The following is a 109,035-nucleotide window of genomic DNA, read 5'->3' as shown; positions in this document are numbered from 1 at the left end:
CCAGGCCGTGCCGTCCCAGCGGCGCTCCCAGCCGGCGCCGTCCGGGTACCAGCCGGGCGGAGTGATGTTGCTCAAAGACCCGTTCTCCTCCGTGTGCCGGCGGCCCGGCACGATCGCGGCGCGCTGTAACTAGCCGTTCGTGCTGCTACCTGAGCCGTCTACCGGTCAGGTAGCAGCACGAACAGTTAGATACAGCTCCTGCAGCCGCAGGCCTCCTACCCCGGCGGACCCCCGCTCACTCCTCCCCCGCGCCATCGCGGCCGAACCGCTTGTGGCGCTCGTCACGACGCGCGAGGATCGGGGTCCTCCTGCGACGAAAGGGGCTGCTCCATGGTCTCCGTTCCCGGCAAGCTGATCGACCCGACCTCCGCGGCGTTCCTCCTCGCCGAGAACCGCAACATGCCGATGCACGTCGGCGGGCTGCAGCTCTTCGAGCCGCCGGCGGACGCGGGGCCCGACTTCGTCCGGGAGATGTTCGAGTCGATGCGCGACACCGAGCGGATCGCCCCGCTCTTCCTCAAGCACCCCCACCGCTCGGTGAAGACCGGCGGCACCCTGGTCTGGCGCGAGGACGAGCAGTTCGACATCGAGCACCACGTGCGGCACAGCGCGCTCCCCCAGCCGGGCCGGGTCCGCGAGCTGCTGGAGCTCGTCGGCCGGCTGCACTCCACGCGCCTGGCCTGGGAGCGCCCGCTGTGGGAGACCCACGTGATCGAGGGCCTGGCCGACGGACGAGTGGCGATGTACACCAAGCTCCACCACTCCCTCGTCGACGGGATCTCCGCGATGCGGCTGATGGCGAGCGTGCTCAGCTCCGACCCCGGGCGCCGCGGGATGCCGGCCCCGTTCGCCGACGGCGCGTCCCGCCGGCGGCGCCCCGATTCCGACCGAGCCGCCGGCGACGGGGACGGCCCGGAGTCCCTGCCGGCGGCCGCCGTAGACGCCGCCACGGCGGCCGCCCGCACGATCGCCGACCTCCCCGCGGATGCGGTGCGCACGGCGCTCAGCATCAGCGCCGACGCTGCGGGCATGCCGCTCGCGCTGGTCAAGACCCTGCGCAAGGGCCTGCGCAACGAGACCTCGGCGGTCTCCCTCGCGGCGCCCCGCACGATCTTCAACCAGCCGATCACCGGCGCCCGGCGCTTCGCCGCCCAGGACTGGCCGATCGAACGGATCCGCGGGGTCGGCAAGGCGACCGGGACGACGATCAACGACGTCGTGCTCGCCATGTGCAGCGGCGCGATGCGCACCTATCTCACCGAGCTCGATGCGCTGCCCGAGCAGTCGTTGGTCTCGATGGTGCCGGTGGGCCTCAAGGCCAAGCAGGCCGGCACCGCCGCCGGCAACCCGGCCGACGGCGGCAACGCGATCGGCTCGGTGATGGTGCGCCTGGCCACCGACCGAGCCGACCCCGCCGACCGGCTGCGCGCGATCAGCCAGTCGATGAAGGACGGCAAGGAGGCGCTGTCGTCGATGACGCCGGCGCAGATCGTCGCGATGAGCGCGATCGGGATGGCGCCGTCCATCGTGGTGCCGATGCTGAGGATGCAGGGCATCGTCCGCCCGCCGTACAACCTGATCATCAGCAACGTCCCCGGCCCCCGCGTGCCGCACTACTGGAACGGCGCGCACCTCGTGGGCACCTACCCGGTCTCCATCCCCATCAACGGCATGGCGCTCAACATCACCTGCACGTCGTACGCCGGAAACATGGGCTTCGGGCTCACCGGCTGTCGCCGCACCGTGCCGCACCTGCAGCGGCTGCTGACCTTCCTCGACGACGAGCTCGCTGCGCTGGAGAAGGCGGCGGGCGTCGACTGATCAGGAGGGGTCGAGCTCGGCGAAGCCGCCGCCCACCTGCGCGGCGACGGCCCGCAGCCGGGCCTTCGTGATGGCCGAGACGGTGGCGTAGCCCGCGCGCTCGGCGTTGGACCCCGGGCGGGTGGGCTCGGCGGAGTTCACCGACAGGCAGGTACGCCGGCCACCGTCCGCCGCGTTGGCGAGCGCGACGGCGTGCCCGGTGGTCCCGCTTCCCGCGAAGTAGTCCAGCACGCGCGCGTCGTCGGGCATCGTCCCCAGGATGCGCAGCAGCAGACCGGTCGGCTTGGGCGACTCGAAGACGGGACCGAGGATCTCCTTGAGCTCGGCGACCGCGGTGTCGGTCGAGCCGACCTCCTCCGCGAGCCAGATGGTCCGCAGCTTCTTGCGCCGCCCGCCGACCGGGTGGCGCCAGTCGCGCTGGTAGATGTCGACCCGCTCGCCGCGCGTGCCGCGCACCACCCGGCACTCGAGGTCGTCGGGGCGCTCGTCGACGCGCGGCCGCGACCAGCGCCAGACCGCCGGGGTGCCGTCGCCGAAGACCGGCTTGACCTCGACCGCGCCCGGGAAGGGCTCGCCGGCGACCCGGCCGGTCCCGGGGTCGCCCCACAGCGGGTAGTGCAGCGTGGGGGTGGAGAGCGGGTTGAAGCGCTTGTTGGTGTTGCGCAGCGGCAGTCTCCGGTACCGGCGCCCGTCGGCGGTCTCCAGCGGGAAGTCCGCCTCGACGACGGTGGTCGCCGACGTCGCGTCGAGCACGCAGCGCGCGGCGTCCTTGGCGTAGACGAGGAGGTACTCGTGCGAGGTCGCGAAGCCCCTGCCCAGCTGGCGGCCCTTGGGGTTGAGGTTGACCACGATCTGGGCGAGGTAGTTGGCCTCGCCGTAGATCTCGTCGAGGAGCAGGCGCAGGTGGGCGACCTCGTGGTCGTCGATGCTGACGAAGAGCGCACCGGTCTCGGCGAGCAGCCGGTGCCCCGCCTCGAGCCGCGGGCGCAGGTACGCCGCCCACGCGGCATGCCGCCCCGCCGCACCGGCGCCCCGGGCGCCGCGGAAGTCGTCGGCGTAGGCGAAGTCGTTGCCCGTGTTGTACGGCGGGTCGAGGTAGATCAGGTCGAACGACGACGGCGCCTGCGGTGGCAACGCCGCCAGCACGTCGAGGTTGTCGCCCTCGACGAACATGTTCCGGGCCGGCTCCGCGGTCACCGGCTCATCGTGACAGGCTCGCCGCGTGCCGCGTCGTACCTTCACCCGAGCCGAGCTGGAGTCCTTCCGGGACGCCGTGGTCCCCGACCTGCTCCCGGACTCCCCCGGCCAGGAGCTCAAGCTCCTCTTCGTCGGGATCAACCCGGGCCTGTGGACGGCCGCGACGCAGACCCACTTCGCCCACCCGGGCAACCGCTTCTACCCGGCCCTGCTGCGCGGCGGGGTGATCACCGAGCCCGTCGACCCCGCCGACGGGATGAGCGAGGCGGACCGCGCGATGATGCGCGAGCGGGGCATCGGGATCACCAATGTCGTCCCCCGCGCCACCGCCAAGGCCTCCGAGCTCAGCACCGAGGAGCTGCGGGCCGGTGGCGCCCGGCTCACCGCGCTCGTCGCCCGCGAGCGGCCGCGGGTCGTCGCGATCGCCGGGATCACGGCGTACCGGACCGCCTTCGCCCGGCCCAAGGCGGTGCCCGGCCGGCAGGACGAGGACCTCGCCGGCGCTCGGCTGTGGGTGGTCCCCAACCCCAGCGGGCTCAACGCCCACGAGACCGTCGCCTCGCTGGCCGCGGCCTATCGCGAGGTCGCGCTCGCGGCCGGCGTCATCTGACCTCCCGGGCTTCTCCACAGGCACTCGAGGCTCGATGGCGCGTTCGCGGGCGCGGTGGCACGATCGGGCCACGCGCTGCAGACTGGAGGAGTGGACCTCGTGAACGACCCGCAGATCTGGACCTTGCTCGGGGTGTTCAGCGCGATCATGTTCGCGGCCCTGAGCCTCTCGACGCGCTACACGGTGTCCACCCTTCGCGCGGAGCAGCGGGCCGGGTTGGCCGCACTGTCCGGGGAGATGGCCGAGCTCCGCGGCCGGTTCGGCTCGGTCGACGCCCGGTTCGACGCGGTCGACGCCCGGTTCGACGCGGTCGACGCCCGGTTCGACGCGGTCGACGCCCGGTTCGACGCGGTCGACGCCCGGTTCGACGCGGTCGAGAAGCGACTCGATGACAAGATCGAGGGCCTCGAGGCCCGCCTCACCACCCGCATCGATGCCGTGGAGACCCGCCTCGACGCCAAGATCGACCACGTGTCCGAGGTCCTCGGCATCCGCGTCGACTCCGTCGACCATCGCCTGTCCTGCGTCGAGGACGACCTGAGGATCGTCAAGGCCCACCTGCTGCGCCATCCGGCCGCCTGAGCCTGCGCGAGACAGCCGGGATCAGAGCGGCTCGATCCCGGTGATCCGCCAGTCCCCGCCCTTCTTCGTGGCGGTGACCGAGAGCTGGGCGGCCGAGACCGCCGACTCCTCGTCGCTCGCGCGCTGGGAGGCCTGGTCGAGGAACACCAGGAGCGTCGCGGAGCGCTCGCTCAGCTCCTTGACCGCCGCCACCTGGACCTGGGCGGTGAGCACCAGCTGCTGGCCGGGCGCCTTCTCCTCCAGCGCGGAGAACAGCAGGTCGTACTGCTCGCGGGCCTGCCCGGCGAGCAGGCTGTCGGCGGCCTGCTCGGTCGGTGCGGGGTCGTTGTAGTCGTAGCTGAACACGCGCACCAGCGCGGAGGCGACGGCGGACTGGACGCGGGTCGTCGCGTCGGTGTCGACGACCGCGTGGTTGCCGACGTGGTCGGTGTCGCGGACGCGGTCGGCCTGCCAGAAGGCGACGGCGGCGCCCGCGAGCAGGAGCGCGGCCAGGACGAGCGCCGCGTGGCGTCGTACGACGGTCGTCGCGGCGCTCACTGGAGCTCCACCGCCACCTGGTCGAGGCCCTCGAGGAGCCACTCGCCGCCGACCTTCACCAGGTCGGCGGCGAAGCGGTTGCGCTTCACGCTCGGCTCGGCGGCGGGGTCGGCGTCGTCGCGGACGGTGACCTCGACCGAGGCGATCACGGTGGCCGTGCTGTCGGTGAGGTCGACCACGGCGGCGTCGACGACCTTGCCCGTCGAGACCATCTGCTGGTCGGCCATCAGCTGCCGGGTCTCCTCGTCGGTCGCCACGAGCTGGTCCTTGAGCGTGCCGGTGGAGACGTCGATCCACTTCTCCAGGCCGCCGGCGATGTCGCGGTGGTCGAGGGTGTTCATCGTCTCGATGTGGCTGCGCGCGGTGATCAGGACGGTGTCGCGCAGCTCGGCGCGCTCGACCGCCGCGGCGTCGTGGTCGCCGGCGCGCACCCAGGAGACGACCGCGACGGCCAGCACCACGGCGGCCAGCACGGCCAGGCCCAGCTCGAGGGAGCGTACGCCGGACCGCTCCGGCCGCTCGCTCGCCTCGACAGCCTGCACCTGCTCCTGGTCCTGCTCCTGGTCCTGCTGCTGCACGTCCTCGCTGATGGTGCGCTCCTCCTCGTCGTGCCCGGCCACGGCGGGCGTCACGGTGCCGCCTCCCGGTCCGCTCACCGTCCGCCTCCCAGGAGCTCGCCGAGGTCCTCGACCACGTCGGCGTCCGGTCGGCGCACGGGCGCGTCGCCGGTCCCGGCCACGGCCTGGGGACCGCGCACGTTGCCCTCGCCGCGCGGTGCGGTGCAGCCCGCGCGCCGGTTGAGCGGCGGCCCCTCGGACGCGTCGGTGCCCCGGCGTCGGGTCGTGCCACTGTAGCCCTCGACGCACGGCAAGGGGTTGAAGAAGGTCGGCACCATGCCGAGGCTGATGCTCGGCCGCTGGTCGTCGCCCAGCCGATGCTCACGGCCTCCGGCAGCCGGATCAGCGAGTCCCGTACGCCGGCCGCGTTGGCGCCGAAGATGGTGGCGGTGGAGACCAGGTTGTCCATCAGGTTCGACAGCGGCTGACCGACGTCGCTGATGAGCAGGCTCAGCTGCTCGGCCGCGCCGGGGGTGGCCGCGATGAGGGTGCGCAGGTCGGCGTCCGAGTCGGCCAGGGTCTGCGAGAACAGCGCCAGGTCCCGGCTGTAGGCGGTGATCGCGGCGCTCGAGTCCTCCTGGGTGGCCAGCACCCGGTCGGCGTTGCGGATCAGGGACGCGCTGACCAGGAAGTTGTCGTCGGCCGCCTTCTGGAAGTCCATCGAGGTGTCCAGCAGCCGGCCGAAGTCCTCACTGACGCCCTGGGAGAGCAGGTAGCCCTCGTCGATCGCGGTGTCCAGCGAGTCCGACGGCACGGAGGCGACGAGGTCGCGACCGGCGCGGATCACCTCGGACAGGTCCTCGGGCAGCGCCTCGCTGCCGGCCGTGAGCCGGTCGCCGTCGGCGAGGACCTCGTCGGCGTCGCTGCCGGCCAGGTCGAGGTACTGCTCGCCGATCGAGGACCGGTTGCGCACGCGCGCGGTCGAGTCGGCCGGGATGTCGGGGGCGCCGGGCTCGATCTCGGCGGTCACCTCGACCCCGTCCTCGGTCGGGTCCATCGCGGTCACCTTGCCGACCTGCACGCCGCGGTAGGTGACCTCGGAGTGCACGAACAGGCCGCCGGCCTCGGGCAGCGACACGGTGACCCGGTAGCCGTCGGTGAACGGCGTGAAGCCGACGTACGACGCGCCGAGATAGCTGGTGCCCAGCAGGGCCACCAGGACGAACAGGCCGAGCTTGACGTGGACGCCGCGGGTGAGCTGCTGCATCTCACTCGCCTCCTTCGCTGGTGGCCGGGCCGGTGGGACTGCCGGACCCGCTGGGTGAGCCGCTGGTGGAGCCGCTCGGGCTGCCGGACCCGCTGGGGGACCCACTCGGGGTCCCGGCGGACCCACTCGGCGTACCGCTCGCGGGAGCACTGGGCAGGATCGACGGTCCGGGCACGGTCGGGGTGCCCGTGGCCGGGTTCGCGCTGTCGGTGGAGGGGAGCATGGTCGGCGGCGGCTCCTGGCGGGGAGAGGACGTCCGGGAGCCGGCCGCCGACCTGCCTGCCAGCGGCCCCGATGGCTGGGGCCAGAGGCAGCCAACCGCCGCACATCCCGCAGGAAGGGTGCGGAAGTTGGTGGTCATGAAGACGTTCAGGTAGTCGCCGCGGATCGCGCCGAGCACCGAGTCGGGGAAGGGATAGGTCAGCAGGATCTCCAGCGAGTGGGGCAGGTCCGCCCCGGCCTTCGCCAGCTCCGAGAGGATCGGGTCCAGGGCCCGCAGGTCGCGGACCATGTCCTGCTGCGAGGCGTCGAGGGTGCGCACCGTGATCTTTGAGAGCCGGTCGAGCGCCTGCAGCATCCGGGTGAGCTGGGGGCGCTGCTCGACGAGCACCTTCATGCCCGGCGAGAGCTCGTCGAGGACGCGGGCGATCTGCTCGCGGTCGTCGTCGAGGGTCGAGGAGAGCCGGGCGAGACCGTCGAGGGCGCCGGTGATGGCGTCCTTGCGGCGGTCGAGCACGCCGACGAACCGGTTGACCTCGTCGAGGAAGGCCCGGACCTCGGCCGTCTGCCCCTCGCCGGCCTGCTGCAGCTCGCGGGAGATCTCCTGGAACTGCCCGATCCCGCCGCCGTTGAGGACCAGCGACAGGGCGCCCAGCACCTGCTCTGCGGTGGCCGCGGCGTCGGTGTCGGCGGTGGTCAGCACGGCTCCGTCGGCGAGCCGTCCGGGTGCGGGCATGTTCTCGCCCCCGCCCTCAGGGCGCACGAGGGCGACGTACTTCTCCCCCAGCAGCGAGGTCTGCTGGAGCCGGGCGACGGTGGCGGCGGGCAGGTCGACGTCCTCGCGCACCTCCATGGTGACCACGGCCGTGTCACCATCACCGGCCAGGTCGATGTCGATGACCCGACCGACCGGGACGTTGTCGACCTTGACGCTGGACTGCGGGACCAGGTCGAGGACGTCGGTGAACTCCGCCTTCAGCGTCAGCGGGTCGGACCCGACGTCGGCGCCGCCCGGCAGCGGGGCGTCGTACACGCCGCCGCCGAGCACGCCGCAGCCGGAGACGGCGAGGCCGAGCAGGGTCAGGGCCGCTGCCGTCGTACGACGGGCGGTCGCCGCGGTGCGCATCACTGGGCTCCGTCCAGTCCGGGGAGCAGTAGGGGCGGCGCGTCCGCGGAGGTGCGCGCCGTCTTGCCGTCGTCGCTCCACAGGGTGAGCTCGTTGAGGTTGCCGCGCCCGCTGAGCGTGTTGGACGCGGGGTCGTAGGTGTTGATGAAGTTCTGCAGGGCGAGCGGGATGGTGCGCACCGCCTCGGCCAGCGACTTCTTCTGGTTGACCAGCACCTGGGTCGGCCCGCGCAGCCCGTCGACGCTGCGCTTGAGGGCGCCGCGGTTGTCCTTGACGAAGCCCTCGAGAAGCGCGAGGGCCTTGCCGAGCTCGGTGATCGCGGCCGACAGGTTCTCGCGGTCCTCGGAGAGGTACTGCGACACCACGGCGAGCTGCTGGTTGGCGCCGGCGACGCCCGCGTCGTGGTCGAGGAGGGTCTGGTTGAGGGTGTCGAGGTTCTCGACGGTGGCGAAGAAGTCGTCGTCGACGCCGGACACGGTGGCCGAGGCCTCCGCGAAGTCGCGCAGCATCGTGTTGATCGAGGCGCCCTGCCCGTCGAGGTTCTCGGCGATGGCGTCGAGGAAGTCGGAGAGCGCTCCGTTGCGGTTGGCGCCGTTGGGGCCGAGGGCCTCGCCCACGTCGGCCAGGCTCTTGTACATCTCGTCGATCTCCACGGGCACCGCGGTCCGGGTGATCCGGTCGCCGTCCTCCAGCGCGGGGCCGCGGACCCAGGGCTCGGTGAGCTGGACGTAGCGGTCGCTGACGAGGGTGGGCGCGACCACCACGGCGCCGGTGCCGGGGGCGGCCTTGCGTCCCTCGTCGAGGAGCAGGGTCACCCGCACCTTGCCGCCGACGGGCTCGACCTTGGTCACCTTCCCGACGGGCACGCCGAGCACTTGGACGTCGGAGCCCGGGTAGAGGCCGACCGCGGAGTCGAAGTCGGCGGTCAGCTCGGTGCCGGGCCGCAGCATCCGCACGCCGACGACGGCCGCGGCCACCACGAGCACGAGTCCGGCGACGACCGCCGTCCAGCGCAGGGTCGAGGACTTCATCAGGAACCTCCCGGACGGCAGTCGCGGACCACGTCGTTGTCGAGCACCGGAGCGCCCTTCGCGTCGAAGAGCCCGCAGATGTAGGAGTCGAGCCAGCGCCCGTTGCCCATCGCGGCGGTCAGCATCCGGTAGTAGGGACCGAGCACCTCGAGCGCGTCGCCCAGGTGCTTCTGGTTGCGGCGCAGCATCGCCGCGACCTTGTCGAGCTTGAGCAGCGCCGGCTGGAGCTGGTCCTGGTTGTCGCGGACGACACCGGCCAGCTCCTCGCCGAGGGTGGTGGTGGCGCGCAGCATCTGCCGGATCGACTCGCGCCGGTTGGCCAGCTCGGTGAGCAGCAGGTTGCCGTCGTCGACGAGCTTGCCGATCTCCTCGTTGCGGGCCGCGAGGGTGTCGGTGACGCCGGCGGTGGAGCGGAACAGCCGGGCCAGCTCCTCGTCGCGGCTGGAGATGGTGTGCGAGAGGCGGGTCAGCCCGTCGACCATGCCGCGCACCGACTCCGGGGTGTTCGCGAAGACCTCCGCGAGGGTGGACATGCTCTGCTCGAGCTGGTCGGTGTCGATCTCCCCGATCGTCGAGGACAGGTCGGAGAACGCCGCGTTGACGTCGTACGGCGTCGTGGTGTGCTCGAGCGGGATCGGGTCGTCGAGCGCCTCGGTGCCGAGCGGGTCGACGGCGAGGTACTTCTGGCCCAGGAGGGTCTTGATCTTCACCGCCGCGGTCGACTCGCTGCCGACCTCGACGCCCTTGACCCGGAAGGTGACGAGCACCCGGTCGCCCGCGAGGTCCACCTCGGTCACCTTGCCGACCTTGACGCCCGCGACCCGGACCTCGTCACCGGCCCGCAGCCCGGCGGTCTCGGCGAGATAGGCCTGGTGCTTCGCGCCACCGCCGATGACGGGCAGGTCCTCGGCGTAGAAGGTCGCGAAGAAGGTGGCGACGAGCGCCGCGATCCCGATGACGGCGATGACGACCCGGTTGCGCTCCGCGAAGGCGGTCGGATAGCGCCGCTGCGTGCGTGCCATCAGCGGCACCTCCCCGCGACCGGCCGGACGCCGAGATCGCCGTAGTAGCCCTCGGGCAGGGGGATCCGGCCCTCGATCGAGCAGATGTAGAAGTTCACCCAGGAGCCGTAGCTGGCGAGCTTGGCGAGCCGCTCGATCTTCGTCGGCAGCGTGCGCAGGGCCTTCTCGATGACGTCCTCGTTGTTGGCGAGGACGCCGGAGAGGTCGCCGAGGGCCTTGATGGAGCGCTTGAGCGGGGCCCGGCCCTCCTCGAGCAGGCCGGCGACGCTCTCGGAGAGGTCGCCCATCCCCTCGATGGTCGAGCCGATCGTCTCGCGGTCCTCGGCGAGTCCGCTGACCAGCTGCTGGAGGGTGACCAGGGTGGTGTCGAGCTGGTCGGAGCGCTCCTCGACCACGCCGAGCACCGAGGACAGGTTGGTGATCAGGTCGCCGATGACCTGGTCGCGGTCGGCGAGCGTGGAGGTCAGGCTGGCGGTGCTCGCGAGCAGGCCCTCGACGGTCGGCCCCTCGCCCTGGAACACCGCGATGATCTGGGCGCTGAGCTCGTTGACGTCCTTGGGGTCGAGCAGCTGGAAGAGCGGCTGGAAGCCGTTGAACAGCACGGTGAGGTCGAGCGCCGGCTGGGTGGCGTCGAGGTCGAAGACGTGCCCCGGCTCGAGCCGCCCGCCGGTGACCTTGCCGGGCTCGAGCGCGATGTAGCGCTGGCCGACGAGGTTGCGGAAGCGCAGCATCGCGCGGGCACCCTCGCCGAGGGGCGCCTTGTCGGCCACGGTGAAGGACACCCGGGCGAGCCGGTCGTCACTCACCTCGACGCCGGTGACGGTGCCGACCTTGACGCCGGCCATCCGCACGTCGTCGCCCTTGTTGAGGCTGGTGGCGTCGCTGAACACCGCGACGTACTCGTTGTCCGGCCCACCGCTGCTGTTGCGGATCGTCCCGGCCAGCGCCAGGGTCGCCAGCACCGTGACCAGCGCGAAGACGAGCGACTTGGTGAGCGTGACGCCCAGGGCGCGGTCGGCTCGGATCGGGCGCTTCATCGGATCTCCACCTCCGCGCCGCGCAGCAGCGGCCCGACCAGCAGGCTGCTCCACGTCGGATAGTCGGCCGGGCTGACGCCCGCCTCGGGCGCCATCAGCTCGGCGATCAGCTGGTTCTCGGCGGGCGAGTTCGCCTCGCCGAGGCCGGCGCTCTCGGCGAACACCCGCTGCACCCGCTCGCTGGGCGGCGGCAGGATCCGCTCCGGGCCGTCGGAGCCGTCGGCGGTGGCTCGCCCGGAGACCGCCTTGACGCTGCCGTCCTGGTAGGGACAGCGCGGCGCCCCCTTGGTCGCGTAGCGCGGGTCGTCCTTGCCGAGGACGTAGCGCCCGCGGTCGGGGGTCACGTTGAGCACGACGTGCACGCCCGGCTCGGCGGTGCCCTTGCCGAGCGTCTTGTCCATGACGGGAATGAAGTCGCGCAGCGCCTTGAAGAGGCAGGGGAACTGCACGGCGTACGGCGCCACCGCCTCCAGCGCCTTCCGGCTCTCCTCGGAGAGGGTGATGATCGTGTCGGAGTTCGCGACCATCCAGCCGTTGGTGTCGTCGGCGGCGACGATCACGCCGGCGAAGAGCTTCGAGACGGCGGTGCGCTCCTCGACGAGGGTGCGGGAGGTGGTCGACATGCTCTCCAGGGCGTCGACCAGGTCGGGGGCGGCGTCGGCGTAGGTCTGCGCGACGCGGCCGAAGGCGGCGAGGTCGTCGGCCAGCTGGGGCGCCAGCGGGTTGAGCTTCTCCAGGTAGTCCCCCCAGGCGACGACCGTGTCGCCGATCTCCGCGCCGCGTCCGCGCAGCATGAGGGCGAGCTCGCCGAGGGTGGCGGAGAGCTTGTCGGGCTGGATCGCCTGCAGCACGGGGAGGAGCTCGTCGAAGAGCTCCTCGAGCTCGACCGCCGCGCTCGAGGAGTCCTGCTGGATGGTGTCGCCGGGCTCCAGGGTGGGCCCGCCCCGGTCCGGCCGGACGAGCGCGACATAGCGCTCACCGAAGAGGGTCTTGGGCAGCAGCCGCGCGGTGGTCTCGACCGGCAGGTCGTCGAGCACGTCGGGCTCCAGCGCCAGGGTCAGCGTCGCGCCACCGTCCCGGGGCTCGATGTCGCTCACCCGGCCGACGGGGACGCCGTTGAGCTTGACGTCCGAGCCCTTCTGCAGCGCGCTGCCCACCGTGCCGGTGGTGAGCCGGATGTCGCTGCGGTCGGTGAAGACCTGGTCGTAGGCGAGCCAGGTCCCGACGCCGAGCGCGAGCACGAGGACGCCGTACCCGAGGCCGAGGAGGAGGTCGCGGACCCGGCCCGCGCTCATCGCCGCGCTCATCCCGCGATCCTGACCGTCGTGGTGGTGCCCCACATCGCCATCGAGAGGGCCAGGTCGAGCACGGCGACGACGACGAGCGTGCGGCGCACCGAGCTGCCGACCGCGACGCCGACCCCGGCCGGTCCGCCGCGGGCGAAGAAGCCGAGCCGGCAGTGGATGAGGATCACCAGCACCGCGAAGACCAGCACCTTGCCGAAGGACAGCAGGATGTCGACCGGCGGCAGGAACAGCTGGAAGTAGTGGTCGTAGGTGCCCGCGGACTGCCCGCGCAGCTGCACGGTCACCAGCCGGCTGCCGGCGTACGACGTCAGCAGGCCGATCACGTAGAGCGGGATGATCGCGATGAACCCGGCCACCACGCGGGTGGAGACGAGGAAGGGCACGGCGTCCAGGCCGATCACCTTGACGGCGTCGATCTCCTCGCTGATGCGCATCGCGCCGAGCTGGGCGGTGAAGCCGGCGCCGACGGTCGCGGACATCGCGAGGGCGGCGACGAGCGGCGCGATCTCGCGGGTGTTGAAGTAGGCGGAGATGAAGCCGTTGAGGGTGCTGGTGCCGATCTGGTCGAGCGCGGCGTAGCCCTGCAGGCCGACGACGGTTCCGACGAACAGGCTCATGCCGGTCATCACGCCCACCGTGCCGCCGATGACGGCGAGGGCGCCGGTGCCGAAGCTGACCTCGGAGAGGACCCGCCACACCTCCTTGGGGTAGAGCCGCAGCGCGGTGGGGATGCCGGCGATGACCCGCCCGTAGAAGCGGATGTCCCGCCCGGACTGGGCGACCCGGTCGAGCCGGCGGTCCCACCACGGCCGCTTCGCCGGTCCGGCCGTTGAGGTGTGAGGCCGCCCGCGGTCGGCCGGTTTCGGCGGTCGAGGTGCGAGGCCGCCCGCGGCCGAGCCTCGAGACCCCGGCTGTCCCACTGCCATCTCAGGCTCCCTTCCCGGGCACCAGCTCGAGGTAGAGCGTGGTGACGACGAAGTTGACGAAGAACAGCAGCAGGAAGGTGACGACCACCGACTGGTTGACCGACTCCCCCACGCCCTTGGGCCCGGGGCGGGTGTTGAGCCCGCGGTAGGCCGCGACCACGCCGGCGAGGAAGCCGAAGATCACGGCCTTGATCTCGCCGACCACGAGGTCGGAGATCTGCGCGAGGGCGGTGAAGCTGGCGAGATAGGCGCCCGGCGTACCGCCCTGGATGACGACGTTGAAGAAGTAGCCGCCGAGGACGCCGACGACCGAGACCAGGCCGTTGAGCAGCACTGCGGCGATCACGCAGGCGAGGACGCGCGGCACGACGAGGCGCTGCACCGGGTCGACGCCGATCACGCGCATGGCGTCGATCTCATCGCGGATGGTGCGTGAGCCGAGGTCCGCGCAGATGGCGGCACCTCCGGCTCCCGCGATCACCAGCGTGGTCACGATCGGCGCCGCCTGCTGCACGACGGCGAGCACGGAGGCCGCGCCGGTGAAGGACTGGGCGCCGACCTGGACGGTCAGGGTGCCGAGCTGGAGGGCGATCACCGCTCCGAACGGGATCGCGATGAGCATGGCGGGGACCCACGAGACGCTGGTGACGAACCAGAACTGGTCGAGCAGCTCGCGCGCGGAGAACGGGCGCCTGAAGGCGGCCCGGACGGTGTCGATCCCTAGCGCGAAGAAGGCGCCGGTCTGGTCGAGCGCGCGGGAGACGGGGTCGGGGCGGACGACGGCAGGGGGTCGGTCTGCCTCCTCGTCGTCGGCGACGTACAGGCTCGCCTCGCCGCTCGCCACCCGACGGGCGTGGCGCTCGGTCGCCGGCCGCGGCCGGCCGCTGGCGGGCAGCAGCTGGCGCGGCAGCACCTCGATCGCGCGCGCCCCGGCACGGACCATGGTGGGCGCGCCGGAGGGTCCGTCGATGGGGAAGCCGTAGTCGTCGAGCAGCGGCGCGTTGCTGGAGTGGTCGACCTCCTCGCTCATGCCGATCGGGCCGACCGGGTCGCCGGCCATGAACTGCGAGACGACCGGGTGGTCGGTGAGCAGGAACTGCTCGCGCGGGCCGTACATCACCAGCTGGCGGCGGTAGAGCATGCCGAGGTTGTCGGGCAGGGTGCGGGCGAGCTCGATGTTGTGGGTGACGACGAGCATGGTCGCGTCGGTCTGGGCGTTGACGTCGAGCAGCAGCTGCGCCAGGTTGGCGGTGCGCACCGGGTCGAGACCGGAGTCCGGCTCGTCGCACAGGATGATCTCGGGCTCGGTGACCAGCGAGCGGGCCAGGCCGGCGCGCTTGCGCATGCCGCCGGAGATCTCGCCGGGCAGCTTGTGCTCCTGCCCGAGCAGGCCGACCATGTCGAGCTTCTGCATGGCGATGTCGCGCACCTGCGTCTCGTTCTTGCGGGTGTGGGCCCGCAGCGGGAACGCGACGTTGTCGTAGACGCTCATCGACCCGAAGAGCGCACCGTCCTGGAAGAGCACGCCGAACTTCTTGCGCAGCTCGAGGCGGTGGGACTCCTTGGCGGTGACCATGTCGACGCCGTTGACCAGGCAGCGGCCGGCCTCGGGGCGCAGCAGGCCCATCAGCGACTTCAGGAACACCGACTTGCCGGTGCCGGAGGGGCCGAGCAGGGCCGTGATCTCTCCCGGCGGGAGCGTCAGGGTGACGTCGCTCCAGATGTTCTGGGAGCCGAAGCTCTTCGTGAGTCCGGTGACCTCAACGGTGCCGCCCATGGCGGGCCTCCTGCCTGTCGGTGCGGGTGGTCATGGCTGGTCGGTGGGGGTGCTCGCCGGCCCGGTGGGCGAGTCCGTCGGAGCGGTCGTGGGATCGCTCGGCCCGGTCGTCGGGTCCGTCGGGCCGCTCGTCGGGTCCGTCGGCCCGGTCGTCGGCTCCGTCGCCTCGTCGGTCGGGCTCGGCGTCGGCGTCGTGCTGGGGGTCGGTGTCGGGCTCGGCGTGGGCGTCGGTGTCGGTGACGGGCTGCGCGTCGGGCCGGCCGGCGTGCCGAGGGCCGCGGCGTCGTCACGCGGGCGGGCCGGGGCGCAGTCACAGACGTCCGGGAGCGTCGGGAGGGTCGAGGGCGGTGGGACGACCGGTACCTGCGCCGACTGCCGGGCATAGCGGGCAGCGAGGCGGAGCACGGTGTCCACGAAGCCCGGAGCGTGGTGGTAGGCCCGCAGCGCGGTCTTGAGGCCGCGCGGGGTGCTCAGGTCCTGGCCGGCGCACAGCTGCACGGCCGCCGCCAGCGCGGCGTCGTCGAGGTCGCGCGGGTCGCGGACCCCGTCGGCGTCGGCGTCCACCGCGACCCGCGCCCAGGTGGCGGGGAGCAGGCCGAGCGGCCCGACCGGCGCGTCCCACCGCGGGTCGCCGTCGAGGGCACCCCCGTCGGTGTCCGTGACCTGGCCGCGGCCGCCGCGCCCGTCGAGCGGTCGCCCGACGACGGACCCACGGCCGTGGTCGGACTCGACCCGGCCGATCGCGGTGAGCACCGTCCAGTCCAGGCCGCAGCCGTCCGCGGCGTCGAGGACCGCCGCCGCCCGCTGGTAGGCCGCGAGCGCGTCGGCCGGGACGGAGCCGAGCGACCCCGGGAAGTCGCTCGGTTCCCCGACCCGCTGCCGGCGTACGACGGCAGCCGGGTCCACCGCGACGGCGGGCACGACCGGCGTGCTCTCCTGGGCGGCGGTGGACGTCTGCTGCGAGGACGGCGCGGGAGCCGGCTCCGGCTGGTCGGTCGCGGTGCGGAGCACCTGCACGACGCCGCCGGTCAGCCCCGTCGTCGCGAGGAGCGCGCCGAGCACGGCGGTGCCGACGCTGCGCCTGGTGCGCGCCCCGTGTGGTGCCCGAGACATGGCCCTCCCTCTCCCGTGACTACGGTCACATGTCGTCCGCCTCAGTCAAGGCGGGACGCGCTGTCGCGGCTAGAGGACACGCGCAATTCACCGGGACCCCACACGGATGTTGTGACGCGGGTGACAACTTTTGGCGGCCGCGCCCGGACGGGCGGGGCCGGCGCGGCGTCCTCCGTCGCTGCCCCGGACCCCCTTGTCAGTGCGATGACAAGGCACTGCGCACCGCGGAGACGACAGAGCCGCCGGTCGCGCTGCGACCGGCGGCTCTGCTCTCGGTGGAGGGTCAGGACGCTGCGTGCTGCCCCCTCAAGGGCTCGTGAGAGTGAGCGGCATGCTCCCGGGCGGCGGGACGTTCGTGAACGTGCCGGTGATGGCGATGGTGTCCCCCGCCTGGAAGTCCAGGGTGGCGCACATCGAACCCGTCGGCGGTGCCGGCGTCGACGCGATCGTCAGCCCGGTCGGCGCGGATGAGGTGGCGCCTCCCGCTACAGGGTTGCCGGCTGGCGCGAATACCTGGGTGGTGGTGTCGAATCTACCGACCACGTAGCCCTCGATGTAGATGTCGCAGTTGACCGCACTCAGCTTGGCCTTCACGTTGGTGAGCTTGGCGGGCCACTGCCCGTTCGCTGGGTCGCCGGTGATGGTGACGCCCCACGTTCCGAGAAAAGTCACGGTGGTGGCGCCATAGAAGGGGTTGGTGCACCCTGCAGCCTGGCCGCTCAGCTGAGCCACATTGGCGTGGTAGGCCCGGCTGGCACCGGAGTTGACGACAGGGCCCGCCACGCTGACGCTCGAGCAGTTGAAGCTCTGGCCGATGTCGATGTCGGTGAGGAGGAAACCGGGGACGATGCCTGCGTCCGGGGCGTCGCCCGGCCTGTCATAGCTGCCGACGAAGGTGAGGTTCGGTCCGCCGCTCGGCGTGAAGGTCGTCCCGGCTTGGGCCGCTGTCGTCGTCATCGTGATGACCACGACAGCGGAGACGGCAGAGGCACCAAGGCTGGTGGCAAGGCGAGTGAGGCGTCGGGTCATGTGAGATTCCCTGTCTGATGGCGTTCCGGCGCCGCGGGCGCGGATCTCGGACTGTTCGCGGCGAACCTCAGGGCGAGGTCACCGTCAGGCCGGCGCTGCCGGCGGGCGGAGTGTTGGTGAACCTCCCGGAGAGCGCGACGGTGTCGCCTGCCTGGAGGTCAAGCGTCAGGCACATCGAGCCCGTCGGCGGTGCAGGCGTGGCCGAGATGACCAGCCCGGTCGGAGCGTAGGGCGAGCCCGACGCGGGCGGGTTGCCGACGGGCGAGAACACCTGCGTGGCGGGGTCGAAGACGCCGTTGATGGTGCCGTCGAGATAGAACTCGCAGTTCGCCCAGACAATCCGCCACCGCACGTTGGCCACGCGCGCGGGCCAGCGCCCGTTCGTCGCGTCGCCGGTGATCTTGAAGCTCGGTGTGGTGAGCGCCGTCAACGACGTACCGCCCATGATCCCGTGGGTGCACCCGGACGCACTGAGCGATCCCAGCGTGGCCGCATCGACACCGTAGGCCCTGCTTGCTCCCGGACTGACCACCGATCCGGTCAGCGAGAAGCCGGTGCAGGTGATCGACTGGGCAGGCTCGATGAGGGTGACGACGAGACCGGACATCGTCGGCTGCCCTCGGCTCGCCACGAACGCGAGCCCTGGGCCGCCCGCGGGCGTGTAGGTGGTTGCGGCGTGTGCGACCGTCGTCACGGTCGTGATGAGGAGTGCCGTCGCGGCGATGGCCAGAGTCGTCGGCGCGCCCAGGCGACCGCGGTAGCGAGCCCTCATCATTGCTCACCGGCCGGGATCGGCGGAGTGGGCGGGGCGTCGGGCGGCGTCGGGCAGAGCTTGACGCCGTCGGGGTAGGTGTAGCACTTCTCGAGGTCGTCGAGATCGACCCCGCCGTCCGGGGTGACGACGCCCGACTGGGTGACCCGAACGGGGTTGTTCGGCCCGGACGCCATGGCGGTGACCAGGGGGCTCAGATCATCGCTCGTACCCTTGCAGCCGGTGAACTCGGGAATGGTCATGCCCGTCGAGTCGGGGAGCGTCCGACCGCGGTCCTCATAGTAGAGAGGCGAGTCGAGAGGACCGAGCGAGCCCTTTTGGAGACCGTCGAACGCGCCGAGATTCCCGCCACCACCTCCGGAGTAGCCACCGCTGGCCGCCTGCCCCTCGTTGTACAACGAGAGCTGAGCTGGGCGTGCGGTGCGGCACGAGTCGCCGACGTCGACTGGGACCCCGTCGACGCGAAGGTCGCTGATGGCGATGTTCACCCGGCCCTCGACGAAGGCGTGGGCGTGATACCAGTGAGCGTCGTTTCCTGTCGTCTCACAGCCACGCCGGTTGAGCGACCAGAGCATGATCCTGAGCGGTTCGACCTTGCCCGCCACGCGGGGCGTCGTCAACGTCAGGGTGGCGGATGCCGGCACGGAGCCGAAGGCGAGCAGGTTCACACGCGTCCGCGCGATGACGCCGACGTCGACGCCTCCGCCCGCACTCTTGGCGCGCGGCGAGACCGGATACAGACGGTAGCGCCAGAACGCTCCGCGAAACTGTGTCTCAGGATCGGACGTGGCACAGTCAGGTTGCTCGAAGGGGTCCGGCACGCAGACCGGATTGCGCTGTGAGCAGAGGTTCTTGAACCCCGTGGGATTGTCGACCGGGGAGTTGAAGAGGTTGCTGTAGAAGACACCCCAAATGGGGTTCTCGGGACCGATCGTGATGTACATCTTCGAGCGTCGTACGACGGTGCCCTGACTGTTGGCGACCGTACCCCGTTCGGTGGCGTAACCATCCAAGCCCGGAAGATCGCTCTCGCCAGGCACATCGGGATCACCGGGCGCGCTGCTGCTCGGCAGCGACAGCAACGCGATGACCAGGCCGACCAGGATGCTGACGACAGCACCTCGCCTCATCGGCGCGATGTCGCGCAGGTGTCGAGTTCGCATGGTGTCGGATGACCTCCGAGTCGGCTGTGCAATGAAGGTGCAATGAAGGTGCAATGAAGGTAGTGCAGGAGAACCGCCACGGCCGGTGGCGCGGACCCCGAGGTCCGCACCACCGGCATGGCGGTCAGGCGATCACGGGTTGGAGATGTCCAGGGCCGTGCTGCCGGCGGGCGGGGTGTTGGTCCAGTAGCCGCCGACCGCGACCGTGTCACCCGGCTGCAGGTCGAGGGTGACGCACATGCTGCCCGTCGGGGCGCCCGCGCCCCCGTCGATGGTCAGGCCCGACGCACCGGCGTTGGGCGTGAACTTCTGGGTGCTGTCGTCGAACCGCCCGTTCACGACACCCGTCACGCCGAAGGTGCAGTTCGCCGCGGTAACGGTCGCCTTGACGTTCTTCAGCCGGGCCGGCCACGAGGTGCCGCTGGCGTCACCGGTGACGGCGACGGTCCACGTGCCGACGGGGGTGACCGTGGTGGGACCGGCCAGCGGGTTGGTGCAGCCGCTGGACGTCAGGCTGCCGAGGGTGCCACCGTCGACGCCGTAGGCACGGCTGGCGCCCGAGTTGATGATGGACCCGCTGAGGTTGAACGTCGTACAGGTGAGCGTCTGGCCGGCCTCGATGTCGGTGAAGCTGACGTTGGTGCCGACGAAGTTGGCGCCGGGACCACCGGTCGGGGTGTAGCTGGTCGCGGCCTGGGCGGCGGTCGCGCTCATCGAGACGACCGTGGCGGTGGCGGCGGCCGTGGCGGCGAGGCCGGTGGCGAGGCGGTTGATGCGCTTGTTCATGGGGATCTCCTTCATGGGGGTGGATGGATGGTGCGGGTGGAGCGTCCGGGGGCGGGGAGGCGGGGTGGGCCTCACGCCGGGGGGCGCGGGTTGGCGAGGTTCAGCGACAGGGTGTTGTCGCTGCCGGGCACGATCGCGTTGATCGGGACCGAGCCGAACCACGGGAAGAAGCCGGGGATGTCGAAGAAGTTCAGCGGCGTGCAGCCGGTGAAGTTCCCGATCGCGTACGTCGCGGTGAGCGGGCCGCCGCCGTTGATGGTGAAGTAGCCGGTCGGCGGGGTGGTGCTGTTGTCGATCGGGCTGCTCACGTTGATCGTGACGGGGTTGATCGTGTGGCAGTTGCTGCCGACGGCCAGCGGCCACCAGATGCCGAAGACCTTGGCCTGCACGTTGCTCAGCTTGATGTCGTACTTCACCTGCGACTCGAGGTCGAGCGCCTGGCGCGGCGACGGCAGCTTGGTGAGCGTGCCGGTGATCGGGCCGACCTGGGTCATCGTGACGGTGGCCCGCGACGGGATGCCGAAGATGTCGAAGTTCATCACCTGGCTGGGGATGTTCATGGTGCCGTCGACGATGGGCGTCGGCAGCGCCGCGAGGGTGTCGATGGTGACCTCGATCGTGGTCGGGCCGATCGGCATGTCGGCGTCGACCTGGGCGCCGACGTGGGTGGAGCCGACGGCGTCGTACACGACGGACAGGTGGCCGCTGTCGTCGGCCTGGGCGGCGGGTACGGCGACCGCGCTCGCCATCGCGGCGAGCACGGCGACCGCGCCTGCCACGAGAGTGGAGCGGCGGCGTCGGGTGAGGGTGGTGGTCACGGGGGTCCTCCTGGGGTTCGGGTGGTGTCACTCTTGGAAGTGCGGTCGGCGCGGGTCAACGAGTTCGGCCCGCAGGTAGGGGAAATCCGGACGCCCGTCCGGTCAGGGCGCTCGTCCGCGGCCGATCTCCGAGCGCCACCGGTCGAGCGCGGCGTGGAGGGCGACGACGAGGGCCGCATGCGCGGCCGGGTCCTCGAGCGCGGACCCGAGGAGCTCGCGGCCCTGGCGGAGGCGGTCGTGCACGGTCTGCTTGGCGATGTGGTGGGCCGCGGCGACCTCGGACAGCGAGCCCCGGGTCTCCAGCCAGCTCAGCAGCACCTCGCCGACCTCGATCCGACGGGCCGGCTTGAGCGCGGCGAACTGGGCGAGGTACTTGTCGACCAGGAGCTCCGTCAGCGCGGGGCGCCCGGCGACGAGCAGCTCGGCGGCGACGTCGGCGCACGAGGTCACCGGGCGGTCCGCGACGATCAGCCCGGCCCGGATGGCCGCCGCTGCCTGGCGCGCGAGCTGGAGCGACTCGGACACGTCGGAGACGGGGCGCGGCGGCCCGGTGACGACCCGGTCGTCCGGCTCGAGGCCGGCGAGGCCTGCCTCGGGCACCAGCAGCGCGCGCCCGGCGGGGTCGACGAGCGCGTCCGGCATGGCGGCGACCGCAGCACCAGGGGTGCCGGCGACCCACACCACCGGCAGGTATGGGCGGGCCGGGTCGATGCCGGCCAGCACGAGCAGCTCCTCGGGGACCGCGGACGAGGCGAAGACCGCCCGCGCCACCATGGCGCGGCGCGCCTGCGGCGCGAGGGCCATCATGGTGAGGGCCTGCCGATGGCCGGCGAGCGCCGCGCGATGGAGCTGGTCGAGGAAGCGCTGCAGTCCGCAGCGCAGCGCGTCGCGACTCTCGGCCGGGTGGACCCGGGCGATCACCTGGTCGGCGCGGCGGGCGCGCTCCTCGACGATCTGGCGCAGGTCGCGACTGAGCCGCTCCGCGCTGTGGCCGCGTACGGCGGCCCGCCGACCGATCCGCATCAGGGCCGGCCCGACCTGGCGGACCGCGTCCTCGGACCGCCCGTCCGCCGCGACGAACGCGCGGGTGGCGACCACGACGGAGTGCGCCACGGCCGGCGGGAGCGGGCGCTCGGCCACGTCGAGGTCGTGGCACAGCGCAGCGACCAGGGCGTCGTCGTCGACGATGTCCCTCCACTGGCGGATCGCGCTCCCGATCACGACCGCTCCCTCCCGCGGCACCCGGACCGGCCGCGGTACGAGCCAGCCACAGCGCCGAGAGGTGCCGCAAGGGAGCCGCCGCTCCCGGACGGCGTGCGGGCCCTGCCTTGTCAGGCGGGTGACAACGGTCACATCCGGCGGCGTCGGCGACGGGCGGCAGGAGGACGCTCGCACCGCTGCACGGTCGGGCCGAGCACCAGAGTTGTCATGCGGGTGACAAATTCCCCCGTGGCTCGGCGGGCGGAGGTATGTTCCACGACACACCGGTGGGGCCGGTGGGGAGGGACACGACATGGACGCGAGGGACACGGGTCGCGCATCCGTGGCGACCGCGAGCCGGTGAGCCGCCAGGAGCGCGGGTCCGGCGATGAGGCAGGGCGGGAGTCGATGAGGTCGGCGCCCACGCGCGTCGCGCTGCCGGGGTCGGCCCAGTGGATGATCAGCAGCCTCGAGGGCCGGGTGCGGGAGGTCGCCGAGCAGGTGACCGCGCAGGTCCGCTCCGGCGTGCCCGGGCTCGACTCCCCCGCGGACGGCCGGCTGCTCGACCTCGTGTTCACCGCCGTGCACAACGCGATGCGGGTCTTCGTCGACGAGGCGCTGGGCCGCGAGGTGTCCTATCTGCCGGTCGAGGACATGTTCCGCAAGGTCGGCTACCGCGTCGCGCTGCGCGGGCGCGACCTGGAGACCATCGACCAGGGCATGGGGATCGCGGTGGGCGTGATCTCCGACGAGCTGCGGGTGCGGGCGGCCGAGAACGAGCTGTCCGCGGGCGCGCTCAACGCGATCAATGACGCCGTCACCGGCTTCGTGGCCCAGCTGACCGAGCAGGTCCGGGTCGGCTACCGCGCCGGGGCCGAGGCGCGCAGCACCGACACCGGCCTGGCCCGGGCGCGGCTGCTGGCCGCCCTGCTGTCCGGAGCCGACGACGACGAGGTCGAGGCCCAGGCGGCGATCGCCGGCTGGGAGGTGCCCGAGCAGCTGACGGTCATCGCGGTGGACACGGCCGGCGAGGGCGCGCCCACCCCGGACGCCCTCGGCCCGAAGGCCCTCACCCGTCCCGGCCGTACGCCGCAGCCCGTGGTGTGCGCGACCGCCGACGCCGACGAGGTGGTCGCGGCCCTGCGCAGGAGCGCGCCGAAGGCGCGCGCGTCGGTGTGCTGGCCGGTCCCGCGGGGCGACGCGACGGCGGCGTGGACCTGGGCGACCCGCGCGCTCGCCCTCGTCGAGGCCCGCGTCATCCCCGCCCGACCGGTCATCGAGTGCGTCCGGTTCCGCACCGAGATCTGGCTCCACGCCGAGCCGGTGCTGCGCCGCCAACTGGCCCAGGAGCTGCTGCAGCCGCTCTTCAACGAGACCGAGAACTCCCGCGAGATCCTGTCCGAGACGCTGCTGGTGTGGCTCGAGACCCGCGACAGCGCGCCGGCCATCGCGGCCCGGCTGGGGGTCCACCCGCAGACCGTGCGTTACCGGTGGAAGCGGATCAACGAGCTGTTCGGCGACTCCCTGCACGACCCCGACTTCGTCATCCAGCTGACCCTGCTGCTCAAGGCCAGCGTGCCGCTGTGGATCGCGGGCGACCAGAGCGACTTCCGGAGGTTCCGGGAGCAGGAGGAGACCGGATGACCGCTGTCCTGGTCGCCTGCGTGCTCCTCGCAGCGCTGCCGGCGGCGTTCGCGTACGCCGCGCCCGTCGCCCTGTGGGTCGCCCGGGCGCGGGGGCGCGCGGCGGGGATCTTCCTCGAGGACCGCGCCGCGCTCGCGGTGGGGCCGCGGGTCGACGAGGTGCTGCTGGACCGCTGGGGCACGGTGACCACCGGCCGGCTGAGGGTGGTCGCCGTCGAGCCGGTCGAGCCCGACCACGAGCGCAACCTGCGCTGGTTCGCCGGCGCCCTCGGCCATGCCGCCGACGATCCCGTGGGGCAGGCGATCGCCCGCCTCTCCTCGCGCGGCAAGCTCAGCCAGGTCCGGCAGCACGACGGCCGGGGCATCAGCGGCTCGGTCGACCGGCACCCGGTGCGCCTGGGGCGGCCCGACTGGCTCGGCATGGAGGCGCGCGACGGGGCCGGCGTGACCGTCGGGGTGCAGGTCGACTCCCGCCCCATCGGCTACATCAGAGTCGGCGACGACGTCCGTCCGCATGCCGCGCAGGACGTCGACCGGCTGCGCGCCCAGGGCATCGAGCCGGTCCTCGTCTCCGAGGACACCGAGCGCAACACCCGCGGACTGGCGGAGGCCTGCGGCATCGAGGCCTGGTACGCCGACCGGCCGGCCGACAGCCGCGCCGAGCTGGTCGCCCAGCGCCGGGGCGACGGCCGCGTCGTGGCGGTGGCGAGCCCGACGCCGACCGCCGGGGCCGACCTGGTGCTGACCGACGCGGCCGCGGCCACCGGCGGGATCCGGCTCGCCGACCTGGACGTGGGCCGGGTCGCGACGGCCCTTGCGCTCACCCGGAGCGCGGCACGCGCGGCCTCCCGCTCGCGTCGTACCGGACTCGCGCTGGCGGCGCTCGGCGTGGCGCTGGCGGCGTCGGGCGTGCTGTCGCTGCCGCTGGCCGCCGGCTACGCGATGGTGGCCTGCGCAGCCGTGACGGCGAGCGCCGTCAGCCGGACCGACCCCCCTCCCGCCGAGGCCTGACCCGGCTCTCCCCCGTCGCGGGACGGCTCACGCGTCCTGGAGCAGGCCCCTCTCGTGGGCGTCGGCGACGACCCGGCGGACGTTCTCCAGGGCGCCGCAGCGCTGGTCGATGAGCTCGTTGCGCCGTCGCGCCCACTTCTCGCCGAGGTCCCAGCGCACCCGCGTCGAGACCTCGGTGCGCGCCGGCTCGAGGATGCTCAGCTCCTCCTCCGCGATGTGGTGGGCGACGAGGTTGCTCAGCTCCTCGACGGCGACGGCGAAGTCGCGGCTCTCGGTGCCGTCGAGCTCGAGCAGCGCCAGCAGTGCGTCGTTGCCCTCGGCGTGCTCCTCCAGGCCGTGCTGGACGTCGAGCGCGTCGACGTCGGGGGCGGACCTGCGCAGCACCGGGTAGACGACCTCCTCCTCCGCCTCGCCGTGCGCGACGAGGACGTCGGCGAAGGCCCGGCGCACGGCGTCCCGGTCGACCGTGCCCAGCCGCATCTGGGCGAGCAGCTGCTCGAAGCGGCGGTGGTCGTCGCTGATGAGGTCGATGACATCGCCCGACGTGGGCCGGCCCAGGTCGATTCCGGAGGTCATGGCGCGGTCGGTACCCGCAGGCCCTCCAGGTATCCGTGGACGAGCGACACCGCCGAGGCACCCTCGCCGCTCGCGGAGGCCACCCGCTTCATCGACCCCGCCCGGATGTCGCCGGCGGCGAAGATGCCGGGGACGCAGGTGCCGAGGTTCTCCGGCGGGAGCCCGTCGACCCAGCACTCGGTCGGGACCTCGCGGCCGGTGAGGACGAAGCCGCGCTCGTCGCGCCGCACCTCCTCGGGCAGCCAGTCGCAGTGCGGCGCCGCGCCGATCAGGAGGAACAGCCCACCGGCCGCGACCCGCTCCTCCTCGCGGGTGCGCACGTCGCAGAGCTGGAGCCAGCCGAGCTGCCCGCTGTCGTCGGCGCCGCCGTCGACGATCTCCGTGCAGGGCCGTACGTCGATGCGCGGGTTCCAGGCGATCTCGTCGATGAGGTACTTCGACATCGTCGCCGCGAGATCCTCACGACGGATCAGGATGGTGACCGAGCGGGCGAACCGGGCCAGGTGCACGGCCGCCTGGCCGGCGGAGTTGCCGCCGCCGACGACGTAGACGTCGCGGTCCTCCATCTCGCGCGCCGCCGTCATCGCGGCACCGTAGTTGACGCCGGCGCCGACCAGCTCCTCCAGGGCCGGGACGCCGAGACGTCGGTAGGCCACGCCCGAGGCGACGAGCACCGCTCGGGCGTGCACCTCGCCCCCGTCGGTCACCAGGGTGTGCGGCGCGCCGTCGACGCCCGGCCGCAGGTCGACGACCGGCCAGCCGGTGAAGAAGCGCGCACCGAACCGGATCGCCTGGATCCGCGCGCGCTGCCCGAGCCGCTGTCCCGAGATCCCGCGAGGGAAGCCGAGGTAGTTGCGGATCATCGAGCTGGTGCCGGCCTGGCCGCCGATCACCTCCGACTCGAGGACCACGGTGGTCAGACCCTCGGAGGCGCCGTACACCGCGGCGGCGAGGCCTGCCGGCCCGGCGCCGACGACCGCGAGGTCGACGACCGTGTCGACCTCGATGTCGGAGGGGCGCCCGTAGATCATCGCGCCGAGCTCGCGGGTGGAGGTCGGCATCAGCACCGGCCGCTCGGCGAAGACGCCGGACGTCATGTGCACCAGGGGGTACGACGGGGGCCCGTCGAGCCGGGCCAGCGCCTCCTGCCCCTGCGGGCTGTCGGGGGCGTACGTGCGGTGGGGCATGCCCTGCCGGTCGAGGAAGTCCCGGATGGCCAGCGCGAGCGGACGCGCGTCGGGGGTGATGATCCGGACCGAGTCGACCTCCGCCGTCGCGACGGTCGCGCCCCAGTCGCTGAGCATCTCCGTGACGGCGTAGTGGAACTCCTCGTCCCGCCGCCCCTGCGGGAGGACGAGATAGGTGTCGAACTTGCCCTTCTGCAGATAGGGCCGCAGCGACGCGCTCTCCTCGCCGAAGCGGTCGATCGGGATGACCACCAGGCGCCGCGCGGTCGGCACGAGCGCCCGCCAGTCGTGCATGGCGACGAGCATCTGCTCGTCGGGGAGCTGGGACTCGGTGACGATGAGCGCGACCGGCTGCCCGGACCGGCGCGCCTGCTTGAGCACGGCGTTCGCCTCGGCGGCCGTGGGCGCCGGGCGGACGTCGTACTCGCGCTCGTAGCGGTGGAACTGCTCGGTGAGGACGTCGAGATGACCGCCGGAGACGAGGAGGATGAGGGGTTCGGGCACGCCCGCAATCCTCCTAGATCACCAGGTTCAGCGCCATCACGAAGACCAGGCCGCTGACCGAGAGCAGCGTCTCCATGGCCGACCAGGTCTTGATGGTCTGCCCGACGCTCATCCCGAAGTACTCCTTCACCAGCCAGAAGCCGGCGTCGTTGACATGGGAGAAGAAGACCGAGCCCGCGCCGATGGCGAGCACCATCAAGGAGACCTCGCCGCTCGAGAGCTGGGCGGTGAGCGGCGCCAGCAGGCCCGAGGCGGTCACGGTGGCGACCGTCGCCGAACCGGTGGCGAGCCGGATGAGGACGGCGACGAACCACGCCAGGACGAGGACGGAGACGTTGCTGTCGGCGACCCGCTCGGCGACGATCGTGCCGATGCCGGTGTCCACCAGCGACTGCTTGAAGCCGCCGCCGGCGGCGACGATCAGGAGGATGCCGGCGACGCCGGGCAGGGAGGACTCCAGGGACCGCGCGACCCCGTCCCGGCCCATGCCCGAGCCGAGGCCGAGGGTGAACATGCCGACCACCACGGCGATCGCGAGGGCGATGAGGGGCATGCCCAGGACGTCGAGGGTACGGCGCAGCGGGTCGCCCTCGTCCTCGATGAAGATGTCGGCCAGCGCCTTGCCCATCATCAGCACCACCGGCAGCAGCACGGACGCGATGGTGGTCGCGAAGGACGGGCGCACGGGCACGTCCTCCTGGTCGGTGGCCTCGAAGCGGTGGGGCACGTCGACCACGACGTACCGGCCGACGATGCCGAACACCGGGCCGGCGATGATCACCGTCGGGACGGCCACCGCCACGCCCAGGGCGAGCGTGGTGCCGAGGTCGGCGCCCAGGTAGTCGATCGCGGTGAGCGGACCGGGATGCGGCGGGACCAGGCCGTGCATGGCGGACAGGCCGGCGAGGGCGGGGATGCCGATGGTGACGAGGGACTGCCCGGAGCGGCGGGCGACCAGGTAGATGACCGGCATCAGCAGGACGAGGCCGATCTCGAAGAACATCGGGAGGCCGATGATCGCGCCGACGACGGCCATCGCCCACGGCAGCGCGCGGGGCGAGGCGTGGCCGATGATCGTGTCGACGATCTGGTCCGCCCCTCCACTGTCGGCGAGCAGCTTGCCGAACATCGCGCCGAGCGCGATCAGGATGCCGACGCCGGCCGCCGTCGAGCCGAAGCCCGCGGTGTAGCTGGCGACCGCCGTCTCGACGTCGACGCCGGCGACCACGCCGACGGTGAGGGCGCCGGCGGTCAGGGCGAGGAAGGGGTGCACCTTCGCGGCGATGATCAGCGCGACGATGACGCCGATGCCGAGCAGCGCGGCGAGGACCAGGCGGCCCTCGGAGGCGACCGGCTCGACCAGGTCGGTGCCTGCGGCGGTGACCTGCGGGAGCAGGGAGAGGGAAGGGGACATCACGGACTCCTCAGGCCGAGCGGCGGACGTACTCGTGGACGATGGCGTCGACGGACTGGTCGACGTCGATGACCATCCCGGCCTCCTGCGGCCCCAGCGGCTCGAGCGTGGCGAACTGGGAGTCGAGCAGCGAGGCCGGCATGAAGTGGCCGGGACGGCTGGCCTGGCGGCGCGCGATCACCTCGCGGGTGCCGTGGAGGTGGACGAACGCGGCCCGGGGCGCGTGGGCGCGGAGCCGGTCGCGGTAGGTCACCTTGAGGGCCGAGCAGCTGATGACGCCGCCCTGGCCGTCGTGCTCGGCGAGCCATCGGCCGATGGCCTCGAGCCAGGGGATCCGGTCGTCGTCGTCGAGCGCGACGCCGGCCGTCATCTTCGCGATGTTGGCCGGCGGGTGGAAGTCGTCCGCGTCGGCGAAGGGCACGCCGAGACGCTGCGCGAGGGCGGCGCCGACGGTCGACTTGCCCGACCCCGACACCCCCATGACGACGAGGAGCGGGGGCGTCCTACCGTCGGACCGGGCGTTGCTGCTCATGTGACCTCCCAGGTGTGCTGGCCGTCACAGTCTGCAGCGATTAATCTGCTTTTAACAAGATCTGGCCCGAAATAGATCTGATCTTTAACGAAGGGGTGCAATGGCCGCGCTGCACGACGACGTCCTCGACGCCCTCGGTCGCCGCATCGTCGGCGGGGAGCTCGCGGCGGGCACGGTGCTCACCCTCGACGACATCGACACCGCCTACGCGGTGAGCCGCTCGGTCTCGCGCGAGGCGGTGCGGGTGCTGGCCTCGATGGGCCTGGTCGCCTCCCGCCGGCGGGTCGGGCTGACCGTGCAGCCGCGCAGCTCCTGGCAGGTCTTCGACCCGCGCCTGATCCGCTGGCGGCTCGACTCCGACGACCGGGCCGCGCAGCTGCGCTCCCTGGGCGAGCTGCGCAGCGGCTTCGAGCCGGTCGCGGCCGCGCTCGCCGCGCAGCGGGCCACGCCCGGCCAGTGCGGCGCGCTGACGGCCGCCGTGGGCGACATGGTGGTGCACGGCCGCGCCGGTGACCTCGAGGCGTTCCTGGCCGCCGACGTGGTCTTCCACCGCGTGCTGCTGGAGGCCTCCGGCAACGAGATGCTCGCGGCCCTCGACGGCGTGGTCGCCGAGGTCCTCGCCGGCCGCACCCACCACCACCTGATGCCCGAACGCCCGAAGGACGAGGCGATCGACCTCCACGTGGAGGTCGCCCGCGCCGTGCGCGCCGGCGACGCCCGCGCCGCCCGTGCGGCGATGGAGGCCATCATCGCCGAGGCGACCGATGCGGTCGTGGCGGACAGCGGCATCTCGACTACGCTCGGAGACGATGGAGACCACGCCTGACCTCGCGAAGCTGATCGACCGACTGCAGGGCGAGGAGTACGCCGTCACCGAGCCCTTGCCGGGCGTGCTCCACGTCCAGGGCAGGTTCTCGAACCCCGAGCGGATCGCCCTGCGCGCGGCCGCCGACGCCGGCGAGGTCGCCCTGGCCGTCTGGGCGACCAGCCACCACGACGACTGGGCCCTGGTCGCCTGGGACCGGCCCGACCTGGTGACGATCACCCAGAAGGGAGCCACGCCGCAGCGCTGGCGCCACCGTCGCCCGCCGGCGACCCTGCGCCCCGACGCGCAGACCTTCCTGGAGGGCGCCTCCTCGCCGTTCGACATCGTCACCCGGCCCAAGCACCAGCCGACCGACGCCGCTCGCGCGGTGCTCGCCCGCTTCGGCATCACCGACCCGCCGCCGCCCGGGTGGGTGCCGCCGGTCGTGGAGGCGCCGCCCGTCCCCGCCGTCCGGGAGAGCCGGGTCCCGGCCGCCACCGAGCGGAGCACGCGCGCCCCGCGGGCGACCAAGCCGAAGGCCCCGGCCAAGCCGGCGAAGGCCGCCAAGCCGGAGCCGGTGGTCGCCGTGTGCCCGACGTGCTTCATGGCACTCCCGGCCACGGGCGTGTGCGACAGCTGCGGCTGACCGCGTCCGCCATGCTCGTCCCATGAGCGAAACGCCTCCTCCCGTCGGCCTCCGCACGCTGTCCCGGCTCGGCCTGGCGATCGCCGCCATGGGCGCGCTGATCCAGCTCGTCCTCGGCGTCTACTACCTCGCGATGGCGCACTCCCCCGCGCCCGAGGACCTGCCCGTCGGCATCGTCGGCACCGCCGAGCAGCGTGCCCAGCTCACCGCCGCGCTCGAGGACGGCGGCGACTTCGCGGTCGAGGAGTACGACGACGCGGCCGCGCTGCGGCAGGCGATCCGCGAGCGCGACGCCTACGGCGGCGTCGCCTTCGCCGGCCAGCAGCCGACCCTCTACGTCGCGACCGCGGCCTCGCCCTCGGTGGCGAACCTCTTCAAGGCGTCCTTCACGAAGGCCTACCAGGACCAGGTCCGCCAGCAGGTGGACCAGCTCGTCGCCGCAGGCCAGCCGGTGCCCGCCGAGAACGTCGCGGCCCTGACGGCCGCACCGCCGGTGGAGGACGTCGTACCCCTGCCGGAGGAGGACAGCGCCGGCAGCTCGCTCGGCTTCGTCATCCAGGCGCTGTGCCTGGGCGGCTCGATCGCCTCGCTGGCGCTGGGCCGGTTGCGTGGGCTGACCGAGCGGTCGACCGCGCGCGGGCTGGGCCATGCCGCGCTGCTCGTCGTCTACGCGCTCGCGTCGGCCGCCGTCGCCCTCCTCGCCATGGCGATGTTCGGGGTGGGCAAGGACGCCGACCACCTCGTCCTGTTCGGCGGCCTGGCGCTGATCTCCCTGGCCGTCACGGCCTCGACCGCCGCCTGTGTCGCGCTGGTCGGCCCGGCCGGGTCACTGCTGGGCGGGCTGTACTTCACCCTCGGCCTGATCATCTCGGGCTCCTCGATCGCCCCGGAGATGCTGCCGCGCCTCGGCCACGCGGTCGGCCAGCTGCTGCCGCCCGGCGCGGGCGCGACGGTGGCTCGGGACGCGATGTACTTCCCCGACGCCTCCACCGTGCCGGCGTTCGTCGTCCTCGGCGCCTACGCGGTCGTCGGCCTGCTCGTCATCGTGCTGACCAATGCCGCCGCCAACCGCACCCGCGCGCACCGACTGCTCGCGCGGGACGCGGACGCGGACCGGGTCTAGCAGTCCCAGCTGCCCTCGAGCACCGCGCGGTGCGTGGGCAGCGCCTCGTCGTAGAGACGGCGGCCTGCGGGCGTGAGGCAGACGAAGACGCTGCGGCGGTCCTGCTCGCAGGCCGAGCGCTCGACGAGGCCGTCCTTCTCGAGGCGGGTGATCGCCCGCGAGAGCGCGCTCTGGCTGAGGTGGATGTCGCCGGCGAGCTCGGCCATGCGGTACTTGCCGCAGTTGGCGTCGACCACACGGTCGAGCGTCTCGAACTCGCTCAGGCCGATCCCGTGCCGCTCCTGCAGCGCCTTCTCCAGCGCGCAGCTGACCACGGCGTGGCGGTCCAGGAGCTGGCGCCACTCGGCGACCAGCGCACTGGGCGCCTGGGGAACCGCTGCCTTCGACACGCGTGCATCCTAGCCCGCAGGAAAACTTTATGCAAACACATTAATTGCGCTTGCATTGGATGCGTGTGCATGGAAATCTACGATGTCATGTCCTCGACATCCACCGAACTCCAGCACTCCCTCGCCGCCGGCGCGACCGGGTGGTCGCGCCGCACCTGGGCCCTGCTCCTGACCCTGTGCGTGGTCCTCTTCCTCGACGGCCTCGACGTCTCGATGATCGGCGTCGCACTGCCGTCCATCGGCGCCGAGCTCGACCTGTCGACCTCCTCCCTGCAGTGGCTGATCAGCGGCTACGTCCTCGGCTACGGCGGCCTGCTGCTCGTCGGCGGGCGCACCGCCGACCTGCTCGGCCGGCGGCGGGTCTTCCTCATCGCGCTCGCGGTGTTCGCGGCCGCGTCGCTGCTCGGCGGCCTGGTGAGCTCCGGCCCGCTGCTCATCGCGACCCGCTTCATCAAGGGCCTCGCCGCCGCCTTCACCGCACCGACCGGGCTGTCGATCATCACGACGAACTTCCCGGAGGGGCCGGCGCGCAACAAGGCGCTGTCGATCTACACCGTTTTCGGGGCCGGCGGCTACTCGTCCGGCCTGCTCTTCGGCGGGCTGATGACCGGCGTCGGCTGGCGGTGGACCTTCCTGCTGCCCGTCCCGGTGGCGCTGCTCGCCCTCGCCGCCGCGTGGGTGCTCGTGCCCCGCGACGAGCCCGCCGAGGAGGGCGGTCACGACCTGCTCGGCGCGCTGACCTCCGGCGCCGCGATGCTGCTGCTCGTCTACACCGTGGTCTCCGCATCCGAGGTCGGCTGGGGCTCAGCCCGCACGGTCCTGTCCTTCGTCGGCGTGACCGCCCTGTTCGCGGCGTTCCTCACGATCGAGCGGCGCATCGCGCACCCCCTGATCCGGCTGGGCATCCTGCGCAAGGCGACCCTCGTGCGGGCCAGCCTGGCCATCGTCGCGGTCGGCGGGTCCTACTTCAGCTGGCAGTTCATCGTCACCCTGTTCCTGCAGGACGGCCTCGGCTGGTCGCCCCTGGAGCTCGCGCTCGCGCTGCTGCCGATCGGGCTGATGGTGACCCTGTCCGCGGTGTTCTCCGACAAGCTCGTCGACCGCTTCGGCACCGGGCCGATCATCGCCGTGACGATGTCGGTGATGGCGGTCGGCTACCTGCTCTTCACGCTGGCGCTGGACACGACGCCGTCGTATCTCACCATGCTGCTGCCCACGCTGATCCTCATCGGCATCGGGTGGGTCGGGTTCCCGGCCATCAACATCCAGGCCACGAGCGGGATCGACGACGACGAGCAGGGCCTCGCCGCCGGCGTACTGCAGACCTCGATGCAGGTGGGCGCGGCCATCGTCCTCGCCGTGACCACCGCGGTGATCGCCTCGAACGCCGAGGTGGCGAGCTCCCCGGCCGCTGTGCTCGACGGCTTCCGCCCGGGTCTCGTCTTCGCCACCGCGGTGAGCGCAGCCGGCGCCCTGGTCGCCATCGTCGGCCTCGTCCTCGAGCGGCGCTCCGTCGTCGAGGACGGCGAGGGCGACCCGCTGGGCGAGGCCGAGGTCGAGCTCGCCGGGGCGGCCTGACCGCCAGCCGCAGGGCCCGGGCGCTCCGAGCACCCGGGCCCTGCGGGTCGCTCAGCCGACGCCGGCCTGCGCCTGGGCCGTCACGGTGACGCCCTCGGCGAACTCGACGACCTGCGCATCCGTGAGGCCGAGCGACTTCCAGGCCTGGACGACGACACGGTGCTCGCCGTCGTCGTAGGTCAGGATCTGGGTGCCGCCCTCGGCGGTGCGCAGCCAGCCGTCGTGCTCACCGACCGCGACCGGAGCTCCCTGCGGCTCGCCGGTGACCGAGGAGGACTCGAGCATCACGACGAGCTTGTCCTCGAAGACGTCCAGGCCGCTGCGGTCGTCGGCGCGAGCGATGTTGAGGTTGTACGCCGTGGCACCCTCGAGCACGAACCCCGCCGGCACCTTGGCGACGACGAAGCCGGGCTCCTGCGCGCCGGTGTACGCGACCAGCTGGACACCGTCCGGCGTCTCGGCGCTCGGCGCCTCCGCGCTGGGAGCGTCGGCGCCGGGTCCGGCGATGTGGGGGTCGGTGCCGGTCCGCTCCGCGCTGACGGCGATCGTGACGCCGACGGCCGCGACGGCGGCGAAGGTCAGGCCGGCGGTGCCGACGCGGAGTGCACGACGCCGAGAGGCGCTACGCCCGCGGGCCAGGTCGCGGCGTACGGTCTCGTCGGCGGCGCTCGGCGTGGCGCCGTCACCGCCGAGGCGGTGCAGCCGGTCCATGAGGTCGTGAGGCTCGGTCATGACGGATCTCCTTCATAGGGGGCGGCCGGGATCGGCGCGGCCTGCGGGAGGAGCTCCCGCAGCTTGGCGAGACCGCGAGCCGTCTGGCTCTTGACCGTGCCGGGACTGCACCCGAGGGCATCGGCGACGTCCTCGACGCTGAGGTCGGCGACATGGCGCAGCACGACGGCCGCGCGCATCCGCTCCGGCAGGCCCCCCAGTGCGGCGAGCAGCTCGGCGTCGACCGCCTCGTCGGCGGCGGCCGCCTCCCGCTCGGGGACGACGTCCGTCACGCGCTCGCGCGCCACCGACGGGCGACGCCGGTGGTCGATGAAGGCGTTGACGAGGGCCCGCCGGGCGTAGGCCTCCACGCCGCCACGGCGGGTGGCACGGCTCCAGGCGAGGTACAGGCGCACCAGCACGCCCTGCACCAGGTCCTCGGCGAGATGGTGGTCACCGGCGGTGAGCACGGTCGCCGTCCCGAGCAGCCTGCTGCGGTTGCTCCGGACGAACTGCTCGAACTCCGCGTCGCGGGGCTTCGGTCTCATGTCCCTCTCACGAGTGGCGCCCGCCGCGGGGTTGCATCAGCCGTAGTGGCAGACGTACCCGAGCGTCTCGACCACCTCGATGTCGAAGGCGGAGTCGCCCGGCACGCTGAAGGACTCGCCGGCGGCGTACTCCCGCCACTCCTCGGAGCCGGCGAGCCGGATCCGGCAGCTCCCGGCGTTGAGCTCCATGACCTCGGGTGCGGCGGTGCCGAAGGTGAGGCTCGCCGGGAAGATCACGCCCGCCGACTTGCGGGTGCCGTCGGCGAGGAAGAACGTGTGGCTCACGCAGGCGCCGTCGAAGTAGACGTTGGCCTTCGTGTCGAGGCTGACGTTCTCGTAGGTCTCAGTGCTCACGGGCCGGAAGCGTAGTGCCGGGCGCCGGGGCGCGCGGGCTGCGTCGGTACGCCGAGACGGTGGGATCGCCCTCGATCCAGAACCGCCACGGCACGTCGGCCGCCTTGGAGACCCCGACCCGCGGCCCGCTGGCGATCCGTGGCCACCGCGCGGGCTCCGGGCCGAGCCGGACGCCCGTGTGGCGCTCGGCGGGCGGATGCTCGGCGAGCAGGTCGGTGCCGAGGTCGTCGAGGGTGATCCCCAGCGCCTGCGCGAGGTTCCCCGGCCCCCGCGCCAGGTTCACGTCGCGCTTCGGCGGCGCCTCCCCGCGCCGGAAGCGAGCCAGCTCGTGGCCGTCGACCACCTCGCCGGCCCGCAGCAGCACCGCCGCCCCGATCTCCGTCGGGCCGGTCACCACGTTGGCGCAGAGGTGGATGCCATAGGAGCGGTAGACGTAGAGCCGGTACGCCGGGCCGTACATGATCTCCGAGCGCGGCGTGCGGGTGAACGCGTGTGACGCGGGATCCTCGCTGCCGCCGTACGCCTCCACCTCGGTGATCCGGACGGTCACCCCGTGGCCGGTGATGGTGCGTCCCAGCAGCGCCCGCGCCCGGCGGACGACGTCGGGCTGGCTGCGGGCGGTCACCCGGCCGACCGTAGCAACCGGCCTCCGCAAGGAGATGACAGGATCGGCGCGTGGAGATCGAGGTCGTCGGCGCCGTCATCGTGCGCGATGGCCTGGTGCTGTGTGCCCGGCGCGGGCCGGGAGGCGACGCGGGAGGGATGTGGGAGTTCCCGGGCGGGAAGGTCGAGCCCGGCGAGAGCCCGCAGGCCGCGCTCGTGCGGGAGATCCACGAGGAGCTTGGCTGCGTCGTGGAGATCGGCGACCCGGTCACCACCACCCGCCACGCGGGGGCGCGCCTCGTGGTGGTGCTCTCGACGTACTGGTGCCGGGTGGTGTCGGGTACGCCGGACCCCCGCGAGCACGCGGAGGTGCGCTGGGTCCCGGCGAGCCGGCTGGCCGAGCTGGACTGGGCGCCGGCGGACGTGCCGGCCGTCGAGCTGGTGACGGCGGTGGGCGGTGGCCGTCGTCTGGGCTAGGCGCCGGTCGAGCGTCAGGACACGCGGTCGAACGCGAAGGAGGTGCAACCGGTGGTCGTCACCACGCCCACGAAGCGGGCACCGTCGGCCTCGACCCCTCCGTTCAGCCCGACCTTCCGGTAGTCCGGCGGCCGGTCGACCCAGGCGGTCGGCGTCAGGGTGACCCGGCCCCGGTCCGAGACCCCGGCCAACCGCAGTCGGCCGCGGCGCTGGTCCGACGTCGCTGCGGGGACGTCGAAGGTGAGGACCGCCCGGACCGACGTGTCGTTGCCACCGGCTCGCACCACCAGCGTGGCCGGGGTCGGCTGCGCACCACAGCGGTAGCTGCCCCTCCAGGTGCCCAGGAGGTCGCGGATCTTCGTCGCCTCTGCCATCTCGGCAGCGTCGCTGTCGCCACCGCTTGTCATGGCCGAGACGAACAGGTCACCGAGCATCCGCGGCAGCGGTGTCCCGATGGCCGCGAACACCACCGTGAGGCCGACCAACGGCCCGACCAGGCCACGGGCCAGTGAGGTGCGACGACGCGGTCGCGTCCTCGCCTGCCGGCGAGACCGCTCCGCCGCCGGACGCCTGCTCGCGCGGGGCGCCGGTGGCTCCGTCGCGCTGCGCAGGGAGGCGTCGATGTCGAGGCACAGCCGACGTCGTACGTCGGCGTCGAGCACGCGCTCTCTGGTCAGCAGCATCCGCTCCAGGTTGGCCGTCGTGCAGACCATGACGTCCCCCGCCCACCCGGCGATCTCCTCGTCCCGCGTGAAGCACAGGACGGCGACGACGCGATCTGAGCCGACGACCTGCGTCACCGCGGCCACCGCCAGCGCCGCCTCCGCGGCGCGGTCGACCACGTCGCCCTTCCGCCGCCCGCCGTGTCGCAGCGCCTGCTCGCGGATCTCGATCGTCCCGGACCAGTTCTTGGAGTCGATGACGAACACCCCCGGCGGGCCGATCACCACATGGTCGACATTGGCCAGGCGGCGCCCGGGCCAGCGGACGTCGTGGAAGACCGTCCACTCGTCCGCGGGAAGGCGGTCGAGGACGCGGGCGGTCGCCCGCTCTCCCTCCGCGCCGCGCTCCCACCGCTCCGCGGACCGCGCCAGGCGCTCCGCCTTCGCTCGCATCCGCCGCGCGGCGTCGTCCGCCGACTCACCTGCCATCGCCCACACCTCCGTGGGCAGGCTAAGGAGCGGGGACCTTCCGGCGGCGGTGAATGGGGATTTCGGTACCACCGTCAGCACCGGCTCACGTCCGTCGGTGGAAGCGGACGTCGCCGTTGGCGAGGATCTGCTGCGTGTAGCTGCGGTCGTGGGCGCGGCGATGGTGGTGTGAGCAGAGCGCGATGCCCTCGTCCAGGGTGGTGGCCCCGCCCTGCGACCACGGCCTCAGATGGTGGGCCTCGGTCCACGCGGCGGGAACGGTGCAGCCCTCGGCGCGGCAGCCGCGGTCGCGCAGGCGCAGCGCTCGCCGCTGCGCGCGGCTGTGCAGGCGGCGGGACCGGCCCAGGTCGAGCACCTCGCTCCGCCCGCCCAGCACGACGGGGATGATCGAGGCCTGGCAGGCCAGCCGGCGGGCCTCCGCCGCCGAGATCGCCTCGCTCCCGTCGCCCACGATCACATCAGCGGCGGCGAGCTCGGCGCGGAGCTGGTCGAGGGTCATGGTGACCAGCACGGTCGTCGCGTCGCCGCCGTGCTCGGGCAGCCGGTCGGGGTCGAGCAGCTCCAGCAGCGAGGCGAAGGCGTCGGCGTACGCGCGATGCTGGGGCACCCGCTCGTCACCGGCCTGGCGCTGCCGGGGCGCGGTGAACGCCTGCAGGTAGTGCTCCAGGCGCTGCGCGACCGAGGTCGGCAGCATGCCCCACACACGGGTGCGACCGTCGGCCAGGTCGCGGAACCGCAGCGACGCTCTCTCCCGCGCGCGGCGCTCCTCGGCCTCGAGGCGCCTGCCCTCCTCGGCCTCCGCGACCTCCGGTGCGACGACCTCCAGGATCCGCCGCCCCAGACGACGCAGCTCACGCGGCGTGTGGTGCTCGGCGTACCCGACCAGAGTGCGCTCGGCCTCCGCGGCCAGCTCCGCTCCGAGCTCGACCGGCAGCTCCTCCACGGCCGTCACGATCACCCGCGCCTGCGCCGCCGACACCGCGCCCGCCGCCATCCCGGCGGCCACCGCCGGGCGCGACTGCAGCGCCGTCGCGAGCCGCAGGTCCGCACGCACCGTCCGCGCGTCCGCTCGGGTCGCATGCGCCAGCCAGTCCGCGACATCGCGCGCACCATGCTCCACAGCGATGTCGTCAGAGGCGGCCAGGATCCGCGCCTCCACCTCGGCCAGCTTCGCCTTGGCCCGCGCGAGCTCGACGAGCGCCCGCTCCTTGTCGCCGGTCGTCATGTAGACCGGCTGCACCTGCGCCACCCGGTCCAGGGCGGCGCACAGCTCGCTCGCGCACCCGACCATCGGGTGCGGCGGAGCAAGAGTGGCGGTGGACATCGGGACCCTCGGGCAGAACGACAGTGACCATGTCGCCCTGCAGGAGGAGCCTCTCCGGCTCAGCGGCCGCAACCGACGGTGCGCGCCTGTCCCGCAACACTGGGCCTCAGGTCCCCGGAACCACTCACAGCATCCCGCCCTACGGCCTGGGCCCATCCTACCCTGGATCGAACATATGTTCTAGCGCGGAGATCGAGGCTGTGGATGACGTTGCCTGCTGACGCGGACGCCGAGGCCTGCCAGCATGGATCCATGACGCCGCCCACACCGGAGCAGATCAAGGCGGGCGTGGCGGGCGTGTTCGACCGCGCGGCCGCGACCTACGACCAGGTCGGCGTGGACTTCTTCCGGCCCATCGGCCGCTTCCTGGTCGGCCGCACCGATCCGCGCCCCGGGGAGCGCGTGCTCGACGTCGGCTGCGGACGCGGCGCCAGCGCGATCCCGGCCGCCGAGGCGGTCGGACCCACCGGGAGCGTGGTGGCCACCGACCTCGCGCCCGCGATGGTCGAGGAGGTACGACGCGCCGCGCATGACCTGCCGTGGCTGAGGGCCGAGGTGGGCGACGCCGAGCAGCCGCCGGGCGAGGTCTTCGACATCGTCCAGGCCGGGCTGGTCCTGTTCTTCCTCCCGTCGCTCGACACGGCCCTCGCCCGCTACCGCGGGATGCTCAGCGAGCAGGGGCGGCTCGGCTTCACCTGGTTCGGTGAGCCCGACGCACGCTGGGAGCCGGTCTTCGATGCCCTGACCGCGGACCTGCCGCAGGACGAGCGCCCGCAGACCCGGCCCTCCGGCCAGGGTCCGTTCGCTTCGCCCTCGGCGATGCAGGACCACCTGACCGCGCAGGGGTGGCGGGACGTCACGACCGAGACCCTCGTCCACGAGGTCCGGGTGCGCGACGCCGACCACTGGTTCGAGTGGACCTGGTCGCAGGGCTACCGGTTCGTGCTGGAGAAGCTCGAGGCACGCGACCAGCTCGGGCCCGCGCGCGAGCGCGTCCGCCGGTTGCTCGATGAGATGGCCCGCGACGGAGGCCTGGCCTGGCGAGCCGAGGTGCACGCGACGATCGCGCGCCCCTGAACCGTGGTCCTGGCCGCGAGCAGCGAGTACGCCGACGGCCCGGCCCCTCGGGGAGGGACCGGGCCGTCGTGCGCGCTGGAGTGCGGGTCAGCTGCAGCCGGAGGTGCTGCCGCAGCCCTCGCACACGTAGCAGGAGCCAGCGGGGCGCATCTTGGTGCCGCAGGTCATGCACAGCGGGCTGTCGACCGCGTGGCCGGTGATCTGCTCGAGGAGCTCGGCGGTGGTCTTGGCGACCTTGACCTCGGGGGCGCCGGCCAGCGGGTCGGCGTCCTCGGTGACCTCGGCCTCGACGGCCTCCGCCTCGGGGCTCGGCGCCGGCGTGCTGCGCACCTCGACCGCCGACTCCATCAGCTCGGAGGCGTTGCCGGTCTCCTCGACGGGCTCGTACGAGCCGGTCTCGAGGTGGCGCTGGCGCTCCTCGGCGGAGTAGATGCCGAGCGCGGAGCGCTCCTCGAAGGACAGGTAGTCCAGCGCCAGGCGGCGGAAGACGTAGTCCATGATCGACTGGCTCATCCGCACGTCCGGGTCGTCGGTGAGGCCGGCGGGCTCGAAGCGCAGGTTGGTGAACTTCGAGACGTAGGTCTCCAGCGGGACGCCGTACTGCAGTCCGATCGAGACGGCGATCGAGAAGGCGTCCATCACGCCGGCCAGGGTCGATCCCTGCTTGCCGAGCTTGAGGAAGATCTCGCCGAGCGAGCCGTCGTCGTGGGCACCCGAGGTCATGTACCCCTCGGCACCGGCCACCGTGAACGAGGTGGTCCGGGCCTGGCGGGACTTCGGCAGGCGCTTGCGGGTCGGCGCGTAGACGACCTTCTCCACGACCTTCTCGACGACCTTGGTGGCCTCCGCCGCCTCGGCCGCGTCGGCGGCGTCCTTCTTGGCCTTGCCACCGCCGTCGGCCAGCGGCTGGCCGACCTTGCAGTTGTCGCGGTAGATCGCGGTGGCCTTGAGGCCGAGCTTCCACGACTCCAGGTAGATCTGCTCGATCTCCTCGACCGTGGCCGACTCGGGCAGGTTCACCGTCTTGGAGATCGCACCCGACAGGAAGGGCTGGCAGGCGGCCATCATCAGCACGTGGCCCATGGGCTTGAGCGCGCGCTCGCCCATGGCGGTGTCGAAGACCTCGTAGTGCTCGGGCTTGAGGCCGGGAGCGTCGACGACGTGGCCGTGCTCACCGATGTAGGCGACGATCGCCTCGATCTTCTCCTCGTCGTAGCCGAGCTTCTTCAGCGCCCGCGGGATCGTCTGGTTGACGATCTGCAGCGAGCCGCCGCCGACGAGCTTCTTGAACTTCACCAGCGAGAAGTCCGGCTCGATGCCGGTGGTGTCGCAGTCCATCATGAAGCCGATGGTCCCGGTCGGCGCGAGCACCGAGGCCTGCGCGTTGCGGAAGCCGTTGGTCTTGCCCAGCTCGACGACCTTCGCCCACTCCTCGGTGGCCAGCTTGTGGACCTCGGCGTCGGCGAGGTGCAGGGTGCGCACGTCGTCGTTGGCGGCCTGGTGCTTGCGCATCACCCGGTTGTGCGCCTCCGCGTTGCGGGCGTAGCCGTTGTAGGGACCCACGATCGCGGCGAGCTCGGCCGAGCGGCGGTACGACGTGCCGGTCATCAGCGAGGTGACGGTCGCCGCCATCGCACGGCCGCCGTCGGAGTCGTAGCCCAGGCCCATCGCCATCAGCAGCGCGCCGAGGTTGGCGTAGCCGATGCCGAGCTGGCGGTAGTTGCGGGTGGTCTCGCCGATCGCCTCGGTCGGGAAGTCGGCGAAGCAGATCGAGATGTCCATCGCGGTGATGATCAGCTCGACGGCCTTCGCGAAGAGCGGGGCGTCGAAGGTGTCGTCGTCGCGCAGGAACTTCAGCAGGTTGAGCGAGGCCAGGTTGCACGAGGAGTTGTCGAGCGACATGTACTCCGAGCAGGGGTTGGACGCGGTGATCCGCCCGGTCTCGGGGTTGGTGTGCCAGTCGTTGATCGTGTCGTCGTACTGCAGGCCCGGGTCGGCGCAGGACCAGGCGGCCTCGCTGATCTTGCGGAACAGGGTCCGTGCGTCCACGGTCTCGATGACCTCGCCGGTCATCCGCGAGCGCAGGCCGAACTCGGTGCCGTTCTCGACCGCGCGCATGAACTCGTCGGTGACCCGCACGGAGTTGTTGGCGTTCTGGTACTGGACGGAGGTGATGTCCTTGCCACCGAGGTCCATGTCGAAGCCGGCGTCGCGCAGCGCGCGGATCTTGTCCTCCTCACGCCACTTCGTCTCGACGAACTCCTCGATGTCGGGGTGGTCGACGTCGAGGACGACCATCTTGGCCGCACGACGCGTCGCGCCACCGGACTTGATGGTGCCGGCCGAGGCGTCGGCGCCGCGCATGAAGGAGACGGGGCCCGACGCGGTGCCGCCACTGCTGAGCAGCTCCTTGGAGGAGCGGATCCGGGAGAGGTTCAGGCCGGCGCCGGAGCCGCCCTTGAAGATGAAGCCCTCCTCCTTGTACCAGTTGAGGATCGAGTCCATCGAGTCGTCGACCGAGAGGATGAAGCACGCCGAGACCTGCTGCGGCGCGGCCGTGCCGACGTTGAACCACACCGGGGAGTTGAACGAGAAGTACTGGTGGGCCAGCAGCCAGGTCAGCTCGTGCTCGAAGACCTCCGCGTCCGCCGCGCTCGCGAAGTAGCCGTGCTCCTTGCCCGCCTTGACGTACGTCGACACGACCCGGTCGATGAGCTGCTTGAGGCCGCGCTCGCGCTCCGGGGTGCCCACCGCGCCGCGGAAGTACTTGGTGGTGACGATGGTGGAGGCGTTGAGCGACCAGAAGTCGGGGAACTCCACACCGAGCTGCTCGAAGACGGTCTCGCCGGTCTTCCAGTTCGTCTGGACGACGTCGCGCCGCTCCCAGGTGATCTCGTCGTACGGGTGCACACCCTCGGTGCTGAAGACCCGCTCGATCCTCAGGCCGTCCTTCGGGTAGATGGCCGACTCGGTGGTCGTTTCGTTGCGGGCCGTCTCGGTCATGGCTCTCCTGGTCTCCTCTGTGCGGCGGGCGGGCGGTGCGGTCGTCGATGCAGCAGGGGCGGCGGCTCCTGCGACGTGCGGATGGGGAGAAGGTGGTGGCCCGGCAGGCAGCTTCCCCACTACCTGCCGGGCGTCTGTGGTCAGCCCGCGGGGGCTGTCGCGATCTCGGAGCTGAGCTGCCTCTCGGCGCGCATCAGGGAGATCTCGTTCTCGAAGTCGGCGGCCGAGTCGAAGCCGCGGTAGACGGAGGCGAAGCGGAGATAGGCGACCTCGTCGAGGCGACGCAGCGGCGGGAGGATCGCCAGGCCCACCTCGTGGGCCGCGACCTCCGGGCTGCCGGCCAGCCGGAGCTGGTGCTCGACCTCCTGGCCCAGCCGAGCCAGGTCGTCCTCGTCCACCGGGCGACCCTTGCAGGCCTTGCGGACGCCGGCGACGGCCTTCTCGCGGTTGAACGGCTCGGTCGCGCCGGAGCGCTTGAGCACGGTCAGCTGCATGGCCTCGACGGTCGTGAACCGCTTCTCACAGCTCGGCGACTGGCAGACCCGGCGGCGCCGGATCGAGCAGCCGTCGTCGGCGACGCGGGAGTCGAGGACCTTGGTGTCGTGGTGCTTGCAGTACGGACAGTGCATGGTCTCCTCCTTCCGAGCCTACGAGCTGTGGACAAGCCCCCGGCTGTGGATAACCAGGGGACATCTGTGCGTTTCCACGGGTGCCCTGTGAGCGACGAGCGGTCGTTCTGTGGACTAGATGTGGAGAACTACATCGTTGTAACTACTAGATGTAGTGGTAACCGTACGCCTCGGCCACCACCGATGCAAGCGCGGGCGCCGACGAGTTCGCAACGGCCCCGCCGGTGGAGGAGTTTGCGCAGGTCACCCCCGCGGCGCGGCCTCGGACGATAGGTTCGCGTACGGCGTCTCCCGGGCCCGCGGAGCGCCGACGCCGAGCCCAGGAGAGGTCATGACCGTCCCCCGCACCGTCACCCGCACCGCCCGCATCCGCCGCCTGGCCGCCGCCGCCGCGGCCGCCGCCGTCCTGCCGGTCGGCCTCGCCGCCTGCGGCGGCGACGACGCCGACAAGGCCGCCGAGAACGCCGCCGAGGAGCTCATCGAGGAGGCCGAGGGCGGGGACCTCGATGTGGACATCGACGGGGACGACGTCACGATCGAGGGCAGCGACGGCGCGATCCAGTCCGGCACCGACCTGCCCGACGACTTCCCCGAGGACGAGATCCCGCTGGTCGGCGAGGTGACCTTCGGCAACAGCACGGCGACGGGCGGCACCACGAGCTGGACGGTCACCACCGCGTCCGACGACAGCCCCGACGACGCCTTCGCCGCGGCGAAGGAGGAGCTCGAGGGCGCGGGCTTCGCCGTCGACGGCGTCGAGTCTGGCAACTACGCCCAGCTGCGCAGCGACGCCTACCGCCTCGTGCTGACCGCCACCGAGGGCACCGGCGGCGGGGCCCAGCTGTCGTACATCGTCTCCGCCGCGGGCTGATCCCCGGCGCGATGACGGGTTGGCCGAGCATTCCATCCACCCATCGGGAACAATGACCGCCGTGACGGGTGGCAAGCGGGCGGGCAGTCGGGCCGCCGATCGGGCCGGAGGCCGCGGCAGGGCGCGGTTCCGCCCCGACCTGCTGCTGCTCGCCGTCGGCATCACCGCCTCCCTGGTCGCCTGGGGATACCTGGTGATCGCGGCCATCGACTTCGGCGCGACCGCGCGCCACGACGGCAAGACCGGTGCCTGGGCACTGCTGGCGGTGGCGTCCGTCGGCGGCATGCTCTGCCTCTTCCTCGCGTTCATGCTGGCGGTGCGCCTCTCGCGCGCGCTCGGCCTGAGCCACGCTCCCCCGCCGCGCCCGAAGCGCGACCCCGCCGCCCCCAAGGGCGGCAAGCGCGCCGCCCGCTGAGGGCCGGCACGGCGCGAGGGGCGGGATCCGGTTCGGTCGGATCCCGCCCCTCGGCTTTCCCCAAGGCCTTGGCGGCCCATCTCCGCTGGGGTCGAGGCAGCGGAGAAGTCGGTCGACCTAGCTGGTCGGGACGCGCAGCTCCTGGCCCACGTAGACGACGCTGCCGTCGAGCGTGTTGAGCTGCTGGATGGCCTGCATCATGTCGCGCACGCTGTCGCCGGTGTCCGCCGCGGCCTCGCTCGCGATCGCCCACAGCGTGTCCCCGGGCGCGACGGTCACCACGTCGATCTGGGCCGCACCTCCGGAGTCGCGGGTCGCGGCCGAGCCCGCGGCCAGCCAGACCGCGGCGAGCGCGACGACGACCAGGGCCAGGCCGAAGACCACCGCGCGGCCGCGCCGGGTCAGCCGGACCTGGCCGCGAGAGGCGGGGCGGGACGCGCTCGTGGGACGGGCGGGGGCAACGCGGGGGGCGAGGGTGATCGTGCTCATGGTGACCTCCGGGGGAAGTGGACGGGTCCTGGCGGACGGGCTCCGGCTGAACGGGGACTGTCTACGCAGGGGGTCCGACGGAAGGGGTTCGATCAGGCGTTCGATCGAACATGTGTACGAGACTAGATCAGGTGTTCGAAGAAATCCAGCACCGGTTCGAATACGCGTTCGACCGCGTGTCGCGACACGCGGTTCGAACAGGTGTTTGAAACCGGCAGTCCGCTTCGGTTAGCGTCGGCACCGGGCCCGCTGGTGCGGGCCGCACCACCCGGCACCCGATCTGGAGGGCATCTGATGGCTGAGCGCAAGGGCACCGAGCGCAAGGGCGCGCAGCAGGCGAGCAGCGTCGCCGAGCTGCCCGACGGCCCGGCCGACGCGAGCGGGCTCACCCCCCGCCAGCAGCGGGTCCTGGCCCACATCAAGGACAGCATCGAGAAGCGGGGCTACCCGCCGAGCATGCGCGAGATCGGCCAGGCGGTGGGGCTCACCAGCACCTCCAGCGTCGCCCACCAGCTGCGGACGCTGGAGGAGAAGGGATATCTCAAGCGCGACCCCAACCGGCCACGCGCGCTCGAGGTCTTCCTGCCCGAGGTGATGGCCGCGCGTCGCGCCCTCGGCACCGTCGAGGACCCCGACCGCCCGGCGTACGACGAGACGGGGATCGGCGACGCCGCGCCGGTGCCGGCCCACGTGCCCGTCGTCGGCCGGATCGCCGCGGGCGGCCCGATCCTCGCCGAGGAGCGCGTGGAGGACGTCTTCCCGCTGCCGCGCCAGCTCGTCGGCGACGGCCAGCTGTTCCTGCTCGAGGTCAGCGGCGAGTCGATGATCGAGGCGGCGATCTGCGACGGCGACTACGTCGTCATCCGCCAGCAGCCGACCGCCGAGAACGGCGAGATCGTGGCCGCGATGATCGACGGCGAGGCCACGGTCAAGACCTTCCAGCGCAAGGACGGACGGGTCTGGCTGCTCCCCCACAACCCGGCGTTCGAGCCGATCGACGGCACCAACGCCACGATCCTCGGCAAGGTGACGGCGGTCCTGCGGCGGGTGTGAGGCGCCATTCGTCGCCCCCGTGACATAGGGTCGGGACCGTCCTGTCGCCGTACCGAAGGCCGGTCCCGATGCCTCGTCGCAGCCACTTCCCCTTCATTGGGCTGCTGTTCTCGCTCGTCCTCGCGCTGCTGATGGTGCCGGCGCTCGGCTCCGTCGCCCAGGCGGACCCCGTCGCGCCCGCAGCGCCGATGGTCCCGGCGGCGCTCGCCGACGACGCCGACCCGGCCCAGGACCCGGCCCAGGATGAGGCCGAGCAGGCGCTCGAGACGGTCCAGGAGATCCTCGAGCCCGCAGCCTCCCCGACCGCGCCGGACGCCTCCGCGGTGCCCGCGGAGGGCGCCGACCTGACCATGGCGCTGCGCGACCTCGCCGTCACCCGGGACGACCTTCCCAAGACGCTCCAGGACGACGCCGCGCGGCTGCTCGCCCGGCCCAGCACCGCCCACCGCCCCCCGCCCGGCTCCGGCGGCATCGAGTGCAGCCCCGGCTCGGGCCTGCCCTGCTACACCACCGCGAACCAGTCCGCGACCTGCGACAGCGGCATCTGCGTGCGCTACGTCAACGACACGGCCGACGCCGCGAGCCCGGGCTATGCCAACGCAGTGCTGGGCGTCATGAAGCACGTCGCGAGCCGCTACGCCGCGGCCGGCTACCGTCCGCCGGTGAGCGACGGCAGCGAGTTCGACGTCTACCTGGCCGACCTCGGTCCGCGAGGCCTGTACGGCTACTGCACCACCGACACCCGGGTGTCGGGCCACGTCACGGCGCCGGCCTACTGCGTGCTCGACAACAACTACGCCGAGTACGGCCCCGTCCCCGGGCCGGCCGGGAACCTGCAGGTCACCGCCGCCCACGAGTACTTCCACGCCGTGCAGTTCGCCTACGACGTCAACGAGGAGGGGTGGCTGATGGAGGCCACCGCGACCTGGGCCGAGGACGAGGTCTACGACTCGATCGACGACAACCGGCAGTACCTCAAGGGCGGTCCGCTCGGCCAGCCGGCGCAGTCGATGGACCACCGCCGCGGCATTGCGCCGTACGGTGCGTGGATCTTCTTCAAGTACCTCAGCGAGCGCTTCCCCGAGGTCAACGTCCCCGGCGGCATGCCGACCGTCGTGCGCGACGTGTGGGACCGCGCGGCCGGCGCCCCGACCGCCCGCCAGGCGCTCGGTGGTGCGCTCGCGCTGCGCGGCACCGACCTGCGCACGCAGTTCGGGTGGTTCACCGCGGCCAACCGGCGCCCGGCCCTGCACTACAGCGAGGGCGCCGCCTACCCCCGCGCCAAGCTCTGGCGCGGCGTGAAGCTGACGAGCTCCCGCCGTGCCGTGTCCGACAAGACCTCGCTGCGCCATCTCGCCTCCCGCACGATCCGCTTCAAGTCGAAGGTCTCCGGCAAGGCGAAGCTGCGCGTGCACGTGGACGGCCCGAAGCGGAAGAAGGGCGGCTACGTCCTGGTCACGATCCAGAAGAAGGGCCAGGCCCCGGTCACCAAGGCGGTCAAGATCAACCGCTCGGGCGACAAGACCAAGCGCTTCGCGTTCGGCAAGAAGGTGCGCTGGGTGGAGATCACCTTCGCCAACTCCGGCAAGCGCGACGCGACGGCGAAGGTCAGCGCGCGGGTCGTGCGCTGAGGCGTCCCGGTCCGGACGCTCAGGCGCCGCGGCCGCTGAGCCGCCCGAGCGCCTGGCGCACCACCGTGGGGTCGCTCGTCGCCCACATCGGCGGCAGGCTGGCCCGGAGGAAGGAGCCGTAGCGCGCCGTCGCCAGCCGGGGGTCGAGCACGGCGACCACGCCGCGGTCCTCGGTGGTGCGGATGAGCCGGCCCGCCCCCTGGGCGAGCAGCAGCGCCGCATGCGTGGCGGCCACCTGCATGAAGCCGTTGCCGCCGGCCTGGTCGGCTGCCTTCTGGCGGGCGCTCATCAGCGGGTCGTCCGGGCGGGGGAACGGGATCCGGTCGATGATCACCAGCTGGCAGGTGTCGCCGGGGACGTCGAGGCCCTGCCACAGGCCGAGCGTGCCGAACAGGCAGGTGTAGGGATCCTCGACGAACTGGCGTGCGAGCTCGGGGAGCTGTGCCTCTCCCTGGGCCAGCGTGGTCAGGTGCGGCAAGGCGGTGCGGACGTGCTCGGCCGCCGTCTGCGCCGCGCGGCGGCTGGAGAAGAGGCCGAGGGTACGGCCGTCGGCCTGGTCGACGAGCTCGGCGATCTCGTCGAGCTGGGCCGGCCCCAGCCCGTCGCGGCCCGGAGGCGGGAGGTGCCGGGCGACGTACAGGATGCCCTGCTTGCGGTAGTCGAACGGACTGCCCACGTCGAGCCCGCGCCAGGGCTGGGCGTCCTCCGGCCACTCGCCGCGGGGCGCCTCGGGCGCCACCCGCTCGGAGGGCTTGAGGCCCACCGAGCCCGCCACGGTCGCGAAGTCGCCACCGAGCATGAGCGTGGCCGAGGTCATCACGACGGTGTTGTCGGCGAGCAGCTTGTCGCGCATCTGGCCCCAGACCTGGAGCGGGGCGATGCACAGCGTCGGCGGGATCCGGTCGGTGCCCTCGGTGCGCCAGAGCACGTCGGCCTCGGAGTTGGCGGCCATCCGCTCGGCGGTGGCGAAGACCTCCTGGACCATCCCCTTGGCCTGGGTCATCGCGGCGTCGGGCTCGCTGCCGGCCTCGGCCTTCGGGAACGCGCCGGCGCACGCGCGCGCGGCGTCGCGGACCAGCACGAGCGCGTCGGCGAGGGCCTCCGGCACGGTCTCGAAGCGCCCCGCAGGCGCGTCGGTGATCGCGGCGCGCAGCGCGTCGGCGGCGTCGGCGAGCTCCTCGGCCTCGTCCCCCTCGACGTGGCGGATGCTGCGGCGCGCGGCCCGCTCCACCTCGGCGGCCCACAGCTCGTCGGTGGCGGCCTGGGTGACCCGAGCGGCCAGCTCGTGGGCCTCGTCGATGACCACCGCGTCGTACTCCGGGATCATCGGGATGCCCTCGATCGCGTCGATGGCGAGCAGGGAGTGGTTGGTGACCACGAGGTGCGACTTCTGTGCCTTCTCCTTGGCCCGCTCGGCGAAGCACTCCTCCCCGAACGGGCACTTGCTCGCGCCGACGCACTCGCGCGCCGTCACGCTGACCTGGCGCCACTCCTTGTCGGTGTGGCGCGGCGCGTCGTCGCGCTCGCCGGTCCCGCGGTCCTCGGCGGCCCTCTCGGCCCAGGCGCGCAGCTCGAGCACCGTGCGGCCCATCGCACCGAGTGCGTCCTCCGCCTGGATCAGCTCGCCCTGGTCGTCGGGCGCCCCCTCGCGGATGCGGTGCAGGCAGGCGTAGTTGGAGCGCCCCTTGAGCACGGCGAAGGACGCGTCGACACCGGGCACGGTGCCGACCGCCCTGACCAGGCGCGGCAGGTCGCGCTCGACGAGCTGGTGCTGCAGGGCGAGGGTCGCGGTCGCGATCACGACCCGCTGGTCGTGCAGCAGTGCGGGCACGAGATAGCCGAGCGACTTGCCCGTGCCCGTCCCGGCCTGGACCAGGAGGTGCTGCTTGTCGGCGAAGGCGCCGGCAACGGCCTCGGCCATCGCGACCTGGCCGTCGCGCTGCTGGCCACCGAGGGCCGCCACGGCGGTCGCGAGCAGGTCCCGGACCGGAGAGGCCTGGTCGGTGGCAGCGGTGGTCACCGGAGCACCCTAGATGGTCGCGCCGACCGCGTCCGGGGCGCCTCCACAGGGGCGGCGCCGCGCGCTACGGCGCGAGGCGCACGGCCTGCTCCTCGACCTCGCGGTCGATCGACCCGGGCGAGAGCACGTGGCCGATCGCGAGGGCCGCGGCGCCGATCACGCCGGCACGCTCACCGGCCCGCGACGTCGTGATGTGCAGGTGCTCGGTCGCCAGGGGCAGGGAGCGCTGGTAGACGACCTCGCGGATCCCGGCCAGGAGACCCTCCCCCGCCGCGGCCAGGGCGCCGCCGATCACGATCACCGAGGGGTTGACCAGGTTGACCAGGGCCGCGACGACCTCGCCGAGGTCGCGTCCGCCCTGGCGCACGGCCTGGACCGCGGCCTGGTCGCCGGCCCGCACCAGCGTCACGACATCGTGGTCGTCGGCGACGGGGACGCCCGCCGCCCGCAGGGCGCGCGCCAGCGCCGGGACCGCGGCGATGGCCTCGAGGCAGCCCTGGTTGCCGCACCGGCAGGTCACGTCCGCGCCCCGGGCGACATGGATGTGGCCCAGGTCGCCCGCGGTGCCCTGGGCTCCGCGCTGCAGGGTCCCGCCGGAGATGATGCCGGCGCCGATGCCGGTGCCGACCTTGACGAAGACCAGGTCGGTGACCTCGCGCAGGTGCGAGTGCTGCTCGCCGAGAGCCATGATGTTGACGTCGTTGTCCACCAGCACGGGGACGTCGAGCACCCGCTGCAGGTGGCCGGGCACGTCGTACCTGTCCCAGCCGGGCATGATCGGCGGGTTGATCGCGCGTCCCGTCGAGTGCTCGACCGGCCCCGGCAGTCCCACGCCGATGGCGGCCAGCTCGCCGACCTCGCGCCGCTGCTCGGCGAGGAGCGCCGTCGCGGTGTCCTGCACCCAGCCGAGCACCCGCTCCGGACCGTCCGCGATGTCGATCGGCTCGCCCCGCTCGGCGAGGATCCGACCGTCGAGATCGGCGACCGCGGCCCGGGCGTGGCTGGCGCCGAGGTCCACCCCGACGACCACCCGGGCACCCGGGTTGAAGGCGAGCAGGGCCGGCGGGCGACCACCGGTGGACACCCCGCCCACCGGTACGACGAGACCGAGCCGCAACAGCACGTCGAGACGCGCGGAGATGGTCGAGCGGGCCAGACCGGTGGTCGCGGCGAGCTCGGCCCGGGTGCGCGGGCGGCCGTCCCGGAGGAGCTCGAACACGTCGCTGGGCCGCACCCGCCGCAGTCAACCACGGCGGGCTTTCACACGTCCAGCACGCAACTTTTGCCGGGCTCTCGACAGAAGTACGTGACCCATGCCACAGTGACGCCGTGCCGCCGAACGTGCAGACCCTCCGGGACGACGCGCCGGTCGTCCTGCGCGCCCGCTCCGTCACCAAGGCGTTCGTCGGGCACACCGTCCTGGCCGACGTCGACCTCGAGCTGCGGGCCGGGCAGGTCCACGGCCTGGTCGGCGAGAACGGCGCGGGCAAGTCGACGCTGATGAAGATCCTGGCCGGGGTCCACGCGGCCGACCGCGGCACCGTGGAGCTCGACGGTCGGTCGGTCGCCTTCCACCACCCGCTCCAGGCCCAGCAGGCCGGGATCTCGACGGTCTTCCAGGAGTTCAACCTCCTCCCGGAGCGGACCGTGGCCGAGAACGTCTGGCTGGGCCGGGAGCCCCGGCGCCGCGGACTGGTCGACGTCGAGCGGATGAACCGCGACACCGCCGCCCTGCTCGCCGACCTCGGCGTGACCGGCCTCCGCCCGCAGCAGCGGGTCCGCACCCTGTCGGTCGCCGAGCAGCAGGTCGTCGAGATCGCCAAGGCGGTCAGCTTCGACGCCCGCATCATCTCCATGGACGAGCCGACCGCCGCCCTGGCCGACCACGAGGTGAGCCTGCTCTACGCCATCATCCGTGGCCTCACGGCGCGCGGCGTCGCCATCCTCTACGTCTCGCACCGGCTCAAGGAGATCTTCGACCTCTGCGACACGATCACCGTCCTCAAGGACGGCCGCCAGGTCGCCACCCGGCCCGCCGGCGAGCTCGACGACGCCGAGCTCGTACGGCTGATGGTCGGACGCGAGATGTCGGCGTTCTTCCCACCGCCGGCGCCCGGGACCGCGCCCGGCGAGGTGCTCCTGGAGCTGCGCGGCGCCGGCAACGGGTACGTCGACGGCGTCGACCTCGCCCTGCGGGCCGGCGAGATCGTCGGGATCTCCGGGCTGCAGGGCTCGGGCCGCACCGAGCTGCTGGAGGGGATCTTCGGGGTGCAGCCGCTGACGCGCGGGGAGCTGCGGGTCGCCGGCCGGCCGGTGCGCATCCGCTCACCGCGAGCCGCCGTGCGCGCCGGTCTCGCCCTGGTCACGGAGGACCGCAAGGCCACCGGCCTCGCCCTCGACCTGTCGATCCTCGACAACGCTCTCGGCGCGGTCCGCGCGGCCTTCCCGAGCCGGACCGGCCCCGCCCGGCGCGAGATCCCCGGCCTGCTCTCGAACCTCGAGGTGGCGGCCCGGTCGCTGGACCAGGAGGTGCAGTTCCTGTCGGGCGGGAACCAGCAGAAGGTCGTGCTGGCGCGCTGGCTGGCCACCCGCCCGCGCGTCGTCCTGATGGACGAGCCGACCCGCGGCATCGACGTCGGCGCCAAGCACGCGATCTACGAGCTGATGCGGGTCCTCGCCGCGGAAGGAGTGGCCGTCCTCATGGTGTCCAGCGAGCTGCCGGAGGTCATCGGCATGGCCGACCGGATCCTCGTGATGCGCGACGGCCTCGTGGCCGGTGAGCTCCCGCCCGGCTCCTCGGAGGAGGCGGTGCTGGCCCTGGCCACCGGCGCCGCGGAGGCGCGCCGATGAGCGACGTGACCCGCCCCGGCCTCCGCGGTCGCGCCGGCGCCCTGACCTCGACGGGCATCGTGCTCGCCGTCCTGGTCGCGGCCGTCGTCCTCGGCACGGTCCTCACCGGCATCGAAGGGCGCAACTTCTTCAGCACCGGCAACCTGCGCGACATCCTCACCGCGACCAGCGTGCTCGGCTTCATCGCGATCGGCCAGACCCTGGTCATCCTCGGCGGCAGCCTCGACCTCTCGGTGCCCTTCGTCGCCAGCCTCACCGGCGTCGTCGCCGGCGGGGTGATGGCAGGCGAGTCCGGCCAGGTGGTGCCCGGCGTCCTGGCCGGCGTCGCGCTCGCGGCGGCGATCGGCCTCGTGAACGGCCTGGTGGTCAGCGTCCTGAAGGTGCACGGCTTCATTGCCACCCTCGGCATGGGATTGGTCATCGGCGGATACATCGCCAGCACCTACCAGGGCAACCACGGCTCCGCCCCGCGGTCCTTCCGGATGGTCGGCATCTCCTTCGTCGGCCCGATCCCGGTGTCCACGCTGATCATGCTCGGCTGCGCCCTGCTCGCGATCGTGCTGCTCCGCCGGACCCGCCTGGGCCATCACCTGTACGCCGTGGGCGGCAACCCCGAGGTCGCCCGGCTCTCCGGCGTGCGGACCGCCGTACCCGTGATCGTCGCGCACGTCGTGTGCTCGGTCCTGGCGGGCTTCGCTGGCCTGCTCCTGCTGGCCCGCCTCTCCGTCGGCAACCCGACCATCGGCAGCCAGGGCCAGTACGACCTGATGTCGATCGCGGCGGTCGTCCTCGGCGGCACCGTCCTCGCCGGCGGAAAGGGCAACATCACCGGCACGCTCGCCGGCGTCGCGATCTTCGCCGTCATGGACAACGTCATGGCCGTGATGGAGACCGACCCCTTCCTGCGCAACGTGGTCCGCGGCGTCGTGATCGTCGCCGCCGTGGCGGTCTACTCCCGGCGCTCCGTCGGGCGCCGGCCCGCACGCTTCGAACGCCCCGGCGTCCTCGACGCCGCCCTCCAGGAGGCCCCATGAGCGAGCACGCGAGCGCCCTCCCCCGCCACGCCCACGGCCTCGCGGGCCGGGCGGCGGCCAGCATCAGCACGCCGGGTGGCGCGGTGTTCGTCCTGGTGCTGGCACTGCTGGTCGCCACGATCGTGGCCAACCCCAACTTCGGCGACCCCGGCGTGCTCGTCCGCTTCCTCGGCCGCACGGCGCCGATCGCGATCGCCGCCATCGGTCAGTACTACGTGATCGTCTCGGGCGAGTTCGACCTGTCGATGGCCGCCGTCATCGCCGCCCAGGTCGTGGTCGCGGGCAACTACATCGGGGACGACACCGGCCGCAACGCGATCGGCCTGGTCCTGATGCTGGCCCTCGGTGCCTTCATCGGCCTGCTCAACGGACTGGCCACGACGCTCCTGCAGGTGCCGAGCTTCATCGTCACGCTGGCGATGATGCTGGCCCTCACCGGGCTGGTGCGCTATCTCTCGGGCGGGGCCGCGGACGCCCCGCCGAACGACGACTTCCGCGAGATCGGTCGCGGGACGGTGGACGGCATCCCCGTCATCGACGTGATCCCCTATCCCCTCATCGTCCTCGCCGTGCTCAGCGCCCTCGCGGTGTGGCTGATGCGCCGCCCCTTCGGCCGCACCCTGCTCGCCGTCGGCGACAACCCGGCCGCCGCACACGTGTCCGGCGCGCGGGTGTGGTGGGTCAAGACCCGCGCCTTCATCCTGTCGTCGCTGGCCGCCACCGTCGCCGGCATCCTGCTCGTGGGGTACGCCGGCGTGCACCCGACCGTCGGCGACGGCTACGAGTTCTCGGCGATCACGGCCGTCGTCCTCGGCGGCGTCGTGCTCGGCGGCGGGCGCGGCTGGGTCCTGTCGGCCGTCGCGGGCGCCTTCGCCATCGAGCTGCTGTTCACCCTGCTCACCGTCCTCGACGTCGACGCCACGTGGCGGGACACGGTGCGCGGCGTGATCATCATCGCCGCCGTCGCGTTCGCCGCCCGGGCGTGGACCCTCGGCCGCCGCACCACACCCCGGACCACCGACCTCTCGGGTCCCCCCACCGAGCCCACCCCGGGCACCAACACAGGAGGCAATTGATGCGCAGAACCCAGCTCAAGGGCGTGCTCGCCGGGGCGGCCGTGCTCGCGGTGCTCACGGCCTGCTCCACCGACGACTCGGGCAGCGACCCCGACACCGACAGCCCGTCGGCGGGCGGCTCGGACAGCGAGTGGTTCGTCCAGGCCGACTTCGACCAGCAGCGCGAGCAGATGGACGCCACCTTCGAGGGCGACCCGAAGCAGCCCTACCTGCAGTACATCGACGGTCCGATGACGGACACGGCGCAGTGGAAGACCGACCAGCCGATGAAGGCCTGCTTCGCCAACGCGTCGATCTCCAACCCGTGGCGGCAGACCGGCTGGATCACCATGAACCAGCAGCTGAAGGTGCTCCAGGAGAGCGGCGTGATCTCCACGATGGAGACGCGCGACGCCGGTGACGACGACAACAAGCAGATCGCCGACATCGACTACTTCATCTCCGAGGGCAACTGCGACGCGTTCATCATCTCGCCGAACTCGACGGCCGCGCTCACGCCCGCGGTCGAGCGCGCCTGCGAGACCGGCAAGCCGGTCGTGGTCTTCGACCGCGGCGTCGAGACCGACTGCGCGACGACCTTCATCCACCCGATCGGCGGCTACGCCTGGGGCATCGCCACCGCCGAGTTCCTCGCCGAGAACCTCGAGGAGGGCGACCGGGTCGTGGCGCTGCGCATCCTCCCGGGCGTCGACGTCCTGGAGACGCGCTGGGCCGCGGCGAAGAAGATCTTCGACGAGGAGGGCATCGAGGCGGTCGACTACTTCACCGACGCCAACCCGGAGAAGATCAAGAGCATCGTCACGGACGAGCTCACCAAGGGCGACGTCAAGGGCATCTGGATGGACGCCGGCGACGGCTCGGTCGCGGCGCTGGAGGCGTTCGAGGACGCCGGCATGGACTATCCCGTGATGACCGGCGAGGACGAGATGAGCTTCCTGCGCAAGTGGGAGGAGACCGGGCTGACCGGCCTCGCGCCGGTGTACTCCAACTTCCAGTGGCGCACCCCGCTGCTGGCGCTGGAGCGGATCGCGAAGGGCGAGCAGGTGCCGGCGGAGTGGGTGCTGCCGCAGGAGCCGATCACCGAGGACGAGCGTGCCGACTACCTCGAGGCCAACGAGGGCATGCCCGACGGTCACTACGCGAAGTTCGGCGGCGAGGACCTGCCCGGCTATCCCCAGGTCTGGCAGGACCGCCAGATCCCGTAGGGACGCGGCCGGTGGTCGAGGCGCCCCTCGGCCACCGGCAACCCCTCCTCCTGAAGAAAGGCACTCCATGAGAGCCCTCGGCGTCAACACCTGGGTGTGGACCTCCCCGCTCACCGACGCCCGCCTTCCCGAGCTGCTGCGCCATGTCGCCGAGCTGGGCTTCGACGCCGTCGAGCTGCCGCTGGAGAGTCCCGGCGACCTGGACGGCCCGGCGACGGCGGCAGCGCTGGCGGCGACCGGCCTGACGCCGTACGTCGTGGGGGCGATGGCGCCCGGGCGCGACCTGGTCGCGGCTCCCGCCGCGACGGTGAGCGCGACCCAGGACTACCTGCGCGCCTGCGTGGACTTCGCCGCCGCGATCGGTGCCGGCTCGGTCTGCGGGCCGTTCTACGCCGCGACCGGCCGGACCTGGCGGATGACGCCCGCACAGCGCGCGGAGGCGTACGACGAGTGGCGCGGCCATCTCGCGCCCGTCGTCGACCACGCCGCCGCCCGCGGCGTACGGATCGGCATCGAGCCGCTCAACCGCTACGAGACCTCCCTGGTCAACACCGTCGACCAGGCGCTGGAGGCGCTGGGTCCGCTGCTCGGGCCCCACCTGGGCCTCGCGCTGGACACCTACCACCTCAACATCGAGGAGCGCTCGAGCGCAGACGCGGTGCGCCGCGCGGGCCGGAGCCTGCTGCACCTCCAGGTGTGCGGGAGCGACCGCGGTGCTCCCGGCGGCGACCAGACTGACTGGCCCGCGCTGCTCGCGGCGCTCGACGAGGTCGGCTACGAAGGCCCGCTGACCATCGAGAGCTTCACCCCCGACAACGCGGCGATCGCCGTCGCGGCCTCCGTGTGGCGGCCGCTGGCGGCCTCGCCCGACGACCTCGCGCGCGACGGGCTGGCGTTCCTGCGCGCCGCGACCGCGAGCTCCGCGGGGGCGGCGCGATGAGCCGGCCGCTCGGGGTGGCCGTCATCGGCTACTCCTTCATGGGCAAGGCCCACTCCAACGCGTGGCGCAACGTCGGCGCCTTCTTCCCGCAGACGCCGCCCGTGCGCCAGCAGGTCCTGGTCGGGCGCGACGCCGAGGCCGTCCGGGCCGCGGCGGACCGCTACGGCTGGCAGGACAGCGCGACCGACTGGCGCGCGGCGATCGCCCGCGACGACGTCGACATCGTCGACGTCTGCACGCCCGGCGACAGCCACGCGGAGATCGCGCTCGCGGCCCTCGCCGCCGGCAAGCACGTCCTGGTGGAGAAGCCGCTGGCGAACAGCGTCCCCGAGGCGGAGCAGCTGGTCGCCGCGGCGGCGAGCGCCGCGGAGCGGGGCGTGCGCAGCGCCGTCGGCTTCAACTACCGCCGGGTGCCGGCGCTCGCCCTGGCCCGGGGCCTGGTCGCCGAGGGACGCATCGGCCGGGTGCGGCAGGTCCGCGCGTCGTATCTCCAGGACTGGCTCGCCGACCCGGCCGCCCCGATGAGCTGGCGGCTGCGCCGGGAGTCGGCGGGGAGCGGCGTCCTCGGGGACCTCGGCTCGCACGTCGTCGACCTCGTCCAGCACCTGCTCGACGACCCGGTCGTCGCGGCCAGCGGCCGGCTGCGCACCTTCGTTCCCACCCGGACCGGTCCGGCCGGACCGGAGCCCGTGACGGTCGACGACGCCGCGTGGGCCACCCTCGAGACCCGGGGCGGCCGGATCGCCAGCGTCGAGGTGAGCCGGGTCGCGACCGGCCGCAAGAACGGCCTCACCCTGGAGCTGTACGGCGACGCCGGCGCGCTCACGTTCGAGCTCGAGCGGCTCAACGAGCTGCACCTCCACGACGGCCTCGGCGGACCGTCGTCCGGCTTCCGACGGATCGTCGTCACCGAGCCGGAGCACCCGTCCCTGCACGCATGGTGGCCGCCGGGGCACGTCCTCGGGTGGGACCACACCTTCACCATCCAGGCCGCGGAGCTGCTCGAGGCGGTCGCGGCCGGCACCGACCCCCGGCCCTCCTTCGCCGACGGCCTCGGCGTCCAGCGCGTGCTGGACGCGATCGAGCGCTCGGCGCACGAGGATGGCCGGACACAGACGATCCACGAGTGACGGAGGACTGATGGGCAAGCGCTTCACCCTGTTCACGGGACAGTGGGTCGACCTGACGCTCGAGGAGGTGGCCTCGCTCGCGGCGCGGTGGGGCTACGACGGCCTGGAGATCGCGGTCTCCGGCGAGCACCTCGACGCCTGGCGGGTCGACGAGCCCGGCTACGTCGAGGGCCGCCTCGAGATCCTGCGCCGGCACGGGCTCGGCTGCTGGGCGATCTCCAACCACCTCACGGGACAGGCCGTCTGCGACGACCCGATCGACTTCCGCCACCAGGCGATCGTCCGCGAGCGGGTCTGGGGCGACGGCGACCCCGAGGGGGTGCGGCAGCGCGCCGCCGAGGAGATGCGCCTGACCGCGCGGCTCGCGCAGGCGATGGGGGTGGAGGTCGTCGTCGGCTTCACCGGCTCCTCGATCTGGCCCTATCTCGCGATGTTCCCGCCGGTGCCCGCCGAGCGCATCGACGCCGGCTACCGCGACTTCGCGGAGCGCTGGCACCCGATCCTCGACGAGTTCGCGCAGTGCGGCGTGCGCTTCGCCCACGAGGTGCACCCCTCGGAGATCGCCTACGACCACTGGTCCACCGTCCGCGCCCTCGAGGCGATCGAGCACCGGCCCGAGTTCGGGCTCAACTGGGACCCGAGCCACATGCTCTGGCAGGACCTCGACCCGGTCGCCTTCATCACCGACTTCGCGGACCGGATCTACCACGTCGACTGCAAGGACACCCGGCTGCGGCTGGGCGGCGGTCGCAACGGCCGGCTCTCCTCGCACCTGCCCTGGGGCGACCCGCGCCGCGGCTGGGACTTCGTCTCCACCGGCCGCGGCGAGGTCCCGTGGGAGGACTCCTTCCGCGCCCTGGCCGCGATCAGGTACGACGGCCCGATCTCCGTGGAGTGGGAGGACGCCCGGATGGACCGCCTGCAGGGCGCACCGGAGGCGCTCGCGTTCCTGCGCCGCTTCGACTACGACCCGCCGGGCGCGGCCTTCGACGCGGCGTTCAGCAAGCAGAGCGAGGGCTGAGCCCGCCTCAGCTCCCGAGCAGGCCGCGCACCCGGTCCGCGACCCGGTCGCCGAAGACGCGGTGTCCCGCGGGGTCCGGGTGCAGCGCGTCGTCGAGATAGCTGAGCTCGACGTCGAGCATCGAGAGGTACGCCGCACCGTGGGCCGCGGCGAGCCGGGACAGGCCGGCGTCGACCGCGGCCACGTCGGCGTACGGCAGGAGCGGCGCGGGCGGCGGTCCGACGACGAGCACCCGGCGTCCGGCCAGGGCGTCCATCAGCCGCTCGAACCCGGCCGCCAGGTCCGCCGCGGGCTGGTCCGCGTCGTTCAGGCCGCCCTCGACCACCACCAGGTCGGCCCGCGCCACCGCGGCCGCGGTCCGCGCGCGGGTCGCGTAGGCGACGTCGCCGCAGCCGCTCGCGCCGCGGCTGAAGCCGCTGCCGGAGAAGCCGTCGACCCGGACCCGGCCGGGCAGGCGGACCGGCCACGACTCGCTCGGCAGCACGCCCGCGCCGACCGAGTAGGAGTCGCCGATCACCAGCACCTGGGCACCGGACCCGGTCACGAGGGCTCGGCGCTCCCGGGCCTGCTCGCCCTTCACCGCGCACGGGTCCGCCCGGGCGCCGGCGCGCGCCAGCAGCGTCGTGCTCACCGCGACGGAGAGCACGAGGGCGAGGAGTCCGAGGAGGAGACGGCGCCGAGTCACGACCGGATCATCCGTCGTCGCCCGGGTTCCGTCAGGCGAATGGCGAAAATGTGACGCAGCGCCCCGTCGGCCGATCCCCTCAGGGCTCAGACCGCGTACGCCGCGAGCTCGCTCGCCAGCGCCTCGGTGGCGCGGCCGGTCACGCGGGTGCCCTCCGCGGTGTGCTCGAGCGTGCCGATCTCGCCGTCCTTGTGGATCCGGTCGATCAGGTCCCCGCGCGCATAGGGCACGAGCGCGGTGAACTCGACCCGCGGCCGCGGCAGCTCGGCCTCCACGGCGGCGATCGCCTCGGCGATCCCCTCGCCGGTGCGGGCGGACACGGCGACCGCGTGCCGCTCGCGGCGCAGCACCCGGTCGACCACGACCGGGTCGGCGGCGTCGACCTTGTTGACCACGACCAGCTCGGGGACATGGGTCGCGTCGATCTCGGCGAGCACCGCCCGCACCGCGGCCAGCTGGCCCTCGGGGTCGGGGTGCGAGCCGTCGACGACGTGGACGACCAGGTCGGCGTCGGCCACCTCCTCCAGGGTCGAGCGGAAGGCCTCCACGAGCTGGTGCGGGAGGTGCCGGACGAAGCCGACGGTGTCGCTCATGGTGTAGACGCGGCCGTCCGCCGTCGCCGTACGCCGGGTGGTGGGGTCGAGGGTCGCGAACAGCGCGTCCTCGACCAGCACGCCGGCCCCGGTCAGGCGGTTGAGGAGCGAGGACTTGCCGGCGTTGGTGTAGCCGGCGATCGCGACGGAGGGGATCTCGTTGCGACGGCGCTCCTGGCGCTTGGTGTCGCGGGTCCCCTTCATGGCCTTGAGCTCGCGGCGCAGCTTGGCGATCTTGTCGTTGATCCGGCGGCGGTCGGTCTCGATCTTCGTCTCACCGGGACCACGGCCACCGATGCCCTCTCCGCCGGCGGCGCGGCCACCGGCCTGGCGGGAGAGGTTGCCACCCCAGCCGCGGAGCCGCTGCTTCATGTAGTTGAGCTGCGCGAGCTCGACCTGGGCCTGGCCCTCCTTGGACTTCGCGTGCTGCGCGAAGATGTCGAGGATGAGCGCGGTCCGGTCGACGACCTTGACCTTGACCCGGTCCTCCAGGTTGCGCAGCTGGGAGGGCGCGAGCTCGCCGTCGCAGATCACGGTGTCGGCGCCGGTGGCCTGCACGATCTCGCGCAGGGCGTCCACCTTGCCGCGACCGATGTACGTCGCGGGGTCGGGAGACTGCCGCCGCTGGTAGATCGCCTCGAGGACCTCCGAGCCGGCCGTCTCCGCGAGCAGCGCGAGCTCGGCCATCGCGTTCTCGATGTCGGCCAGCGTGCCCTCGGTCCACACGCCGACGAGCACGACGCGCTCCAGGCGGAGCTGGCGGTACTCGACCTCGGAGATGTCCTCGAGCTCGGTGCGCAGGCCGGCGACCCGGCGCAGCTCGTGGCGCTCGACCAGGTCGAGGTCGCCGGTGGTCAGGTCCGGATCGGGCTCGTCGGCATAGCCGGACTCGAAATCGTCTGGCCCGTCGTCGAGCTCGGTGTCGGGGTCGTCCCAGCCCTCGGTGGCTCGCAGGGCGGCGGCGAGGGAGAAGTCTTCAGCATGGTTCGTCATAGGCGTCATCAAGAGTAACGACGCGGGCCGCTGGATGCTTCCCGATTACCGGCCTCGTCCCCCGACCGGCTCCGGCTCGAGCGCGCGCTCCCACAGGACCGTGCCGGCGCCGTCGTACAGGCGCACGGTGAGCAGGCCGGAGGCGGCGATGTCGAGGTGGCCGAAGTACTGGTTGGTGGGGTGCGGGGCGACGTCGAGCCGGCCCACCTCGGACTCGCCCTGCGAGAAGACGACCTCGGGGCCGAAGGTCCGGTCGAGCTCGTCGTCCTTGAGCCAGAACGGCGAGGAGGCCACCGGCCCGGAGACGAACTCCCAGAAGGGGTCGAAGTCGGTGAACGACGCGCGCTCGGGGGTGTAGCGGTGGGCGGCGGTGTAGTGCACGTCGCCCGTGATCCAGACGACGTTGCGGACCCGGTGGCGCCGGAGCGCGGACAGGATCCGGGCGAGCTCCGGCTCGCGGCCGATCGGCCGGCCGCCGTCCTTGTTGGCGTAGCCGTCGAGGTCGGTGACCCGGTTCGTCGGCGCCGACAGGGGCATGTCCGCGCAGACCACCTTCCAGGTCGCCGTGGAGGCGCGCAGGCCGCGGACCAGCCACTCCTCCTGGTCCCGGCCGAGGAGCCCGGCCTGCACCCGCTCCGCCGCGACGGCCGGGTCGGTGTCCGGGTTGGGTCCGCGCCAGCTGCGCATATCGAGGCAGAACAGGTCGAGGTGCTGGCCCCGCGGCACGCGGCGGTAGAGCCGCTGGCCGACGAATCCGTCGCCGTCGGCCGGCGCGAGCCGCCGCACGGGCACCGGCTGGTACTCCTGCCACGCCCGTCGCCCCCGGATCGCGAGCACGTCGGCCCGGCGCTCGCTGTAGCGCTCGTCCTCGATGGTCTCCCCCGGCCACCAGTTGTTGCAGGTCTCGTGGTCGTCCCACATCGCGACCGTGGGGACGGCCGCGTAGAAGGCGCGGACGTTGTCGTCGCGCAGCGGGTAGCGATGGCGGCCGCGCAGCTGGTCCAGGGTCTCGGAGACGGCCATGACGTCCTCGGTGAGCTCGTTGCGCCAGGTCGAGCCGTCCGCGAGGTGCACGGTCTCGTCCATCGGCTCGTCGGCGTAGATGGTGTCGCCGACGTGGACGAAGAGGTCGGGCCGGAGGTCCAGCATCGCCCGGTAGGTCGTCAGACCGCCTCGAGCGCGGTCGATCCCCCACCCCTGGCCACAGGTGTCGCCCGACCAGACGACCGACTGGGCGGCGGCGTGGACCGGCGCGGTCGCGAACGTCAGCGACTGCGGCGCGCTGCGCTCCCCGTCGGGCGTCTCGAACCACAACTCGGCGTCGTAGGGCCGGCCGGGCGCGAGGTCGGTGAGGTGGACCCGCGCGGTGAAGTCGGCGCGCTCGTCGGTCCACGGACCGCGGACCAGGCGGCGACGCCGGCCGTCGCTGTGCAGGCGGACCATCATCCGGCTGGGCTGGAGGCCGCGCGACCACAGCACGGCCGAGCTCGTGGTCACCTCCCCGGAGCGGACCCCCGAGGTGAGGTCGCGCCGGCGTTCGACGAACGCCGGGGAGCGACCGAGCATCCCCAGGGCCGGGACCGAGGCGCCGGACAGGCCGGCCACGATCGTCGTACGGCGGCCGACCCGCAGCTCACCGAGGCGGTTCTGGTCGTCCCAGAGCGGCGTCACGTCGGACCACGCAACCGGCTCCCCGCGACGGGGCACTGAGCAGGACGCAGCGCGTCGGTGAACAGCGTGGGACAGAACACGCCGCCCGCCCATAGCGCGGCGGTGGGTCGGCTCGTTGCCCTGGTGTGCGTGCTCTACGGCCGGGGGGCGAGAGCAGGACGTTCGTACTGATCGCCATCGCCTCCGTCATCGTCATCGTCGGTAGCTTCCTCTTCCTGCGACCCCAGTCGCCGGAGAGCGCCATCGACCCCGATGCACGCGACCGCGCCTCGGAGGCGGTGCCGACGGACGTGCCGTCGCCGCAGGACCCCACCACCGCGGCGTCGCCGACGGCGACGTCCACCGGCGCCGGACTGTTCAGTGGTCATCTCAGCGGTCTCGGCGTGCCGCCCGGGCTGCAGGGGGCCGGCGACTACTCACAGCTGCCCAAGCACTCGCTGACCGTGCGCATCTCGACCAAGGGCCAGCTCGGCACGGTCGCCTGGATCATCCCGACCAGCGTCGAGAACCACGAGGGCACCGCCGTGGTGCGCGGGGGCTCCTGGTCGCTGACGACGACCGTGTACGGCAACCCGAACTACGCGGTCGTCTTCGCCCAGCAGGGCCGGGTCGAGGAGCCGGTGACCTGCACGATCACCGTGGACGGCAAGGTGACCGAGCGGCGCTCGACCCAGGGCGCCTACAGCGCGATGTGGTGCGAGGGCTGAGCTCGCCCCCGCACCACCTCCACGTGTGGGAGCGGACTACTTCGGAGGCATCCGGATGCCGCCGTCGACGCGGATGACCTCGCCGTTCATGTAGGAGTTGGTCAGGCACTCGATGACCATGCTCGCCAGCTCGTCCGGGACGCCGAGGCGCTTCGGGAAGAGCACGCTCTCGCCGAGCTTGGCCTTGAAGGCCTCCGCGGCCTCGCCCTCGCCGTAGATCGGGGTGTCGATCAGTCCCGGGGCGACCGTGTTGAGGCGGATGCCGGCGGCCGCGAGGTCGCGGGCGACGGGCAGGGTCATCCCGACGACGCCGCCCTTGGAGGCGGAGTACGACGCCTGACCGATCTGGCCGTCGAAGGCGGCCACGCTGGCCAGGTTGACGATCGCGCCACGGCAGCCGTCCGCGTCGGGCTCGTTCTGGCTCATCGCGGTCGCGGCCTGGCGGACGACGTCGAAGGTGCCGATCAGGTTGATCGCGATGACCTTGGTGAAGGCTTCGAGCGAGTGGGCCGACTCGAGCTGACCGTCGCGGCCGATGGTCCGCTGCGCCCAGCCGATGCCGGCCGAGTTCACGACCGCGCGGAGCGGCGCGATGTCGGCAGCGGCCTTGACCGCGCCGGCGATCTGCTCGGTGTTGGTGACGTCGACCTGCGCGAACACGCCGCCGATCTCGGAGGCGAGCGCCTCACCCTTGTCGGCCTGGAGGTCGGCGACCACGACGGTCGCACCCTTGGCGGCGAGCTGACGGGCGGCGGCGGCGCCGATGCCCGAGGCGGCGCCGGTGACGATGGCGGAGGATCCGGTGAGTTCCATGGACCGGAGCATAGGGTGCGTCTCGGCACCATGACACGATCGGTGTCAGAGTCAGAGATGCCCGGCCCGTCAGAGCGCGGTGACGCCCTCCGCGACGACCACGGCCGGGCCGGTCATCAGGATCCGGTCCTCGCTGGTCCAGGTGATCCGCAGCGTGCCGCCGGGGAGGTCGACGCGGTACTCGCTGTCCCTCGGGGCGTCGTCGGCCAGCGCGGTGGCGACCATGACCGCGCACGCCCCGGTCCCGCAGGACCGGGTCTCGCCCGACCCGCGCTCGTGGACCCGCATCGCGACGTGGCGCGGCCCCCGGCGTACGACGAACTCGACGTTCACGCCCGCCGGATAGACCTCCGGGTCGTGCGCGGGAGGCTCGGTCAGCGGCCCGACGTCCGCGAGCTCGGCTCCGTCGTCCAGGAACGCGACCGCGTGGGGGTTGCCCATGTCGACGTGCACGGCGGGCCACGACCGGCCCTCGACGGCGACCTTCGTCTCCCCCAGGAGCGCGGGCCGGCCCATGTCGACGGTGATCTCGCCGTCGACATCGCCCTCGGCGAAGGTCAGCACCTTCGTCCCGGCGCGGGTCGCGACCGGGACCGGCCCGCTCGGGTCGACCAGGCCCTGCTGCGCGAGATGCCGGCCGAAGACCCGCACCCCGTTGCCGCACATCTCGGAGACCGAGCCGTCGGCGTTGCGGTAGTCCATGAACCACTCGGCGTCCTGCCCGTCCGCCGCGGCGCCGACCGCCGCCGAGCGCACCACGCGCAGCACTCCGTCGGCGCCGATGCCGGCGCGACGGTCGCACAGCGCCCGCACGCGCGCGGCGTCGAGGTCACCGTGGACGGTGCCGTCCGGGTCCGGCAGCAGGACGAAGTCGTTCTCCGTGCCGTGGCCCTTGAGGAAGGGGTACACGTGCCCAGGGTAGTGCGACCGGGGGTGGACCTCGCGGCCCGCCGGATCAGTCCGCGGACCGACGCGCACGGTGGGGGCGGGCGCCTAGCGTCCGGGCCATGAACCGCACCCTCGCACTCACCACCTCCGCACTGGTCGTGGCCGTCCTGTTCGCCCCCGGCCTGCTCGCCTCCCTGGTCGGCGGGTACGCCGGCGTCGGCGCCCTGCGCGACGCGCTGCCGGATGCCGTCACCGGGTCGTGGCTTCACGGCGACGGGTCGGTGGCGGGCGAGCTGGCCGATGCGGTGTCCTTCTGGGCCACCTTCCACGTGGTCAAGGCACTCGCCGCCGCGCTCCTGCTGGCCGTTCTCGTCGTCGCGGTCCGCCGGGCCCGGCGAGGGCCGGGCCGCGCCGCACTCGTCGCCCTCGCGGCGCTCGCCGCGGTCGTCGCGATCGTGAACGTCCAGGGCGCCGTGGCGCCGCTGTCGTCGCTGCTGTCGATGGTGCCGGCGGGCACGGCGGACGCCGTGCTCGCGGCCGACCGGACGCCGGCCTTCACCGCGCTCGTGCACGACTTCGCGGTGTACCACCTCGCCGTGGCCGTGCTCGCCGGCGGTACGGCGGTCGCCGTGGCCTTCCTCGCCGCGCGGTCCTGGCGTCACGGGCGGCGGGCCGCCGCCGGGTGCGCCACCGCCGCGGTCGCCCTGCTCGCGCTGGTCTCCCTCGCCAACGTCTCGACCGTCGCCGCCCCCGAGCCGGCGCTGCGGGAGTTCCTCGAGGCGACGGCGGCTCAGCGGTAGAGGCGCTCCTCGTAGCTCGATCCGTAGTAGGCATCGAGATCCTCGAGACTGACGTCGGGCCGCTCGAGCCGCTGGGCGAGCACGGCCCGGCGCGGGACCCGCGCCTCCGGCTCCCAGGTCTCGGGCCGCCACAGCTGCGAGCGCAGGAACGCCTTCGCGCAGTGGAAGAACACGGTCTCGATCTCGACCACGATCGCCAGCAGCGGCCGGTGGCCCTTGACCACCATCGCGTCGAAGAAGGGCGCCTCCCTGATCAGCCGGGCGCGGCCGTTGACCCGCAGCGTGTCCCCACGGCCCGGGATCAGGAAGTTCAGTCCGACGTGCGGGTTGACCAGGATGTTGCGGTAGCCGTCCGCGCGCCGGTTGCCCGGCCGCTCGGCGAGCGCGATGGTCGTGTCGTCGAGGACGTGCACCAGCCGGCCGGCGGGGTCGCCCTTCGGCGAGACGTCGCAGCGTCCCTCGGCGTCGGCGGTGGCGAGGGCACAGAAGGGCGAGGCCGCGAGCCAGTCGCGGTCCACGTCGGTGAGCGCGGAGCGCTCCTTGTCGCGGGCCGCGTCGGTGGGCGCGCCGAGCAGCGCGGTCAGGGCGGCGTCGTCGGTGATCTCGGTCCAGCTCGAAGGCTCGCTCGTCACGGGCTCAGCGTAGGCGCGACCACCCCCGCCGATCCTCCACCCCGGCGCGTGGGCTCGGCCACGGCGGTCAGCCGCCCGTCCGGGCCGAGCTCGATCGCGGCGACCGCGCCGATCTCGGCGGCGCTCGAGCCCGGAGGGCCGGCGACGGCGAAGGTGTGGCCGTACGCCGCCAGCGCCGCGCCGTACGCGTCGACGAAGGCCTGCTCGGCGGTCACGTTGGCGGTGTTGCGCTGGGTGGCGCGGGGCGCGGCGACGGCATCAGGCAGGCTCATGCCGAGGTCGAGCCGGTTGAGCAGCACCTGCAGCACCGTGGTGATGATGGTCGAGCCTCCGGGCGAGCCGAGCGCGAGGACGGGACGCCCGTCGCGGAGCACGATCGTCGGCGACATCGAGCTGCGCGGCCGCTTGCCCGGCTCGATCCGGTTCGGGTCCGCGGGGTCGTAGACGGTGGAGAAGTCGGTCAGCTCGTTGTTGAGCAGGAAGCCGCGGTCCGGCACCACGATGCCGGAGCCGCCGGTCTGCTCGATGGTCAGCGTGTAGGCGACGACGTTCCCCCAGCGGTCGGCCGTGGTGAGGTGGGTCGTGGAGATGTTCTCGGTGTCGGCGTCCTCGGCACCCGCGCCGGCGGGCGCGCCGCAGAGCCCGTCGTACGACGTGACGTCGCCGGCGGGCACGGGCTTCGTGGCGGCGGCGTCGGGGTCGATCGCGCAGGCCCGCTCCTTCGCGTAGGTGTCGTCGAGGAGGGGGTCGACCGGGACGTCCACGAAGGCGGGATCACCGACGTACCGGCCGCGGTCGGCGAACGCCAGCGCCGTCGCCTCGAGATAGTGGTGCAGGGTCGCGACCGTGCCGTCGGGGCCGACCTGCTCGAGGATGTTGAGCGCCTCCCCCACGGTGGTGCCGCCGGAGGACGACGGCGCCATGCCGTAGACGTCGAGGTCGCGGTAGCCCACCGAGGTGGGTGCCTGGACCCGCGCCTCGTAGGCCGCGAGGTCCTCCGCGGTCATAGTCCCCGGCGGCACCGGGAGGTCGGTCGCGCCGCTCAGCGGCGGCCGCTGCACCGTGCTCGCCACCTCGGCGCCCAGGGCGCCCTCGTAGAGCCAGTCGACGCCCTTCGCACCGAGCTGGCGGTAGGTGCGGGCGAGGTCCGGGTTGCGGAAGACGGTCCCCGGGCGCGGCACCCCGTCGGCGAGGAAGAGGTCGGTGGAGCTGGTGAAGGTGCGGAAGCGCTCGGCGTTCTCCCTGGTCTGCAGCGCGAAGGTGTCGTCGACGACGAAGCCGCGCTGGGCCAGCCGCGCGGCGGGCCGGAGCGCCTCGGCCAGCGACAGGCTCCCCCAGCGGTCCAGCGCCGCCTGCCAGGTGGCGGGGGTGCCCGGGACGCCGACCGACACGCCGCTGGTGACCAGGTCCGGGCTGAACGGGTAGGGCTTCCCGGTCGCCGGGTCGATGAAGGCGTCCGGCTCGATCCCCGCCGGGGCGGTCTCGCGGCCGTCGATGGTCTCGACCTCACCCGTCCCGGCGTCGTAGTGGACGAGATAGCCGCCGCCCCCGATCCCCGCGCTGTAGGGCTCGGTGACGCCCAGCGCGGCCGCGGTGGCGACGGCCGCGTCGACGGCGTTCCCGCCCCGGCGCAGGACCTCCAGGCCCACCGCGGTCGCGTCGGGGTCGACCGAGCTGACCGCGCCGCCGTACCCCACCGCTGTCGGCACCTTGGGCGGCGGCTCCGGGCTCGGCTTCGCGGCGGCCGGAGCCCCCGGCGCGGCGACGCCCAGGGTTGCGGCGACGGTCGAGGCGACCAGGACGGCGAGGGTACGACGCACGATGTCCTCCCGAGAGAAGTGGACCGGTCCCTCCACCATCCCCCCACTGTCAACCCCGCCCCACCGCTGGTTGAGGTGCGAGGAGCGCCAGCGACGAGCCACTCCGCTGGTTGAGGTGCGAGGAGCGCCAGCGACGAGCCTCGAAACCCCCGGCCCCGCGGGTTGAGGTGCGAGGAGCGCCAGCGACGAGCCTCGAAACCCCCGGCCCCGCGCGCTCCCGTCCACAGCCCAGACCGCCCATGGTTTGCCCGCAGGACGTGCGCGGCACAGGAAGTCATGCCTTGGACCTACCTCCTGCGCTGCTCCGACGACACCTACTACGTCGGAAGCACCTGGGACCTCGACATCCGCATCTGGCAGCACAACCACAGCGACGAGCTGGGTGCCGCGTACACCCGCCGCCGGCGGCCGGTGGTCCTGGTCTGGAGCGGATGGTTCGACCGGATCGAGGACGCCTACCGCTTCGAGAAGCAGGTCCAGGGCTGGAGCCGCAGGAAGCGGGAGGCCCTCGTCCGCGGCGACTTCGCCGCGTTGCCGAGCCTGTCCCGCCGCGCGGCCGTCCAGCGCCGAACCGCTGATGCCGCTGAGCCGCCCTGTTCTGGACCGACGAGCCCCTCCGGTGGTTGAGGTGGAGGAGCGCTAGCGACGAGCCCCTCCGTTGGTTGAGGTGCGAGGAGCGCTAGCGACGAGCCCCTCCGTTGGTTGAGGTGCGAGGAGCGCTAGCGACGAGCCCCTCCGTTGGTTGAGGTGCGAGGAGCGCTAGCGACGAGCCTCGAAACCTCCGGAGCCGAGGCAGTCTGCTGGGCGCCGGGGGTTTCGAGGCTCGGCGCCGGGGCGCCTCGCACCTCAACCACCGGCGAGGTTCTGCGCAAGAACGGTCAAGCGCGGGCGGGGAGCGGGCAGCACACTGGACCCATGACCGGCCGTGACCGACTGCGGGAGCTCCTCGACGCGGTGCTCGACGAGGACAACCGGACGCTCACGCAGATGGCGGAGGGGGCCTACGCGTCGCCGTACCACTTCAGCAGGGTGCTGTCCCGGGACACCGGCGAGGCGCCGGTCGCGATGCGGCGGCGGGTGATGCTCGAGCGGGCGGCGTGGCGCATCCGCCAAGGCGGCAGCGTCACGGACGCCGCGTGGGAGGCGGGCTATGAGTCCCTGGAGGGGTTCAGCCGCGCGTTCACGCGGGCGTACGGCCACGCGCCCAGCGAGGCGGCCACGGCGACCGGGACGAGCCAGCGCCGCAGCACCTGGCTGCCGGCCGCGAACGGCATCCACTTCCACCCACCCACGAGCCTGTGGGTCCACACGACGGAGCAGCCGATGAACCCGCTCACCGACCAGCTGGTGCGTCACGACCTCGACGACACCCGGGTCCTGCTCGACCTCGCCAAGGGGCTCAGCGAGGAGGAGTTCCGCCGGATCCGGCTGCCCGGACACGAGGTGAGCTCGTGGGAGGGCCCGGAGGAGTCGATCGCGAGCATCCTCGAGCACCACGTGGGCACGAAGGAGGTCTGGCTCGCGGCGATCGAGGGCGCCGACCTGCCCGAGCGGCCCGACGACCCGACCGCGGCCGATCTGGTCGCCCGCCACGACGACGCCGCCGCCCGCTGGCTCGCCGTCGTGCGCGACGTCGACCGACGCGGCGCCTGGGACGACCTGCTCGTCGATGCGCTGTGCGAGCCGCCGGAGAGCTTCCAGCTGGGCAGCGTCATCGCCCACGTGCTGACCTATGCCGCCCATCGGCGGCAGACAGTGCGCCACCTGCTGCGCGCCGCGGGCGTCGACGCCGGCGACGGCGACCCGATCCTGTGGCTTCGCCGCGAACGAGGAGACCACGCCGAAGACCCCGCCGAAGAGCACGGAGGAGACCAGGGATGACCCGGACGACGTACTACACCGCCACGACGCTGGACGGCTTCCTCGCCGATCCCGACGACTCGCTGGCGTGGCTGCTGCGGCAGGAACTCGACGAGGCGGGGCCGCAGAGCTACGAGGCGTTCATCGAGCGGATCGGGGCCCTCGTCATGGGCTCGACGACCTACGAGTGGGTGCTCGCACATCTCGCCGAGACGGGTGAGGGCTGGTACTACGCCCAGCCCAGCTGGGTGATGACCTCGCGGGAGCTGCCCGTCCTCGACGGAGCCGACGTCCGCTTCGCGAAGGGCGATGTGACCACCGTGTACGACGACCTCCGCGCGGCCGCGGGCGAGCGCGACATCTGGGTGGTCGGGGGCGGCGACCTCGCCGGCCAGTTCGCGGACGCCGGTCTGCTCGACGAGGTGATCGTGTCGATCGCCCCGGTCGTCCTCGGCGCGGGTCGCCCGCTGCTCCCCCGCCGGCTCGATCTCAGGCTCGAGGAGACCGCCCGCAACGGCGCCTTCGTCACGGCGCGCTACGCGGTGGACGGACCGCTTCGGGAGGACCGGGCGGGCTGAGCCACCGGACAGCCACCGGGCAGCCACCGGGCAGCACCGGGGCGTGGGTCCGCCGGCGGCGGGTACCGTCGAGCGGGAACGCCGCCCACCGGGAAGGACCTCGTGTCATGAGCACCGCCGTCGTCGTCGGCAGCGGCCCGAACGGACTCGCGGGCGCGATCCGCCTGGCCCAGGCGGGACTGGAGGTCACCGTCCTCGAGTGCCACGACCGGCCCGGCGGCGGGACACGGACCAGCGAGCTGACCCTGCCCGGTCTCCTCCACGACGACTGTGCCGCCTTCCACCCGACCGGCGTCGCGTCCCCCTTCTTCGCCTCGCTCGGGCTGGAGCGCCACGGCCTGCGCTGGCGGTGGCCGGAGGTCGAGCTCGCGCATCCCCTGGACGACGGCCGCGCGGGAGCGATCACCCGCGACCTCGCGGCCTCCGCCGCTCTCCTCGGCGTCGACGAGCGGGCGTGGCTGCGCACCTTCGGCGCCGCCGTACGCAACTTCGACGACCTCGTCGCCGAGGTGTTCCAGCCCGTCGTCCACGTGCCGAGGCACCCGGTGACCCTCGGCCGGTTCGGCATGAAGGCCCTCCTGCCGGCTCCGGTCCTGGCGCGCCGCTTCCGCGACGAGCCCGCGCGCGCCCTCTTCACCGGCGTGGCCGCGCACAAGTTCGGCGCCCTGACCGGCCCCCTCACCTCGTCCGTCGGGCTGATGCTCGGCGCCGCCGCGCACGCCGTGGGCTGGCCGGTCGCGGAGGGCGGCACGGAGGCGATCACGCGCGCGCTCCTGGCCGAGCTGGCGTCGTACGGCGGCAAGGTGGTGACCGGTGTGCGCGTCACCTCGCTCGACCAGCTGCGCGATCTCACCGGCTCGGCGCCGGACGTGGTGCTTCTCGACACCGCCCCCGCGGGCGCGCTCGAGATCGTCGGCGACCACCTGCCGGGCCGGGTGCGGCGGGCGCTCTCGCGGTACACCTACGGCCCGGCCGCCTTCAAGGTCGACCTCGCCGTCGAGGGCGACATCCCCTGGGCCAACGAGCACTGTCGCCGCGCCGGCACCCTGCACCTGGGCGGCTCGGCAGCGGAGATCGTCGCCGCCGAGGCAGCCGTCGGTCGCGGCGAGATGCCCGAGCGGCCGTTCGTGCTGCTCGGCCAGCAGTACCTGTGCGACCCCTCCCGCTCGCGCGACGGGAAGAACCCCGTGTACGCCTACGCGCACGTCCCGCACGCCTACGCCGGCGATGCGACCGAGGCGGTCCTCGGACAGATCGAGCGCTTCGCCCCCGGCTTCCGCGACCGCGTCGTGGCGGTCGCCACCCGCGACGCGGACGCCTGGGAGGCCGAGAATCCCAACTACGTCGGCGGTGACATCTCGGCCGGCGCCAACACCGCGCGGCAGATCGTCTTCCGGCCGCGCCCGACGCTGAGCCCCTACGCGCTGGGGATCCCGGGCGTCTACCTGTGCTCGTCCGCCACTCCTCCCGGGGCGGGCGTGCACGGGATGGGTGGACTCCGTGCCGCGCAGGAGGCGCTCAGCCGACTCCGGTGAGGGCCCCGAGCGCGCGCGTGACCCGGTCGGGGTCGTCGTAGGCCACCCAGGTGATGCGCGGGTCCTTGCGCCACCAGGCCAGCTGCCGGCGGGCGAACTGACGGGTCGCGACAACCGTGCGCTCGATCGCCTCGTCGGTGGTGAGCTCGCCGGCGAGGACGGCCATCGCCTGCCGATAGCCGATCGCCGCCGCGGCGGTGCGCCCCTCGGCCAGCCCCTCGCCGAGGAGACGCTCGACCTCGGCGAGCAGGCCGTCGTCGAACATCTGCCGCACCCGCGCCTCGATCCGCGCCTCCAGGACCTCGCGGTCGATGGCGACGCCGATCTGCGCGGTGCGCGGGTCGACGTACTCCTGCACGGGCAGGTTCGCGCTGAAGGGCGCACCGGTGATCTCGATGACCTCGAGCGCGCGGACCACCCGGCGTCCGTTCTCGGTCTCGATCCGGTCGGCGGCGGCCGGGTCGAGCGCCCGCAGGCGCGCGTGCAGGGCCGGGCTGCCGTGCTGGGCGAGCTCCGCCTCGAGCCGCGCGCGGACGTCGGGGTCGGTGCCGGGGAACTCGAACCGGTCGAGGATCGCCCGCGTGTAGAGCGCGGACCCGCCGACGAGGACCGGTACGGCACCGCGCCCGCGGATGTCCGCGATCGCCGCGCGAGCCCAGCCCTGGAACTCCGCGACCGTGGCGGGATCGCGGACCTCGAGCGTGTCGAGCAGGTGGTGTGGGATCCCGCGGCGCTCGGCCGGCGGCAGCTTCGCCGTACCGATGTCCATGCCGCGGTAGACCTGCATCGCGTCGGTGTTGACGATCTCGCCGCCGAGCTTCTCGGCGAGGTCCAGCGACAGCGAGGTCTTGCCGCTCGCGGTCGGCCCGACGATCGCGACGATCGGAGGGACAGAGGACGAGCGCAGCATGGGGCCAGTGTCCCAACAGGGCGCCGCAGCGGGACATCCGGCGTCACCGTCATCCTCTAAGGTGACCCGCGGCGGCTCAAGGCGGGTCGTCGCACTCACAACGGGGGTTTCTCGTGGGCTTTCTCGATGACGCCAAGGACAAGCTGAGCGACGCTGTCGACAGCCAGGGCGACAAGATCGGCGACGCGGTGGACAAGGCCGCCGACTTCGCCTCCGACAAGACCGGCGGCAAGTTCGACGACAAGATCGAGCTCGGTGCCGACAAGGCCAAGGACGCCCTCGACTCGCTCGACGGCCAGAACGACGACATCCGCTGACGGACATCCGCTGACCGACTTATCGGCAGACGCGAGCACCTCGGTGACCGTCCAGGATCCTGCGACCGGGAAGACCCGGTTCGTGGTGGTTCCCGCCTCCTACGTCCTCCTCCTGCGGGAGGCCCCCGGAGGGACGGGCACCGAGGTGCTCCTGCAGCTGCGGCAGAACACCGGCTACATGGACGGCCACTGGGCCGCCGCCGCTGCCGGCCATGTCGAGCGCGGCGAGACCGCCGAGGACGCCGCCCGTCGCGAGGCGCTCGAGGAGATCGCGGTCGCCGACCTCGACCTCGCGTTCGCGACCGCGATGCAGCGCACCGCGCACGACCTGCCCATCGACGAGCGCATCGACTTCTTCTTCACCGCCCGCGCGTGGTCCGGCGAGCCTCGGATCGTGGAGCCCGCCAAGTGCGCGGACCTGCGCTGGTTCCCGCTCGCCGCGCTCCCCTCCCCGGTGGTCCCGCACGAGGCCGTCGTCCTCGAGGGGCTGCGGCGCGGTGACCTCCCCGGGCTCACCCACTACGGCTTCTGAGCGCCGGTTCCGAGCGCCGTCTCCGGACCAGGTTGTGTCGGACCCCTGGGCTGTGATGGGGCATGGTCACCGATCGGGCGGTGGTGGATCTGGAGGGTCTGCCGGCAGCGGGGGTTCTCGACTTCGTCGAGGCCCAGCACGCTGTGCGCCTGGAGGCGGAGCGGGCGATCCTGCGGGCGGCGTATCAGTGGGCGGTGCTGCACCACCCGGACCGGCTGCCTGTGACCGATCGTCGTGGCCGGGAGCGGGCACGGCCTGCGGGTGGGTCGGGGACGCCGCTGGTCACCGAGCACGCCGCGGTGTTCGGGGCGCGGGTCCAGACCAGTCCGTATGGGGCGCGGCGGTTGATGGCGGACGCGGTGGACCTGCAGCTGCGGCTCCCGAAGCTGTGGGCGGGCGTGGAGGCGGGCACGGTCCGCGTGAGCCATGCGCGTCATGTCGCGGACGCCACCCGCGAGCTGTCCGAGGCCGAAGCGGCCTGGGTGGATGGTGAGGTCGTCGAGATCGCCGACGGCCGGTTGGCGTGGGCGCGGTTCGAGGCGGTGGTCGAGGGCAAGGTCGCCGCCGCGGCCCCCGAGCTCGCTCGCGCGCGGGAGGAGGCGGCCGCTAAGGAGCGGTGTGCCCGGATGGGCAGGGTGAACAAGCACGGCATGGCCACCCTGGTGATCAGGGCCGACGCGGTCACGGTGGCGGGGATGGATGCCGCCATCACCGCGGTCGCGGACCGGTTGACCGAGACGATGCCCGAGTCGATGCCTGATGCGGTGGTCAACGATCGCCGGGTCGCCGCCGCGGCGGTGTTGTTGAACCCCGCCGCGCACCCGGATCTGAGTGTCGGTCCGGTGAAGGTCCGCGCCAAGACCTACATCCACCTCTCCACGGACCCCGACGCGTCCGAGGTCGCGCGGGTCGAAGACCATGGACCGGTCACCATCGGCCGGGTGGTGCAGATGCTGGGTGCCGCCGGGGCGCGGGTGCAGGTGACCCCGGTGGTGGACCTGCCCGGCATGGTGCCGGTCGATGCCTACGAGATCCCCGCCCGACTCCGCGAAGCCGTGCATCTGGTCCACGGCGGCGATGTGTTCCCGTTCGCGGCGAACACCGGCCGGAAGGTCGACCTCGACCACGCCGAGCCCTACAGCGAGGGCGGGCAGACCAGCATCGAGAACCTGGGGCCGTTGACCCGGACCCATCACCGGATCAAGACCCACGCCGGCTGGACCGCACGACATCCGTTCCCCGGGATCGTGGTGTGGCGCGATCCCCACGGGGCCCACTACCTGGTCGACGCCACCGGCACGCGACGGATCAGCGACGACCCCGATTCGAGCGGCTGCGGGAGTCCACCGCGGGTGGACGTGATCCGCGTGACCGGACTGGACTGGGCCGCCTGACCTCGCGCGCCGTCTCTCAGGCCGGCGACTCCCGCTCCGGCGGCACCTCCGGGTTGCCCTTGGTCGCCTCGGTGTCGGTGTCCTCGGGGGTGGTCGTCTCCGCGGGCAGCTCGTCGTCGGTCGCCGGGTTGTTCGCCGGGTTCGGGTCGCGGGGCTCGGTGCTGTAGGCACCGTCGCCTCCGACGCCCTCGATCCGGTTCGGCCCGCCGGGCGGCGGCGCCGGCGGCTCCGCGACCGGCGTGGGCGCGGGCGGCAGGCTGCCGCCCTTCTCGTCGTTGCTCATGACTCTCCTCCCTCGTTGGCCGGGAGCACCTTGGGGAGGCAGTATCCGGGCGGGCGCTTTTCATCCTGCGAGGGCCGTGGCGCGCAGACCTACGAGCGCAGGAGCCTCGTGTCGAGCCGGGTCTCGACCGCCCGCCCGTCGGGGCCCCGCTCGACGCGGTAGGCCGCCTTGCCGTCCTCCTCCGTGAGGGCCTCGACCAGCTCGGTCCCGCGGTAGAGCAGGCCGACGCCGTCGTCGGTGGCATAGCCGGTCGGGAGCACGCCCTCAGCGACCAGCTCCTGGAAGAGCGGGCGCCGCTGCTCCTCGGAGTCGTAGTGGACGCCGTTGGAGTACGGCACGAGGCCGAGCCCGTTGGTGACCGGCCGGAGGTCCGGGCCGAAGGAGTCGGTGGTCCCGCCGGTGTGCCAGCACAGAGATCCGGCCGAGACCCCGGTGAGCACCACACCGGCCTCCCAGGCCGCGCGCATCGCTTCCCCGACGCCGTGCAGCTCCCACATCGCCAGCAGGCCGGCGACGCTGCCGCCCCAGACCCAGATCACGTCCTGTGCGAGCAGGTGGGCCCGGATGTCGGGGACGTTGGGCATGGGGAAGAGCTGCAGGTGGTTGCCGTGGAAGCCCGCCTCCTGCGCCATGTCGTAGAAGTCGCGGAGCACCGCGGGCTGGTCGCCGCACGCGGTGGCGAGGAAGCACACGCGCGGGGCCCGGCCCTCGACGCCGGCCAGGTCGACGGCGTACCGCGTCAGCGGGCCGACCGACCAGCGGTGGCGCGCTGAGGGCACCACGCCCCCAGAGGTGGCCAGGATCGTGGGCGCGTCGGCGGTCATCGGCTCAGCCGCAGGCCGGAGCGGACGGCAGCGGAGCGGGCGCGCCGATCGTCGGCATGCCCAGGCCGACACCGGCGGGCGCCGTCGGCGCGGCGTTCCGGCGCTCCCACGCGTCACCGGAGCGGGTACGACGCAGCGCGCGCACCGGCCCGTCGGCGACGAGGTGGTGCGGCGCGGCGTAGGTGACCTCGACGGTGACCATGTCACCCGGCCGGGGGTCGCCCTCCACCTCGGAGAAGTCGGCCTCGAAGTGCACGAGCCGGTTGTCGGGAGCGCGCCCCGAGAGGCGCCGGGTCGCGGCGTCCTTGCGCCCTTCGCCCTCGGCGACCATGAGCTCGAGCTCGCGTCCGACCAGCCTCTTGTTCTCCGCCCAGGTGATCTCGTTGACCAGCTCGACCAGCCGGTTGTAGCGGTCGGTGACGACGGCCTGGTCGACCTGGTCGGGCAGGGTCGCGGCCGGCGTACCGGGCCGCTTGGAGTACTGGAAGGTGAACGCGCCGGCGAAGCGAGCCTCCCGGACCACCTTGAGGGTCTCCTGGAAGTCCTCCTCGGTCTCCCCGGGGAAGCCGACGATGATGTCCGTGGTGATCGCTGCGTCGGGCAGCGCCGCGCGGACCCGCTCGATGATCCCGAGGAAGCGCTCCTGGCGGTAGGAGCGGCGCATGTCCTTGAGGACCTTCGACGAGCCGGACTGCAGCGGCATGTGCAGGCTCGGCATGACGTTCGGCGTCTCGGCCATCGCCTCGATGACGTCGTCGGTGAACTCGGCCGGGTGCGGGCTGGTGAAGCGGACCCGCTCGAGACCCTCGATCTCGCCGCAGGCCCGCAGCAGCTTGGAGAACGCCTGCCGGTCGCCGAACTCGACGCCGTAGGCGTTGACGTTCTGCCCCAGCAGGGTGACCTCCGAGACGCCCTCGGCGACGAGCGCCTCGATCTCGGCGAGGATCTCGCCGGGGCGGCGGTCCTTCTCCTTGCCGCGCAGGCTCGGGACGATGCAGAAGGTGCAGGTGTTGTTGCAGCCGACGCTGACCGAGACCCACGCGGCATAGGCGGACTCGCGCTTGGTCGGCAGCGTCGAGGGGAACACGTCGAGGGACTCGAGGATCTCGACCTGGGCCTCCTCCTGGACGCGCGCCCGGTCGAGGAGGGCCGGCAGGGAGCCGATGTTGTGGGTACCGAAGACGACGTCCACCCAGGGGGCCCGCTTCACGACCGTGTCGCGGTCCTTCTGCGCCATGCAGCCGCCGACGGCGATCTGCATGCCAGGTCGCTTGGCCTTGATCGGCGCGAGATGACCGAGGTTGCCGTAGAGCCGGTTGTCGGCGTTCTCCCGCACCGCACAGGTGTTGAACACGACGATGTCGGCACACTCGGCCCCGGCGCCGTCCGCGTCCTTGTCGAACGGGCGGTAGCCGGCGTCCTCGAGGAGGCCCGAGAGCCGCTCGGAGTCGTGGACGTTCATCTGGCAGCCGTAGGTGCGGACCTCGTAGGTCCGGGGCTGCTCCTGCGTGGTGCTCATGACCGGTCCAGAGTACGGCGAGCGGGCGCGAGCGCCCGAATCCCTTGTGGGGACTCATCTAGAGTCGAGCCATGCCTGAGACAGCTCCCCCCGGCTTCGTCGCGCGCAACAACGAGGTCATCGGCAGCATCCTCAGCATCCTGGCCCTGCTGGTCGCCGTCGGCCTCGGCGCCGGCCTCATGTTCGGCACGGGCACGCGCGGCGTGTCCGCGATCCTCACCGTGCTGACCGTCGCCGGCGGCACGTTCACCCTGCTGCTGCTCGGGCTCGGCGCGATGCTGCGCTCCGCGACCCCCGAGGAGCAGTGGGAGCGGGAGGAGACGCGGTGGCGCGCCGAGCGCGGGCTGGACCCGCTCACGGCCGCCGAGCACGCGGCCGCGGCGAAGGGCCGGCGCCGGGCGGCCCTGCTCGCCGTCCTCGCGCTGCTCGTCGGCCTCGCGCTCAGCGTGCTCCCCGACATCCTCTAGCAAGGGGCCGGGTCGGGAGTCACAACTTGGTCTCGGCGCCGAGTCGCTCTAGCCGGGAGGGCCCGCACGGGACTAGCGTCCACGCCTATGACCGTGACCGATGACGCTCCGGTTGGCAGCAGCGCGCCGCGTGCGGGCGAGCCTCTCGTCGAGCTGTCCCAGGTGCAGAAGTACTACGGGGGCCTGCACGTCCTCCAGGACATCGACCTCACCGTCGGCCGCGGCGAGGTCGTCGTGGTGATCGGCCCCTCGGGCTCGGGCAAGTCGACGCTGTGCCGCACGATCAACCGCCTCGAGCCGATCGACTCCGGCCGGATCCTCGTCGACGGTGCTCCGCTACCGCAGGAGGGCAAGGCCCTGGCCCGGCACCGCGCCGACGTCGGCATGGTGTTCCAGAGCTTCAACCTGTTCGCGCACAAGACGATCCTGCAGAACGTCACGCTCGGCCCGATCAAGGTGCGCAAGCAGCCCAAGGACAAGGCCGAAGCCCGCGCCCGCGAGCTGCTCGAGCGGGTCGGCGTCGCCCACCAGGCCGACAAGTACCCCGCCCAGCTGTCCGGCGGACAGCAGCAGCGGGTGGCGATCGCCCGGGCACTCGCGATGGAGCCCAAGGTGATGCTCTTCGACGAGCCGACGTCGGCCCTGGACCCCGAGATGATCAAGGAGGTCCTCGACGTCATGGTCGACCTCGCCGAGCGCGGGATGACCATGATCGTGGTGACCCACGAGATGGGCTTCGCGCGCACGGCCGCCAACCGCGTGGTGTTCATGGCCGACGGCCGGATCCTCGAGACGGCCGACCCCGAGACCTTCTTCACCCACCCCGAGAGCGACCGCGCCAAGGACTTCCTCGGCAAGATCCTCAAACACTAAGGAGATACGCATGCGACTGACCAGACTGAAGGCTGCCGCGGCGGCCGTGCTCGTGGCGTCGACGCTCGCCGCATGTGGCGACGCCGGCAGCGACGACGACGCGGGCATCGACGTCGACGTCCAGGAGAACGCCGCCGACGAGTTCGACGAGGGCACCCGGATGCGCGAGCTGGCCGAGGACGGGTCGATCAAGATCGGCGTCAAGTACGACCAGCCCGGCATCGGCTTCAAGGGCGCCACCGACGACCAGCCGGTCGGCTTCGACCCGGAGATCGGCAAGATCCTCGCCGCGGACCTGGGCATCGCGCCCGAGGACATCACCTGGGTCGAGACGATCTCCGCCAACCGCGAGGCCTTCCTGCAGAAGGGCGAGGTCGACCTCGTCATCGCGTCGTACTCCATCACCGACGAGCGCCGCCAGGTCGTCGGCCAGGCCGGCCCGTACTACGTCACCGGCCAGCAGCTGCTGGTGAAGTCCGACAGCGACATCGAGACCATCGAGGACGTCAAGGGCACCGAGGTCTGCTCGGTCACCGGATCGACCTCGCTGGACAACATCGAGGCCGAGGGCGCCACGCCGCGCGGCTTCGACACCTACTCCGAGTGCGTCGACCAGGTCCTCAACGGCACCGTCGACGCCATGACGACCGACGGCGCGATCCTGCTCGGCTACGCGGCAGAGCACCCGGACGAGCTCAAGGTCGTCGTGGAGCCGTTCTCCGAGGAGAGGTACGGCGTCGGCTACTCCATCGACCACCCGGAGATGTGCGAGTGGATCACGGAGACGATCGAAGACGCGCAGGAGGACGGCGCCTGGGCCGAGGCCTTCGAGATCACCCTGGGCAAGTCCGGGGTCGAGACGCCGGAGCCGCCGGCGATGGACCCCTGCGCCTGACCGAGCACCGCTGTCGTCGCGGGCCCGGCACCGACGGTGCCGGGCCCGCGGCGGGCCACCGTCGAGCCGACACCGACGACCCCGACGACCCCCACGACACCGACGACTGAGACCGAGAGGAGCACCCGGGCATGGACGACGTGTTCGCGAACTTCGACCTGGTGCTGAAGGCCTTCTGGCTGACCATCCAGCTGGCCGTGCTGTCCGGCCTCCTGGCGATGGCGCTGGGAACCCTCCTGGCCGCCATGCGGGTCGGTCCGGTCTCGGTGCTGCGCGGCGTCGCGTCGACGTACGTGACCCTGGTGCGCAACACCCCGCTGCTGGTCATGTGCATCTTCGTGTTCGTGGCCGCGCCGAACCTCGGGCTCCTCGTGGGGACGCCCTTCCTGGTCAAGGGAACGATCGCGGTCGGGCTCTACACCGCGCCCTTCGTGGCGGAGGCGATCCGCTCCGGCGTCAACGCGGTCCACCTCGGCCAGGCGGAGGCGGCCCGCGCGATCGGGATGACCTTCGCCCAGAACATGCGCCACGTCGTGCTGCCCCAGGCCTTCCGCGCCTCGGTGCCGCCGCTGGCGAGCACCCTCATCGCGATGACGAAGAACACCTCGGTGGTCGCGGTCTTCGGGATCATGGAGGCGACAGCCCGAATGCGCTACTTCGTGAACCGCAACGCCGACGAGACGATCCTCATCTTCATCGTCTTCGCGATCGGCTACATCCTGCTCGTCGAGCTCATCTCTCTCGGCGCGGTCGGACTCGAGCGACGCTGGAAGGCGGCCCGCTGATGGCTGGTTCGGTCCTCTTCGACGTCCCCGGCCCCAAGACGGTCGCGCGGCACCGGCTCTACACGATCCTGACCGCCGTCGGCGTGCTCGCCGCGCTCGCGGGGATCCTGCTCTTCCTGCAGTCGGAGGGGGAGCTGGCCTACAGCAAGTGGGAGCAGTTCGTCACGCCCGAGTACGTCGAGGTGCTGCTCGTCGACGGCCTGCTCAAGACCCTGCAGATGGCCTTCACCGCGATCATCTTCGCGGTGGTCTTCGGCGTGGTCTTCGGTGTCGGCAAGCTCTCCGACCATCGCCCCGTCCGGTGGGCCTGCGCCCTGGTCGTGGAGTTCTTCCGCGCCGTGCCGGTGCTGCTGCTGATGGTCTTCATCTTCTTCACCTGGGGCGTCGGCGACGGCTTCGGCCCCTACTGGTCGGTGGTCCTCGCGCTGACCCTCTACAACGGCTCGGTGCTCGCCGAGGTGTTCCGGGCCGGCGTGCTGGCCGTGCCGAAGGGGCAGGGCGAGGCGGCCTACGCGATCGGGATGCGCAAGACCCAGGTGATGAACCTGGTGCTGCTGCCGCAGGCCGTGAAGATCATGCTGCCCGCGATCATCAGCCAGTGCGTGGTCGCGCTGAAGGACACCAGCCTCGGCATGTACATCGTGGCGCCCGGTCTCACCTACGTCGCCAAGCTGATGTGGACCGAGTTCCCCGGAACGCACCTGCAGACCGCGATCGTCCTGGCGCTCCTCTACGTGACGGTCAACCTGCTGCTGACCGCGATCGCCACCTGGGTGCAGAAGCGGTTCGTCGGCGAGCACAAGCCGCTCGACGTCGGCATGACCGCGCTCACCGCCGCCGGGGCGGGCACCGGTGGCCCGGTGCCGCCCACGGACGGGACGCGCTGACCTACTTCTTGCTGGTCACCCAGAGGTTGATGGTGCCCTCGATGACCACGGTGCCGTCGGCGAGCTCGCCACGGACCCGGACCGGAAGGTCGCCCTCCGCGCTGTCCCACTGCTCCTGGTCGGTCTCGGCGATGCAGGTGACGTCGCCGGTCGCCTTGGCCGTGTAGGACACGGTCATTCCCTTGGGGATCCACCGCTTGGCCTTCGGGATGGTGACCTCGGCCAGGCCGCCCATCGCCATCTCGAGGCCGTTGCACAGCGCGATCGCGTGCACGGTGCCGATGTGGTTCTGCACGCTGCGGCGCTTGGGGATCACGACCGCGGCGTAGTTCGGCCGGAGCTCGGTGACCCGGGGGTGGATCGTGGCGAAGTAGGGCGCCTTCTGGCTGAACGCGATGGAGAAGACGCGCTTGCCGAGGGTGCCGCCGACCACGGGGAGGCTGGTCGTGGTCTTCCAGAGGCTGTGAACCTGAGTCATGGCGGCAGATTACTCGCCAGTAACCTCCAGCGCGAGAGGCCTCAGCGCTTCGTGCCGACCGTCACACCGCCGGGGCCGAGCGTGATGACCGGCAGTCCCGGGAGCGCGAGCTCGACGGTCGCGCCCCGCTGGCCCTCCCCCGGGAGGGTGACGGTCACCGGTCCCGCGCAGATCCGCCGCCCGCCGCAGGCCGGCGTGGGCGGCGGCTGCTTCGGCGCCGCCGGCCCGTCGGTCGGCGGAGCCGGCGGGGCCGGCGGCGAGGCGGGCGTCTCGGCCGGCGGAGCGGGCGGCTCCTCGGCTGCGGCAGGCGGCTCCTCGTCCGCCGGGCGCGGACCGGGAGCGGGCTTCGCAGCAGGGGCGGTCGGGGACGTCGCCGGTGGCGTGTCCGCCGCCGCGGGCTCGTCGGCGACGGGGTCCAGCGGGGCGGGACCGGAGGGCGGTCCTCCCCCAGGGCCTTCCACTGCGCTCTCTGCCGGGCTCTCGGCGGCCGCGCGGGGCGTGGCCACCGCCGGGCGCTCGCTCTCGTCACCGCCGAAGGCGGCGAACGCGCCGGCCGCGACCGCGGCGACCGCCACCGCGGCGGCGACCGCCACGACCGGCCCCGGTGGACCGCTCGACGGAGGGCTCGCGGGTGCGGCCGTCGTACCCGCGGCGCCGCCGGCGGCCGTGCCGCCGGCCACCCACAGCAGCCCCTTGCTGCCGGACGGCAGGGCGAGCAGCACGATGGGAAGGACGTGGACCGCCAGCTTCTGGTTGACCCGGTCGACGACGAGGAAGGCGCGCTGGCACTCGGCACAGCCGTCGAGGTGCGCGCCGAAGCGCTGCTCGGCGCGCGTCCCGAGGTCGCCGCGGGCGTACTGGCTCATCCGGTGGTGCACCCAGCGGCACTGCTCGCGCGCCGGCTCCGGGCCGGCGTGCAGGTCGAGATAGGCGCGCTTGAGACCCTCGCGGGCGCGGTGGGCGAGCGAGGAGACGGCCCGCGGCTTGAGGTCCATCAGCGTGGCGACCTCGGCGGGCTTGCGGCCCTCGACCTCGACGTGCCACAGCACCGTGCGCCAGCTCTCCGGCAGCGTCGCCAGCGCGTCGACCGCGACGCTCTCGTCGAGCCCCTCGACGGCCTCCTCGGGCGTCACCTCGGCGGTCTCGGCCTGCTCGAAGAGCCACGGCTGGTCCGAGGCGAGCGCCTCGCGCTGCGAGCGCAGGCCGTCGCGGTAGCCGTTGCGGATGGTCACGTGGAGATAGGAGCGGAAGCTCGCGGTGGGGCCGCCCCCGGAGCTGAGCTGGCCGAGCACCCGCGAGAAGGACTCGGCGACGAGCTCCTCGGCCGCCTCGGCCCCGACCAGGATCCGGGCGAGGTGGCGTGCGCCGTCGACGTGCTCGCGGTAGAGCTCCTCGAAGGCAGCGGTGTCGCCGGCTCGCACCCGGTCGAGGAGCTCCTCCTCCGGGGTGCGGGACGCGTCCTCGCCCATCCGATCCTCCGCCATCTCTCTGCCCGACCGACCGCCACCAGGGCGCGCCGCTGTGCCGGTCCAACGACCGAGCACATCCGATGATGCACCGAATCCGAAAACTTTCGAACTCGCAGGGATTTCCGCGTGATGTTCCGGGCCGTACGCCGTCTGGTCCCATGACGGCCCCGCCGGGGCGGTCACCACCGATCGGAGAGACATGAGCACGACGTACCGGGCCCCCGCACCGCGTGCGGCCGCTGCGCCCGCGGTCGTCGCACTGCGCCCGCGGTCCCTGGCCCGCCGGGCCGTCGTGCTGCGCGAGCAGGTACGCCGCCGGCGCGCGGCCTGCCTGCCGCACGAGGACCTGTTCCTCGACGTCCTCGACGGGGTGCTGGCCCGGACGGCCCGGGTGCCGCACGCGGACCTCGACGTGTGGGCGCGCCTGGTCGCCCTCGTCGAGGAGCACCCGGACCTCTCCCACACGCTGCCGGCGTGCGCGGCCTCCGGCAACCTCGTCGGGCTCGCGCTCTTCGGCGACCTCGAGGACCACGCGGCGCTGTCGGGCCTCGTCGACGAGCTCGGCCACGACCGGCTCGCCCGCCTGCAGCACCGCTACGGCTCCGCGCTCGAGACCGACTCGCGTCTGCCCCTGACCACCGACGCCCTGCGCCGGATGCTCGCCCCGGGGCTGGCCCGGCGACTCGCGACCCGCCCGCCCGCGCCGTACGACAGCGCAGCCGTCGACGACGCCTGCCTGCGCGCGGCGCACGCCCTGCTGCTGCAGGGCGTCGACCGCACCTGGACCGTCCCGCCGCTCGACTCGGTCGAGGAGCTCCTGGACATCACGGCGCACGGCACGGTGCACGAGTGGCGCCACCACGTCGCGATGATGATCGCGGACCCGTGGTCGCCGTACACCCAACGGCTGCTGGACCTCGCCGCGACGATCGCCGGCAGCCACGCCGCGGCCGTCGTGACCATGATCGTCGCGCTGTGCCGAGAGCGGGCCGCAGGGCCCGCCCGCCGGTCCCGCGCGCGACCACCGCACCGCGCGACCTCCGGGTCGCGCCACCCGGGCGGCCGAGCCGCCCCGTGAGCCGCCGAGGCGGCTGCAGCGTCGAACCGATCCGGCTGGGGGGCGGGGCGGAACGACCGGGGCCCGAAGCATCTGGGGGGTGCTGCGGGCCGGACGTCCTGGCATCAGGAGCTGCAGTCGTCTCGGCACCCGACCGCAACCGCGGGGGGAGCACACGCCGCCGGGGTTCCCCGGAGGGAGGGGAATCCCGGCGGCGTCCTCGACTCAGCCCGCGACGCGGGCGACCGCGAAGATGCGCCGGAACGGAAGCACGACGCCGTCGCCGTCGTCCGGGTACGCCGCGCGCAGCCGCGCCTTCAGCTCGTCCTCGAAGCCCGGCCGGAGCTCGTCGGGCAGCGCCTGGAGGGTCGGTCGGGCACCCGTGCCCGAGATCCAGGTGAAGACCGGGTCCGGGCCGCGCAGCACGTGCAGGTAGGTCGTCTCCCAGGCGTCGACCTCGCAGCCGAGGGCCTGCAGCGCCCGCAGGTAGGTCGTGGCGTCGTGTGCGTGCGGGGTGGCGACACCGGCCGTGTGGGCCGCATAGGCGGGCTCGGCCGCGAGCTCGGCACGCAGGGTGTGGCTGGGCTCGTCGTGGTTGCCGGGGACCTGGAAGGCGAGCCAGCCGCCGGGGGCCACGGCGCGCACGAGCGCAGGCAGCAGGTCGAGGTGCTCCGGCAGCCACTGCAGGGTCGCGTTGGAGACGAGGACGTCGACACCGCCGGCCGGGGCCGCGCCCAGCCAGTCGCGCAGGTCGCCCCTGTGGAAGGCGACGCGGTCGGCGGCGGGACTGTCGCAGGCGGCACGGATCATCGCGTCGCTGGAGTCCACCCCGGTGACCGCCGCCCCCGGCCACCGGTCGGCGAGAAGGGAGGTGAGAGTGCCCGGTCCGCAGCCGAGGTCCACCACGACCCGCGGCTCGGGTGCGGCGACCCGACCCAGGAGGTCGAGGAACGGTCGGCTGCGCTCGTCGGCGTAGGCCAGATAGCGCTCGGGGTCCCAGCGCAGGCTCATCGGCGGCGTCCTTCCCGGGAGACGGTGTCGAGGTGCTCGAGGACGAGATCGTTGACGGCGTCGGGTCGTTCCAGCTGGAGGAAGTGCCCGGCGCGCTCGACGACGGCGACCCGGCTGCCCGAGGGCAGGCGGTTCCCGATCCGGCCGGCCCAGCGCGGGTCGAGGCAGCCGTCCTGCGCGCCGTGCAGGTAGAGCAGCGGCACCGACGGCTCACCCGTCCAGGCGTCCGCCAGGGACCGGTAGCGCACCGGGAGCCGGTGCGGGCGCCGCTGCGCGCGGTAGTAGCCGAGGACCGCGCTCCGGTGGGCGTCGTCCGGGACCGCGGCGGCGAGATGGGCGAGGTCGACGCGCGCGTCGTACCCGGGCGACCACCGTCGCCACAGGTGCGCGACCAGCTCGTCGAAGCGCTGCTCCGGAAGCCGTGGCAACTGGTTGAACAGCGTGTACCAGCTCAGCCTCGCCTGGCGCGGCAGGATGCGCAGCCAGCGGCCGACGTCGTCGCGGCGGGGGGCCATGACCGAGAAGGGTGGGACCGCGAGGGCCACGATCGCGCCGAACGGGTTGGCCGTCCCGGCCGCGATGCCGTTGGCGGTGATCGCACCCCAGTCGTGGCCGACGAGGACGGCACGGTGGTCACCGCCGTACGCGCGGTGCAGCGCCAGCACGTCGTGCATGAGCGCCGGCACGTGGTAGCTGCCGTCGGCGGGGATCGCACTGGGCGCGTAGCCGCGCGTGAACGGGGCGACCACCCGGTGGCCGGCCGCGGCCAACGCCGGGCCGAGGTGGCGCCAGGTGTGGGCGGTGTCGGGGAAGCCGTGGACCAGGACGGCCAGCGGACGGCTCCGGTCGTCGACGTCGCCCCAGGTGAGGCTGGTCAGGGAGACCGGGCCGAGGTCGACCGTGCGCATGCTCACGGGGCCGACCCTACGCCCGAATTATCTTGATATCAAGATTCTCGATCGTCGGGCTAGGATGAGCGCATGCGCGACGAGGTGGACGAGCTGGTCGAGGCGTGGGCGCGCGAGCGCAGCGACCTCGACCTCGGCCCCGTGTCCGTCTTCAGCCGGATCTCGCGGCTGGCGCACCACGTCGACCGAGCGCGGCGGCACGCCTTCACCACCCACGACATCGAGTCGTGGGAGTTCGACGTGCTCGCGGCCCTGCGGCGCGCCGGCGAGCCCTACGAGCTCTCCCCCGGCCGGCTGCTGCGCGAGACGCTCGTGACGAGCGGGACGATGACCAACCGGGTCGACCGGCTCGCCATGCGCGGCCTCGTCGAGCGCCACCCCGACCCCTCGGACCGCCGCGGCGTCCTCGTGCGGCTGACTCCGGAGGGCAAGGACGCCGTCGACGGCGCCTTCGCCGCCCTGCTCGACGCCGAGCGCGAGCTGCTGACCGGGTTCACCGAGGAGGACCAGGACGCGCTCGCCGGGCTGCTCCGACGCCTGCTGGTGCCCTTCGCGAGCTGACCCGCGCCGGCTACTCCAGGAGCTCGGCGGCCTCGAGCCACTCCAGCTCGGCCGCCTCCTTCTCCTCCTGCAGCGTCGCCAGCGCGGAGCCGATCACCGACAGCTTCTCGGGGTCGGTGGCGTGCGCGGCGAGGTCGGCGCTCAGCTCGGCCTCGCGCGCGGAGAGCCGCTCGAGCACCTTGTCGAGGCGCGCCACGGTCTTGCGCGCGGCGCGCTCCTCGGCGGAGCCCGGCTTCGCCTTGGCCGACGAAGGGGTCGAAGGCGCCTCCGCCGTCGGGTCGGACCGCGGGACGCCGGCGTCCGCGGGCTCCGCGGTCGCTCGTGCCCTGCGCTCGAGATACTCGTCGACGCCACGCGGCAGCATGGAGATCCGCCCGTCGCCGAGGAGCGCCCAGACCGAGTCGGTGACCCGCTCGAGGAAGTACCGGTCGTGGGAGACCACGACGAGCGTGCCGGGCCAGCCGTCGAGGAAGTCCTCGAGCACGGTCAGGGTCTCGATGTCGAGGTCGTTGGTGGGCTCGTCGAGGAGCAGCACGTTGGGCTCGGTGAGCAACAGCCGCAGGAGCTGGAAGCGGCGGCGCTCGCCGCCGGAGAGGTCGCCGATGCGGGCGGTCAGCCGGTCGCCCGTGAACCCGAACCGCTCCAGCAGCGAGGTCGCGGTGATCTCGCCGTCCGCCGTACGGGTGACCCGGCGGATGCCCTCGACGGTCGCGAGCACCCGCGCGTCCGGGTCGTCGACCTCGACGTCCTGGGTCAGATGCTGCAGCGCGACGGTCCGGCCGTGGCGGACCTTGCCGGCGCTCGGCGCCGCCGCCCCGGAGAGCAGGGACAGCACCGAGGTCTTGCCGGCGCCGTTGACGCCGACCAGGCCCACCCGGTCGCCGGGACCCAGTCGCCAGGTGGCGTGGTCCAGGAGCCGGCGGGTGCCGCGGGAGAAGTCGACGTCCTCGACGTCGATGACGTCCTTGCCGAGGCGTTGGGTGGCGAAGCGCTGCAGCTCCAGCCGGTCGCGCGGGGGCGGCACGTCCTCGATGAGCGCGTTCGCGGCGTCGATGCGGAACTTCGGCTTGGACGTGCGCGCCGGCGCCCCGCGGCGCAGCCAGGCGAGCTCCTTGCGGACCAGGTTCTGGCGGCGGACCTCGGAGGCCGCGGCCTGGCGCTGGCGCTCGGCCTTGGCGAGCACGAAGGCGGCGTATCCGCCCTCGTAGGTGTCCACGACGCCGTCGTGGACCTCCCAGGTCTGCTGGCACACGGCGTCGAGGAACCACCGGTCGTGGGTGACGACGACGAGCGCGGAGGAGCGGGCGGCGAGGTGGGCCGCCAGCCACGCGACCGCCTCGACGTCGAGATGGTTGGTGGGCTCGTCGAGGACGACCAGGTCGTGGTCGCCGAGGAGCAGGCCGGCCAGCGCGCACCGTCGGCGCTCGCCTCCCGACAGGCCGTGGACCGCGCGGTCGAGGTCGACGCCCGCGAGCAGCACCTCGACGATCTCGCGCGAGCGCGCGTCCGCCGCCCACTCGTGGTCGGCCATGCCGCGGAGCACGACCTCGCGCACGGTGTGCGTGTCGTCGAAGTCGTCGTGCTGGGCCAGCACGCCCATGAGCAGGCCGCGCTGGCGCGAGACCCGGCCGTCGTCGGGCTCCTCGGAGCCGGTCATGATCCGCAGCAGGGTGGTCTTGCCGTCGCCGTTGCGGCCGACGATGCCGATCCGCTCGCCCTCGCCGACGCCGAGGGAGACGTCGGTGAGCAGCGGGCGGACGCCGTACGCCTTCGAGACCCGCTCCAGGCTGAGGAGGCTGCGCGGCTCAGGCATAGGTCACCACGTGGGCTCCGGCGACGGGTCCGGGCGCCAGCGTGCAGCGCAGGCCCTGGGCGCTCAGTTCCGCGACGGTGGCCCGCGCCTCCTCGACGTCCTCGTGCAGCACGAGGAGGGTCGGGCCGGAGCCGGAGAGCAGGACGCCGTCCGGTGCGAGGCTGCGCAGCCGCACCTCCACGTCCACCAGGTCCGGGCGCAGGTCCCGGGCCGCCGGCCAGAGGTCGTTGTCGAGGAGGTCGCCGATCTCGTCGGTGTAGCCCGTGCCGAGGGCCGCGATCAGCGCCTCCGGGAGGGGAGGCTCGGGCGGCGCGCCGGGCGAGAGCTCGTCGAAGTGGCCGTACACGGCCGGCGTCGACAGCCCCTCGTCGGACAGCACCACGACCCACCACACCGAGCTGGCGTCCTCGACGGGGGTGACGACCTCGCCATGGCCGGTGCCGAGCGCCGTTCCGCCCAGCAGCGCGAAGGGCACGTCGCTGCCGAGGGTGCCGGCGATCCGCAGCAGGTCGTCGTCGGAGGTCTCCAGGGCCCACAGGCGGTCGAGCGCGAGGAGGGTGGCGGCGGCGTCGGCCGAGCCGCCCGCCATGCCGCCCATCACCGGGATGCCCTTGGCGATCGTGATCCGCGCGGCGCGGTCGATGCCGTGGTGCGCGGTCAGCGCCCGGCCGGCCCGGATCGCGATGTTGTCGCCGTCGAGAGGGACGCCGTCGATCGGCTCGGTCAGGCCCACGGACCAGTCGTCGGCCTCGACGACCGTCACGTCGTCGTACAGGCCCACGGCCTGGTAGACCGTCGCGAGGGCGTGCTTGCCGTCGGGCCGCAGTCCGCCGACCCCCAGGTGGAGGTTGACCTTCGCGGGCGCCCGCACCGTCACCTGGGTCATGCGCTCCCCCTGGGGTCGGCAGTGGCGCCCCGCAGGGCGACGGCGATCGCCACGAACTCGTCGATCCCCAGGACCTCGCCGCGGGTCAGCGGGTCGATCCCCGCCTCCTGCAGGGCAGCCTCGGCCTGCTCCGCGCCGCCGGCGAGGGCTCGCAGCGCGCCGCGCAGCGCCTTGCGTCGATGGGCGAAGGCGGCGTCGATCACCGCGAACACCTGCTCGCGCGCCACCTCGTCGGTCGGTGGGTCGTGCCGGGTCCACGCGACCAGGCCGGAGTCGACGTTGGGCGCCGGCCAGAAGACGTTGCGTCCGATCGCGCCGGCGCGTCGTACGTCGGCGTACCAGGCCGCCTTGGCCGACGGGACGCCGTACGTCTTCGAGCCGGGGGGCGCGGCGAGGCGGTCGGCGACCTCCGCCTGCACCATGACCAGGCCGTGCTCGAGGGTGGGCAGCAGCGCCATGAGGTGCAGCAGCACCGGGACCGAGACGTTGTACGGCAGGTTGGCGACCAACGCCTGCGGGGGCGGGCCCGGGATCGCAGTGACCGTCATCGCGTCGGCGAGCACGACCCGGAACCGCTCGGCACAGCCGGGCGCGAAGGCCCCGATGGTCGTCGGCAGCTCGTCGGCGAGCAGCGGGTCGACCTCGACCGCCGTCACCTCCGCGCCCGCCTCGAGCAGTGCGAGGGTGAGCGAGCCCAGCCCCGGGCCCACCTCGAGGACGACCTCGCCCTCGACGACGCCGGACTCGCGGACGATCCGGCGCACCGTGTTGGCGTCGATGACGAAGTTCTGGCCGCGCTGCTTGGTCGGGCGCAGGCCGAGCCGCGCTGCGAGGTCTCGAACCTCCGCCGGGCCCAGCAGCCGCGGCGCGGAGGTTTCAGGCATGCGCCCAGCCTAGTGACCCTCGGGCCTCATCAGCGGGGGAGGCCGAGCTTGGCGGCGCAGCCGGGCCAGGGACCGTAGCCGCCGGCAGCGTCGCGCAGCCGGGTCGCCACGCGGATCTGCTCCTCGCGGGAGGCCTGGTGCGGGTAGCCGGTGCCGCCGTTGGAGCGCCAGGTGCCCAGGTTGAACTGCAGGCCGCCGTAGTAGCCGTTGCCGGTGTTGATGTGCCAGTTGCCACCGGACTCGCACTGCGCGAGCCGGTCCCAGACGGTGTTGCCCGACTCGATGACCGGCTTGGTGCCGACCTTGACCACCTCGGGGGTGGGCTCCCGCGTCACGGTCGCCGTCAGTACGACGCGACGCACGACCTTGCCGTTGCGCACCGTCACCTTGTAGGTGACGTCGCGGGTGCCGTCGACCCCGGGCCTGGCGACCTTGGTCTGCCCCTGGTACAGCGTGTCGTCGGAGACCTTCCGCACCGGGGCCGGCACGGCCTCTCCGGTGACGTTGCGCTCGCGCTTCTCGATGTCGGTGAACACGATCCGGTCGCCGTCGGCGAGCTCGGCGCCCCGCTCGGGGCTGACCTTGTCGTGCTCGTCGAGCTCCACGCCGACCTCGGCGAGCGCGTCCTCGACGGTGAGCGCGGGCACCTCGTGGACGACCGGCTTCGCGCCGGCCAGGGCGAAGGTGAGCCGCTTGGCGGTGACCACCTCGATCTCCGCGCCGCCGCGGTCGATGTCGGCCCCGCGGCTGGTCGAGAGCCGGCTGTCGGCGTACACGAGACCGATCTGGGTGAGCGCACCCTCCACGTCCGTGGCGGTCACCCAGTGGGTGCTCGTCTCGCCGTCGACCGTGAGCTCGACCGGCCGGCTGAACAGCACCGCGATCCGGTCACCCGACGCCACCTGCTCGTCCAGGCTGGGCTGCACGATGTCCCGTCCGGACACCTCGATGCCCTCGTCGCGCAGCACGTCGCCGACGGTGTCGCCCATCGTGGAGACGGTGCGCTCCCTGCCGTCGACCGACAGCCGCACCTCGGTGGACATCGAGGTGTAGCCCCAGGTGACCGCGGAGACCGCGACGAGGACGGCGGCGATGGTGAGCGTGAGGACCTTCCGGCTCTGGGCGAGCCGGGCGAGGGTGGGGTGTGCAAGGCGCACGATTCTCCGAACGTCGTACTGCCCGGGCCTCGAGCGACCAGCTCGGATCCAACCCCCCTGCGCACCCGCGCTCGGCGGCTGCGATGGCGGTCGGATCGGTGGTGAGCTGGTCGTGGAGCTGCTTCCCGATCCCGGCCGTCAGTCATCCACGAGAACAGGCCCTCCCCGCCGATGGCAACTTGGCGAGGGCCCTCACCGCGGCGGCACGTGACCCGACTCACCCCTCCCGCGCCTCACCGGCCCCATCCGTCACAGCGGGCCGGCGGCGGCCGCTACCAGGTGCCGCCGAAGGCGGCCTCGGTGTTCGCGTCGACCGCGGCGCACAGCTCGCCCAGGTCCTCGCCGCGCTCGGCGGCCATGGCCCGGACCGTCAGCGGAACGAGGTACGACGCGTTCGCGCGGCCGCGGTGCGGCACCGGCGTGAGGTACGGCGCGTCGGTTTCCACCAGCAGCCGGTCACGAGGCGTGACCCGCAGTGCCTCCCGCAGCGCGTCCGCATTCTTGAACGTCACCGTGCCCGCGAAGGACAGGTGCGCGCCCCGGTCCAGGCAGGCGCGGGCGAAGGCGGCGTCGCCGGAGAAGCAGTGCATCACCCAGCGCTCGGGGGCGCCCTCGCTGTCGATGACCTCGAGCACCTCGTCGTGGGTCTCGCGGTCGTGGATGACGAGCGTCTTGTCCAGGCGCTTGGCGATGTCGACATGACGACGGAAGGACTCGACCTGGACCGCCCGCCCGTCCTCGCCCGTCCGGAAGGCGTCGAGGCCCGTCTCCCCCACCGCGCGCACCCGGTCGTGCGCCCCGGCCAGCCGCTCGATCTCGTCCCAGGCCAGCTCCAGGGCGGCACGGCCCTCCTGCTCCAGGATCCGCGGCGCCTCGTTGGGGTGGAGCGCCACGCCGGCGACGAGCTCGGCGTGCTCGGCGGCGGCGGCGACCGCCCAGCGCGCACCGGGCAGGTCGCAGCCGATCTGCACGATCCGCCGTACGCCGACCGCGACGGCCGCGTCGATCGCCTCGCGGGCGTCCCAGGGCTCGGCACCCCGGCCCTCGCGGGAGATGTCGAGATGGCAGTGGTTGTCGACGACCGGGTGCGGCAGCGGCTCCGGCGCCGGTGGACGCCCGTCGGTCACGGCGCGGTGTCGCCGACCCGGTCGAGGATCGCCTCGGCCAGCACGTCGGGAGCGTGGGTGGGGATCCAGTGCGAGACGCCGTTGAGCTCGACGAAGCGGTACGGCGCGTCGACCCAGCGCACGGTGTGCTCGGCGCCCCACCGCCCCAGCGCCACGTCCTCGTCGCTCCAGACGAGCGTGGTCGGCACGCCGACGCGGGTGCGCATCGCCCGCGGGTCGTTGAGGGGCAGGGCGCGGTACCAGCCCAGCGCGTGGGGCAGGGCGCCGGAGTCGACGATCTCGCTGCGGACCCGGTCGAGGTCCTCGCGCGTCATGCCGGCGTGCCGCAGCTGGCGGTCGGACGCCGAGCGGACCCGCCCCAGCAGCGTCTCGGGGAGCACCGGGAGCTGGAAGGCCAGCATGTACCAGGACTTCAGCAGCTGCCCCGAGCGCACCAGGGAGGACAGGAATGCGCCCGGGTGCGGCACCGACACGGCAGTGAGGGTGCGGACCCGGTCGGCGTGGTGCTGGGCGAGCGCCCACGCGACGATGGCGCCCCAGTCGTGACCGACGACGTGGACCGACCCGCCCGCGCCGGCCACCGCGTCGATGACGGCGACGGCGTCCTGCGCGAGCAGCGCGACCCGGTAGTCCCGGCGCCGCTTCGGGCGTGCCCCCGGGGCGTATCCCCGCTGGTCCATGGCGATCGTGCGGTAGCCGGCCTCGTGCAGGCGCGGCGCGACCAGGCGCCAGGAGGTGGCCCGCTCGGGGAAGCCGTGCAGGAGGAGGATCGGCTCGCCGTCGAGCGGTCCCTCGTCGAGGAGGTCGAAGACGAGTCCGTCCCGCTCGACCGTCGTGATCCGCCCTGTCGTGGGTTCAGTCATCGATGTGCACCACCTGGTAGACGTCGCGCTTGGGAAGTCCAGCCTGCCCGGCGACCACGGCGATCGCCTCCTTGCGACGCATGCCGGACTCCTCGAGCTCGGCCACGGCGGCGCGCAGGCTGCCGGCGTCCGTCGCGATCCCCGCTCCGGGCGTGGCGCCGGCGACGACGATCGTGACCTCGCCGCGCACGCCGTCGCCGGCCCACGCCACGAGTGCGGCGAGCCCGTCGCGGCGCACCTCCTCGTGGGTCTTGGTCAGCTCGCGGCACACGGCCGCGGCGCGGTCACCGCCGAAGGCGTCGCGCATCGCCTCCAGGGCCGCCGGGGTCCGGTGCGGCGCCTCGAAGAAGACCATCGTGCGCTGCTCGGCGGCGAGGTCGGCGAGCCGGCGGGCCCGCTCCCCCGCCTTGCGCGGCAGGAAGCCCTCGAAGCAGAACCGGTCGACGGGCAGGCCGGACACCGCGAGGGCGGTCAGCACCGCCGACGGGCCGGGCACGGCGGTCACCCGGACACCGGCGTCGACCGCGGCGGCCACCAGCCGGTAGCCGGGGTCGGAGACGCTGGGCATCCCCGCGTCCGTGACGAGCACGACCCGCTCCCCGCTCTCCAGCGCCTCCACCAGCGCCGGGGTGCGGGCGGCCTCGTTGCCCTCGAAGTAGGACACGACGCGGCCGCCGAGCTCGATGCCCAGGTCGCTCACCAGGCGGCGCAGCCGGCGGGTGTCCTCGGCGGCCACCACGTCGGCCGCGGCCAGCTCCTCGGCCAGCCGCGGGGGCGCGTCGCCGACCCGGCCGATCGGCGTACCCGCCAGCACCAGGACTCCCGTCACGTGGCCCATGATCGCAGCCGGTGGTTTCGAGGCTCGGCGCCGGGGCGCCTCGCACCTCAACCACCGGAGGACTCGGCACGTAGGGTTGCCCTCCGTGACCGTCGTCGGCCTCTCCCGCACCGCGCTCGGACGGCGGGTGCCGCTGGCGGTCGAGCGGGCCGCGAGCCCGCTGCGGCGCCTGTCCGGGCGCGCCCGGCTGGTCGGCTGGCTGGGCCCGGTCGGCCTGATGCTGCTCGCCTTCGGCCTGCGCGTCGTCGGCCTGGGCAACCCGCACCGGTTCGCCTTCGACGAGACGTACTACGCGAAGGACGCCTGGTCGCTGCTCAACAACGGCTTCGTCCAGACCTACCTGAGCGACGCGGACGGCGACGCCGAGACCGACATCAACGCGGACATCCTGGCCGGGCACACCGACAAGGTGTGGACCGGCGACCCGTCGCTCGCGGTGCACCCGGATGTCGGCAAGTGGCTGATCGCGCTCGGCGAGAAGGCGTTCGGGATGGACCCCTTCGGCTGGCGGATCGCGTCGGCCGTCGCGGGCGCGCTGATGGTGCTCGTGATGTGCCGCCTGGTCCGCCGGATGACCGGCTCGACCATGCTCGGCTGCGTCGCCGGCACCCTGCTGATGCTCGACGGCCTGCACTTCGTGCTCTCCCGGCTGGCGCTGCTGGACATCTTCCTCGCGCTCTTCCTGCTGTGCGGGGTGTCGTGCCTCGTCGCCGACCGCGACTGGCACCGGGCCCGGCTCGCGCGGCGGGCCCGTCGTACCGAGGGCGGCGTGGGGCTCACCGGATGGGGCCCTGCCCTCCTGTTCCGGCCCTGGCTCCTGGCGGCGGGGGTCTGCTTCGGGCTGGCGGTCGGCACCAAGTGGACCGCGCTCTACCCCCTGGCCGCCCTCGGCGTCCTCTGCTGGGTGTGGAGCGCCGGCGCGCGCCGCTCCCTCGGGATCCGCTGGGCGCTGCTGAAGGGCGCGCTCCTCGACGGGGTCCCGGCGTTCCTGTCCCTCGTCGTGGTGGCACTGCTCGTGTACGTCGCCACCTGGGGCGGCTGGCTGGCCCACGCGGGCGAGTACGAGGAGCACCTGAGCTCGACGCAGTACCGGCAGTACACCGGCCACGGCCACTGCGAGAAGGACGCCGACTCGGACGACGAGCACTACGTCGCCGACCGGCTGGACACCACGCGGAAGTGGCCGACCGCGACCGAGAGGGACGCCCACGGCGTGGGCGAGGCGTGGCAGTCGCTGCGCTCGCTCTGGTACTACCACCAGGACGTCTACACCTTCCACACCCACTTCCTGGACTGCTCGAGCCACTTCTACGCGTCCAAGCCGTCGAGCTGGCTGCTCATCAACCGGCCCGTCGGGGTCGCCGTCACCAACGACATCGCGCCGGACGCGCCCGGCTGCGACGCGCCGGCCGGCAGCGACTGCATCAAGCAGGTCCTGCTGCTGCCGACTCCCGTGCTGTGGTGGGGCGGGGTCCTGGCGCTGATGTTCGCGGTCGCGATGTGGGTCGGCGCCCGGGACTGGCGCTACGGGCTGGCGGTCGTCGGCGCGCTGTCGACCTGGCTGCCGTGGATGCTGAACGACGACCGGCCGATCTTCCTCTTCTACGCCATCGCGGTCCTGCCGTTCACCGTCCTGGCGCTCACGCTCACGATCGGGACCCTCATCGGGCCCTCGCGCGCCCCGTCGGCGCGGCGGACCGCGGGCGTCGTGGTGGGCGGCGCCTTCGTGGTGCTGACATTGGTGAACTACGCGTGGTTCTGGCCGATCTGGACCAACCAGATGCTGACCCACAGCGAGTGGCTGGACCGGGTCTGGTTCTCGCGCTGGGTCTGAGCCGGGTCCCGGCCCCGCGGCTCAGTGGTGGCGCAGGGCGTCGATGAGCTCGTCCTTCTTCATCGAGGATCGGCCCTCGATGTCCAGCTCGCCCGCGCGCTTGCGCAGCTCGTCGACCGTCCAGTCCTCGTAGTCCCCGGCCTTGCCTCCGCGGCGGCCCACCGTGCTGGCCCCCTCGGAGGCCATCGCGTTCGAGATGCGCGCGGCCTTCTCCTTGCTGGCGCCGTCCTTGCGGATCTCCTCGTAGGCGTCGGGGTTCTTGATCCCGGGTCCGTGCTTCTTGGCGGGCATGTCCCGTCCTCCTGCCGTCGGTCGGTGTTCGGGTCACCCCGGGCGTTACCCGCGCAACGGCGCCAAAGACGCCTCCGGCCCGATCCGCACCTCGCCCGCCACGCGGTCGAGCTCCACCCCGGCGCCGAGGTCGACCACCCGGGCGTGCCGGTGCAGCCGGCGGACGACGGCGGCGACCACGGCGGGGCCGGGCTCGCTGCTGCGGTCGTAGCCGAGGAGCGCACCCGGTCGGCCCGGCCCCACGACCAGCGCGGTCACGCGGTGCTCCCCGCGCCCTCCCGGTGATCCGACCAGGCGCAGGTCGAGCACCCGGGAGCGGCGCGGAAGCGCGGCGCAGCGCACCGGCAGCCCGACCAGCCGACTGACACGACAGCGACGGTCGTCCGCCGCGCGCTCGGGCTCCATCCGACGCAGCAGCCCGAGCGCAGGCTCGGAGAGGCGGACCTCGCTGGTGACGTCCTCGACCAGGTCGAAGTCCACCACGAGCGGGAGGTCCTGGTCCGCCGAAGCCGCGCGGACCAGCCGGTGCGCGCGGGCCAGGGCGCCGCCGAGCCCCGGACCGAAGCGCGGCAGCAGGGCGGGCAGCCCCGTCAGCAGGGCGGTCGGCACCAGCGAGCCGTCGTCCTCCACGAGCAGCTCGACGTCGTCGACCTTGCCGGCCAGACGGTCGTCGGACCCGATGATCTGCCGGTCGAGCAGGTGGAGCCCGACGTCGTACCCCGAGCGCTCGGCGAGCGATCCCATCAGCGCACCTCCTCAGCCCTGGCCCATCGACGTGACGACCATCAGGGGGATCGCGGCCAGGGCCGCGACGGTGATGATGACGAGATAGACCACGCCCAGAGCGTTCGCGAGCCGGCCGTTGACGTGCTCCCCCAGGTAGTCGGAGTCGTTCGCCACCACCAGGATCGGGAAGTAGGTCAGCGGCAGCGCGACCGCGGAGAAGACCACCGAGACCTCGGTGACCATGATCGGGTCGACCCCCGTGAGCAGCACGCCCGCACCGAGGACGGTGGCCACCAGCAGGATGATGTGGAAGCCCGCCGCCTCCTTCGGCCGGACGAACTTGCCCCAGGGGAAGCCGAAGTACTGCGCGAGGCTGTACCCCGTGGACAGGCCGGTCTCGCAGGCGGCGCCGAAGGTGGCGGCGAAGAAGCCGAGGACGACCACGGCGAGGCCGATCTTCCCCAGGCCGACCGCGACGGGCAGGCCCACCTGGCCGAGCGTCTCCACCGCCACACCGGCCGGCATGAAGACCGTCGCGGCGCACGCCGCGATGGCCACCGACAGCACGCCGCCGAGCGGGAAGCCGATGAAGACGTTGGCACGCATCACGCCGAGGTCCTTCGACGTCCAGCGCTCCTCGACGCCGCCGCTGGAGAAGAAGAACACCTCGTAGGGCGTCATCGCGGCACCGAACAGCGCGACCCCGAAGAAGGCGTAGGTCGCCCAGCTCTCGGCGCCGGGCTTCTCCGCGGGCGAGAGCTGGGTCGCCAGCTGGCCCCAGTCCGGACCGAGCTGCCACAGCGCGACCGCGAAGCCGATGAGGGCCAGCCCCATCAGCCCGAGGACGTTCTCGATCGAGGAGAACTTCGCCCGCCACAGCACGACCCACACGGCCGCCGCGACGAAGGGCACGATCAGGACGTGGTGGACCGAGCTCACCAGCTGCAGCGCGAGCGCGACGCCGCCGATCTCGGCGATGAAGGTCAAGAAGGTGACCAACATCGAGCCGACGAGGTTAACGAACCCCATGCGCGGCCCCAGCCGCTCGCGAACCAGGTCGAAGGTGGCCCGCCTGCTGACGGCGGCGATCCGGCCGGACATCTCGGCGAACACGCAGATCCCGACGACCCCGACGAGGACGACCCAGACCAGCGAGGTCCCGAAGCGGGCGCCCACCTGGGCGTTGGTGACCAGGTCCCCGATGTCGACGAAGCCGCCGATGGCGGTCAGGATGCCGAGGAGGACGGCGAAGTAGCGCTTCACGGCGCCGCCTGCTCGAGCTCGCGCGCCAGGACGTCGAGCTGCTCGAGAAGGGCGCGGTCGTCGTACACGCCGTCGACGGCGTGCGCCCGGGCCTCCCCCACGAGCTCGACGGCCCGGTGGAGCAGGTCGAGCGCGGTCGCGGCGGCACGCTCGCGTGCGGCCGGGACCTGCAGCCGGGCGAGGTCCTCCTCCGCGGTCCCGGCGGCCTCCTCCGCATCGGCCACCAGCACGGTCGTGTACGGCGACCAGGTCCGCCCCGCTGCCGCGTTCTCCAGCGCGAGCCGCGCGGTCGCGACCTGGCTGGCGGCGTCGGTGAGGGCGCGCTCCGCCTGCTGGTCCCACCCCGCCGCATCCGGGCGGCTGACCACGCCACAGCCGACCGTGGCGACCAGCAACGCCAGGAGGAGGGCGAGCGGGGCCGCGACGACGGCCGGTCGCTGCGAGCGCATCACCTCGCGCGGCCCCACCAGGGGACCGCGGCCCACATCAAGGTGAACGCGAGCGCGACCGCCGTCGCGGCGATCATGGCGGCGCTCCGGCCGAGCACGATGTCGAACACCAGCAGCACCACGGCGGCGGAGACCGTGGCCATCCCGACCAGGCCGGCGAGGGCGCACTTCTGGGCCGCCCCCACGATCCACTCCCGCTGACCCTGCCGGAAGAGCACCCGGTGGTAGCACACCGGTGCGACGATGACGAGCGTCGTGAGCACGGCCACGACCAGGATGCCCAGGTAGAGCCGCTGCTGGGTCCAGGTCAGGTCGCCGAAGCGCTCGGTGAAGGGCACCGTCAGCAGGAAGCCGGTGAGGATCTGCACACCGGTCTGCATCACCCGCAGCTCCTGCAGCAGCTCGCTCAGGTTGCGGGTGATCTGCTGCGGCGGCCGGGACCGGCGGTCCCCACCGTCCGCCGGGTCCCCGGTCACGCCCGGTCCTCCTCCAGGTCCTGCGCATGCGGATAGGCCTCGTCCGGGTCGACGGCGTCGGCCGGCGCGGCGAGCGGGACCTCGGGGTCCACGTCGGGCACGTGGTAGTCCTCCGGGGTGGAGCGGTCGCTCTCCGGGATCGGCTTCTCCTCGGGGTCCACCGGCTCGTCGGGCTCCGGCGGGCGCTCGGGGTTCGCGGGGTCGGGGATGGTCATCGGTCCTCCCGGTCCTGGTCTCCGGTCCGGGCGTCCGGCCCGGCCGCTCCCTCCTGCACGTCGTCGTCGGTCGGGTGTCCCGCGACGGCGTCCGACGGCGACTCCTTCTCGCCGGCGTCGCCGAACCCGGCGACCTCCGACACCTGTCCCTCGCTCTGCTCCTCGGCCTGCTCCTCGTGCGGCTTCTCCATGGCCGTGAAGTACCCGGCGACCGACTCAGAACACGGGTTTCCCACCGGTCACACCGAGCACCGTCCCGGAGACGTACGACGCGTCGCCGGGCGAGGCGAGGAAGACGAAGGCGGGCGCGACCTCCGCCGGCTGCCCGGCCCGTCCGAGCGGGGTGTCGGTGCCGAACCGCTCGATCTTCTCCGGCTCCTGGGTGGCCGGCTGCAGAGGGGTCCAGATCGGCCCGGGCGCCACCGCGTTGACCCGGATCCCGTCCCCGCCGAGCGACGCGGCGAGGTTGACGGTCAGGTTGTTGATCGCCGCCTTGGTCGCCGCATAGTCCAGCAGCGTCTCCGACGGCTCGTAGGCCTGGATCGAGGCGTTGTTGACGATGCACCCGGGCCGCTTCCGCAGGTGGGGCGCCGCGGCCCGGACCAGCCACATGAGGGCGTAGAGGTTCGTCTTGAACGTGCGGTCGATCCGGTCGTCGCTGAGGTCGTCGACGGCGTGGTCGCGCGCCATCTGGTAGCCGGCGTTGTTCACGAGGACGTCGAGCGCCCCGAGCTCGTCGACCGTACGACGCACCGCCGCGGCACACGCCTCGCTGGTGCGCAGGTCGACCTCCAGGGCGAGCACCCGGCGGCCGGCATCGGTCACCAGGGCGGCCGTGGCGTCCGCGTCCTCCTTCTCCTCCGGGAGATGGGTGAAGGCGACGTCGGCGCCCTCGCGGGCATAGGCGATCGCGACCGCGCGGCCGATGCCGGAGTCACCCCCGGTGATCAGCGCGACCTGGCCGTCGAGCCGGCCGTGGCCGACGTACGACTCCTCGCCGTGGTCGGGCCGCGGCGTCATCTCCTCCGTGAGGCCGGGAGGGGTCTGCTGCTGGGCGGGAAAGGCTGGCTCGGTCATGTCCGGGCGTTACCCAGCCGCCGCGGATGAGACCCCCTGGCCCGGCGCGGATCCCGATCGACCCGGTTGGCGCCGCGGAGGCGGGTACCGCCTGGATATCAGTCGGTGCGGTCCTCCCGAGCCGCTCGGCTGGCGGTGAGGTCGTCGAGCAGGGCGTCCAGCAACCGGCGCAGTCCAGGGTGGCTGACATGCCCCTCCCGAGCCACCTGGATCAGCCGCTCGGCGACCTCCCGCACCTTCACGTTGCGGTTGCGCGACCACCACTTGAGCATGGCGAAGGCGGCGTCCGCGTCGAGGCCGTAGCCGAGCATCAGGATGCCCTTGGCCTGCTCGATCGTGTCGCGCGACGCCGCGGACGCGGCCACGGCGGCGTCGGCGGCGGCGGTGGTCTCGGCCTCGAGCTCGGGGGTCAGGTCGAGGTAGTACCCGACGAGCCGGTCGACCTTGCCACTGGTGCGGCCGTCGTCGTACTGGCCCTCGCCGCAGAGGACCACGTTGCGGGTCTCGCCGCCGACCATGATCCGGTAGTACACGTTGAACGGCGCACCGTCGGCGATCGCCTCCTCGAGGGTGCGCTCGACGAGCTCGCGGTCGTGCTCGTGCTTGTGGCTCATCACCAGCTCGGTGGTCGGCTCGACCTCGCCCGGCTCGTAGCCGTGGATCGCGAAGACGTCGTCGTCCCATTCCCAGCGCGCCTCGACCACGTCGAAGACGAACCGGCCGGTCTGCCGTGGACCGTCGAGACCCCCCAGCGGCACGGGCTCGCCCCCCGGCACTCCTTGATCCATCTCGGCCCCTCCGACTGCGTGCTCTCCGTATGCGGCCCGGTGCCCGGGGTACCCCGCATCCACCGGAGGAGGTCGCCATGGGACAACGGACCGCCCGCGTAGAGAACTATCCCGAACACCGGGCAGCCGGCACAACGGGGGGTCTCGTACTCCCGCTCCTGGCGGCGCGCCGCGCCGTGCTTCGCCTGATCCTGGGCGAGCTGTGGGAGGGCCCCCCGAGGACGACGAGGACAGGATGAGGACAGCATGAGGTTGCCGGAGCCCTGCGGGCCGCTGAGCGAGCACGTGGTCGACACCCTGCGGGCCCGCCCGCACCGGCCGCACGCCGTGGCGGAGCCGCGCGCCATGGGAGATGTCACCTACCCGCTCACCGACCGCGACTTCCAGCTCGCCCTCTGGGTGCTCTACGAGCTGCACTACCGCGGCTTCGACGACGTGGACGACGCGAACGCCGAGTGGGACCCGCTGCTGATGGTCAGCCGCGCCGCGCTCGAGCGGACCTTCGAGCACGCGGTCCGCCAGCTCGTGAGCGCCGCCCCCGACGACGCGCCGGCTCTGGAGAGTCTCGGTGACACTCCCGCCGAGCAGGTGACCGCGGCGCTGGTGCGGATGACGGCCCGCTCCGGGCCCTCGGAGGTCGCCCAGTTCCTGCACCGCCGGGCCAGCCGCGAGCAGTTCTGCTCCTATCTGGGCGAGCGAGCCGTCTACCACCTGCGCGAGTCCGACCCGCAGAGCTTCGTGCTCCCCCGGATCGGCGGCGCGGCGAAGGTGGCCCTCGCCGAGCTGCAGTACGACGAGTACGGCGGCGGGCGTCCCGACCGCCTGCACCAGACGCTCTTCGCCCGCGCCCTGGCCTCGCTCGACATGCCGACCGACCTCGGTCCGTACGTCGCGGGTGCGACCGGCGCGACGCTGGCGTCGGTCAACCTGATGTCGCTGTTCGCCCTCAACCGGCGCCTCCGCGGCGCGGCGATGGGGCACCTCGCGGCGTTCGAGGCCACCAGCTCCCTGCCGTGCGAGCGGATCCTCCGCGGGGCGCGGCGGCTGGGACTCCCCGAGGCGGTGCAGGACTACTACGACGAGCACGTCGAGGCGGACGCCGTCCACGAGCAGCTCGCCATCCGCGGCATCTGCGCAGCCCTGGTGGCCGACGAGCCCGATCTGGCGGCCGACGTGGTGTTCGGCGCGACGGCCTGTCTCGCGGTCGACGGGCTCGCGGGCGAGGTCCTGCTCGACGGCTGGCGTGGGCACCCCGGATCCCGGGCGGCGGGGTGAGCCGGGCGATGAGCAACCGACGCGTCACCGTCACCGAGTGCCCGGGCGGGCCGCTGCTGATCCGCGGCGCCGACGAGGTCGTCGGCTTCGACGGCAGCACCGCCCCCGTGGAGCGCGCCGTCGTCGCGCTGTGCCGCTGCGGCCGGTCCGACCGCCTCCCGTGGTGCGACGACAGCCACCGCGACCGGCGCCGGAAGAAGAAGCCGAGCAGCTGAGCCACGTAGAGCGAAGGAGAGGACGTTCGTGCGAGCAGTGACCTGGCAGGGCAAGGGCCGGATGAGCGTCGAGGAGGTGCCCGACCCCCGGATCGAGCAGCCGGACGACATCATCGTGCGGGTGACCTCCACCGGGCTGTGCGGCTCGGACCTGCACCTCTTCGACCCGCTGGCACCGTTCATGGAGCCCGGCGACATCGTGGGACACGAGCCGATCGGGATCGTCGAGGAGGTCGGCGCGGGCGTCACCTCGGTGCACCGCGGGGACCGGGTTGTCGTACCGTTCAACGTCAGCTGCGGTCGGTGCTGGATGTGCGCTCAGGGGCTGCACAGCCAGTGCGAGACCACCCAGAACACCGAGCAGGGCACCGGTGCCAGCCTGTTCGGCTACAGCAAGCTCTACGGCCAGGTGCCCGGCGCGCAGGCCGAGCTGCTCCGCGTGCCCTTCGGGGACACCTTGCCGATCAAGGTGCCGCACGGACCGCCGGACGACCGCTTCGTGTTCCTCTCCGACGTGCTGCCGACCGCCTGGCAGGCCGTCGAGTACGCCGCCCTGCGCCCCGAGGACACGCTCCTCGTGCTGGGGGCGGGCCCGATCGGGGACATGTGCGCCCGGATCGCCCTGATGCGCGGGATCCGCGTCTTCGTCGTCGACCCCGTCGCGGAGCGCCTCCAGCGCGTCGCCGGGCACGGCGCCGAGGTGATCGTCTCCGAGAACGACCCCGACACCATCACGACGATCCTCGAGCTCACCCGCGGGCGAGGGGTGGACGCCGTGATCGACGCCGTGGGCATGGAGGCCCACGGCTCGCCGGTGGCCGAGTCGATGGCGAAGGTGGTCAGCCTGCTGCCCGACCGGATCGCCCGGCCGGTGATGCGCACCGCGGGCGTCGACCGCCTGGCCGCTCTCCATCTCGCGATCCACGCCGTGCGCCGCGGCGGCACCGTCTCGGTCGTCGGCGTGTACGGCGGGCCGATGGACCCGATGCCGCTGATGGAGATGTTCGACAAGCAGATCCAGCTGCGGATGGGTCAGGCCAACGTCCGCCGCTGGAGCGAGGACATCCTGGCCCTCCTGCTGGAGTCCACCGACCACCTCGGAGTCGAGTCGTTCGCGACCCACCACCTCCCACTGGAGGAGGCGCCGGCGGCGTACGAGGACTTCCGGGCGAAGAACGACGGCATGGTGAAGGTGCTCTTCCGACCCTGAGTGGGTGGCGACGACAACGGTCCACCGCCTTGGTCCCGCTGAGCGTGTCGAGCGGACCGATAGCGGTGGACCGTCGTCGTGACCGTGGCGGCGGGTCGCCATCGGGGGTGGCGACCCGCCTGGTCACGGCACCCCGGGCACCAGTCCGGGGAGTCCTCTTCGGGTGTGCGTGCTCAGGCGGCGCGCGGGCTGCCGCCGCTCACGCCCATGGCGCGACGCAGGTCGGTGAAGATCCGCTGCAGCAGCCGCGAGACCTGGACCTGGGTCACCCCGAGCTCGTCGGCGATCTCCTGCTGCGTGCGCTGCTCGTAGAAGCGCATCCGCAGGATCTGCCGGTCCCGGGGCTTGAGCCGGCGGCAGGCCGGGCCGAGCATCGCCACGGCTTCGCTCTGCTCGAAGCCGGGCTCGAGCTCGGGCAGCAGGTCGCCCAGCGGGCTCCCGGTGGCGGCCACGGGCTCGTCGAGCGACGCGGCGTGGACGAGGTCGCCGCAGGCCAAGGCCTCCTCGACCTCCGCCGGGGGGCAGCCCAGCTCGTCGGCGAGCTCGTGCGGCGTCGGCGGGCGGCCGAGCCGCTGGCCCAGCTCCTCCTCGGCGGCGACCACGCGCGGGCGGATCTCCTGGATGCGGCGCGGTGGGCGCACCGCCCAGGCAGCCGAGCGGAAGTGGCGCTTGAGCTCGCCGAGGATGCTCGGCACCGCGAAGACCAGCAGGTCGTCGCCGCGCTCGGGGTCGAAGGCCTGGACCGCGCGCGTCAGCGCGAGGCAGGCCACCTGCTCGAGCTCGTCGGCGCTCTGGCCACGGTTGCGGTAGCGGGCGGCGAGGGTGCGCGCGACGGGGATGTTGAGGACGATGACCTCGTCGAGGAGGTCGTCGCGCTCGCCGGGCGGACACTCCCGCGCCTTCGCCAGCAGCTCGGCGGTGCGCGCCTTCCGTTCGGCGGAGCTGACCTGGCCGGTGGAGGAGGCGGTGGAGCGGTTCGGAATGGTGGGGCGTGCGACGGTGGACATGGCTACTCCCGAGGATCGGAAGCGATGTGGCGGTGGGCTTGGCCACGGATGTCTGGTGCGTCGCTACCCAACCTACCCCGACCGCATACCGATGGCGACCCCTGGGACCAGATTTCTCTAGTCCGAAAGGACTAGGCGGATGAGGACCGGTCGACACGTAACGAGCGGGCCGCGCCCGGGTTGGTAGGGATGTCAGGGCACGCCGGGTGCCCGTCGGATCCTGGGGGCACGATGGAGCAGGTCGTGGTGGCGCTGAGCCCGTTCACGCGGCGCAGCCGCTCGCTCGCGGTCAGCCACCTCGCCAGCGGCCTCGATCGGGGACTCGAGCCCGGCGAGCACCTGCTGCTCCATGACCCCGCCGACGACCAGCACTTCACCGCGGTGGTGGCCGACATCGCCTTCGCGGCCGACGACACGTCGTACCGGCTCGAGATCGGCACCCGGATCACCGCCGCGGAGGCGGCCGAGCGCCTGGCCCCCTCGGCCGACGGCGAGCGGCTCACCCTGCCGGACATCGTCGCCCTGCTGGCGGAGCTGCGTCGCAGCGAGCGCGACGTCACCGCCGCACTGGCGGAGCTGCGCGCCCGCTGAGGCGGCCCTCCGGCAGCGTCGTTCAGGCACGGCGGACTAGTCCTTCCGGGCCACCCCGGACGCCCCTCCGGCTCGACCCCGGTCGAAGGGGTCGCGCCTCGGCGCCAGGAAGGTGAGAATCTTTACCATGCCTGCCGACAGCCCGATCCGCGTGTACATCGTCGACGACCACGAGGTCGTGCGCCGCGGTGTCGCGAGCCTCCTCGCCACCGACCCGGAGCTCGAGGTCGTCGGCCAGTCCGGCAGCGCCACCGTCGCCCTGCGCGAGATCCTGCAGCTGCGCCCGGACATCGCCGTCCTCGACGCCAACCTCGCCGACGGCAGCGGCGTCGACATCTGCCGCGAGATGCGCTCGGTCGACCCGGACATCAAGGCCCTCATCCTGACCAGCTACGACGACCCGGACGCCATCTCCGCGGCGATCCTCGCGGGCGCCTCCGGCTACGTGCTCAAGAAGATCGAGGGCAACTCGCTCATCAACGGCATCAAGCTCGTCGCCGGCGGTCACTCGCTGATCGACCCCGCCGTCGCGCACCGGGTCGTCGAGCAGATGGAGATGCAGCGCAGGTCGCTCGACATCATCTGCGAGCTCACCCCCCAGCAGCGCAAGATCTTCTTCCTCATCGCCGAGGGCATGACCAACCGGCAGATCGCCGAGAAGCTCTACCTCGCGGAGAAGACCGTCAAGAACCACGTCACCGGGCTCCTCGCCCGCCTCGGGCTGCAGCACCGCACCCAGGCCGCCCTCCTCGCCGTCCGGCTGCGGGGCGCCGACGCCGGCTCCCTGCCGGCCGCCGACGGGCCCGCCGTACCGGGCCTGGCGCCCGACCGCCGCGTCGGCTGACCGCGGCGCGGGGCGGCCTCCCGGAGCCCGCACGCCCGCACCCGACGCCGATCGGTCGACGCGGAGCCGCCCGGCGTGACCAGACCGATCCGGGACCCTGGTCCTGACTTGCCGCGCCGAGCGGCCATCAGGGTCCCATTGCCCTGCGTGTCGCCCCCACCGAGCCGGAGCCTTGTGCTTGTGAACGCGAATGTCACCGACACCGTCCCGGGGACGGACGAGCTGATCAGCAGCCAGATGGGTCTGGTCCAGCGCCTCGTGCGCGAGACGATGCGGCGGGTCCCCTCCCACGTCAGCCGCGACGACCTCACCTCCGCGGGCCTGACCGCCCTGGTCCTCGCAGCGCGGGGGTACGACGCGACCCGGGGCGTGCCCTTCGAGCAGTACGCCGCCCGGCGCATCCGCGGCGCGCTCCTCGACGAGCTGCGCTCGGTGGACTGGGCGTCGCGCTCGGTGCGTCGACGCGCCCGCGACCTCGCCGAGACGCGCAGCCGGCTCGCCGTGGAGCTCGGCCGAGCCCCTTCCCTGGCCGAGGTGGCCCGCGCGGCCGGGCTGACCGAGGCCGACGTCGTCGCCAACGACGACGACGTCTCGCGGGCGCAGGTGCTGTCCCTCCAGGGTCCGAGCGCGACGCCGATCGAGGACCTGGTGCCGACCCGGGCGCCGTCCCCCGAGGACCTGCTCGAGCACGACGAGCGGCTGGCCTATCTCCGCGAGGCGATCGCCGAGCTTCCGGCACGGCTGCGGACCGTGGTCCAGGACTACTTCTTCACCGAGCGGCCGATGGCCGAGATCGCCGCGGACCTCGGCGTGACCGACTCCCGGATCTCGCAGATGCGGGCGGAGGCGCTGTCCCTGCTGCGCGACGCGCTCAACCACGAGCTCAACCGCGAGCCGGAGCCGACCGCTCCGCAGCCCGCGTCCCGGCCACGCGGGGTCGCACAGCGGCGACGTGACTCCTACGTCGCGGCCGTGGCGGCCCGGCACGCGTTCGGACTGCGCCGCGGCGTGCGTCCGCTGACCGCGGTGGGCTGAGCCCCTTCGCGCACCTCAGCCCACGGCGGGGATGACCCATTCCAGGGTCGTCCCCCGGCCGGGCGCCGAGGTCACGAGCAGATGGCCACCGAGCCCCTCGGCACGGGCCCGGAGGTTGGCGCTGCCGTGGCCCGCCGTGGCGATCGCCGGGTCGAAGCCGACGCCGTCGTCGACCACGCGCAGCCGGAACCACGCCGACGATGCGGTCAGCGCGACGGTCACCGTCGAGGCATGGGCGTGCCGAGCGACGTTCGACAGGGCCTCGCGCAGGGTGCCCAGCACGTGGCTGCCCGCCTCCGGGACCAGCGCCCGGTCGACGGGACCTTGGATCCGCAGCAGGGGCTGGAAGCCCAGCACCGCGGCGTACTCCCTCAGCAGCGCGCGAACGTCGTCGAGCAGTGGGCGCCCCGAGCCGGTGTCGAGCTCGAAGATGACCGAGCGCAGCTCCTTGATCACGGCGTCGAGCTCCGCGACGGCCCCGTCTACCCGACCGCGCAGCTCGGGGGCCT

At 72.9% G+C, this 109,035-nt stretch carries 113 protein-coding genes and 2 pseudogenes (2 of these 115 only partly in view); 45 read left to right on the top strand and 70 right to left on the bottom strand.

The genetic code is table 11. From position 1 onward, the window contains the following. A protein-coding gene (locus ACJ5H2_RS04350) for an FG-GAP-like repeat-containing protein (RefSeq protein WP_408898340.1) crosses the window boundary here: on the bottom strand, positions 1-75 show its 5' portion. 1,392 nt of this gene lie to the left of the window's left edge; 75 of the gene's 1,467 nt are visible here — the first part of the coding sequence; the start codon lies at positions 73-75; its stop codon lies beyond the left edge, outside the window. A gap of 255 nt (positions 76-330) precedes the next feature. Between ACJ5H2_RS04350 and ACJ5H2_RS04345 the strand changes: the two genes are divergently transcribed. Further along, positions 331-1,821 (top strand): WS/DGAT/MGAT family O-acyltransferase, encoded by a 1,491-nt coding sequence (locus ACJ5H2_RS04345; protein ID WP_408898339.1) that lies wholly within the window; start codon positions 331-333, stop codon positions 1,819-1,821. On the opposite strand, the gene ACJ5H2_RS04340 is transcribed toward ACJ5H2_RS04345, so the two are convergent. Continuing rightward, positions 1,822-3,018, bottom strand: coding sequence for a site-specific DNA-methyltransferase (locus ACJ5H2_RS04340; RefSeq protein ID WP_408898338.1), 1,197 nt, complete (start codon positions 3,016-3,018; stop codon positions 1,822-1,824). Between the two features lie 25 nt (positions 3,019-3,043). On the opposite strand from ACJ5H2_RS04340, the gene ACJ5H2_RS04335 reads away from it, so the two are divergent. After that, complete coding sequence (locus tag ACJ5H2_RS04335; protein ID WP_408898337.1) at positions 3,044-3,628, top strand: mismatch-specific DNA-glycosylase; 585 nt, start codon at positions 3,044-3,046, stop codon at positions 3,626-3,628. Positions 3,629-3,718: 90 nt separating this feature from the next. Then, positions 3,719-4,210 (top strand): hypothetical protein, encoded by a 492-nt coding sequence (locus ACJ5H2_RS04330; RefSeq protein WP_408898336.1) that lies wholly within the window; start codon positions 3,719-3,721, stop codon positions 4,208-4,210. A 21-nt stretch (positions 4,211-4,231) separates the two neighbouring features. Here the strand turns inward: ACJ5H2_RS04330 and ACJ5H2_RS04325 are convergent, their stop codons facing one another. From ACJ5H2_RS04325 to ACJ5H2_RS04235, 19 genes and pseudogenes are all read right to left on the bottom strand, one after another. Beyond that, on the bottom strand, positions 4,232-4,747 hold the full coding sequence (locus tag ACJ5H2_RS04325) for a hypothetical protein (protein ID WP_408899677.1): 516 nt from the start codon (positions 4,745-4,747) through the stop codon (positions 4,232-4,234). Further along, the gene (locus ACJ5H2_RS04320; protein WP_408899676.1) at positions 4,744-5,403 is read right to left on the bottom strand and encodes a hypothetical protein; all 660 of its coding nucleotides are present in this window, start codon (positions 5,401-5,403) and stop codon (positions 4,744-4,746) included. The genes ACJ5H2_RS04325 and ACJ5H2_RS04320 overlap by 4 nt, the downstream gene beginning before the upstream one ends. After that, a complete protein-coding gene (locus ACJ5H2_RS04315) occupies positions 5,400-5,642 on the bottom strand; it encodes a hypothetical protein (RefSeq protein WP_408899675.1) in 243 nt (80 codons plus the stop codon). The genes ACJ5H2_RS04320 and ACJ5H2_RS04315 overlap by 4 nt, the downstream gene beginning before the upstream one ends. A 56-nt stretch (positions 5,643-5,698) precedes the next feature. Continuing rightward, positions 5,699-6,571, bottom strand: a pseudogene (locus ACJ5H2_RS04310) (MlaD family protein); the annotation flags it as partial. Between the two features lies 1 nt (position 6,572). Beyond that, complete coding sequence (locus tag ACJ5H2_RS04305; RefSeq protein ID WP_408898335.1) at positions 6,573-7,916, bottom strand: MCE family protein; 1,344 nt, start codon at positions 7,914-7,916, stop codon at positions 6,573-6,575. Further along, on the bottom strand, positions 7,916-8,947 hold the full coding sequence (locus ACJ5H2_RS04300) for an MCE family protein (protein WP_408898334.1): 1,032 nt from the start codon (positions 8,945-8,947) through the stop codon (positions 7,916-7,918). The genes ACJ5H2_RS04305 and ACJ5H2_RS04300 overlap by 1 nt, the downstream gene beginning before the upstream one ends. Then, positions 8,947-9,969 (bottom strand): MCE family protein, encoded by a 1,023-nt coding sequence (locus ACJ5H2_RS04295; RefSeq protein ID WP_408898333.1) that lies wholly within the window; start codon positions 9,967-9,969, stop codon positions 8,947-8,949. Before ACJ5H2_RS04295 ends, ACJ5H2_RS04300 begins: the two co-directional genes overlap by 1 nt. Then, a complete protein-coding gene (locus tag ACJ5H2_RS04290) occupies positions 9,969-11,006 on the bottom strand; it encodes an MCE family protein (protein WP_408898332.1) in 1,038 nt (345 codons plus the stop codon). Before ACJ5H2_RS04290 ends, ACJ5H2_RS04295 begins: the two co-directional genes overlap by 1 nt. Then, on the bottom strand, positions 11,003-12,313 hold the full coding sequence (locus ACJ5H2_RS04285) for an MCE family protein (protein ID WP_408898331.1): 1,311 nt from the start codon (positions 12,311-12,313) through the stop codon (positions 11,003-11,005). Before ACJ5H2_RS04285 ends, ACJ5H2_RS04290 begins: the two co-directional genes overlap by 4 nt. Further along, positions 12,310-13,239: an MlaE family ABC transporter permease gene (locus ACJ5H2_RS04280; RefSeq protein WP_408898330.1), complete on the bottom strand. Its 930-nt coding sequence runs from the start codon at positions 13,237-13,239 to the stop codon at positions 12,310-12,312. Before ACJ5H2_RS04280 ends, ACJ5H2_RS04285 begins: the two co-directional genes overlap by 4 nt. Position 13,240: 1 nt before the next feature. Then, positions 13,241-13,957, bottom strand: a complete 717-nt coding sequence (locus tag ACJ5H2_RS04275; RefSeq protein ID WP_408899585.1) for an MlaE family ABC transporter permease — start codon at positions 13,955-13,957, stop codon at positions 13,241-13,243. A gap of 567 nt (positions 13,958-14,524) precedes the next feature. Continuing rightward, positions 14,525-15,016 (bottom strand): annotated as a pseudogene (locus ACJ5H2_RS04270) (ABC transporter ATP-binding protein); the annotation flags it as partial. Positions 15,017-15,046: 30 nt separating this feature from the next. Further along, positions 15,047-16,129 carry a hypothetical protein gene (locus ACJ5H2_RS04265; protein WP_408898329.1) on the bottom strand — a complete coding sequence of 361 codons (1,083 nt, stop codon included), beginning with the start codon at positions 16,127-16,129 and terminating at the stop codon, positions 15,047-15,049. 306 nt (positions 16,130-16,435) lie between these two features. Next, on the bottom strand, positions 16,436-17,158 hold the full coding sequence (locus tag ACJ5H2_RS04260; protein ID WP_408898328.1) for a hypothetical protein: 723 nt from the start codon (positions 17,156-17,158) through the stop codon (positions 16,436-16,438). A 67-nt stretch (positions 17,159-17,225) separates the two neighbouring features. Then, positions 17,226-17,852: a hypothetical protein gene (locus tag ACJ5H2_RS04255; protein ID WP_408898327.1), complete on the bottom strand. Its 627-nt coding sequence runs from the start codon at positions 17,850-17,852 to the stop codon at positions 17,226-17,228. 77 nt (positions 17,853-17,929) lie between these two features. Then, positions 17,930-19,093, bottom strand: a complete 1,164-nt coding sequence (locus ACJ5H2_RS04250) for a hypothetical protein (protein ID WP_408898326.1) — start codon at positions 19,091-19,093, stop codon at positions 17,930-17,932. Between the two features lie 132 nt (positions 19,094-19,225). Next, positions 19,226-19,879 (bottom strand): hypothetical protein, encoded by a 654-nt coding sequence (locus ACJ5H2_RS04245; protein WP_408898325.1) that lies wholly within the window; start codon positions 19,877-19,879, stop codon positions 19,226-19,228. A 71-nt stretch (positions 19,880-19,950) separates the two neighbouring features. Then, positions 19,951-20,697 (bottom strand): hypothetical protein, encoded by a 747-nt coding sequence (locus tag ACJ5H2_RS04240; RefSeq protein ID WP_408898324.1) that lies wholly within the window; start codon positions 20,695-20,697, stop codon positions 19,951-19,953. A gap of 102 nt (positions 20,698-20,799) precedes the next feature. After that, positions 20,800-21,918 carry a helix-turn-helix domain-containing protein gene (locus ACJ5H2_RS04235; RefSeq protein WP_408898323.1) on the bottom strand — a complete coding sequence of 373 codons (1,119 nt, stop codon included), beginning with the start codon at positions 21,916-21,918 and terminating at the stop codon, positions 20,800-20,802. A 387-nt stretch (positions 21,919-22,305) separates the two neighbouring features. Between ACJ5H2_RS04235 and ACJ5H2_RS04230 the strand changes: the two genes are divergently transcribed. Together ACJ5H2_RS04230 and ACJ5H2_RS04225 are read left to right on the top strand one after the other, a co-directional pair. Further along, positions 22,306-23,541, top strand: coding sequence for a helix-turn-helix domain-containing protein (locus ACJ5H2_RS04230; protein WP_408898322.1), 1,236 nt, complete (start codon positions 22,306-22,308; stop codon positions 23,539-23,541). Next, positions 23,538-24,551, top strand: coding sequence for an HAD family hydrolase (locus ACJ5H2_RS04225; protein ID WP_408898321.1), 1,014 nt, complete (start codon positions 23,538-23,540; stop codon positions 24,549-24,551). The genes ACJ5H2_RS04230 and ACJ5H2_RS04225 overlap by 4 nt, the downstream gene beginning before the upstream one ends. 27 nt (positions 24,552-24,578) lie before the next feature. Here ACJ5H2_RS04225 and ACJ5H2_RS04220 read toward each other — a convergent pair whose 3' ends face one another. The 4 genes from ACJ5H2_RS04220 to ACJ5H2_RS04205 are packed head-to-tail and all read right to left on the bottom strand — an operon-like array spanning position 24,579 to position 28,764. Beyond that, on the bottom strand, positions 24,579-25,127 hold the full coding sequence (locus ACJ5H2_RS04220; protein WP_408898320.1) for a hemerythrin domain-containing protein: 549 nt from the start codon (positions 25,125-25,127) through the stop codon (positions 24,579-24,581). Then, a complete protein-coding gene (locus ACJ5H2_RS04215; protein WP_408898319.1) occupies positions 25,124-26,818 on the bottom strand; it encodes an FAD-dependent oxidoreductase in 1,695 nt (564 codons plus the stop codon). Before ACJ5H2_RS04215 ends, ACJ5H2_RS04220 begins: the two co-directional genes overlap by 4 nt. A 13-nt stretch (positions 26,819-26,831) precedes the next feature. Then, entirely contained in the window at positions 26,832-28,232 is a 1,401-nt protein-coding gene (locus ACJ5H2_RS04210; RefSeq protein ID WP_408898318.1) for a gluconate:H+ symporter, read from the bottom strand. 10 nt (positions 28,233-28,242) lie between these two features. Continuing rightward, positions 28,243-28,764 carry a gluconokinase gene (locus ACJ5H2_RS04205; protein WP_408898317.1) on the bottom strand — a complete coding sequence of 174 codons (522 nt, stop codon included), beginning with the start codon at positions 28,762-28,764 and terminating at the stop codon, positions 28,243-28,245. A 100-nt stretch (positions 28,765-28,864) separates the two neighbouring features. Between ACJ5H2_RS04205 and ACJ5H2_RS04200 the strand changes: the two genes are divergently transcribed. From ACJ5H2_RS04200 to ACJ5H2_RS04190, 3 genes are read left to right on the top strand one after another with little or no spacing between them, the layout of a single operon-like run. Continuing rightward, positions 28,865-29,590: a FadR/GntR family transcriptional regulator gene (locus ACJ5H2_RS04200; RefSeq protein WP_408898315.1), complete on the top strand. Its 726-nt coding sequence runs from the start codon at positions 28,865-28,867 to the stop codon at positions 29,588-29,590. Then, positions 29,574-30,215 carry a hypothetical protein gene (locus ACJ5H2_RS04195; protein WP_408898314.1) on the top strand — a complete coding sequence of 214 codons (642 nt, stop codon included), beginning with the start codon at positions 29,574-29,576 and terminating at the stop codon, positions 30,213-30,215. The genes ACJ5H2_RS04200 and ACJ5H2_RS04195 overlap by 17 nt, the downstream gene beginning before the upstream one ends. Positions 30,216-30,237: 22 nt before the next feature. After that, positions 30,238-31,338, top strand: coding sequence for an ABC transporter permease (locus ACJ5H2_RS04190; protein WP_408898313.1), 1,101 nt, complete (start codon positions 30,238-30,240; stop codon positions 31,336-31,338). Here the strand turns inward: ACJ5H2_RS04190 and ACJ5H2_RS04185 are convergent. Further along, positions 31,335-31,727 carry a MarR family winged helix-turn-helix transcriptional regulator gene (locus ACJ5H2_RS04185; protein WP_408898312.1) on the bottom strand — a complete coding sequence of 131 codons (393 nt, stop codon included), beginning with the start codon at positions 31,725-31,727 and terminating at the stop codon, positions 31,335-31,337. The two genes, ACJ5H2_RS04190 and ACJ5H2_RS04185, sit on opposite strands and share 4 nt — an antisense overlap. 87 nt (positions 31,728-31,814) lie before the next feature. On the opposite strand from ACJ5H2_RS04185, the gene ACJ5H2_RS04180 reads away from it, so the two are divergent. After that, on the top strand, positions 31,815-33,305 hold the full coding sequence (locus tag ACJ5H2_RS04180; RefSeq protein ID WP_408898311.1) for an MFS transporter: 1,491 nt from the start codon (positions 31,815-31,817) through the stop codon (positions 33,303-33,305). A 51-nt stretch (positions 33,306-33,356) separates the two neighbouring features. On the opposite strand, the gene ACJ5H2_RS04175 is transcribed toward ACJ5H2_RS04180, so the two are convergent. The 4 genes from ACJ5H2_RS04175 to ACJ5H2_RS04160 are packed head-to-tail and all read right to left on the bottom strand — an operon-like array spanning position 33,357 to position 35,543. Continuing rightward, positions 33,357-34,037, bottom strand: coding sequence for a hypothetical protein (locus ACJ5H2_RS04175; RefSeq protein ID WP_408898310.1), 681 nt, complete (start codon positions 34,035-34,037; stop codon positions 33,357-33,359). After that, positions 34,034-34,564, bottom strand: coding sequence for a SigE family RNA polymerase sigma factor (locus ACJ5H2_RS04170; RefSeq protein ID WP_408898309.1), 531 nt, complete (start codon positions 34,562-34,564; stop codon positions 34,034-34,036). The genes ACJ5H2_RS04175 and ACJ5H2_RS04170 overlap by 4 nt, the downstream gene beginning before the upstream one ends. A 36-nt stretch (positions 34,565-34,600) precedes the next feature. Continuing rightward, positions 34,601-34,918: a pyrimidine/purine nucleoside phosphorylase gene (locus ACJ5H2_RS04165; RefSeq protein ID WP_408898308.1), complete on the bottom strand. Its 318-nt coding sequence runs from the start codon at positions 34,916-34,918 to the stop codon at positions 34,601-34,603. Next, on the bottom strand, positions 34,908-35,543 hold the full coding sequence (locus tag ACJ5H2_RS04160) for a DNA-3-methyladenine glycosylase (protein ID WP_408898307.1): 636 nt from the start codon (positions 35,541-35,543) through the stop codon (positions 34,908-34,910). Before ACJ5H2_RS04160 ends, ACJ5H2_RS04165 begins: the two co-directional genes overlap by 11 nt. Before the next feature lie 50 nt (positions 35,544-35,593). On the opposite strand from ACJ5H2_RS04160, the gene ACJ5H2_RS04155 reads away from it, so the two are divergent. Continuing rightward, on the top strand, positions 35,594-35,998 hold the full coding sequence (locus tag ACJ5H2_RS04155; protein ID WP_408898306.1) for a (deoxy)nucleoside triphosphate pyrophosphohydrolase: 405 nt from the start codon (positions 35,594-35,596) through the stop codon (positions 35,996-35,998). 14 nt (positions 35,999-36,012) lie between these two features. On the opposite strand, the gene ACJ5H2_RS04150 is transcribed toward ACJ5H2_RS04155, so the two are convergent. Both ACJ5H2_RS04150 and ACJ5H2_RS04145 read right to left on the bottom strand, forming a co-directional pair. Further along, positions 36,013-37,149, bottom strand: a complete 1,137-nt coding sequence (locus ACJ5H2_RS04150; RefSeq protein ID WP_408898305.1) for a nuclease-related domain-containing protein — start codon at positions 37,147-37,149, stop codon at positions 36,013-36,015. An 85-nt stretch (positions 37,150-37,234) separates the two neighbouring features. Further along, a complete protein-coding gene (locus tag ACJ5H2_RS04145) occupies positions 37,235-38,473 on the bottom strand; it encodes a DUF222 domain-containing protein (RefSeq protein WP_408898304.1) in 1,239 nt (412 codons plus the stop codon). 252 nt (positions 38,474-38,725) lie between these two features. On the opposite strand from ACJ5H2_RS04145, the gene ACJ5H2_RS04140 reads away from it, so the two are divergent. Then, on the top strand, positions 38,726-39,550 hold the full coding sequence (locus tag ACJ5H2_RS04140; protein ID WP_408898303.1) for a class I SAM-dependent methyltransferase: 825 nt from the start codon (positions 38,726-38,728) through the stop codon (positions 39,548-39,550). A gap of 87 nt (positions 39,551-39,637) precedes the next feature. Here the strand turns inward: ACJ5H2_RS04140 and ACJ5H2_RS04135 are convergent, their stop codons facing one another. Both ACJ5H2_RS04135 and nrdR read right to left on the bottom strand, forming a co-directional pair. Then, a complete protein-coding gene (locus tag ACJ5H2_RS04135) occupies positions 39,638-42,553 on the bottom strand; it encodes a vitamin B12-dependent ribonucleotide reductase (RefSeq protein WP_408898302.1) in 2,916 nt (971 codons plus the stop codon). Between the two features lie 140 nt (positions 42,554-42,693). Further along, positions 42,694-43,182: a transcriptional regulator NrdR gene (nrdR, locus tag ACJ5H2_RS04130; protein ID WP_408898301.1), complete on the bottom strand. Its 489-nt coding sequence runs from the start codon at positions 43,180-43,182 to the stop codon at positions 42,694-42,696. Positions 43,183-43,513: 331 nt separating this feature from the next. Here nrdR and ACJ5H2_RS04125 point away from each other — a divergent pair, with 331 nt between their 5' ends. Together ACJ5H2_RS04125 and ACJ5H2_RS04120 are read left to right on the top strand one after the other, a co-directional pair. Continuing rightward, positions 43,514-44,053, top strand: coding sequence for a hypothetical protein (locus ACJ5H2_RS04125; protein ID WP_408898300.1), 540 nt, complete (start codon positions 43,514-43,516; stop codon positions 44,051-44,053). Between the two features lie 61 nt (positions 44,054-44,114). Continuing rightward, positions 44,115-44,468: a hypothetical protein gene (locus ACJ5H2_RS04120; protein WP_408898299.1), complete on the top strand. Its 354-nt coding sequence runs from the start codon at positions 44,115-44,117 to the stop codon at positions 44,466-44,468. Positions 44,469-44,585: 117 nt separating this feature from the next. Here ACJ5H2_RS04120 and ACJ5H2_RS04115 read toward each other — a convergent pair whose 3' ends face one another. After that, positions 44,586-44,957 carry a LysM peptidoglycan-binding domain-containing protein gene (locus ACJ5H2_RS04115; RefSeq protein ID WP_408898298.1) on the bottom strand — a complete coding sequence of 124 codons (372 nt, stop codon included), beginning with the start codon at positions 44,955-44,957 and terminating at the stop codon, positions 44,586-44,588. A gap of 294 nt (positions 44,958-45,251) precedes the next feature. On the opposite strand from ACJ5H2_RS04115, the gene lexA reads away from it, so the two are divergent. Further along, a complete protein-coding gene (gene lexA / locus ACJ5H2_RS04110) occupies positions 45,252-46,010 on the top strand; it encodes a transcriptional repressor LexA (protein ID WP_408898297.1) in 759 nt (252 codons plus the stop codon). 68 nt (positions 46,011-46,078) lie between these two features. Continuing rightward, positions 46,079-47,641 carry an MXAN_6640 family putative metalloprotease gene (locus ACJ5H2_RS04105; RefSeq protein WP_408898296.1) on the top strand — a complete coding sequence of 521 codons (1,563 nt, stop codon included), beginning with the start codon at positions 46,079-46,081 and terminating at the stop codon, positions 47,639-47,641. A gap of 19 nt (positions 47,642-47,660) precedes the next feature. On the opposite strand, the gene ACJ5H2_RS04100 is transcribed toward ACJ5H2_RS04105, so the two are convergent. Both ACJ5H2_RS04100 and ACJ5H2_RS04095 read right to left on the bottom strand, forming a co-directional pair. Beyond that, positions 47,661-49,661 (bottom strand): ATP-dependent DNA helicase, encoded by a 2,001-nt coding sequence (locus ACJ5H2_RS04100; protein WP_408898295.1) that lies wholly within the window; start codon positions 49,659-49,661, stop codon positions 47,661-47,663. Between the two features lie 64 nt (positions 49,662-49,725). Beyond that, positions 49,726-50,895, bottom strand: a complete 1,170-nt coding sequence (locus ACJ5H2_RS04095) for an ROK family protein (protein WP_408898294.1) — start codon at positions 50,893-50,895, stop codon at positions 49,726-49,728. 95 nt (positions 50,896-50,990) lie between these two features. Here ACJ5H2_RS04095 and ACJ5H2_RS04090 point away from each other — a divergent pair, with 95 nt between their 5' ends. The 7 genes from ACJ5H2_RS04090 (at position 50,991) to ACJ5H2_RS04060 (ending at position 58,917) form a co-directional block, all read left to right on the top strand. Beyond that, complete coding sequence (locus ACJ5H2_RS04090) at positions 50,991-52,511, top strand: sugar ABC transporter ATP-binding protein (protein WP_408898293.1); 1,521 nt, start codon at positions 50,991-50,993, stop codon at positions 52,509-52,511. Then, complete coding sequence (locus tag ACJ5H2_RS04085) at positions 52,508-53,545, top strand: ABC transporter permease (RefSeq protein WP_408898292.1); 1,038 nt, start codon at positions 52,508-52,510, stop codon at positions 53,543-53,545. The genes ACJ5H2_RS04090 and ACJ5H2_RS04085 overlap by 4 nt, the downstream gene beginning before the upstream one ends. Beyond that, the gene (locus tag ACJ5H2_RS04080) at positions 53,542-54,621 is read left to right on the top strand and encodes an ABC transporter permease (protein ID WP_408898291.1); all 1,080 of its coding nucleotides are present in this window, start codon (positions 53,542-53,544) and stop codon (positions 54,619-54,621) included. The genes ACJ5H2_RS04085 and ACJ5H2_RS04080 overlap by 4 nt, the downstream gene beginning before the upstream one ends. After that, positions 54,621-55,826 carry a substrate-binding domain-containing protein gene (locus tag ACJ5H2_RS04075; protein ID WP_408898290.1) on the top strand — a complete coding sequence of 402 codons (1,206 nt, stop codon included), beginning with the start codon at positions 54,621-54,623 and terminating at the stop codon, positions 55,824-55,826. The genes ACJ5H2_RS04080 and ACJ5H2_RS04075 overlap by 1 nt, the downstream gene beginning before the upstream one ends. Positions 55,827-55,893: 67 nt before the next feature. Further along, complete coding sequence (locus ACJ5H2_RS04070) at positions 55,894-56,766, top strand: sugar phosphate isomerase/epimerase family protein (RefSeq protein WP_408898289.1); 873 nt, start codon at positions 55,894-55,896, stop codon at positions 56,764-56,766. Then, positions 56,763-57,896, top strand: a complete 1,134-nt coding sequence (locus ACJ5H2_RS04065; protein WP_408898288.1) for a Gfo/Idh/MocA family protein — start codon at positions 56,763-56,765, stop codon at positions 57,894-57,896. The genes ACJ5H2_RS04070 and ACJ5H2_RS04065 overlap by 4 nt, the downstream gene beginning before the upstream one ends. Before the next feature lie 10 nt (positions 57,897-57,906). Next, entirely contained in the window at positions 57,907-58,917 is a 1,011-nt protein-coding gene (locus ACJ5H2_RS04060) for a sugar phosphate isomerase/epimerase family protein (RefSeq protein WP_408898287.1), read from the top strand. A 7-nt stretch (positions 58,918-58,924) separates the two neighbouring features. Here ACJ5H2_RS04060 and ACJ5H2_RS04055 read toward each other — a convergent pair whose 3' ends face one another. The 3 genes from ACJ5H2_RS04055 to ACJ5H2_RS04045 all read right to left on the bottom strand — a co-directional run bounded on the left by ACJ5H2_RS04055 (position 58,925) and on the right by ACJ5H2_RS04045 (position 62,859). Beyond that, entirely contained in the window at positions 58,925-59,602 is a 678-nt protein-coding gene (locus ACJ5H2_RS04055; RefSeq protein WP_408898286.1) for an SGNH/GDSL hydrolase family protein, read from the bottom strand. An 86-nt stretch (positions 59,603-59,688) separates the two neighbouring features. Beyond that, entirely contained in the window at positions 59,689-61,188 is a 1,500-nt protein-coding gene (gene hflX, locus ACJ5H2_RS04050; protein WP_408898285.1) for a GTPase HflX, read from the bottom strand. Positions 61,189-61,233: 45 nt separating this feature from the next. Continuing rightward, complete coding sequence (locus ACJ5H2_RS04045) at positions 61,234-62,859, bottom strand: alkaline phosphatase D family protein (protein WP_408898284.1); 1,626 nt, start codon at positions 62,857-62,859, stop codon at positions 61,234-61,236. 125 nt (positions 62,860-62,984) lie between these two features. Here ACJ5H2_RS04045 and ACJ5H2_RS04040 point away from each other — a divergent pair, with 125 nt between their 5' ends. After that, positions 62,985-63,566 carry a hypothetical protein gene (locus tag ACJ5H2_RS04040; RefSeq protein WP_408898283.1) on the top strand — a complete coding sequence of 194 codons (582 nt, stop codon included), beginning with the start codon at positions 62,985-62,987 and terminating at the stop codon, positions 63,564-63,566. A gap of 36 nt (positions 63,567-63,602) precedes the next feature. On the opposite strand, the gene ACJ5H2_RS04035 is transcribed toward ACJ5H2_RS04040, so the two are convergent. Then, positions 63,603-64,379 (bottom strand): SDR family NAD(P)-dependent oxidoreductase, encoded by a 777-nt coding sequence (locus tag ACJ5H2_RS04035; RefSeq protein ID WP_408898282.1) that lies wholly within the window; start codon positions 64,377-64,379, stop codon positions 63,603-63,605. 69 nt (positions 64,380-64,448) lie between these two features. Then, positions 64,449-65,288 carry a diaminopimelate epimerase gene (gene dapF / locus ACJ5H2_RS04030; RefSeq protein ID WP_408898281.1) on the bottom strand — a complete coding sequence of 280 codons (840 nt, stop codon included), beginning with the start codon at positions 65,286-65,288 and terminating at the stop codon, positions 64,449-64,451. Between the two features lie 98 nt (positions 65,289-65,386). Between dapF and ACJ5H2_RS04025 the strand changes: the two genes are divergently transcribed. Then, positions 65,387-66,067, top strand: coding sequence for a hypothetical protein (locus ACJ5H2_RS04025; RefSeq protein WP_408898280.1), 681 nt, complete (start codon positions 65,387-65,389; stop codon positions 66,065-66,067). Here ACJ5H2_RS04025 and ACJ5H2_RS04020 read toward each other — a convergent pair. Both ACJ5H2_RS04020 and ggt read right to left on the bottom strand, forming a co-directional pair. Continuing rightward, on the bottom strand, positions 66,058-66,699 hold the full coding sequence (locus tag ACJ5H2_RS04020; RefSeq protein WP_408898279.1) for a pyridoxamine 5'-phosphate oxidase family protein: 642 nt from the start codon (positions 66,697-66,699) through the stop codon (positions 66,058-66,060). The two genes, ACJ5H2_RS04025 and ACJ5H2_RS04020, sit on opposite strands and share 10 nt — an antisense overlap. Then, entirely contained in the window at positions 66,696-68,558 is a 1,863-nt protein-coding gene (ggt, locus tag ACJ5H2_RS04015) for a gamma-glutamyltransferase (RefSeq protein ID WP_408898278.1), read from the bottom strand. Before ggt ends, ACJ5H2_RS04020 begins: the two co-directional genes overlap by 4 nt. A gap of 237 nt (positions 68,559-68,795) precedes the next feature. Between ggt and ACJ5H2_RS04010 the strand changes: the two genes are divergently transcribed. From ACJ5H2_RS04010 to ACJ5H2_RS03995, 4 genes are all read left to right on the top strand, one after another. Continuing rightward, on the top strand, positions 68,796-69,146 hold the full coding sequence (locus ACJ5H2_RS04010) for a GIY-YIG nuclease family protein (RefSeq protein ID WP_408898277.1): 351 nt from the start codon (positions 68,796-68,798) through the stop codon (positions 69,144-69,146). Positions 69,147-69,434: 288 nt separating this feature from the next. Beyond that, positions 69,435-70,400 carry a helix-turn-helix domain-containing protein gene (locus ACJ5H2_RS04005; RefSeq protein ID WP_408898276.1) on the top strand — a complete coding sequence of 322 codons (966 nt, stop codon included), beginning with the start codon at positions 69,435-69,437 and terminating at the stop codon, positions 70,398-70,400. Then, the gene (locus tag ACJ5H2_RS04000) at positions 70,397-70,957 is read left to right on the top strand and encodes a dihydrofolate reductase family protein (protein WP_408898275.1); all 561 of its coding nucleotides are present in this window, start codon (positions 70,397-70,399) and stop codon (positions 70,955-70,957) included. Before ACJ5H2_RS04005 ends, ACJ5H2_RS04000 begins: the two co-directional genes overlap by 4 nt. A gap of 107 nt (positions 70,958-71,064) precedes the next feature. Beyond that, positions 71,065-72,492, top strand: coding sequence for a phytoene desaturase family protein (locus tag ACJ5H2_RS03995; RefSeq protein WP_408898274.1), 1,428 nt, complete (start codon positions 71,065-71,067; stop codon positions 72,490-72,492). Here ACJ5H2_RS03995 and miaA read toward each other — a convergent pair. Beyond that, a complete protein-coding gene (gene miaA / locus ACJ5H2_RS03990) occupies positions 72,476-73,402 on the bottom strand; it encodes a tRNA (adenosine(37)-N6)-dimethylallyltransferase MiaA (protein ID WP_408898273.1) in 927 nt (308 codons plus the stop codon). The genes ACJ5H2_RS03995 and miaA overlap by 17 nt on opposite strands. Before the next feature lie 113 nt (positions 73,403-73,515). Here miaA and ACJ5H2_RS03985 point away from each other — a divergent pair, with 113 nt between their 5' ends. From ACJ5H2_RS03985 to ACJ5H2_RS03975, 3 genes are all read left to right on the top strand, one after another. Next, entirely contained in the window at positions 73,516-73,719 is a 204-nt protein-coding gene (locus ACJ5H2_RS03985; protein ID WP_408898272.1) for an antitoxin, read from the top strand. An 82-nt stretch (positions 73,720-73,801) separates the two neighbouring features. Continuing rightward, on the top strand, positions 73,802-74,251 hold the full coding sequence (locus ACJ5H2_RS03980) for an NUDIX domain-containing protein (RefSeq protein WP_408898271.1): 450 nt from the start codon (positions 73,802-73,804) through the stop codon (positions 74,249-74,251). 62 nt (positions 74,252-74,313) lie between these two features. After that, the gene (locus ACJ5H2_RS03975; protein WP_408898270.1) at positions 74,314-75,645 is read left to right on the top strand and encodes an HNH endonuclease signature motif containing protein; all 1,332 of its coding nucleotides are present in this window, start codon (positions 74,314-74,316) and stop codon (positions 75,643-75,645) included. A gap of 16 nt (positions 75,646-75,661) precedes the next feature. Here the strand turns inward: ACJ5H2_RS03975 and ACJ5H2_RS03970 are convergent, their stop codons facing one another. The 3 genes from ACJ5H2_RS03970 to miaB form a co-directional block, all read right to left on the bottom strand. Beyond that, complete coding sequence (locus ACJ5H2_RS03970; protein ID WP_408898268.1) at positions 75,662-75,928, bottom strand: hypothetical protein; 267 nt, start codon at positions 75,926-75,928, stop codon at positions 75,662-75,664. 89 nt (positions 75,929-76,017) lie between these two features. Next, positions 76,018-76,752, bottom strand: coding sequence for a Type 1 glutamine amidotransferase-like domain-containing protein (locus ACJ5H2_RS03965; RefSeq protein WP_408898267.1), 735 nt, complete (start codon positions 76,750-76,752; stop codon positions 76,018-76,020). Between the two features lie 4 nt (positions 76,753-76,756). Next, positions 76,757-78,271, bottom strand: coding sequence for a tRNA (N6-isopentenyl adenosine(37)-C2)-methylthiotransferase MiaB (gene miaB / locus ACJ5H2_RS03960; protein ID WP_408898266.1), 1,515 nt, complete (start codon positions 78,269-78,271; stop codon positions 76,757-76,759). Between the two features lie 71 nt (positions 78,272-78,342). Here miaB and ACJ5H2_RS03955 point away from each other — a divergent pair, with 71 nt between their 5' ends. The 5 genes from ACJ5H2_RS03955 (at position 78,343) to ACJ5H2_RS03935 (ending at position 82,178) form a co-directional block, all read left to right on the top strand. After that, a complete protein-coding gene (locus tag ACJ5H2_RS03955; RefSeq protein WP_408898265.1) occupies positions 78,343-78,738 on the top strand; it encodes a hypothetical protein in 396 nt (131 codons plus the stop codon). A gap of 87 nt (positions 78,739-78,825) precedes the next feature. Continuing rightward, a complete protein-coding gene (locus tag ACJ5H2_RS03950) occupies positions 78,826-79,611 on the top strand; it encodes an amino acid ABC transporter ATP-binding protein (protein WP_408898264.1) in 786 nt (261 codons plus the stop codon). A gap of 10 nt (positions 79,612-79,621) precedes the next feature. Further along, positions 79,622-80,506, top strand: coding sequence for a glutamate ABC transporter substrate-binding protein (locus ACJ5H2_RS03945; RefSeq protein WP_408898263.1), 885 nt, complete (start codon positions 79,622-79,624; stop codon positions 80,504-80,506). Positions 80,507-80,637: 131 nt separating this feature from the next. After that, entirely contained in the window at positions 80,638-81,291 is a 654-nt protein-coding gene (locus ACJ5H2_RS03940; protein ID WP_408898262.1) for an amino acid ABC transporter permease, read from the top strand. Further along, positions 81,291-82,178 carry an amino acid ABC transporter permease gene (locus ACJ5H2_RS03935; protein WP_408898261.1) on the top strand — a complete coding sequence of 296 codons (888 nt, stop codon included), beginning with the start codon at positions 81,291-81,293 and terminating at the stop codon, positions 82,176-82,178. The genes ACJ5H2_RS03940 and ACJ5H2_RS03935 overlap by 1 nt, the downstream gene beginning before the upstream one ends. 1 nt (position 82,179) lies before the next feature. Here ACJ5H2_RS03935 and ACJ5H2_RS03930 read toward each other — a convergent pair whose 3' ends face one another. Beyond that, positions 82,180-82,656, bottom strand: a complete 477-nt coding sequence (locus ACJ5H2_RS03930) for a hotdog fold domain-containing protein (protein ID WP_408898260.1) — start codon at positions 82,654-82,656, stop codon at positions 82,180-82,182. Between the two features lie 41 nt (positions 82,657-82,697). Further along, complete coding sequence (locus ACJ5H2_RS03925) at positions 82,698-84,125, bottom strand: sigma-70 family RNA polymerase sigma factor (protein WP_408898259.1); 1,428 nt, start codon at positions 84,123-84,125, stop codon at positions 82,698-82,700. Between the two features lie 199 nt (positions 84,126-84,324). Here ACJ5H2_RS03925 and ACJ5H2_RS03920 point away from each other — a divergent pair, with 199 nt between their 5' ends. Continuing rightward, a complete protein-coding gene (locus tag ACJ5H2_RS03920; RefSeq protein WP_408898258.1) occupies positions 84,325-85,203 on the top strand; it encodes a hypothetical protein in 879 nt (292 codons plus the stop codon). Positions 85,204-85,407: 204 nt separating this feature from the next. On the opposite strand, the gene ACJ5H2_RS03915 is transcribed toward ACJ5H2_RS03920, so the two are convergent. Next, positions 85,408-86,193 carry a methyltransferase domain-containing protein gene (locus ACJ5H2_RS03915; protein ID WP_408898257.1) on the bottom strand — a complete coding sequence of 262 codons (786 nt, stop codon included), beginning with the start codon at positions 86,191-86,193 and terminating at the stop codon, positions 85,408-85,410. Beyond that, positions 86,190-87,101, bottom strand: coding sequence for an alpha/beta fold hydrolase (locus ACJ5H2_RS03910; protein WP_408899584.1), 912 nt, complete (start codon positions 87,099-87,101; stop codon positions 86,190-86,192). Before ACJ5H2_RS03910 ends, ACJ5H2_RS03915 begins: the two co-directional genes overlap by 4 nt. A gap of 72 nt (positions 87,102-87,173) precedes the next feature. On the opposite strand from ACJ5H2_RS03910, the gene ACJ5H2_RS03905 reads away from it, so the two are divergent. Next, on the top strand, positions 87,174-87,662 hold the full coding sequence (locus tag ACJ5H2_RS03905) for a MarR family winged helix-turn-helix transcriptional regulator (RefSeq protein ID WP_408898256.1): 489 nt from the start codon (positions 87,174-87,176) through the stop codon (positions 87,660-87,662). Between the two features lie 10 nt (positions 87,663-87,672). Here ACJ5H2_RS03905 and ACJ5H2_RS03900 read toward each other — a convergent pair whose 3' ends face one another. The 7 genes from ACJ5H2_RS03900 to rsmI all read right to left on the bottom strand — a co-directional run bounded on the left by ACJ5H2_RS03900 (position 87,673) and on the right by rsmI (position 95,230). After that, positions 87,673-89,475, bottom strand: coding sequence for an ABC-F family ATP-binding cassette domain-containing protein (locus ACJ5H2_RS03900; RefSeq protein ID WP_408898255.1), 1,803 nt, complete (start codon positions 89,473-89,475; stop codon positions 87,673-87,675). Beyond that, positions 89,468-90,361: a 4-(cytidine 5'-diphospho)-2-C-methyl-D-erythritol kinase gene (locus tag ACJ5H2_RS03895; RefSeq protein ID WP_408898254.1), complete on the bottom strand. Its 894-nt coding sequence runs from the start codon at positions 90,359-90,361 to the stop codon at positions 89,468-89,470. The genes ACJ5H2_RS03900 and ACJ5H2_RS03895 overlap by 8 nt, the downstream gene beginning before the upstream one ends. Further along, entirely contained in the window at positions 90,358-91,245 is an 888-nt protein-coding gene (gene rsmA / locus ACJ5H2_RS03890; RefSeq protein ID WP_408898253.1) for a 16S rRNA (adenine(1518)-N(6)/adenine(1519)-N(6))-dimethyltransferase RsmA, read from the bottom strand. Before rsmA ends, ACJ5H2_RS03895 begins: the two co-directional genes overlap by 4 nt. Before the next feature lie 29 nt (positions 91,246-91,274). Continuing rightward, the gene (locus ACJ5H2_RS03885) at positions 91,275-92,402 is read right to left on the bottom strand and encodes a ubiquitin-like domain-containing protein (RefSeq protein ID WP_408898252.1); all 1,128 of its coding nucleotides are present in this window, start codon (positions 92,400-92,402) and stop codon (positions 91,275-91,277) included. Between the two features lie 272 nt (positions 92,403-92,674). Then, complete coding sequence (locus ACJ5H2_RS03880; protein ID WP_408898251.1) at positions 92,675-93,529, bottom strand: TatD family hydrolase; 855 nt, start codon at positions 93,527-93,529, stop codon at positions 92,675-92,677. After that, positions 93,526-94,392, bottom strand: coding sequence for an alpha/beta fold hydrolase (locus ACJ5H2_RS03875; RefSeq protein ID WP_408898250.1), 867 nt, complete (start codon positions 94,390-94,392; stop codon positions 93,526-93,528). The genes ACJ5H2_RS03880 and ACJ5H2_RS03875 overlap by 4 nt, the downstream gene beginning before the upstream one ends. After that, entirely contained in the window at positions 94,385-95,230 is an 846-nt protein-coding gene (gene rsmI / locus ACJ5H2_RS03870; RefSeq protein ID WP_408898249.1) for a 16S rRNA (cytidine(1402)-2'-O)-methyltransferase, read from the bottom strand. The genes ACJ5H2_RS03875 and rsmI overlap by 8 nt, the downstream gene beginning before the upstream one ends. Positions 95,231-95,315: 85 nt before the next feature. On the opposite strand from rsmI, the gene ACJ5H2_RS03865 reads away from it, so the two are divergent. Then, positions 95,316-97,064 carry a dolichyl-phosphate-mannose--protein mannosyltransferase gene (locus tag ACJ5H2_RS03865; RefSeq protein WP_408898248.1) on the top strand — a complete coding sequence of 583 codons (1,749 nt, stop codon included), beginning with the start codon at positions 95,316-95,318 and terminating at the stop codon, positions 97,062-97,064. Between the two features lie 21 nt (positions 97,065-97,085). On the opposite strand, the gene ACJ5H2_RS03860 is transcribed toward ACJ5H2_RS03865, so the two are convergent. The 9 genes from ACJ5H2_RS03860 to ACJ5H2_RS03820 all read right to left on the bottom strand — a co-directional run bounded on the left by ACJ5H2_RS03860 (position 97,086) and on the right by ACJ5H2_RS03820 (position 102,349). Then, on the bottom strand, positions 97,086-97,355 hold the full coding sequence (locus tag ACJ5H2_RS03860; protein WP_408898247.1) for a Rho termination factor N-terminal domain-containing protein: 270 nt from the start codon (positions 97,353-97,355) through the stop codon (positions 97,086-97,088). Positions 97,356-97,400: 45 nt separating this feature from the next. Next, positions 97,401-98,099 carry a hypothetical protein gene (locus tag ACJ5H2_RS03855; protein ID WP_408898246.1) on the bottom strand — a complete coding sequence of 233 codons (699 nt, stop codon included), beginning with the start codon at positions 98,097-98,099 and terminating at the stop codon, positions 97,401-97,403. Positions 98,100-98,111: 12 nt separating this feature from the next. Next, positions 98,112-99,344 carry an NRAMP family divalent metal transporter gene (locus tag ACJ5H2_RS03850; protein ID WP_408898245.1) on the bottom strand — a complete coding sequence of 411 codons (1,233 nt, stop codon included), beginning with the start codon at positions 99,342-99,344 and terminating at the stop codon, positions 98,112-98,114. Next, entirely contained in the window at positions 99,341-99,811 is a 471-nt protein-coding gene (locus tag ACJ5H2_RS03845) for a hypothetical protein (RefSeq protein ID WP_408898244.1), read from the bottom strand. The genes ACJ5H2_RS03850 and ACJ5H2_RS03845 overlap by 4 nt, the downstream gene beginning before the upstream one ends. Next, the gene (locus tag ACJ5H2_RS03840) at positions 99,793-100,269 is read right to left on the bottom strand and encodes a DUF6328 family protein (protein WP_408898243.1); all 477 of its coding nucleotides are present in this window, start codon (positions 100,267-100,269) and stop codon (positions 99,793-99,795) included. Before ACJ5H2_RS03840 ends, ACJ5H2_RS03845 begins: the two co-directional genes overlap by 19 nt. Further along, complete coding sequence (locus tag ACJ5H2_RS03835; RefSeq protein WP_408898242.1) at positions 100,266-100,484, bottom strand: hypothetical protein; 219 nt, start codon at positions 100,482-100,484, stop codon at positions 100,266-100,268. The genes ACJ5H2_RS03840 and ACJ5H2_RS03835 overlap by 4 nt, the downstream gene beginning before the upstream one ends. Continuing rightward, complete coding sequence (locus ACJ5H2_RS03830; RefSeq protein ID WP_408898241.1) at positions 100,481-100,675, bottom strand: hypothetical protein; 195 nt, start codon at positions 100,673-100,675, stop codon at positions 100,481-100,483. The genes ACJ5H2_RS03835 and ACJ5H2_RS03830 overlap by 4 nt, the downstream gene beginning before the upstream one ends. Positions 100,676-100,700: 25 nt before the next feature. Then, complete coding sequence (locus tag ACJ5H2_RS03825; protein ID WP_408898240.1) at positions 100,701-101,561, bottom strand: SDR family oxidoreductase; 861 nt, start codon at positions 101,559-101,561, stop codon at positions 100,701-100,703. A 98-nt stretch (positions 101,562-101,659) separates the two neighbouring features. Continuing rightward, on the bottom strand, positions 101,660-102,349 hold the full coding sequence (locus tag ACJ5H2_RS03820) for a PAS and ANTAR domain-containing protein (RefSeq protein ID WP_408898239.1): 690 nt from the start codon (positions 102,347-102,349) through the stop codon (positions 101,660-101,662). Between the two features lie 246 nt (positions 102,350-102,595). Between ACJ5H2_RS03820 and ACJ5H2_RS03815 the strand changes: the two genes are divergently transcribed. Genes ACJ5H2_RS03815 through ACJ5H2_RS03805 form a run of 3 tightly spaced genes read left to right on the top strand, consistent with a single transcriptional unit; the run spans position 102,596 to position 105,049 of the window. Beyond that, positions 102,596-103,624, top strand: coding sequence for an iron-containing redox enzyme family protein (locus ACJ5H2_RS03815; protein ID WP_408898238.1), 1,029 nt, complete (start codon positions 102,596-102,598; stop codon positions 103,622-103,624). An 8-nt stretch (positions 103,625-103,632) separates the two neighbouring features. Further along, complete coding sequence (locus ACJ5H2_RS03810; protein WP_408898237.1) at positions 103,633-103,839, top strand: CDGSH iron-sulfur domain-containing protein; 207 nt, start codon at positions 103,633-103,635, stop codon at positions 103,837-103,839. 28 nt (positions 103,840-103,867) lie between these two features. Then, positions 103,868-105,049 carry an alcohol dehydrogenase catalytic domain-containing protein gene (locus ACJ5H2_RS03805; RefSeq protein ID WP_408898236.1) on the top strand — a complete coding sequence of 394 codons (1,182 nt, stop codon included), beginning with the start codon at positions 103,868-103,870 and terminating at the stop codon, positions 105,047-105,049. A 173-nt stretch (positions 105,050-105,222) separates the two neighbouring features. Here ACJ5H2_RS03805 and ACJ5H2_RS03800 read toward each other — a convergent pair whose 3' ends face one another. Continuing rightward, positions 105,223-106,056, bottom strand: a complete 834-nt coding sequence (locus ACJ5H2_RS03800) for a sigma-70 family RNA polymerase sigma factor (RefSeq protein ID WP_408898235.1) — start codon at positions 106,054-106,056, stop codon at positions 105,223-105,225. Between the two features lie 231 nt (positions 106,057-106,287). Between ACJ5H2_RS03800 and ACJ5H2_RS03795 the strand changes: the two genes are divergently transcribed. From ACJ5H2_RS03795 to ACJ5H2_RS03785, 3 genes are all read left to right on the top strand, one after another. Then, positions 106,288-106,647, top strand: coding sequence for a hypothetical protein (locus ACJ5H2_RS03795; protein ID WP_408898234.1), 360 nt, complete (start codon positions 106,288-106,290; stop codon positions 106,645-106,647). A gap of 127 nt (positions 106,648-106,774) precedes the next feature. Further along, positions 106,775-107,491: a response regulator gene (locus ACJ5H2_RS03790; RefSeq protein ID WP_408898233.1), complete on the top strand. Its 717-nt coding sequence runs from the start codon at positions 106,775-106,777 to the stop codon at positions 107,489-107,491. Between the two features lie 180 nt (positions 107,492-107,671). Then, entirely contained in the window at positions 107,672-108,526 is an 855-nt protein-coding gene (locus ACJ5H2_RS03785; RefSeq protein ID WP_408898232.1) for a sigma-70 family RNA polymerase sigma factor, read from the top strand. A gap of 15 nt (positions 108,527-108,541) precedes the next feature. Here the strand turns inward: ACJ5H2_RS03785 and ACJ5H2_RS03780 are convergent, their stop codons facing one another. Next, a protein-coding gene (locus ACJ5H2_RS03780) for a GAF domain-containing protein (protein ID WP_408898231.1) crosses the window boundary here: on the bottom strand, positions 108,542-109,035 show its final stretch. It continues 1,075 nt past the right edge of the window; only the last 494 of its 1,569 coding nucleotides appear in the window; the start codon falls outside the window, past its right edge; the stop codon is at positions 108,542-108,544.

Source organism: Nocardioides pymetrozini (assembly GCF_046058985.1).
In the GTDB taxonomy this organism is placed as follows: domain Bacteria; phylum Actinomycetota; class Actinomycetes; order Propionibacteriales; family Nocardioidaceae; genus Nocardioides.
The sequence above is the reverse complement of the archived record's forward strand: the minus strand, read 5'-3'. Positions and strand labels throughout refer to the sequence as shown.

What these genes read in the sequence shown, in the direction of transcription:
- ACJ5H2_RS03835 (WP_408898242.1), bottom strand. Translation starts at nt 100,484, where the DNA reads ATGACCATCCCCGACCCCGCGAACCCCGAGCGCCCGCCGGAGCCCGAC.
- ACJ5H2_RS04080 (WP_408898291.1), top strand. Translation starts at nt 53,542, where the DNA reads ATGAGCGAGCACGCGAGCGCCCTCCCCCGCCACGCCCACGGCCTCGCG.
- ACJ5H2_RS03795 (WP_408898234.1), top strand. Translation starts at nt 106,288, where the DNA reads ATGGAGCAGGTCGTGGTGGCGCTGAGCCCGTTCACGCGGCGCAGCCGC.
- ACJ5H2_RS04105 (WP_408898296.1), top strand. Translation starts at nt 46,079, where the DNA reads ATGCCTCGTCGCAGCCACTTCCCCTTCATTGGGCTGCTGTTCTCGCTC.
- ACJ5H2_RS04195 (WP_408898314.1), top strand. Translation starts at nt 29,574, where the DNA reads ATGGAGACCACGCCTGACCTCGCGAAGCTGATCGACCGACTGCAGGGC.
- ACJ5H2_RS04025 (WP_408898280.1), top strand. Translation starts at nt 65,387, where the DNA reads ATGAACCGCACCCTCGCACTCACCACCTCCGCACTGGTCGTGGCCGTC.
- ACJ5H2_RS04300 (WP_408898334.1), bottom strand. Translation starts at nt 8,947, where the DNA reads ATGAAGTCCTCGACCCTGCGCTGGACGGCGGTCGTCGCCGGACTCGTG.
- ACJ5H2_RS04000 (WP_408898275.1), top strand. Translation starts at nt 70,397, where the DNA reads ATGACCCGGACGACGTACTACACCGCCACGACGCTGGACGGCTTCCTC.
- ACJ5H2_RS04205 (WP_408898317.1), bottom strand. Translation starts at nt 28,764, where the DNA reads ATGAGCAGCAACGCCCGGTCCGACGGTAGGACGCCCCCGCTCCTCGTC.
- ACJ5H2_RS03815 (WP_408898238.1), top strand. Translation starts at nt 102,596, where the DNA reads ATGAGGTTGCCGGAGCCCTGCGGGCCGCTGAGCGAGCACGTGGTCGAC.
- ACJ5H2_RS04140 (WP_408898303.1), top strand. Translation starts at nt 38,726, where the DNA reads ATGACGCCGCCCACACCGGAGCAGATCAAGGCGGGCGTGGCGGGCGTG.
- ACJ5H2_RS04265 (WP_408898329.1), bottom strand. Translation starts at nt 16,129, where the DNA reads ATGTCTCGGGCACCACACGGGGCGCGCACCAGGCGCAGCGTCGGCACC.
- lexA (WP_408898297.1), top strand. Translation starts at nt 45,252, where the DNA reads ATGGCTGAGCGCAAGGGCACCGAGCGCAAGGGCGCGCAGCAGGCGAGC.
- ACJ5H2_RS04135 (WP_408898302.1), bottom strand. Translation starts at nt 42,553, where the DNA reads ATGACCGAGACGGCCCGCAACGAAACGACCACCGAGTCGGCCATCTAC.
- ACJ5H2_RS04180 (WP_408898311.1), top strand. Translation starts at nt 31,815, where the DNA reads ATGTCCTCGACATCCACCGAACTCCAGCACTCCCTCGCCGCCGGCGCG.
- ACJ5H2_RS03950 (WP_408898264.1), top strand. Translation starts at nt 78,826, where the DNA reads ATGACCGTGACCGATGACGCTCCGGTTGGCAGCAGCGCGCCGCGTGCG.
- rsmI (WP_408898249.1), bottom strand. Translation starts at nt 95,230, where the DNA reads ATGGGCCACGTGACGGGAGTCCTGGTGCTGGCGGGTACGCCGATCGGC.
- hflX (WP_408898285.1), bottom strand. Translation starts at nt 61,188, where the DNA reads ATGACGAACCATGCTGAAGACTTCTCCCTCGCCGCCGCCCTGCGAGCC.
- ACJ5H2_RS03875 (WP_408898250.1), bottom strand. Translation starts at nt 94,392, where the DNA reads ATGACTGAACCCACGACAGGGCGGATCACGACGGTCGAGCGGGACGGA.
- ACJ5H2_RS03975 (WP_408898270.1), top strand. Translation starts at nt 74,314, where the DNA reads ATGGTCACCGATCGGGCGGTGGTGGATCTGGAGGGTCTGCCGGCAGCG.
- ACJ5H2_RS03940 (WP_408898262.1), top strand. Translation starts at nt 80,638, where the DNA reads ATGGACGACGTGTTCGCGAACTTCGACCTGGTGCTGAAGGCCTTCTGG.
- ACJ5H2_RS04345 (WP_408898339.1), top strand. Translation starts at nt 331, where the DNA reads ATGGTCTCCGTTCCCGGCAAGCTGATCGACCCGACCTCCGCGGCGTTC.
- ACJ5H2_RS04075 (WP_408898290.1), top strand. Translation starts at nt 54,621, where the DNA reads ATGCGCAGAACCCAGCTCAAGGGCGTGCTCGCCGGGGCGGCCGTGCTC.
- ACJ5H2_RS04145 (WP_408898304.1), bottom strand. Translation starts at nt 38,473, where the DNA reads ATGTCCACCGCCACTCTTGCTCCGCCGCACCCGATGGTCGGGTGCGCG.
- ACJ5H2_RS03920 (WP_408898258.1), top strand. Translation starts at nt 84,325, where the DNA reads ATGAGCACGACGTACCGGGCCCCCGCACCGCGTGCGGCCGCTGCGCCC.
- ACJ5H2_RS04285 (WP_408898331.1), bottom strand. Translation starts at nt 12,313, where the DNA reads ATGAGCGCGGCGATGAGCGCGGGCCGGGTCCGCGACCTCCTCCTCGGC.
- ACJ5H2_RS04170 (WP_408898309.1), bottom strand. Translation starts at nt 34,564, where the DNA reads ATGAGACCGAAGCCCCGCGACGCGGAGTTCGAGCAGTTCGTCCGGAGC.
- ACJ5H2_RS04010 (WP_408898277.1), top strand. Translation starts at nt 68,796, where the DNA reads ATGCCTTGGACCTACCTCCTGCGCTGCTCCGACGACACCTACTACGTC.
- ACJ5H2_RS03910 (WP_408899584.1), bottom strand. Translation starts at nt 87,101, where the DNA reads ATGCGCACGGTCGACCTCGGCCCGGTCTCCCTGACCAGCCTCACCTGG.
- ACJ5H2_RS03810 (WP_408898237.1), top strand. Translation starts at nt 103,633, where the DNA reads ATGAGCAACCGACGCGTCACCGTCACCGAGTGCCCGGGCGGGCCGCTG.
- ACJ5H2_RS04190 (WP_408898313.1), top strand. Translation starts at nt 30,238, where the DNA reads ATGAGCGAAACGCCTCCTCCCGTCGGCCTCCGCACGCTGTCCCGGCTC.
- ACJ5H2_RS03800 (WP_408898235.1), bottom strand. Translation starts at nt 106,056, where the DNA reads ATGTCCACCGTCGCACGCCCCACCATTCCGAACCGCTCCACCGCCTCC.
- ACJ5H2_RS04250 (WP_408898326.1), bottom strand. Translation starts at nt 19,093, where the DNA reads ATGCGAACTCGACACCTGCGCGACATCGCGCCGATGAGGCGAGGTGCT.
- ACJ5H2_RS03825 (WP_408898240.1), bottom strand. Translation starts at nt 101,561, where the DNA reads ATGACCGAGCCAGCCTTTCCCGCCCAGCAGCAGACCCCTCCCGGCCTC.
- ACJ5H2_RS04290 (WP_408898332.1), bottom strand. Translation starts at nt 11,006, where the DNA reads ATGAAGCGCCCGATCCGAGCCGACCGCGCCCTGGGCGTCACGCTCACC.
- ACJ5H2_RS04220 (WP_408898320.1), bottom strand. Translation starts at nt 25,127, where the DNA reads ATGACCTCCGGAATCGACCTGGGCCGGCCCACGTCGGGCGATGTCATC.
- ACJ5H2_RS04225 (WP_408898321.1), top strand. Translation starts at nt 23,538, where the DNA reads ATGACCGCTGTCCTGGTCGCCTGCGTGCTCCTCGCAGCGCTGCCGGCG.
- ACJ5H2_RS04295 (WP_408898333.1), bottom strand. Translation starts at nt 9,969, where the DNA reads ATGGCACGCACGCAGCGGCGCTATCCGACCGCCTTCGCGGAGCGCAAC.
- ACJ5H2_RS03925 (WP_408898259.1), bottom strand. Translation starts at nt 84,125, where the DNA reads ATGGGCGAGGACGCGTCCCGCACCCCGGAGGAGGAGCTCCTCGACCGG.
- ACJ5H2_RS03830 (WP_408898241.1), bottom strand. Translation starts at nt 100,675, where the DNA reads ATGGAGAAGCCGCACGAGGAGCAGGCCGAGGAGCAGAGCGAGGGACAG.
- ACJ5H2_RS03905 (WP_408898256.1), top strand. Translation starts at nt 87,174, where the DNA reads ATGCGCGACGAGGTGGACGAGCTGGTCGAGGCGTGGGCGCGCGAGCGC.
- ACJ5H2_RS04005 (WP_408898276.1), top strand. Translation starts at nt 69,435, where the DNA reads ATGACCGGCCGTGACCGACTGCGGGAGCTCCTCGACGCGGTGCTCGAC.
- ACJ5H2_RS04085 (WP_408898292.1), top strand. Translation starts at nt 52,508, where the DNA reads ATGAGCGACGTGACCCGCCCCGGCCTCCGCGGTCGCGCCGGCGCCCTG.
- rsmA (WP_408898253.1), bottom strand. Translation starts at nt 91,245, where the DNA reads ATGCCTGAAACCTCCGCGCCGCGGCTGCTGGGCCCGGCGGAGGTTCGA.
- ACJ5H2_RS04115 (WP_408898298.1), bottom strand. Translation starts at nt 44,957, where the DNA reads ATGAGCACGATCACCCTCGCCCCCCGCGTTGCCCCCGCCCGTCCCACG.
- ACJ5H2_RS04280 (WP_408898330.1), bottom strand. Translation starts at nt 13,239, where the DNA reads ATGGCAGTGGGACAGCCGGGGTCTCGAGGCTCGGCCGCGGGCGGCCTC.
- ACJ5H2_RS04175 (WP_408898310.1), bottom strand. Translation starts at nt 34,037, where the DNA reads ATGACCGAGCCTCACGACCTCATGGACCGGCTGCACCGCCTCGGCGGT.
- ACJ5H2_RS03995 (WP_408898274.1), top strand. Translation starts at nt 71,065, where the DNA reads ATGAGCACCGCCGTCGTCGTCGGCAGCGGCCCGAACGGACTCGCGGGC.
- ACJ5H2_RS03820 (WP_408898239.1), bottom strand. Translation starts at nt 102,349, where the DNA reads ATGGATCAAGGAGTGCCGGGGGGCGAGCCCGTGCCGCTGGGGGGTCTC.
- ACJ5H2_RS04305 (WP_408898335.1), bottom strand. Translation starts at nt 7,916, where the DNA reads ATGCGCACCGCGGCGACCGCCCGTCGTACGACGGCAGCGGCCCTGACC.
- ACJ5H2_RS04230 (WP_408898322.1), top strand. Translation starts at nt 22,306, where the DNA reads ATGAGGTCGGCGCCCACGCGCGTCGCGCTGCCGGGGTCGGCCCAGTGG.
- ACJ5H2_RS03790 (WP_408898233.1), top strand. Translation starts at nt 106,775, where the DNA reads ATGCCTGCCGACAGCCCGATCCGCGTGTACATCGTCGACGACCACGAG.
- ACJ5H2_RS03935 (WP_408898261.1), top strand. Translation starts at nt 81,291, where the DNA reads ATGGCTGGTTCGGTCCTCTTCGACGTCCCCGGCCCCAAGACGGTCGCG.
- ggt (WP_408898278.1), bottom strand. Translation starts at nt 68,558, where the DNA reads ATGGTGGAGGGACCGGTCCACTTCTCTCGGGAGGACATCGTGCGTCGT.
- ACJ5H2_RS03895 (WP_408898254.1), bottom strand. Translation starts at nt 90,361, where the DNA reads ATGACCCAGGTGACGGTGCGGGCGCCCGCGAAGGTCAACCTCCACCTG.
- ACJ5H2_RS03915 (WP_408898257.1), bottom strand. Translation starts at nt 86,193, where the DNA reads ATGAGCCTGCGCTGGGACCCCGAGCGCTATCTGGCCTACGCCGACGAG.
- ACJ5H2_RS03860 (WP_408898247.1), bottom strand. Translation starts at nt 97,355, where the DNA reads ATGCCCGCCAAGAAGCACGGACCCGGGATCAAGAACCCCGACGCCTAC.
- ACJ5H2_RS03945 (WP_408898263.1), top strand. Translation starts at nt 79,622, where the DNA reads ATGCGACTGACCAGACTGAAGGCTGCCGCGGCGGCCGTGCTCGTGGCG.
- ACJ5H2_RS03930 (WP_408898260.1), bottom strand. Translation starts at nt 82,656, where the DNA reads ATGACTCAGGTTCACAGCCTCTGGAAGACCACGACCAGCCTCCCCGTG.
- ACJ5H2_RS03970 (WP_408898268.1), bottom strand. Translation starts at nt 75,928, where the DNA reads ATGAGCAACGACGAGAAGGGCGGCAGCCTGCCGCCCGCGCCCACGCCG.
- ACJ5H2_RS04065 (WP_408898288.1), top strand. Translation starts at nt 56,763, where the DNA reads ATGAGCCGGCCGCTCGGGGTGGCCGTCATCGGCTACTCCTTCATGGGC.
- nrdR (WP_408898301.1), bottom strand. Translation starts at nt 43,182, where the DNA reads ATGCACTGTCCGTACTGCAAGCACCACGACACCAAGGTCCTCGACTCC.
- ACJ5H2_RS04035 (WP_408898282.1), bottom strand. Translation starts at nt 64,379, where the DNA reads ATGGAACTCACCGGATCCTCCGCCATCGTCACCGGCGCCGCCTCGGGC.
- ACJ5H2_RS04315 (WP_408899675.1), bottom strand. Translation starts at nt 5,642, where the DNA reads ATGGTGCCGACCTTCTTCAACCCCTTGCCGTGCGTCGAGGGCTACAGT.
- ACJ5H2_RS03855 (WP_408898246.1), bottom strand. Translation starts at nt 98,099, where the DNA reads ATGGGATCGCTCGCCGAGCGCTCGGGGTACGACGTCGGGCTCCACCTG.
- ACJ5H2_RS04200 (WP_408898315.1), top strand. Translation starts at nt 28,865, where the DNA reads ATGGCCGCGCTGCACGACGACGTCCTCGACGCCCTCGGTCGCCGCATC.
- ACJ5H2_RS04060 (WP_408898287.1), top strand. Translation starts at nt 57,907, where the DNA reads ATGGGCAAGCGCTTCACCCTGTTCACGGGACAGTGGGTCGACCTGACG.
- ACJ5H2_RS03965 (WP_408898267.1), bottom strand. Translation starts at nt 76,752, where the DNA reads ATGACCGCCGACGCGCCCACGATCCTGGCCACCTCTGGGGGCGTGGTG.
- ACJ5H2_RS04245 (WP_408898325.1), bottom strand. Translation starts at nt 19,879, where the DNA reads ATGAACAAGCGCATCAACCGCCTCGCCACCGGCCTCGCCGCCACGGCC.
- ACJ5H2_RS04150 (WP_408898305.1), bottom strand. Translation starts at nt 37,149, where the DNA reads ATGGCAGGTGAGTCGGCGGACGACGCCGCGCGGCGGATGCGAGCGAAG.
- ACJ5H2_RS04260 (WP_408898328.1), bottom strand. Translation starts at nt 17,158, where the DNA reads ATGACCCGACGCCTCACTCGCCTTGCCACCAGCCTTGGTGCCTCTGCC.
- ACJ5H2_RS03955 (WP_408898265.1), top strand. Translation starts at nt 78,343, where the DNA reads ATGCCTGAGACAGCTCCCCCCGGCTTCGTCGCGCGCAACAACGAGGTC.
- ACJ5H2_RS04070 (WP_408898289.1), top strand. Translation starts at nt 55,894, where the DNA reads ATGAGAGCCCTCGGCGTCAACACCTGGGTGTGGACCTCCCCGCTCACC.
- miaA (WP_408898273.1), bottom strand. Translation starts at nt 73,402, where the DNA reads ATGCTGCGCTCGTCCTCTGTCCCTCCGATCGTCGCGATCGTCGGGCCG.
- ACJ5H2_RS04125 (WP_408898300.1), top strand. Translation starts at nt 43,514, where the DNA reads ATGACCGTCCCCCGCACCGTCACCCGCACCGCCCGCATCCGCCGCCTG.
- ACJ5H2_RS04210 (WP_408898318.1), bottom strand. Translation starts at nt 28,232, where the DNA reads ATGTCCCCTTCCCTCTCCCTGCTCCCGCAGGTCACCGCCGCAGGCACC.
- ACJ5H2_RS03900 (WP_408898255.1), bottom strand. Translation starts at nt 89,475, where the DNA reads ATGCCTGAGCCGCGCAGCCTCCTCAGCCTGGAGCGGGTCTCGAAGGCG.
- miaB (WP_408898266.1), bottom strand. Translation starts at nt 78,271, where the DNA reads ATGAGCACCACGCAGGAGCAGCCCCGGACCTACGAGGTCCGCACCTAC.